Origin of the sequence: Pseudomonas sp. LTJR-52, assembly GCF_003691465.1 — a bacterium.
Classification (GTDB): domain Bacteria; phylum Pseudomonadota; class Gammaproteobacteria; order Pseudomonadales; family Pseudomonadaceae; genus Chryseomonas; species Chryseomonas luteola.
In genome coordinates this window covers 512,617-627,959 of record NZ_CP033105.1, presented here as the reverse complement: position 1 = coordinate 627,959, position 115,343 = coordinate 512,617, and the positions used below count along the sequence as shown (strand labels likewise).

Below are 115,343 nucleotides of genomic sequence, written 5' to 3'. Positions count from 1 at the left end.
TAGACATGCTGACGCTCCCCTTTCGGATCATAGAACACAGAAGAAACGATTTCGGCTTCGACGAAGGTGCCATCCCTGAGCGCGGCATAAACTTTTTGTCCCATCTTGCCCAAGCCACCCCTTACAACGGCCAAGGCGAAGCCAAAGCCCATCGAGGCGCTGTAATAGCTGGAGGTGACATGCCCCACCATGGTCATTGGAATCGACTGCTGGGTGTTGAACACCAGCTGTGCGCCTTCCGGTAGAACCGCCTTGGGATTGACTGGCTTGAGGCCCACCAGCTGCTTGCGGTCTGCTTTAAGGCAATCCTGCCGGTTCATGCCGCGTTTGCCGATAAAGGAGAACGGTTTGTTCATGCTGACGGCCCAGCCCATGCCCAAGTCCTGTGGGGTGACGGAGCCATCGGTATCCTGACCCACGATGATGAACCCCTTCTCGGCCCGCAGTACGTGCATGGTTTCGGTACCGTAGGGTGTTAGGCCGTACTTCTTGCCAGCCTCTATCAGCTGCTCCCATACGCCCATCGCATAATCGGCCTGGACGTTAATCTCGTAAGACAGCTCGCCGGTAAAGGAGATGCGGAACACCCGAGCCGGTACGCCGCCCACGGTGCCTTCCTTCCAGCTCATGAAGGGGAACGCATCCTTGTCCAGATCGATGTCGGTCAGCTCGGCGAGCAGGTTACGGCTTTCCGGACCAGACAGGGTCATGGTCGCCCAGTGGTCGGTCACCGAGGTGAAATACACCCTGAGGTCCGGCCATTCGGTCTGATGGTAGAGTTCCAGCCACTCAAGGATACGCGCAGCGCCACCGGTCGTGGTGGTCATCAGGAAATGATTGTCGGCCAGGCAGGCCGTGACGCCATCGTCCATGACCATGCCGTCTTCCTTGCACATCAGGCCGTAACGGGCCTTACCGACCTCCAGCTTGGTCCAGGCATTGGTATAGACGCGATTGAGAAACTCACGGGCGTCCGGGCCCTGAATATCGATCTTGCCGAGGGTCGAGGCATCAAGGATGCCGACTTTCTCGCGCACGGCCTTGCACTCGCGGGCCACGGCGGCATGCAGATCCTCTCCGGCCTTGGGGAAGTACCAGGGGCGCTTCCACTGACCAACATCTTCAAACAAGGCACCTTGCTTGACGTGCCAGCCATGAAGCGCGGTGAAACGTACCGGCTCCATGAGATGGCCGCAGTGGCGACCGGCGACGGCGCCGAACGTGACCGGTGTGTAGTTAGGGCGAAACATGGTGGTGCCGACTTCGGGAATCGCCTTGTTTTGTACACGGGCAGCGATGGCGAGGCCGTTGATGTTTCCTAACTTGCCCTGGTCGGTGCCAAAACCCAGGGCGGTGTAGCGCTTGACGTGCTCGATGGACTCGAAACCCTCACGGCACGCCAGCTCGATACCCGCTGCCGTCACATCATTTTGCAGATCGACGAACTGCTTGGGTGCGCGGGCCGTGGATTTTTCGTGAGGTACCTGGAAGAGCGCCAGCGAAGGCTCTTCGAAGCGATGCTCCGCCCGGGGCACTTCGCCGGCTACCGGCTTCAAACCCGCCTCGCCGGCAGCCGTGGCGCCCGCCTCAAAGCCATCGGCCAGCACATCGCCCAGGGCGAACACGCCGTTCACAGCGCCAGCACAGACCCGTTTTTGCGGAGCCGGGCCCGGTACGAACGCCTGGATATCCTCGCGCCATAGAGGGCGCCCGCCCAAGTGGGATGCCAGGTGCACCACAGGGCTGTAACCACCGGATGTGGCAATCAGGTCGCAGTTCAGCCATTCACCCGGGCTGGTGGTACGGAACCCCTTGATGTCGATAGCGGCAACACGCGCCCCGGTCACCCGTGTTGAGCCTCGGGCTTCGGTAACCGCTGCGCCGGTCAGGACGCGAATCCCCTTCGCTCTCGCTTCTTCGACCCAGGCTCCACGCGGATTCTGGCGTGCGTCGGCGATAGCAACGACTTCGCGCCCTGCTTCCAGCCAGTCCAGCGCGACACGGTAGGCATAATCATTGTTGGTGGACAGCACCAGCTTTTGTCCCGGTGCCACCCCATAGCGACGCACATATGTGGAGACGGCACCCGCCACCAAGTTTCCGGGCAGGTCGTTGTTGGCGTATACCAATGGACGCTCATGGGCACCACTCGCCAGAACGACACGCTTGGCGCGGACCCGGTGCACTCGGTGGCGCACCTGTCCCATCGGGGCCCTTTCGCCGAGATGATCGGTAAGACGCTGATGGATGGTCAGAAAATTGTGGTCGTGATAGCCGTTGACGGTCGCCCGAGACAGCAGGGTCACGTCGGGGGTGGCTTCCAACTCCGCGATGGCCTTGGCAACCCAATCGGCAGCGGGCTGGCCATCCAATAGCTCACGCGTATCGAGCAGGCTGCCGCCAAACTCTTCCTGCTCGTCAGCGAGGATCACACGGGCCCCACTGCGTGCGGCGGCCAACGCTGCGGCCAGACCGGCAGGTCCGGCACCGACCACCAGTACGTCACAATGCTGGTTCATGTGGTCATAGCTGTCCGGGTCGACCTCGGTCGGTACACGACCCAGCCCCGCCGCCTTGCGGATGTACTTCTCATACGTCAGCCACAGGTTTTGCGGATACATGAATGTCTTGTAGTAGAAGCCGGGCGGCATCATCTTGCCGCCGACCTTGCCAAGAATGCCCATCAGGTCATTGTTCACGCTCGGCCAGCCATTGGTGCTGGCGGCCACAAGCTCTGCGTAGAGGGGCTGTTGGGTAGCACGCACGTTGGGAATCTGCGTGGCCTCGGTAGAGCCGATCTGCATGATGGCATTGGGCTCTTCAGCCCCGGCGGCCACGATGCCGCGCGGGCGGGAATATTTGAAGCTGCGCCCGATGACATCGACACCATTGGCCAGTAGGGCCGACGCCAGCGTATCGCCGACAAAGCCCTGGTAGCGCTGACCATTGAAGGTAAAGGTCAACGGCTGGCGGCGATCGATCCGACCACCGTGGGTAAGGCGATTGACCTGACTCATACGGTTTCTCCTTCGATAGCCTTGGCCACCACGACCGGCTTGCTATTTACCTGCGGTTGCTCGCCAATCTTGTACGTTTCGAGAATCTCGTAGGTTTCCGTATTGCGGGTCACGTTGAAATAGCGACGGCACCCGGTGGCATGGACCCACAGTTCATGGTGGATGCCCCGTGGGTTATCGCGAAAGAACATGTAGTCGCCCCACTCCGCATCAGTGCAGTTGTCCGGGTCCAGCGGGCGCGGTATATGCGCCTGGCCTGCCGCATGGAATTCCTCTTCGGAGCGCAGTTCCCCACAATGAGGGCAATGGATGTGCAACATGATCAGGGCTCCTTAGTGCGCGACAGCCGCCGCGCCATGCTCATCGATGAGCGCGCCGGTATGGAAACGGTCGATGGAGAACGGAACCGCCAATGGGTGCATTTCCCCTTTGGCGAGCGAAGCGGCAAAGACGTTGCCGGAGCCGGGGGTGGCCTTGAACCCACCAGTGCCCCAGCCGCAATTGAAAAACAGGTTTTCTACCGGTGTCTTGGAAATGATTGGACAGGCGTCGGGCGTGGTATCGACGATGCCGCCCCACTGGCGATTCATCCGTACGCGGGAGAGAATTGGGAACATTTCGACGATGGCTTGCAGGGTGTGTTCGATGACCGGGTACGAGCCGCGCTGACCATAGCCGACATAGCTGTCGATACCGGCGCCGATCACCAGATCGCCTTTGTCCGACTGACTGATATAGCCATGCACTGCATTGGACATGATCACGCTGTCGATCACCGGCTTGAGCGGCTCGGACACCAGCGCTTGCAAGGGGTGGGATTCCACCGGCAAGCGAAAACCGGCCAGCTTGGCCATATGACCCGAATTACCGGCCGTCACCACACCGACACGCCGGGCCCCAATGAAGCCCTTGTTGGTCTCGACGCCAATGACTGCGCCATTTTCCTTACGGAAGCCAACGACCTCAGTGTTTTGAATCAGGTCCACGCCCAGCGCATCGGCTGCACGGGCGAAACCCCAGGCTACCGCATCGTGGCGGGCTACCCCGCCCCGGCGTTGTACCGTCGCGCCCATGATCGGATAACGGGTGCTCTTGCTACAGTCGAGGTAAGGCACCTCTTCGGCCACCTGCCTGGCGTCGAGCAGTTCGCCGTCTACGCCATTCAGGCGGTTGGCACTGACGCGGCGCTCGGCTTCGCGCATGTCCTGTAACGTATGGCACAGGTTGTAGACGCCGCGCTGCGAAAACATGACGTTATAGTTCAGGTCCTGCGAGAGCCCTTCCCATAGCTTCATCGCATGCTCATACAAGTGAGCCGATTCGTCCCACAGGTAGTTGGACCGTACGATGGTGGTGTTGCGCGCCGTATTGCCACCGCCCAGCCAGCCTTTTTCGATGACCGCGACGTTTTTGACGCCATGCTCCTTGGCCAGATAATAGGCCGTTGCCAGACCATGACCGCCGCCGCCCACGACAATCACGTCATACACCGGCTTGGGGGTTGGCGTGCGCCACATGCGCTGCCAGTTTTCATGATGGCTTAGGGAATGCTTGAAAAGGCCGAAACCGGAATAGCGCTGCATCTGTTTGACTCCTGAACCTGTCCCCACGCATGAATGAGGATTTTCGTAGGGTGGCCTATGACTAGCTGACTCAATCGAACAGGGTGGGTTACGCTCCTGCCAACCCACCTTATGAAGGGCTAATTAGCGGTAGACGGGATAATCTGCGCAGAGCCCGGCCACACGTTCGGCCACATGCGCCTCCACATCGGCATCGCCCAAGTGATCGAGGATGTCGCAGATCCACCCGGCCAGCTCCTGGCACTGGGCCACGCCCAGGCCACGCGTGGTCACAGCCGGAGTGCCGATTCGCAGGCCGGAGGTCACAAAGGGCGACTGAGGATCATTGGGCACGGCGTTCTTGTTGACCGTGATACCGGCGCGCCCCAGGGCGGCGTCGGCATCCTTGCCGGTAATGCCCTGTTTGATCAGGCTGACCAGGAACAGATGGTTGTCTGTCCCACCGGAGACCACGTCGTAGCCGCGCTTGATGAACACCGCAGCCATGGCTTGGGCGTTGTGGATGACCTGCTGCTGATAAGTCTTGAAGCCGGGTTCCAGGGCTTCCTTAAAGCACACCGCCTTGGCTGCAATCACGTGCATCAGAGGCCCGCCCTGCCCCCCCGGGAAGACAGCGGAATTGAGCTTTTTCTCCAACTCCTCGTTGGCCTTCGCCAGGATCAGCCCACCGCGGGGGCCACGCAGGGTCTTGTGGGTCGTGGTGGTGACCACATCGGCAAACGGAAGGGGATTGGGATACAGGCCTGCAGCAACCAGCCCCGCCACATGAGCCATATCGACGAACAGATAGGCACCGACCTTGTCGGCAATCTCACGGAAGCGCGGGAAGTCGAGCGTTTTCGAATAGGCCGAAAAGCCGGCAATGATCATTTTCGGCTGATGTTCTATGGCCAACCGCTCGACCTCGTCATAGTCGATCAGGCCCGTTGCGGGATTCAGTCCGTATTGCACCGCGTTGTAGAGCTTGCCGGAAAAGCTGACCTTGGCACCATGGGTCAGATGTCCTCCATGAGCCAGACTCATGCCCAGCACTGTGTCACCTGCTTGCAGCAAAGCCAGGAAGACCGCCGCGTTGGCCTGGGAGCCAGAGTGCGGCTGAACGTTGGCGTAGTCAGCACCAAAGAGCTGCTTGGCCCGCTCGATGGCCAACTGCTCGACCTTATCGACGAACTCGCAACCGCCGTAGTAGCGCTTGCCCGGATAGCCTTCGGCATATTTGTTGGTCAGCCCGCTGCCCTGCGCCTCCATTACCCGTTGGCTGGTGTAGTTCTCCGAGGCGATCAATTCGAGGTGAGCTTCCTGGCGACGCTCCTCTTCGCTCATCGCAGCGAACAAGGCGTCGTCGTAACCCTGGATGCGGTCTTGCTTGGTAAACATCGCGTCTCTCCTGCAGCGCAGCGGAAGGCCGGCATGGCCGTCAATGGGCTGATCCTTGAGAGCGATGGTAGGACCGAGGCTGCGCATCAGAATGCCTGTTCACGCCACAAGGCGGTGCGTTTGCGACATCACCCTCGCATCCATGCGCCAGACGAGTCGGCTGCATCGAACAGGCCGTCGATCACAGGTGCACAGGCAGGCATACATAAGAATGGCGCCATTGGTCTCTTGTCGCCTGTGAGTCAGGAACCCCGGCATGCCCTTACGGCTCACACCAGAACGGTGCCGATCTGGCTAAAACCCTTATGCCAGAGCGGATGCATTTATCCTATGATCGTGTGAGGCCTTATGACCACACCCCGCTTCGCCATCAGTCAACTCACTACCACACCCTGGCCACTCACACGTGACCTGGAGCTGTTTGCCCATCTCAACGCCGACATCGAGCTGGCGGAAATGAAGTTCGACAAGGACGACGGCAAGCTCGCCGAACAATTCGCTCAGTTGAATGCGCATGGGTTAAAGCCCGTCTCGCTGCAGCCTGAAGTCCGTACGATTTATCCGGCGACCAGTGCACTCGAACCGGCTGATCCTGCTGAACGTACGGCCCTGATCAAGGCTACGATTGATCGCTTCGCCCCCTTCTGCACAGGCATTCCGGTCATTACCAATACCGGCGCGCTCGGCCAGAGCGGCAACGAGGCGGAAGTCTGGGAGGGCTGCATAAAGCACTACCGCGAACTGGCCGATCACGCCGAGGACAAAGGGTTGAGCATTGCCATCGAGCCGCTTAGCCCGCCCATGATGAGCCGCGACAGCATTCTCTATACCTTCATGCAGGGGTATGAGCTGGTGCAGGCGGTGGCACGAGAGAATGTAGGGCTGTGCCTGGACCTGTATAACAGCTGGCAGGATGCAGACCTCACCGACGCCATTCGACTGGCGGGTGACCGAATTTTTCTGACCCAGCTTTCCGACTGGCAGCGCCCGCGGTCCTATTTTGATCGTCGTACCCTGGGCGATGGCATCATTCCGGTCAATCGCCTGCTCGCTGCCGTGAATGAAACCGGCTACGACGGGCCCTACGTTTTGGAAATTTTCTCGTCTGATGTACCAGGCGCGCTCTGGGAGGACGATGACGCGCTTGAGCAGGCCATTCTTCGCAGCAAGGCCCGCTTCGAAGAAGCCTGGGCCACAGGAGATGCGTTGGCTAATCTGGGCATCTAGAAACCCTCAGGGGGCCTGCTCGTGTCGGGGCGCCGGCCGATCCAAAGGCGGTCGGGCGGCTGAGGGTATCGGCCGGTGGGCTTCCAGCTGGCGGATCTGGCGATCCTGCAACCGCGAGCAGGTCACGAGCGCTACTGTTGCACCGATCAGGGCATAGAACATGTCGGACTGGGTATCCCACTCATACCCCTGCGTACCTAGAAACTCCTCTGCGCCCTGCCCCAGCGCCAATGCAGCCCACCACTCGATCATCTCGTAGACGGCGCTGACCGCCACCGCCACACACCCGGAGAGAAACGCGAGCATCTTGTAACCGGACACCTGCCGCTCACGGATCAGGATCTCGCGAGCCAGCAGGCACGGCACGAACCCCTGTACGAAGTGCCCCAGCTTATCGTAGGGATTACGATCCATGTCCAGCCACTCCTGAATCCAGCTACCCAGGGGCACGCGGGCGTAACTGTAGGCGCCTCCTGCAATCAGCCCCAAGGCGTGAATCGTAATCAGGATGTACAGCAGCGGTGTGAGGCTGAAGCGCTCATGAGTGGTGATCAGCAGCGGCAGCACAATCAGCACCGGAAAGATTTCCATCAGCCATGTCGTGCGGTCATAGGGTGCGATGCTGGAGGCGACCAGTGCCGCACATACGATGAGGACGAGTGATCGAAGCAGCCATTTGTGTTGAGTCATTCCATCCGCCTTACGTCGTTCAGCAGTCAGGCCAGCCTGCGAGGAGCAGACCGCATTACAGAACGGTAGACCGCAGAAGGTCAGCGTTGGGTCGGTGGCAGACTCAATTTCGTTACGTTACGTTTATACCTTGCGCCAGACCGACGCCAGCCAAGGCTGCTGCTCCCGAGGCAAGCCGGCGGGCCGGTAATAGTGCTCCAGTTCGGCGAACCCCGTGTCGGTTAGATAACGCTTCCAGCTGTCGAAGTCGTGGTATGCACCATAGCGCCGACCATTCCAGCCTTCGCGGTTGTCACCTCGCGGATTGGAGCTGAACAGCACGCCGTGTGGCTTGAGCGTGGCATGCAACGCCTTGAGTACGCGCGGCAACTCGCTGAGCGGGACATGAAACAGCGTGGCGTTGGCAAACACCCCATCGAAATGCGCTGACGGAAGATCCAGGGCAAGAAAATTCTGATGCCAGACCTCGCACCCCGAATCGGCGCGGGCCATGGCTACGAATTCGGCAGACCCATCGACGCCCACGGGAGAGTGTCCCAGACGCGTGAACGTTTTCAGGTCCCGACCTGGCCCGCAGCCAAAGTCGAGAATGCGCTGCGGGGCCTGACCTTCCAAATGCCTAAGCAGCGCCTCGATGTTCTGGCTGACATCATGATCTCGCGTGCCCTCACGAAAACGCTCGGCCGTCTGGTCGTAGTCCGCCAGCGTCAGGGCAGTGATTCGTTCTAGCTCATCAGGCAAGGTCATGGCGTCGTCCAGTTCAATCAACGGTTTCGTTCAAATGCCGCTTCCAGGGCATCGTTGATGGTACGCAATACCTTGACCCGGGCGAAGCGTTTATCGTTGGCTTCAACCAGTGTCCAAGGGGCAATTTCGGTGCTGTTGCGCGCGACCATGTCTTCGACTGCGGCGCTGTACACATCCCACTTGTCACGGTTGCGCCAGTCTTCCTCGGTGATCTTGAACCGCTTGAACGGGGTCTCCTCCCGCTCCTTGAAACGCTTGAGCTGCGTATCCGAATCGATGGCAAGCCAGAATTTGACCAGTACGATACCGGCATCTGTCAGCTGCTCCTCGAAATCGTTGATTTCGCTGTAAGCCCTGAGCCAGTCCGCCTCGCTGGCAAAACCCTCCACCCGCTCTACCAGCACGCGGCCGTACCAGGAACGATCAAAAACGGTAAAACCGCCTAATCGTGGAATATGCCGCCAGAATCGCCACAGATAGGGTTGCGCGCGCTCTTCTTCAGACGGTGCAGCGATGGGAATGATGCGGTATTGCCGAGGATCGAGCGCACCGGTTACCCGGCGGATCGTGCTGCCCTTGCCAGCGGCATCGTTTCCCTCGAACACGGCGACCAGCGCATGACGCTTGAAGCGTTTGTCCCGCACGAGTCCGGCCAGCCGTGCCTGCTCGGCGATAAGCTGCTCCTTGTATTCGTCCTTGCTAAGAGCCTGGGACATATCTAGGCTGCTCAACACGCCACGTCCATCCAGATTGGGCGGTAGTGGAGCGGTGTGCGGGCTGCGGGGCAGTTGTGCGTCTCGCTCAAGCGCGCCGTTCAAGGCTTCGAGCAGGATGTTGCCTACCATCAGGCTGCGGTAATTTTCGTCGTAACCGGCTACCACATACCAGGGCGCATAGTCGCGGCTGGTCCGCCGCAGAACGTGCTCGCCGTGCTCGACAAACTTGTCGTAGGTCCGGGACTGTTGCCAGTCCAGCGGGCTGATGCGCCAGCTATGCAATGGGTCGTCCTTGAGGACTTTGAGCCGGTGCTTGAGCTGTTTCTTGGACAGGTGAAACCAGAATTTGAGGATCAATGCACCCTCGTCACTGAGCATGCGCTCCAGGCGTTCGGCGTCGCCGATGCCCTCCTCCAGCTCAGCCGATTTGATGCGCTTTTCCACGCGGGCATGCAGGAGCTGGCTGTACCAGTTACCAAAGAAAATGCCGATCCGCCCCTTGGGCGGCAGGCGCTGCCAGTAGCGCCAGGCCGGTGGGCGCAGCCGCTCCTCCTCGGTTCGCTCCAGAAAGGATTCAACCTGGATCAGGCGCGGGTCCATCCATTCGCTCAACAGCTTGACTGTTTCGCCCTTGCCGGCACCCTCTACGCCATTGATCAGCAGAATGACCGGAAACCGCCCCTGCTCCTTGAGTTTATACTGCGCATCCAGCAGCGCCTGACGCAGCTTTGGTACAGCCGCCTCGTAGGTTTCCCTGTCGATGACGTGATCGGTTTCGGCGGATTCAAACATGCGGCTCTCCCCTGTCAGCCCAGCCTTTCAAGCGCGTATGGCACAGTAATCGTCTTGTATTGGAACCCAAGCGATGCGGGTCGTTCGGTTCCAGTGAACGTGACTTTTACCGGGTCTAGCGACCCCTACATTCAAGATACCGTAATTACCGGACGCTTCATGAAAGAACACATTACGCCTTTTCAACTGCTGATCCTGGTCTTGTCGTTTTATGTATTGGGCTCACTGGTAGCCGATCTGTTTTTTGCCTTGCCGCCGGAAGTCTCGCAATTGCTCGGTTATCTGGATAATGGGGTTTGTGTCTTTTTCTTCATCGACTTCTGCTTGCGCTTTCGCGCAGCGCCCAACAAATGGCACTTCATGCGCTGGGGCTGGCTTGATCTGCTGGCCTGTATTCCAGCAGCCGGTTTTCAGGGCGCCAAGCTGGTCCGCGTGGTGCAGATTCTGCGCATCCTGCGTGCGATCAAGTCGCTTGCGATGATCTGGCGACTCCTGTTTCGCAATCGCGCCGAAGGCATTGTCGCGTCGGCCGCCACGGCGACCCTGCTTCTGGTGGCATTTGGCGCCATCACCATGCTGATGGTCGAAGCGCCCAACCCTGAAAGCTCCATCAATACGGCCGAAGAAGCGCTCTGGTGGGCCTTTGTGACGGTGACCACCGTAGGCTATGGCGACTTTTATCCAGTCACCACACTAGGCCGCATCGTGGCTGTCATGCTGATGATTGGCGGCGTGGGGTTATTCGGCAGCTTTGCCGCGTACATCGGCTCGCTGGTTCTGACGGACAAGGATGAGCAGGACGCCCACGAGCAGAACACTGACCGCGAGATGATGCGTGCCTTGATGGCCAAAGTAGATGAACTGCACGAGGAAGTCCGAACGCTGCGCCAGGAGCTGCATGCCACCCGCGCGGCGGAAATACCGCATCCGACCAAGGATAGCTAAGGCTGCGCCCTGCTGAATTGACCGGGATTAAAAGAAAACGTCGATGGGCGTCGGTTGGACTGGCGTCTTTCTCAGCACGCTAGATCTCTAGCGGTAAAACTCCCCGGCGTGACCGGCCACACGCTCTAGGGCCGAACTAACCCCCTGCTTTTTCACTCATCTTTACTGAACCCACCGCTTGGCTGACAGCGAAACGCACAGGCAAATCTTTAACTATTGTCAGGCTTATATGACAGTTTGATGAAGATTGATCGACGCCACTGGTTCGCCAGCAATGCCCCCGATACTCTCGGAGGCGATATGCTCAGCTGAGCACCAAGTCCTTACAGGAGAGGGAAATGTCGTTTCGTATTCAAGCGCGTAAGCGGGTTGACGATGAGATCCGCCGTGTAGTGGTTGAACGGATAGAAAAAGCCCAGGAATCCTTGAGCGCAGGCTCGGCCAAAGGCGTGCACAACGCCCGCAAGCGGCTGAAAGAAATCCGCGCCGTGCTGAGACTGGTGCGCGAACCCTTAGGCAAAAAAATCTTCACGGCTCAAAACATTCGCTTTCGCGATCTCGGTCAGGGCTTATCCAGCCTGCGTGATGCCGCAGCCGTCATCGAAAGCTGGGATGCCCTGACCGAAACCAACCGCAAGCGCTTCAATTCACCGGCCATGAAGCGCGTCAGGGGCCGACTCGTCGAGCGGGCTGAAAAGGCTTCCCAAGGTGAGGCAGCCAGTTCCCATGCCGATCTGGTGGAAGCATTGGAAGACGCCAAGTACAAGGTGTCTACCTGGAAGTTTAAAGGCAAGGACTTTGGCCTATTGGAAAGTGGCATCCTCAAGACCTACACAGATGGCCGTCTGGCACTCAAGGTCGCTCGCAGCAACGCCACAGACGAAACCCTGCACGAATGGCGCAAGCGTGTGAAGGATCACTGGTATCACACACAGCTGCTGATGGACGCCTGGCCAGAACACTTCAAATCACGCCAGAAGTGCCTGGAAAAGCTGTCTGCCTATCTGGGTGATGACCACGACCTGGCGGTGATGCAGCTTTTGCTCGAGCAGGAGTCTGATCTGTTTGGTGCAGTCAGCACACGCCAAGCCATCAACGAAAGCATTCTTGCCCACCGCGCGCAGTTACAGGCCAAGGCCATGGAGCTGGGGCAGCGTATCTACGTGGATAAGCCGGCCGCGCTTCTGGAGCATTGGGAAAAGCTGTGGAACATCACGGCCATGCCGAGCAAGGCTAAAAAAGCCAAGAAACACGAGCCAGCCGGCCTGTTGCCCTATCTGGTCGAGCCGGTCACCGCATAAGCGGATCAACTCGTCTCATGCGGGTCAGGGCAGCTAATCGCCGCTCTGGCCCGAGATAGACATGTTCCTGCCTTTTTCTGCAAATTTCGCAACATTAATGGGCACATTTCCTTCAATTAGCCTTGGAACTTGTCTTCCTCGGTGCGCTTCGAAGCTAGTGTTCGATGCGGGATGGTCGGTCAAGCCAGGCAAAAACATCAAAGGGAGCGGCAACAGCGCCTGCACTCTTTCAGATATGGCCAGATCAAGCCGACCGTCACGAATCAACACTTTGTGCATGACGCATGCTGGACGAGACGTGCCAGCCCGTGCGGCGGCCATCCCCTATTTCCTTGAGGTGTGTGCCATGAAGACGAAACACGTGATTGCAGGTCTGTTGCTGTCGGTTGCCGGCACTGGCTTCGCCTGGGCCGATCAGCCTGGTGCGGACTGGATGCCCAAGAAAGAAGTCGAAGCCAAGATCATCGAAAACGGCTATACCTCCGTGAGCCGCCTGGATGCCGAAAATGGCGAATGGGTTGGCAAGGGCCTCAAGCTCAACTCGGAGAAGTATCGTTTCCGGGCCGATCCCCGTACCGGCAATATCATCCAGGAAGAAATCGATCGTGAAGAAGTGGGTCGTAAGACGATCGATTGATCCGCTGCTCACCAGCCCTGCGTAGGACTTGGCCTCTTGCAGGGCTGAAACCTATTCTCCATCAGCCTCTTCTCGTGGACGAATCTTGCCGCGGAACACCCAGAAGCCGTACGTGCTGTACGCCAGGGTGAACGGAATCAGTACGGCAAACCCAGTCAGCATGAACGCTTGGCTCGCGGTCGGTGACGATGCCTGAAAAATGGTCAGCGCAGGCGGGATGACCAAGGGGTACAAGGCCAGAATCAAGGCGGCGTACGCCACCATAAACCAGCCCAATACGGCAAACAGGGGCAGGTAATGGATGCGGCACGGCAATGCCTTCCAGAAGGCCAGCGCCAGAAGCGCCATCAGTCCTAGAAGGGGGATCACCCACTCGCCCTGGGCCCAGCGCTCCCGATACAGGGGGTGAAGTCCTGCGGTCCACACGATGACTAGCCCCATGAGCAGCAAGGTAAACCCACCCAACAGCGATGCCTGTTTTCGGGCCCGAGCCTGCAAGTCACTCTCCGTGCGCCAGACCAGCCAGCAGGCTCCCAGTAGCGCGTATCCCACTACCAGACCGATCCCACAGGTCAGCGTAAAACCACTTAGCCAGTCCCAGCCATTACCCGTGTACCGGCTGCCATCGTTTGGAATCCCCTGAATCAACCCACCCAGGACAATGCCCTGGCAAAGGCCGGCCAGCGTAGACGCCCCTGCAAATGCCGCATCATGCCAGCGCCGATGTGCCGGAGTTGCGCGGTCACGAAACTCCAACGATACGCCCCGAAACACCAGAGCCAGCAACATGGCAATAATGGGTACATACATGGCGGTAAAAAAGATGCTGTATGCCGCGGGAAACAGGGCCAGCAACCCGCCGCCACCCAGCACCAGCCACGTCTCGTTGCCATCCCAGATGGGGAGAATGGAAAACGCCATGACATGGCGGCTCTGCGTCTCCTTGTGGAACGGAAACAAAATACCGACACCCAGATCCGTCCCGTCCAGCACCACATAAGTGATGATGGCGAATGCCAGCGCCGCGGCGGAGAGTTGATGGATCAAATCGGCGGACATGGAGTTACTCACCGGTCTCGTTGGCAAGGGAGGGTTCGGGGCCCTTTTCATCAGCCCTGGGTGCCCTGGCCATGGCCCGAAGCATATAGAGAAGCCCAATCCCGAAGACGATCACATAGGCAGCCAGAATGCTTAAGGTTGAGGTCATGACGAAAGAAAAGGACTGTGCCGAACTGCTGTCAGCCGTGCGCAACAATCCATAGACCGTGAATGGCTGTCGCCCAGTCTCGGTCACGACCCATCCGGCCAGCATGGCGATAAAGCCGGCCGGTCCCATCGGGAGCACGATCCAGTGCAGCCAGCGGGCGGTGTATAGGCGCCCACGCGTACGCACGATCAGGCTGGCAATGCCGACGGTCGCCATCAGCAGGCCCAGCCCCACCATGAGCCGAAAGGCAAAGAATACGATAGGGACTGGAGGGAGATCGCTGGCCGGAAACTCGCTCAGGCTTTGGATGGTGCCGGTCCAGTTGTGGCGCAGGTATAAGGAGCCGATATGCGGGATCGCCAGCTCGAAATGATTACGCTGCTGATCCATATCCGGTACGGCAAACAGCCGTAGCGGCTCGCCCTCCCCCGGTGCCGGTCGGTTCCACGACCCCTCCATGGCCGCGACCTTCTGCGGCTGATGTTCCAGGGTGTTTTCCCCATGCAGATCCCCGGCAATGATCTGCAGCGGCCCAACGATGGCTACCACCCACATGGCCATGGAAAACATGATCCGCGCCCGCGGATTCGACGCATCGCGCAGCAGATGCCAGGCGCCCACAGCCCCCACCATGAAAGCGGTGCCTAGAAAGGCGGCAAAGATCATGTGGACGAAGCGGTAAGGAAAGGAGGGATTGAAAATAATGGCGAGCCACTCTTCCGGCACGAAACGGCCATCCGGCCCGATGGAGTAACCGGCAGGCGTGTGCATCCAGGAGTTGGCGGCCAGAATCCAGAAGGCGCTGAACAGCGAACCCACCGCTACCGCACAGGTTGTGAAAAAGTGGAGCTTGGGGCCTACCTTCTTCATGCCAAACAGCATGACGCCGAGGAAACCGGCCTCCAGAAAAAACGCCACCATGACTTCATAGAACATCAACGGACCGATGATCGAGCCCGCCTGAGTCGAAAGGCGCCCCCAATTGGTCCCGAACTCGAACTCCATGACCACGCCCGATACGGTTCCGACCGCCACGTTCAGCGCAAAGATCTTTAGCCAGAACTTATAGAGATCAAGATAGGCCTGCTGTCTTTTCCACAGCCAGAGCCCTTCCAGGGCCATGAGAAAATTGGCGAGTCCGATGCTGAACGCAGCCAGCACGATATGAAACCCGATAGTGATGCCAAACTGGGCTCGGGCGATTTGCAGGGCGGGATCAGTGACGTCCATAAAAACCTGAAGGGCAAGCGTTACGAAGCGAGAGGCTTTAGCCGCTCGGCTTCAAACCTCGCTACTGCGACAACAGGGATGGCGTTTCAATTCCATTTTAATACTGACCCAGCGCCTCACATCTTGCTTAGCGGAGGATAAACCCGGTCGCGCCCGGCCGCCTTGGCGGCATAGAGCGCCTCATCGGCTGACTTGATCAGGTACTGGCTGGTCGCGCCCCTGCCCTTGGGTACGCAACTGAAGACACCGGCACTGATCGTGACGATACGGCCGTTTTCATTACCCTCATGCAGGATCGCCAATTTGCGAACAGCGTTGAGCATGTTTTCGGCCACCTGATGGGTACCGGCATCGTCCGTATCCGGGAGCAGCACTGTAATCTCTTCGCCCCCATAGCGGACAGCCAGGTCGACAGCGCGACGGGTACAGGACAGCACGGCTTCCGCTACGGCCTTGATGCACTCGTCGCCGGCTGGATGACCATAGAGGTCGTTGTAGCGCTTGAAATGATCAATGTCGATCATGATGATGCCTAGCGACGTCTGCGCCCGCCGGGCCCGGCTGATCTCGGCCTTGAGGGCCATGTCGAACTGCCGCCGGTTCGCAAGTCCGGTCAGGCTGTCTTCCATGGCCATTTTCTCCAGCGCATGGTGCGACTCACGTAGCGCCCGCTCCGTCTCCAGGTCGATACGGATCTGCCGAATCAGGGCCAATCCGAACCCGGCTACGGCAATCAGCAGAATCCCGGTAATAAACGACCGGCTCATGTCCTTGTACCAGGACGCCAGGGCCGCTTCCTTGGAAACAGCCGCCATGACCACCAGCGGATACTTGTCCATCTTGCGGTAGGCCGACATACGCTCGACCCCATCCACGATAGATTTCACCATGCCCGTCCCGGTTGCTGAGGCCGGTAGCAGCTCGCTGAAGATACGCCCCTTGGCCAGACTCTGGCCGATCAGGGCTTCGTCAAACGGGCGTCGCACCAGTATGGTTCCGTCATGGAGAGCAAGAAAGATCGCGCCCTGCTGGTCGATATCGAATTCTGCGTAGAAACGGTTGAAATACTCGACCTTCAGCGTTGCCAGCGCAACGCCAGCGAAGCCCCCGTCGGGACGATTGATCCGCCGAGACACCGGAATTACCAGCTCGTTTGTCGTGCGGCTACGGATGACCGGCCCGATATGCGGTCCCAGGTCCTTATGGGTACGGTGATAGGCAAAATATTCCCGATCCCCGTTGTTTATGTTTACCGGATCCTGACTGTTCGAGGTGACGATCCAGCGCCCGTCCTGGTCGTAGATGAACAACCCATGCAGCTGGGGCAGTGCATTTATCCGATCCTGCAGCCAGGCCTTCATGCGGACCCGGTTGGTCTCTTCGATTCCATCCCAGGCCAGTCGCTCGGCGATGCCGGCCAGAACAATATCGACCTCTTCGACCGTATCGTCGGCATGTTGCGCCAGTGAGCGTGCCAGGTTGGAAGTGGCAACCTCGGCCTCCTGAAGCCGCTCGCCCCGCCCCCGTAAGGCCTGCCAGATATCCAGACTGAAAAGGGACAGACAGACCAGGATCACGAAGCCGAGCGCGAGACGCTGTGACGGCCATCGGCTGGCCCTCTTCGAGATCTCGTGGGGGTCTGGCATGCTTCGCTATCCTTATAATCTTCTTACGACGGCGAACCCATCACCGCAGTGTTTCAATCATAGCCAAAGGTCATCAGACAAGCCGCTGTTTTATTTGATCTTCTGGTGTCAATGAGGTCTGGGACAGCGCGAACCCCTTCTTGCCGCGCCGCTTGACCTCATACATGGCCCGATCGGCATTCTTGAGCAACCCGTCCAGATCCACGCCCTGCTCCGGGTACAAGGCAATGCCGATACTGGTAGACAGGTAAAGGCGGTGCGGTCCGATAATCAGGTCAGCCTCAATGGTCTTCAGGATCTTCGTGGCGACATTGCTGGCATCCTCGATCCGCTTCAGATCACCCAACAGCACAACAAATTCATCGCCTCCCAGGCGGACCACCGTATCACTCTGACGTACAGCACTCTTCAGGCGATGCGCTACTTGCCTGAGGACCTCATCGCCCACGTCATGCCCCAGGGTGTCGTTGATCTCCTTGAAGTGATCGAGGTCCATCAGCATGACCCCCAAGACCTCCTGGTTTCGCTTGGCCCGCTCGATGGCCATGCTCATCCGGTCGGCCATCAGCGTGCGATTGGGCAAGCCGGTCAAACCGTCATGCAGAGCCTGGTAGCGCATCAGCTCCTCGGCCCGCTTGCGCTCGGTAATGTCGTAGGCAATACCCAGATACCCCGTGATCTGGCCCGTCTGGTCACGCAACGCCGTCACGGCCAGGTTGACGGGTAACCGTACCCCGCCACGGCAGACAAAACCGCATTCGTGTTCCTCCTCGGGCTTTTCCTGCGCCAGCCTGACAAAGCTCTCCCATTCGGTCACCGTACGGCCCAGCGCCTGGCTCAGCTGCTCGGCCTTGACCGATTGCTCATTGGCATCCAGCAGGTCGCTGATGTACTGCGTCTCGACCAGTTCTGCCCGGGTGTAGCCCAGCAGCCGCTCACCGGCCGGATTAACTGTACGCAGGCGGCCCTCAGGATCGGTCGAGAAGATGCAGAACGGCGAATGCAGCAGGATCGCCTCGTTCAGGGCACCTGCCATCAGAGCCTGCTGCCGTGCCTGATGCAGGTCAGTCTGGTCACTGATCAGTACGATCAAACGCTGGACTCCATCCTGCTCGGCGACCGTAATGGCCATGTTCAGGCTGCGGCACTGACCTTTTGCCGACGTGTAGTGCGTGTCGAGCCAGACACTGCTGGCCGTACCCTGACGCAGATCATCCAAAATGCGATCACCCTTCACAGCCAGCAGATGCGCCAGCGAGCGCCCCTTGGCCTCAGCGGCCAGCAAACCCAACATCTGCTCACCTGCCAGATTGATTTTCAAGACGGTCATGCCCGGGTCGCTTTCCGTGATCACAATGCCTTCCGCCGCCCCGTCGATAATGGAGCGTATCCGCGCTTCGCTTTCCCGGTAGGCGCGACTCATACGATCTGCCAGTTGCTCGGCGCGGGCACGCATGGTGGCCAATGACGCCACCAGCACACAGAGCAGCAAGGTAAGTCCCAGACCACTGAACAATACGACCTGTGCACGGCTGGCAGGGGCCGCTGTCTCGAAGGCAGGCAAAGTAACGAAACGCAATGTCCACTGCCGTCCGGCTACGTCAATATGTTGGAGGCTGTCGAAGCGGGGTATGTAACCTGGCAGGGTACTTACTAGATCCATACGCCTTGAAAACAGGCGGTTTGCCGCTGCAGGTTGCTCACCATCGTAGATTTCAAGTGCCAGATCATCGGCACGGTCTTTCAGGGCGGCCGTCATCAGATCGCCCATCCTGAAGGGGGCGAAAACAAATCCTCGCAAGGCCTTGCGTCGCTGCTCGGCCGTCTGGGTCGGCATGTCGCTGAAATAGGACGGTACGAACATCAGGGTACCGGCCTGAGGGTTCTCGGTCTCCTGCACAAGCGTGATCTTTCCGCTCAGGCTTACATGGCCTGAGTCACGGGCCTGTTCGGCCGCCGCTCGCCGGTTCGCCTCGGAAAACATATCGAACCCGAATGCCCTCAGGTTGCGTCCCATAAAGGGCTCGATATAGAGAATAGGAATGAACGTGTCACGCTTGCCGTCTGGTCTGATCTCATAGCCCTGGAAGCCTTCTTTCCGGACACGCTCCTCAAAACTGCTCTTATCGTGAGCGGCAATCAACGGGGCGAAACCAAAACCCTGCATCCCTGGGTAATCCTCTTCGAGTCGCATGTTTTCGGCAAACTGGCGCCATTCCAGTCGGGAAATTTCATCGCCGGCATTGAACAGGCTGCTCCCCGCCCGCAACAGGCGTTCATAGCGTGCCATTGCGCCATCCAGCTCCCGGGTAATTTCCGATGCGCCACGGGAAAAGCGCTCACGGGCGGCCTCCTGCTCTGAACCTTGCAGGATGTACCAGGCAAGCAGCGTCACAGTCAGCCCAAGGGCCGCCACGCTGGAAACCAGTACGAGGGAGCGCTGGGTAAGCCACAGGGAAAACGAGGATCGAAACATGATCATTCAACGAGACAGTCAGATGGACAGGCGGTAACCCAGTCTTCATATCGGCAGAAAGCGATGGAGTTTAAGGTCTGACTTGCAGCAAAAGCCGACCGGCGTGAGGCTTACGCACGCGGATGCAGGTGAGCGCAGGACAGGTATAGCCAAAGGCTTACACGCACAAGGCGCCATTGGCTCTAGGTATGAATGCGTAAGGTGCGTAATCTACACCTATCGGACTGCAGCGCAGGAAGCGCTCAGGTAGATCAAGGATGAATGACCAGGCCAGGATGGCAGCTCGACAGGACGTTGAGTAAGGTCAACCAGAAAACCCGCTTCGGCGGGTTTTTTGTTGCCTGCCAGAAAGTTTTTCCCTCGCCTTACCAGCCCCGCCTACCCATGCAAGTCGTTTAGCCTGTTTTTCTTGCCGCGGTCACATAACGTGATCAGAAATCAGTAGCAGGATGCCAACCGTTTCACTACCCTACGCCGCTTCTTGTTGGCAAATAGCCATCAATCGGCAAGGCTAGCAGCAGATGATCGTCCGTCTGCCCGTTGCACCTTCGTACTCATGTTTTTGTGAGGGGCGCCGATACAACGATCAAGCTGATTGAGCTGATGAAGCCAACTGAAAACGCTCAGGCATGAGCCCTAGGTGGCAGGAAATTCGACGGATCGTAAATACCGTCCAGTTAGTTCACGTCGTCCAGTTTGCTGAGCCTTGTTAGCCCTTAGAAGCAAATACAGATCATGAATACACACAACACTCAAAAGCATTACGAACAACGCCAGCCGCAAGCCTATCGGGGCACGCCGTTCTGTGTGCATTCGACCCAGTGGCTGGGCGCTGTACTGCGCAAGTTTGATGTCGCTGAAACCAATTATGCTTCGGAGCAGGCCCGCTATTCGCGCCTGAATGCCAGCTCCGATCCAGAAGAGGTACTCGCCTTCTTCGTCCTGATAAGCACCCTGGTGACCCAGGCACTGGACTGCCATCCGTTCCCCGAGCCGCAGCAAGCTGAGCTGGAGCGACTGGAACAGCACCTTGAGATGACCGTTAACAGTATGCGCGTCCTCTGCGACGCGTGACGGTTCAAGGGCAGGCCCTGCCAGACAACGCCTGCCCTCCTGCATTACCCTCTTTTTGATATCCCGCCCCGCCTGCCAGCCCTGGCGCCCACGTATTCTCTTTGCGCCTATCCGTTGTAGACCATGACACAGGCTCGCCCTGCCCGCTTGGCCTCATACAGGGCTTCGTCAGCATGACGCAGCAAGGTATGCACAGACAGGCCTGCATCGGGGTAGAGCGCCACACCAATGGACGAAGTGGTCTTGAGCTCCCCACACGGCAGCGCCCATGGCGCTTGCAAGGCCAGACACAACCGCTCGGCAATGGTGACCGCCTGGGCCTCGTTCACCTGGGCCAGCACGATCACGAACTCGTCGCCACCAATACGGGCATACAGGTCGTTGGCACGCAGGTTCTGCTTGAGTCTGCTGGCAAACTCAATCAGCAGCTCGTCTCCCACATCATGCCCCTTCTCGTCATTGATAGGCTTGAAGCGATCAAGATCCAGGTACAGGACGGCAAAACTTGAACCGGTCGATGCCTGATTGATCATGAGCTGGATCTGGTCCATCAAGGAGCGTCTGTTGGGCGCTCCCGTCAGGGGATCGTGGTAAGCCAGCGTTTGAAGATGCTGATCGTAGGCTTTACGTGCCGAGATATCACGGCAAGCAAAGACGACATTGTCCAGACTGCCCTCGCCCGTATACGTACTGGAGAGATGCATTTCGAACCATATGTAGTGTCCCTGAACGTGACGGCAGCGGCATTCAACCGTCGTATGCAAGGCAGTACCCTCCAGTAGCATTCGAAACGCACTGCGCAAGGGATCGATATCGTCCGGGTGGATCAGCTCGAACATGTCACGTCCTAGATAGGCAACTGCCCGATGCCCCAGGACATGCTCAAAAGAAGGCGAAACGTATTCGATGCCTACTTCTGGTTTGAACACACCGATAACGTCGAGCATGTTGTCGGCAATCAGCCGATAACGCCGCTCACTGGCCTCAAGCGCCTGCTCTGCCAGACGCCGCTCGGTAATATTGCGGCTGACGATAACAAGCTGGTGGCGATTACCCGCCTCATCGAAACTGGGTGTCTTGATCACTTCCCACGTGTTGAGACGGCCATCCAGCCCCATGAAGGACTTCTGGATACGCAGCGCCGACCTTTTTTGCCAGGCCTGCTCGTCAGTGTCCACGTTGTAGGCGAAAGCGTCATGGAATTCTGGTCGAATCAACGCCAGCTCCATGTCAGTCTTGCCCACATAATCAACATCATTCAGCCGATAAGTGTCGATCACGATCTTGTTCGTGATCAACCACCGTCCCTGACCATCCTTGAGGACAATGAACTCCTGTATGGCATCAATAAAGCCACGGAGCTGCAATTCGCTATCAAACGTAAGGACGGAAGAAGTCATGGTAGGCATCTGGTAACTGACGTGCCTCCAGGTAGGACGCATCTTGTACACCCTGTATCGGCGCAGCCTGCAACAAATTGACATGACCATCCGATCGCCCGATGGATGACCATCAGACCGTGGGTACCTCATGCAGGCAGCAGGCCCTCAGCCAATCTCAACTTTTCGTTGAGATGCTTTAAATTATTTCTCATAGAGCAAATCTGCCCAGCGCTTAGAGTGGATCGTTCAATGGAGCGGAGACGATCATGATTGTTCTCAACAAGGCGGTTGGTGACGCCCTGCGTCAAAACAAGTTTGCCAATGTGAAAGGCGCAGACTTCAGCCTGACGGGCAACTTTGACGAATTCGTCCGGCTGACCCATAGCTGGGAAGCCATGGAGCGCGACAGTTATTATGGCCAGGCCGAGTCGGGCGCACGGTTCAGACGCTACAGCGATTTCGAGTACCACCCCGTCAATCAGGAGCTGCGCCAGCTCGAACATCGCCCCTATGTACAATCCTTGGCTAACAATCGCTATGTAGGCGGCATGGAGCGGCACTTCCAGGATTTCTCCGATGAAGTGATCGCCTCCCCTGTTCTTCGCAGCCTGATCGCCCTGGATTTCGAGGTGTACAAAAGCGTATTGCCAGCGCACCTGCATAACGACATGTGGCAGTGCCAGATTCATCAAATTCGGATCGAGATCAACCCCGGCCAGCAGGTCGAAATCACGCCTGAAGGAATTCACTGCGACGGCTACCCCTTCAGCGCAATGCATTTCTGGGGTCGGCATAACATTGCAGGTGCCGAAAGCCGGCTATATAACGTACAAGAGGAGCTGCTCGCCGCGCTGACTTACGAGCACATCCTGGACACGACGTTTTTCCTGGACCGGGAGATGCGTCATTACGTGACGCCTGCGTCCACGAAGGACCCAAAGCGCCCGGCATTCCGTCAGATCATCGCCATCTCTTTCTCCAAACCCGGGACGGTCCATGACATTGTGCGGTAAACCTATGAACGGTCCGATTTCAGCCCGGCAATGAGAGGATGGTGTGAATACGCGTGTTTTAACCCGGAAAGCTCCTCAGCTACGCACCTTCAGCGAGGCCAGTCCGGTCGTTGCTGGCTATTTTACGGTCTCGTTCGTTTTCGGCCTGATGGCCGTGAATGCAGGCTATCCGCTCTGGTTACCGGTCGCCATGTGCTTGTTCGTCTATGCCGGCGCCTCGCAGTTCGCCGCTCTGGCACTGATGACGGCGAACGCCTCGGTCATCACTATTGTGATGACTACCTTTCTGATCAACGCCCGTCACATGCTGATGTCGATGTACATGTCCAGAGCCCTGCGCACAATAGGCCTGAGCCGTCTGGAACGGTGGGTGTATGCGGCGGAGCTGACGGACGAGTCCTTTGCCTTTCACAGCAGCAAGTTGCAGAAAGGCGTTGCGGTCAATGCCCGTTACCTGATCTCGTTCAACCTCTTCTGTCACAGTGCCTGGGTGCTGGGCGCGCTGCTGGGTGCTCTCAGCTCGACCTACACTGCCCACCTGATCCAGTACAAGCTCGACTATGCCTTGACCGCCATGATGCTGTACGTGCTGGTCTCGCTTTGTGATTCCAAGGGCAAGCTGGTGGCTGCTCTGGCGGCGGTGGCCTGCATGGGTGTGCTGAACCTGCTGTTCGAGTCCGCCCTGAATGTCTTTATCGCCACGTTCTTTGGCTGCTGGGTAGGCGTATGTCTCAAGAAACGTTCCTGATCCTGATAATCGTCCTGATGACCGCGGTGACACTGTTACCACGGGTGCTACCAATGCAGCTCAGTACCGAGCGCTGGCCAGGATTCCTCACGCGAACGCTGGAGTTTCTGCCCGTCTGCATCGTTGCGGCCATTACCCTCACACCGCTGGTGGTGACGGAAAAGCATGTGAACTTCATGCGGCCCGAATTCGTTGCCGCCATACCGACGCTGTTATGCGCTTATTTCAGTAAGAACCTGCTCCTCAGTGTGGCGGTAGGCCTGTTGTCGTATATTGCGCTGGGGCGAGTGCTGTAAGGGACGGGTCAGCTGCTCCAGGGCACGAATAGGCAAGTCGACATTGTTGACGACCAGGCGTACCGGCAGCGAATCCTCAAACCCCGGTACGATGGACAATCCATGCTTGCAAGCCGCCGCCCGTGAAACGACGCCCAAGCCATCGAGTTGTTTGATCAGCGAGACGGTCAGGGTTTCGCTACCCGAATAGATCATGCGATGCCCCCATTGGCCCACTGCCTGACCACTGTCTAGAAACCGCTCGAAACTGGTGGAATAAGGGCAGTCGCTGGTCGGCCTAACAAGCAGCTTGTCACTCAGGTCGCTGTACGCCTCTGCATCGGCACCGTGGTAAGCACCTACGACATCAATATGAAGATCAGCCAGCTCAAGGCTGTCCAGATCGGCTTGCGGTGGTCCGATCAGTACCGCAAGGTCGATATTGTCGTTACGCAGCTTGCTGAGGTTCTCGATGGACTCGGCAAAGCTGAACTCCAGGTGATAATCGCTGAAGACCTGCATCATCCGCTTGACGATGCACTGGTTGATATCGGCCGGTAGCGTGCTGTTCAGTGCGGCCCGCAGCAGCCGTGGCGTGGCTTGGCTTAACTCGGCAGCCTTGCTGTCCAGTTGCCGGGCGGACTCCACCACCTTCTCGATATAAGGCATGAGCGCGTGACCACGCTCGGTCAGGAGCAATCCCTTGTTGGATCGCTTGAAAATCCTGAACCCGAACTGGTCTTCCGCCTTGTTCAATTGCGCCGCCAGGGCCTGCACGGTCAGGCAGGCCTCATCTGACGCGGCAGACAGAGAGCCTGTACGCGCCACCCGCGTCAGGTTGCGCAGCGTTCTGACATCCATTTTGACGCCCTCGATCAGAAAGGAGCGATGCTGTAGCGATCTGATCACACAATGCTGCGATCTTCTACCTTACCTTAGCAGCTGTCTCAGTGCCTGGCGGTATTAGAGCAGGAATAGCCCCTATGAAAAATAGGGGCATTGTGCCGCTGCGGTAATATCAGACGGGAAAAGGAAACGGTGATGGACACGCCCAAACAGGCATGTCCGCTGCAGGATATTTAGAAATCGATTTCAACGTCCCCTTGCGGAACGCTGCAGCAGGACAGGATGTAACCTTCGGCCTCGTCCTCTTCGGTAATGCCGCCGTTGTGCTCCATGACAACCGAACCACGGGTCTTGAGCACCTTGCAGGTGCCGCAGATGCCCATGCCACATGCCTTTGGAATATGCAGGCCCAGCTTGGCAGCCGCTCCGTGCACAGTCTCACCTGGTCCAACACGTACACTCATGCCGCTGCCCGCAAATAACACCTCGCACTGATCCGCCAGCGGAACCGGCGGTGTGTCGGCCGCAAGACCGGCCTGTTCGAGAACATCTTCCTTGATATCCGCAGGCGTCGCGCCAAAGGACTCCTCGTGATAACGGGCCATGTCGTAGCCCAGCTCGCGCAGCATGGTCTTCACAGCATTCATATAAGGTGTAGGGCCACAGCAGAACACCTCGCGATCACGAAAATCCGGCGCCATCAATTCCAGCATGCGCCGATCAAAGAAACCGCGATATCCCGCCCAGGCCTCCCCAAGATCACTCCGCTCGCACACGAGATGCAGCGAGAAATTAGAGACCCGCGAGGCCATGTGCTCCAGCTCGCGGTGATAGATGATGTCCTTTGGCGTGCGGGCACTGTGTACGAACACCATGTCCACGTTAGCGTTCGTGTCGAAAAACCAGCGGGCCATGGACATCACCGGTGTGATACCTACGCCACCGGAAAGCAGCAGGACCTTGTCGGACGGGTAGTCAATGGCGTTGAACAGCCCCACCGGCCCATGCACCGCAAGCTCCTGCCCTTCACGCAGGTTGTCATGCAGCCAGTTCGATACCTTGCCACCCGGGACACGCTTGACCGTGATCGAGAAGCTGTAGGGCACGGAGGGCGAGCTGGAGATTGTGTATGAACGCATCACCTGCTGCCCCTCGATCTCAAGCTCCAGCGTCACGAACTGTCCGGGTTTGAAAAAGTACATCAGGGGTACGTCCGCCATGAAGCAGAAGGTTCGTACATCCCAGGTTTCCTGAATCGCCTTGACGCAACGTACCGCATGGCGACCATTGGCCCAGGTCTGCGTAGTAACCGGATTCAGAAAGCTGTTCATGCACGTGCCCTCACGCGTTGAGACCCGCCGCATCTTCAGGCGGTGATGGGGCGATTGTGGAGAGGCCCTTTCGTCGGCATTTACCTGCCAACGACATCGGCATGCTTAGAGCGACCAGCCCAGCGTCCACGGGACTTGCCGCGTCGGGAAATGATTCGACCATGTCGCGCATGGATAAGGCCCCATCCAGACGCAGCCCCACACTGATTTCACCAACCACACGGGCAGCCTTGAACAAGCTGTCCAAACGCCTTGCATCACAACCCTATCAGCCACTTTTTCACCGGCGCACCTGTATGCCGCCGCATGAGGATACCGATGGACGTCACCTACCCTTTGAGTCTGGGCGATCCGCTGGAATCGGCCCGCAAGGCCACCGCAGAGATGCTGCGTACCCGTGAGCGAACTTACTCGATGCCACAGCCGTTCTATAACGATGAGCGTCTGTTCCAGATCGACATGCAGGAGATCTTTGGCAAGGAGTGGCTGATTGCCGGAATGACGAGTGAAATCCCTGCCAAAGGCAATTTTCTCACGCTGCAGATTGGCGATAACCCCGTCATGGTGGTGCGTGGTGCTGAAGGCAAAGTACACGCTTTTCATAACGTGTGTCGGCACCGCGGTTCTCGCCTGTGCGTCAGCGAGAAAGGCAAAGTGGCCAAGCTGGTCTGTCCCTATCATCAATGGACCTACGAGCTGGACGGCCGCCTGCTGTTTGCCGGTACCGAAATGGGTGCTGACTTCAACATGGCGGACTTCAACCTGAAGCCGGTGCATGTGAAAACGGCGGGTGGATACATCTTTATCTGCCTGGCCGACGAGCCTCCCGCTATCGATGACTTCCTGCGTACGCTCGACCATTACATGGAGCCGTACGACATGGAAAACACCAAGGTCGTAGCCCGTACGGACCTGATGGAAGCCGCCAACTGGAAGCTGGTGCTTGAAAACAACCGCGAGTGCTACCACTGCAACGGCTCGCACCCAGAGCTGCTCAAGACACTCCTGGAATGGGACGATGTAACCGATCCACGTGCCAACCAGGCCTTCAAGGATCACGTTGCCGAAAGCGCCGCCGCCTGGGAGGCCGAGCAGATCCCGTATGCCCACGCCAGCTTTGGCCTGCGTAACCGCATTGTGCGCATGCCGCTACTCAAGGGCACGGCTTCCATGACGCTGGATGGCAAACCCGGCTGCAAGAAGCTGATGGGACGTATCAAGAATCCGGAGTTGGGCTCCATGCGCATCCTGCACCTGCCGCACTCCTGGAACCACGCCATGGGGGATCACCTGATTGTGTTCACTGTCTGGCCAATCAGCGCCCAACAGACCGTGGTTACCACCAAGTGGCTGGTGCACAAGGATGCAGTAGAGGGCGTCGATTATGAGGTAGAAAATCTGCGCAAGGTTTGGGATGCCACTAACCAGCAGGACCGAATGCTTGCCGAGGAAAATCAGCGCGGCATCAACTCCAAGGCCTACCAGCCCGGCCCGTATTCACAGACCTATGAATTTGGCGTCATTAATTTCATTGACTGGTACAGCGAACGCCTACTGGCCAACCTGGGCGAAGAGCAACCCGTACCGCACCTGCGTCAAGTGGGTGCCGATGGCTGATTAACTACTTTGTTTTAAGAACCCCGCTTCGGCGGGGTTTCTTTTGTTCAGTCAAAAACCGTTGCATTTTCAACTGCCAAGCACTGCACGCTTCAGGAAAGCGCAGCGCAATGCAGGCTTGTCGCTATGAAATAATCCGGCCAGTCGTTGGGCCCTGGCTGCCAAGCCTTTCGGCACCCAAAGGACTCAACGCAATCCATTCAAGGATCTGACATGAACAACAACAGCCTGAAAATGGCCCTGGCTTCGGCTGCCCTTGTATTCGGCCTTGTCACTCTACCGGTCCAGGCTGCCAGCAAGGCCGAAACCACCCAGACAGCCAATAGCCGCCCCATCTCCCTGCTGAACCATCAGCTAGTGCTGGCATTACCCGAGGGGTTCGATGTCAGTCCCCTGCCGCCCGGCACAGCTGCCGAAGACCCGTCAGCACGCGGCAAACTGTATATCAACAAGGCCAGCCAACAGTTGATCGTTACCTCTGAAACGCCGACGCCAGAAGATAAAAGCGCCAGCAACCGAGTCGTGCTTGCCAAGGCCAAAGCCGCATTCTATGCACGGCAGAAACTGAGCGGCAGCAAATTCAAAGTGCTCAAGGAAAAGACCCTAAAGCGCGACGGCCTGACCCTTCAGCAACTGGAAACCACGTCAGTCATGAACGGCACGCCCATGCGCAGCACCGCCTTTATTGCCGAGGCAGATGCGCGGGTTGCGGTTGTACAGATGCTGTCCGACCGAAAGGACGAAGCCGCTCACAAGGCTCTGGTACAGCACCTCCTGAGCAAGCACTGATCCTGTCTCAGCTATCTTCGGCGGCCTTGGTCTTTTCCTGTCAGGGCCGCAAGTGTTTAGCCTTTAGCTGATGATTGCCCTTAAGCATTTCCGATCGCGTCCGATATGCAGGCATCCCTTACAGAGCGAAGGATCGCCTGCCCTTATTTTTCTAACAGGACCGATCATGTTCAGACATTTGAAGATCTCTTACCGGACCCTTCTGAGCTTTGGTGCAGTAGCTCTGCTACTGATCATCCTAGGCATTTCCAACCTGATGCAAATGGCTGATATCCGCCGTGCCGGACAAGTCATCGAACACAACGCCATGCCGAGCCTTGCAACGGCAGATGAAATTGCGCTGAACATCACCCGCCTTCGTGTCGAGGTGCTTCGCCTGGTGGCGAATCCGGACAAGGCAGTGCAGGCCAGGAGCAACCAGACTATTGCCACACTGGATGGCAAGATCCAGGAAACCTTCAAGAAATACGAGACGCTGGTTTCCAACGAGCAGGAACGCCAGGCGCTGTCCACGCTCAAGACCACCTTTCAGGAATACATGAACATTCTGGCCAAGGTGCAGGGCTTTGTAAGCCAGGAGGATCTACCCTCCGCTAACAAGCTGATCAATACTGAGCTGGCGCCCCGAGGCATCATCGTCAACGATCAGAACATTTTGCTGCAAAAGATCAATCAGGATACAGCGGCCAAGGCCGGTCAGGCCGCAGCCGAGAGCTACAGCCAAGCCCAGATGGTCGTGATCAGCATTATCATACTGGCCGTAATCGTCACGATCATATTGGCCCTGCTGCTGACAGCCAGCATCGTCAAGCCTATTGGCCAGGCAGTAAGCGTTGCCAAACAGATTGCCGGTGGCGACCTGAGCCAGAACGTAAAAGCTGAAGGTCGGGATGAGGCAGCAGAACTGCTTCAAGCATTGGCCGCCATGCAGGTCAATCTGCGCCAGACCATCGGCCAGATCGGCGACTCGGCTACTCAGCTGTCATCAGCAGCTGACGAAATGAGCGCAGTCATGGATGAGTCCACGCGCGGTCTGCAACGCCAGAATGATGAGATCGAGCAGGCGGCTACCGCTGTGAACGAAATGACGTCCGCAGTGGAAGGCGTTGCCAGCAACGCGGTCAGCACCTCTGAAGCATCACAGGCGTCCAGTCATTCGGCTCAACAGGGCCGTGCACAACTAAGCGATGCCATTGCCTCCATTGAAGCACTCACCAGCGATGTCTTGGGCGCTTCTCAAAGTGCCGAGGAACTTGCCGAGCAGGCCCTTAATATTAGCAAGGTTCTGGATGTGATCCGCGCCGTGGCTGAGCAGACCAACCTGCTGGCGCTCAACGCCGCTATTGAAGCCGCCCGTGCAGGTGATGCTGGCCGTGGCTTTGCCGTCGTGGCCGATGAAGTCCGTGCTCTGGCACACCGTACCGGGGAATCGACCCGTGAGATCGAATCCATGATCGGTAGCATCCAGCAGGGGACCGGCCACACCGTACAAGCGCTTCAGAGCAGCGCCGAGCGTGCCCGCAGTACGCTGGAAAAAGCCAACGCGGCTGGCGAAGCGCTGACAACCATCACGTCGAATGTGGCTGACATCAACGACCGCAATCTGCTGATTGCCAGCGCCTCCGAGCAACAGGCTCAGGTCGCCCGTGAAGTGGACCGCAGCCTGGTCAGCATCCGTGACTTGTCGGTACAAACGGCAGCCGGTGCACAGCAGACCAGCGTTGCCACCCAGGAGCTTTCTCGCCTGGCGGTAGACCTCAACGGTCTGGTGCGTCGCTTCTCGCTGTAACCCTACTAGGTGCCGGGTACCTCCGGCACCTTCTTCAAACATATTCAGCAAAGCGCGATAGTGCTCTTGCCCGTCTGGCTTGTTGTAAATGGCCAAAGCACTGCGTTCGAAATTAGGCTTGAAAAGACGCTATGTTTGATAACTGCTGCGGTTACTAGCCTTTTGTGTACGCAACCACTATGCCTGATAGGGGCTCTGCACGACCATAGAACGCCGCCGGAACTCGCAACGCAATAGACAATTTGACTGCCTGTCTAAATACTTTTTAAGTCATCTGTAAAACGCCCATATCGTTATATGAAAGTTGCTGTCAGGAAAATTATGGGCCCCAGTCGTTCACGTCTTATCAGTTTTGAAGGCTCGGCCAAGAGCAGGTGAACCGATTCATCTTTTGTTGCAACTTAAAGTCGACCATCGATCATCTAAACCTCCAGAAATAACAGAACGCTCCGATATTTCGTCATAACCCTTTATCCCACTGCCTGGGTGCATAGCTAGTTTGTGCCTGTCAGGAGAGCTTGTTATGAGAAATCTAAAAATTGCCCATCGGACGTTGCTCTGCTTTGGTGTCATCGCGGCGCTCCTGCTGGCATTGGGTACGTTCAATTTGACCCAACTATCCAAGATTCGCGAAGCGGGGAGCGAAATCGAGCAGAGTTGGCTACCCGGCTTGGCAAGTGTCGACAAGATAGCCATCAATATCGGCACCATTCGCCTTGAAGCCCTGCGGCTCGTTACCGATGACGATCCGGCCATCTTAAAAACATCAAACGCTCTGATCGAAAAGCTGGCTACCGATGTGCAAGCTCAGTTAGCTGCCTATGAAAAAACCATTTTTCTTGAAGAAGACCGGCAGTTGTTCAATGAGGTCCAGGTTCACTACAGGGACTACATGACAGGTGTTGCCACTATTCAAAAGCTGGTTGCACAACAGCAAATTGAGCAGGCGCGTCAATTTGTGGCGGATAATATGATAACGACGGGTCGTAACCTCGCCGGAAGCCTATTGAAAGCGCAGCAATATAATCTCGACGAAGCAGATAAATCCGGCACTGTGGCTAGCACTCTGTATGGGCATGTACAGTGGGTATCAGCTCTCGTGATTCTGTCAGCGCTTGTCATTACAGGTGTGTTGGCCTGGATCATGATTAGCAGCATCGTTGCGCCTATTCGCCAAGCCGTCCAGGTTGCCAAGCACATCGCTGGGGGGGACTTGAGCCAAGCCATTACGGTAAGAGGTCAGGATGAAGCGGCTGAACTGCTTGGCGCCCTTTCTACCATGCAGGGCAATTTGCGCTCCACGATTGGTCAAATCAATGATTCTGCCCATCAGCTTTCCAGTGCCTCGGAAGAAATGAATGCGGTCATGAGCGAAAGCACTCGCGGCTTGCAGCGCCAGAACGATGAGATCGAGCAGGCGGCTACCGCTGTGAACGAGATGACCGCTGCGGTAGAAGATGTTGCTGGCAATGCCGTTTCGACGTCAGAAGCCTCCCGAGCTGCCAGCCAGTCTGCTGCACAAGGCCGTACTCAACTGACTGAGGCTATCAATTCTATCCAGGCCCTGACCAGCGATGTCCTGGGCGCTTCTCAAAGTGCCGAGGAACTTGCCGAGCAGGCCCTTAATATCAGCAAGGTCCTGGATGTGATCCGCGCCGTGGCTGAGCAGACCAACCTGCTGGCGCTCAACGCCGCTATTGAAGCCGCCCGTGCAGGTGATGCTGGCCGTGGCTTTGCCGTCGTGGCCGATGAAGTCCGTGCTCTGGCACACCGTACCGGGGAATCGACCCGTGAGATCGAATCCATGATCGGTAGCATCCAGCAGGGGACCGGCCACACCGTACAAGCGCTTCAGAGCAGCGCCGAGCGTGCCCGCAGTACGCTGGAAAAAGCCAACGCGGCTGGCGAAGCGCTGACAACCATCACGTCGAATGTGGCTGACATCAACGACCGCAATCTGCTGATTGCCAGCGCCTCCGAGCAACAGGCTCAGGTCGCCCGTGAAGTGGACCGCAGCCTGGTCAGCATCCGTGACTTGTCGGTACAAACGGCAGCCGGTGCACAGCAGACCAGCGTTGCCACCCAGGAGCTTGCCCGCCTTGCCGTAGACCTCAACGGCCTGGTACGTCGCTTCTCGCTGTAACCCTGATACAACCGGTGCCATCACACTTGGCACCGGTTGTATTTGTCGCAGGCGTCCGCCCCGGCTACTCTCTCTTCTCTTCCTATCACGGCCAGCCGCCCTGCCCATGCGCTACCAACTCGTCATTTTCGGCTTTGATGGCACCCTGGCCGACAGCTTTCCATTCTTTCTCGAGTCGCTCGACACACTGGCTCAGGCACATCGCTTCAACCGGTACGACCCAGCCGACTTTGATCGCATCCGCAGCTACGATACCCGCCAGCTGCTGCGTTACTTTGATATTCCACTGTGGAAAATCCCACGTGTCGCGCACCACTTTCAACGCCTGATGGCGCACGGCGGCCATACCGTGCGGCCTTTCGAGGGCGTACCCGCCATGCTGGAGACCCTGCATCAGGCCGGAATACAGTTGGCGCTGGTCACGTCCAATTCACTTGAAAATGTCGAGTGCATTCTTGGTCCGTCGGCTCGCTATCTGGACCGTGTCGAGTGTAACGCGCCCCTGCTCGGTAAAAGCTCACGCCTTAAACAGGTAGTCGCCCGTTGTAATGTCTCGCCCGATGCCACGATCTGCATTGGCGATGAATTGCGGGATATTCAGGCGGCACGCAAGGCAGGTATTGCCTGCGGTGCGGTCAGCTGGGGGTATGCCAGCCCAGAGGCGTTACGCAGAGCCGGGCCCGACTATCTTTTCGAACGCCTCGACGCTATCACTTACACCCTTGTTTCTCACCCTACAACGGAGCTTGCATGAAGCGCTTGCCCCTCTGCGTTTTCGGCCTTATCTGGACACTGGGCCATGCCCATGCTGCTGATCTCAACGTGACCTTTACCGATATCGAGGAGGCCAAAGGTGAATTGCTGGTAGCCGTATTCGCTTCGGCCGACGCGTGGGATAACGACAAACCGTTGGAGGCATCCGCCCATATCCCAGTTACAGGGACCACGGTGCAGCATATCTTCAAGAACCTAAGGCCCGGCACCTATGCGGTATCGGTCATTCGAGATGCCAACGGCAATCAGAAGCTCGATACGAACTTTATCGGGATGCCAACTGAGCAGTATGGCTACAGCCAGAACCCTCCACTGAAGATGCGTAAGGCCACGTTTGAGGAAACACGCTTCGAGCTCAACGACTCTATTGAGGCTATTACCATCAAGCTTCGCTGACCAACAAAACTGCTCAAAAAACGATCAATCCTCTGGAGGCCTTGTATGTCGTGGCTTCCAGGCAATCATGAACACTGTATCCACAAGCGAAACCACAGTAATAGTGAGTAGAAAAATCGATCTTGAATTGATTGATCAATAAATGAGCAACTGTCTGGACGCCGCATGGCATAAGGCTTGGCGGCATTAACGAACACGCTGTCCACAGCCAGACGCACAGTAATTGTGGGAAAGCGGCTGGCATGGCTTGAATGAGCAAGTCCTTTGAATGGCTCTGCCTGAATGAAAGGCTAAACCGTCTTATAATTTACCTGTAGTAGCCTAATAGTGGCCTTTCTGGATGACAGAGTTTTGTCATCCAGGTCATTGACAGATGAGTTAACCAACCCTCAGCAACAGCTTATCCACAGCTCTTCCCATGGTTCATTCACCTTTTCAGGGCATTTTTAGCTTTATATCGGGTGGATAACTCAATAAAGCGCACGCTCTTCATACAGTGCTGAAATAGAGGGTTCATTAGCTTTGTCAACACTGATCAACAATACAGTAGTTGCCTCTATCCCTTTAAAATCAAGGCTTACAGCCTCTTCCAAACATATTACTCACAAACTTATCCACAAGTTGTTGTGATTACAGGAAAAGCCGCACCTGTTGTTTTGATCAAAAAGTGATCACCTCAGCTAAAGCCGCATGGTTACTAGGGTTGAATAATTATCCAACAGATTATCCACAGGCTCGTACACACATTTTGTGGGCTTGAAAGGATAAAAAGACAGGCACCCAAAAGCCTCCAGCAAGCCGGAAGCCGACATGAGATATGAAAGTCGTCCTACCGAACGACGCCTTCCTCACGCAAGACCTTGAAAATGGCTTCTGCGCCCGCCTGTGGGGTGACATCTCTCAGGATCTGACCGCCATCTCCTGTCGCCTTGGCCGTGGCGGCGCGAAAACGATCGGCAGCCGTCTTGGCCTTGATGACTTTCAGCCGCTTCGGCCGTGGACGAGCCGGCTGCAAGACGGCCTCTTGCCACAGGAGGTCATCAACGATATCCACATCTTCAACCTTGATCTCTCCACGCCTTGCGGGCCCAAAGGCACTTTGACGGGCGGCTGGCGCTGCGTTGTCCACACTGGCGACAAAAGGCAGGCGTACCCTTAGCCGTCGCCTTTGTCCGCGCGGCAGGGCTTGCAGTACCTGAGCATGTCCGGCGTCTACCGATTCAACGTCTGCCAGCCCAACTACCAGGGGCCAACCCAGCGATTCGGCCAGAAGATAGGGCAGCATGCCCGACCCTTCCCCGGTCTCGGCTTGAGTGCCGGTCAATACAACCTGGACCTGAGCCTCCCGAAGGTATTCCACCAGCACCGGTAGAGCATCGGCGCCCTTGGGCTGCTCCAGGACATGCAGGGCAGGCAATCCCATACCCAGGTAAGCGCGCAGCGACTCCTCGTAGGGATTACCGGCATGCAGTACCGTGAGTCGATCACCCGCCAGATGCAGCCCCAATTCGACCGCTCGGGCATCCTGCTCTGCGCGGCGGGCGCGGGCCGACATGGGATGCGACCCCACCGATACCAGCGTAATCACATTCAATTGGCCGTCGGACATACCGTTTACCTCCTTCAAGACTCACGTTGCGTTGCTGAAGCGGTAGTCCTGCGGACGACCGCTTCAGGCCGCTTCCTTCTGCTCACCGCGGCGGTAGGCCTCGACCAGATCGATCAAGGCTTCCAGCACGGCGTTCGAATCTGCAATGACCGACAGGTCTGCCCGCTTGATCATGTCGCACCCCGGATTGAGGTTGATGGCAATGACTTTGTCGCAGGCACCTATGCCCTGTAAGTGCTGTACCGCGCCGGAAATCCCGACGGCCAGGTAGACCCGTGCCGTTACCCAGGTCCCCGTAGCGCCTACCTGCCGGTGACGTGGCATATGCCCGTCGTCTACCGCCACCCGCGAAGCCCCTTCTGTTGCCCCAAGCGCCCGGGCTGCCCGATGAAAGAGATCCCAGTCCTGAACGCCATTGCCACCGGACAAGATGAATTCCGCTTCGGCCATGGGAACAAGCGCTGGATCGACGGCCACGGCCCCCATGTCCTCGATACGCACAAGCGTTCGCAACTGATTGCCGTCAGCCAGCGTGACCGTACGTGCCTCATATCGTGTTTCACTGACCGGCTCCGCACACTCGGCGCAGGCCAACACTACCTTGGGGACAGGACGCGTCAGATCTTCGCTGCCTGCGCCGGCACGGCCGGTACATAGTCCATCCTTTATCTGCCAGACACGTGTAGCAGGCCGCTCATGTAGCGTAGCAGCGAAACGACGACCTAGCTCGCCACCACCGGTACGGCTGTCCGGCAACAACCAGTGACGTGGCAAGAACTGGCTTTCTACTGCACGCAGCGCCAGCACGCGCTGTTCAGGCGAGTATCCCGTGTATTCATGACCGCTCAATTGCAATAGCCGGTCAACACCTGCCTTATCGAAACCAGACTCCTTATGCTCGCCAAAGACAATGGCTAACACTGCCCCTGCTGAGCCTGCCAGCTGTCGCGCCAGGCCGAGCAGATCGCGGTCGTGGCTGGAAAGCCGTCCCCCTACCAAATCGGGCACTACGGCAATAATGAAGGCGGGCTCTTCGACCCGATGCAACGGCAGTAGCACCTCCTGGGCCTCACCCAGCCGACGAACCCCGTTGCCCTGCTGAGCGCCACTGCGATCGATACGGCGCAAGCCGCTAGGCCCCTTGAAGCCCAGAGCTGCGTGGGGATTCTTACGAATGATGCCGTTGGGGCCCATCCAGCGAGGCTGCTCATCGCGCGTACTCGCCTGCATCAAGGCGTGCAGGGGATGAAGCCGATTACGGGCGATCCATTCGGCATGCGGATCACGGCGGATGATGTCAGTCATGCCCTGCTCCTTTGAAAAACGTCCGTGCCTGAGTGGGTATCGCGGCGCTCATGGCCAATCGGGTAATACAGGATGCGTTCATCAGGAGATCTCCACCGCTTCACGCCGGGGCGTGATTGGTTGCTTTACCGGCACGGCGGGTGCCTCGATTACAACTTCGGCGACCAGCTCGGCAATGTCCTTTACCTCCGGACGGGGCGCGACCACCCCCTCCAGCATGGCGGTACATTGAGGGCATCCCACAGCGACAACCTCCGCTCCAGTCGTCTTGATATCGGCCATGCGCATGTCGGGAATCCGCTGCGTGCCGGGAATATCGGTAATTGGCGCGCCTCCTCCACCGCCACAGCAGCGAGCCCGGAAGCCGGAGCGCTCCATTTCCTTGACCTCAATCCCGATGGCCTTGAGTACCTTGCGGGGCGCCTCGTACTCTCCGTTGTATCGACCCAGATAGCAGGGGTCGTGGTAGGTCACGCTGCCCCCCTTGTGCTGCCCGAGATGGAGCGCCTGCGCGTCCAGCAGCTCTGCCAGAAAGGTGCTGTGATGCAGAACCGTATAAGCCCCGCCCAGCGCGCCGTATTCGTTTCTCAGCACGTGAAAGCTATGCGGGTCGCATGTCACGATCCGGTTGAAGCGGTACCGCGACAGCGTGGCGATATTGCGCCTGGCCAATTGTTGAAAGGTCGCCTCGTCCCCCAGTCGTCGCGCCACGTCACCGCTGTCGCGCTCCTCCAGCCCCAGCACGGCAAAATCAACCTTGGCAGCCTTGAGAATCTTGACGAAAGCCCTGAGGGTCCGCTGGTTGCGCATGTCAAACGCGCCATCACCCACCCAGAACAACACATCGACGCGCTGTTGGTTGGCGATCAACGGCAGATCAAGGTCCGCAGCCCAGTTCATCCGGTTGACCGGGTTGAAGCCGTTGGGGTTATCCGTTGCGATTAGATTATCGAGCACCTCAGCGCCCTTGTTGGGGGTTGCCCCTTTCTCCAGGGTCAGATGGCGACGCATATCGACGATAGCATCGACGTGCTCGATCATCATTGGGCACTCTTCCACACAGGCCCGACAGGTGGTGCAGGACCATAGCGTCTCGGCATCTACCAGCGCCTTGCCTTCAAATGAAACAATGGGCGAATGGGCATTGCCGCCGTGCTCACCAATTGGCTTCCCGGGATAAGGCGAGCCGAAATAACGCGCGTCGGTGCCACCCGCCATGCCGATAACCATGTCCTGGATCAGCTTTTTCGGGTTGAGCGGCTGACCGGCCGCATAAGCAGGGCACATGGCCTCGCAGCGGCCGCACTGCACACAGGCGTCAAAGCCCAGCAGCTGATTCCACGTAAAGTCCTTGGGTTTCTCCACACCCAACGGTGCAGCAGGGTCATTCAGGTCCAGCGCTTTCAAGCCACTGGAGCGCGCCGCGCTGGCGTTATAAGGAGTACGGAACCGCTCGGGCCGACGGTGGAAGGCTAGATGCAGCGCGCCGGCAAAGGCGTGCTTCATTGGGCCACCCCAGGTCATGCCGAAGAATAGTTCCGACACGCCCCAAGCCACGCCTACAGCCAGCACGGCCGCCAGTATCCAGCCGCCAAAATTTTCCGGGAGTACGCCCGCTACGGGCAGCGTAGCAATGAAAAAGCTCGCGGAAAACATCAGTAGGCTTTTGGGCAAGCGCATCCATGGCCCTTTGGACAGGCGTGCCGGTGGGTTGCGGCGACGCTTGGCCACGAACAAGGCACCCGTGAACATGCAAGCGGTGGCCGCCAATAGCGCCCAACCCAGAACACGGTTATGCAGGCCAAATCCATGAACCAGTACAGCCAGCACGGCGGCTAGAACGAAGCCGCCTGCGGTGGCCACATGGGTTCGCGACATATAGCGATCCCGCTCGACCACATGGTGCAAGTCCACCAGATAGCGCCGCGGCATGGCCAGCAGACCCCGAATCAGATCGACATGGGCGGGCCGGCCCTGCCGCCAGAGCCGTACGCGTCGAAAAGCACCGATCGCAGCCAGTGCCAGGGCCGTAAAGAGCAGAACGGGAATAAGGATATCTAACATACCGGAGCCTCGTAGGGTGGGTGAGCCAGAGGCATTACCCATCCTCAACATGTCAGGCGGTACCTAAACCGCGGGTAGCCCTCGTGGTGGGTCAGACTGCTCTGCAGCTAACCCACCCTGCGGTTCGCAAAGGCGCGTACTTAAAAGTCCTTGCACAGCCGCAATGCGTCGTAGATTGCGGCGTGGGTGTTGCGCTGCGCCACGCAGTCCCCGATGCGATACAGGAGATAACCGCTACCCTGCTCATTCAAGGCGGGTTGTGGCTCGATAGCGAACAAGGCCTCGATATCGATCTGGCCCTTGTTACGCGAACCGTCCTTCAGCGCGTAGTACAAGGTCTCGTCCGGTCGCACGCCGTTCTCGATGACGATCTGATCGACCACCCGCTCCTCCTTGGCGCCGGTGTATTCGTTTTCCAGTACGGCAATCTTCTTGTCGCCCTCGGGATATACCTTTTCCAGCATGAGATCGCCGGTCATGATCACCTCCTTCGGGTAGAGGCTGCGGTAGTAGGTCGGGAACGTGGTCCCGCCAATGGCTACGCCCGGTTTGATGTCATCGGTGACAATTTCCACCTGTGCGCCTTTATCGGCCAGATAATCAGCCGCCGACATCCCGGAAAATTCGCAAATAGTGTCGTAGACCAGCACGTTTTTGCCCGGCTCGACCTTACCGGAAAGAATGTCCCAGCTGCTCACCACCAAGCCTTCGGCCGCGCCCCAATGCTCGTTCTGTTCCATGAATGGATGACCGCCATTGGCCAGCACGACGATGTCCGGACGTAGATCCATGATCGTGTCAGGATCAGCCGCCGTCCCCAGCCGCAGGTCGATATTCAGGCGAGCCAGCTCCAGTTGATACCACCGCGTGATACCCGCGATCTGGTCACGCTGAGGCGCCCGGGACGCGAGAGTAATCTGCCCACCCAGCTGCTCCTGCTTTTCGAACAGGGTCACGTCATGCCCCCGCTCAGCCGAGACGCGGGCCGCTTCCATTCCCGCCGGGCCGCCGCCGACAACGACTACCTTGCGCTTGGGCCCGGTGGATTTCTCGATGATGTGCGGAACCCCCATATATTCACGGCTGGTTGCGGCGTTCTGAATGCACAGCACGTCCAACCCCTGGTATTGACGGTCGATGCAGTAGTTGGCGCCAACACACTGGCGAATCTGGTCCACCTGCCCCATCTTGATCTTAGCGATCAGATGCGGATCGGCGATGTGGGCACGGGTCATACCGACCATGTCCACGTAACCGCCCTCAAGGATGCGTGTCGCCTGGTTCGGATCCTTGATGTTCTGCGCATGCAGCACGGGCACGCTGACCACATCCTTGATACCGGCCGCCAGATGCAGGAACGGCTCCGGCGGGTAGGTCATGTTGGGAATCACGTTGGCCAAGGTATTGTGGGTGTCGCAGCCAGAGCCGATCACGCCAAAGAAATCCACCATGCCGGTGTCGTTGTAATACTTGGCGATCTGTTTCATATCGTCATGGGTCAGGCCGTCCGGGTGGAATTCATCACCACAGATCCGCATGCCGACACAGAAATCATCGCCGACCTCGGCCCGTACAGCCTTGAGCACTTCCAGGCCAAAGCGCATACGGTTCTCGAAGCTGCCGCCCCATTCATCGGTACGCTTGTTCACACGGGGCGACCAGAACTGATCGATCATGTGCTGGTGCACAGCAGACAGCTCTACACCATCCAAGCCACCCGCCTTCGCCCGGCGCGCGGCCTGGGCAAAATTATCAATTATCCGCCAGATTTCCTCCGGCTCGATGGTCTTACAGGTAGCGCGATGCACGGGCTCGCGGATACCGGACGGCGACATCAGGGTTGGCCAGTGACCACCGTCCCAACGGGAACGGCGACCCATGTGGGTAATCTGGATCATGATCTTGGCACCATGCCGGTGCATGGCATCGGCCAGGTTCTGAAAATGCGGAATGATGCGGTCGGTAGCGAGGTTTACCGAACTCCACCAGTGCTGCGGGCTGTCGATCGCCACGACAGAGGAACCGCCGCAAATGGCAAGGCCAATGCCGCCCTTAGCTTTTTCTTCGTAATATTTGACGTACCGTTCGGTCGTCATGCCGCCATCAGTGGCATACACCTCGGCGTGCGCCGTGCTGAGTACGCGGTTGCGAATCGTCAGCTTGCCGATCTGGATTGGTTGGAACATTGCTTCAAAGGCCATCACGGCACCTCATCTCAGCGAATTACGCACGGTCGGTCTTGTTATCGTTCATTGCGCCGTTACAGCGGCTTCACCACGAAAAGGCCGTCGTCATGGCCCTCTTCCGCCCCGCTGTACACCTGCTCGGCCACGGTACGGACCGCGCTGCCTCTGGCGGCGAGGATCTGGTCCATGGCCCCGGCAAACCAGCCGGTAAACATGTAATCCACCTTGCGGTTGACCTTGCCGTACACGTAAACGAAGGCGGAATGCCGCAGCCGAACCTGGGCCGTACCGGCATCCACGTCGATTTGCTCGATATCGAAGAGCCCCCAGCCGCGTTGGGAGAGGCGCTTCATGTAATGCTCATACACCTCGACACCAACCAGCCCGTGGCACTCGGCCTCTTTCTCGCACCAGTGCCAGGCGGACTTGTAGCCAGCCTTGTAAAGAATCTCGGCGTATTTCTCTGCACCGAGCACCTCTTCGATACCCATGTGGTTATTGACGAAGAAATGGCGCGGTACATACAGCATGGGCAGTGCATCGGTGGTCCAGACGCCGGTTTCATCGTCGACCTGGATTGGCATTTCGGGAGCATGTGTGGCCATGGTGAAACTCCAAACGAATGTGCTTGTGTAGGGTGGGCTACGCCGCGGTACGGTTGATCCACCCTACCGGTGATCGTCGAAGATCAGTGCAGGCTGAATCAGGTCATGGCAGGATCCAGCCGCGGACCTTCAAGAAATGAAATGACTTACTCGCCCCACACCTCGCTGAGCACCCTTACCCAGTTCTCGCCCATGACCTTGCGCACAGTGCGCTCGGACATGCCTCGCTTGAGCAGCGTCTCGGTCAGGTTGGGAAATTCGCCTACGGTGCGGATGCCCAGGGGGTTCACGATCTTGCCGAAGTTGGTCAATCGACGGGCATAACCCTTGTCATGGGTGAGGTATTCGAAGAAGTCCTGGCCGTGGCCTTGGGTAAAGTCGGTACCAATGCCGATGGCGTCTTCGCCAACGATATTCATCACGTACTCAATGGCTTCGGCATAATCATCGATAGTGGATTCGATGCCCTTGGCCAGGAACGGCGCAAACATCGTAACGCCCACGAAACCACCATGATCGGCAATGAACTTAAGCTCTTCGTCGGACTTGTTACGCGGATGCTCTTTCAGGCCGGACGGCAGGCAGTGGGAATAACAGACCGGCTTTTGGGATTCGAGGATGACTTCTTCAGAGGTCTTGCTGCCGACATGGGACAGGTCGCACATGATGCCGACGCGGTTCATCTCGGCAACGACCTCGCGGCCAAAACCGGACAGACCGCCGTCGCGCTCATAGCAACCTGTGCCTACCAGGTTCTGGGTGTTGTAGCACATCTGCACGATGCCTACGCCCAGCTGCTTGAAGATCTCTACGTATCCGAGCTGATCCTCAAAGGCATGGGCATTCTGAAAGCCGAAGATGATGCCAGTCTTGCCTTGAGCCTTGGCTTTGCGGATGTCAGCTGTGGTGTAGACCGGCATGACCAGATCACTATTTTCGCGCATCAGCTTCTTTTGCGCCGCAATGTTGTCCACGGTCGCCTTGAAGCCTTCCCAGACCGACACGGTGCAGTTGGCTGCCGTCAGCCCTCCCTTGCGCATGTCCTCAAAGAGCTCACGGTTCCATTTGGCGATGATCAGCCCGTCGATAACGATGCTGTCGGCGTGCAGTTCAGTGGCATTCATCAGGGCAGCTCCCAGGTTTCGCGACGCCGGATCATGTGCCGACGCTTTGAAAGGAGCATATCCCTCAGGTTTTCTGCGCTATCGCGTAAAAACGACAGGGGGATTACCAGAAGCGTCAATGCGCGTTCAGCAGGCAGTAACGGCTGGCTACCCCATGCCTCTAGCGCCCGCCAAAAGCCGGGCAGACGCCTGGAGCAGAACGCTCCAATTGCAGACGAAAGACGGAAAAGCGAAAAAATGTCGAAAAAAAACCCCGCAATGCCTTAGCAAGCACGCGGGGTTAAAATGCCCTGTTGGGCCTCAGTGTGTTTCGTCCAGACCAAGCGTAAGGGCGCTTTTTCCGGAAATTCGAGGAGCTAAGCGGCTCAACTCGACAAGAAGCGCTACTTTAGCATCACCTTCCCAAAACTACCCTGTGACATATTGCCCCCCCAGACGCCATTAGACTTTCGTTTTATTACAGACAAATAACCATCAGGCGCTCTGCTTGCCGGAAAGCGACCTGCGCGTATCCAGTACCGTCTTGTGCACTTGCCTTGCCATTGACCGCTGCCAAGAATCGGTACGGGACTTAACGGAGGATTCGTCATGATGCATGCAGACCTAATCGACCAGGACGACTTCAGGGACCGCCTGATTGCACTGGGTATCGCCGTACCGTCGGGTACTACTCCCGAGCAAGCCTGCCAGCAGGCGCTATGCGGGCTGAACCCTGAACGAGTCACAGCCCTGCGGCGTCTGGTCGAAGAACTCCTGTCAGGTCATGCGACACTATTACCGTCCGTTCGCGAAGCTATTGCTCGTCAGCTGCTCCCCGCCTTGGCCCAGCATCGCTAGGTCAGGGCGGCCCGTCTATCAACCAAGCCTTACGCTGGCAAACGTCGACTCTCCTTGCGCCTGACTGAGCGCGGCCAGGGCCGAGGACGTCGGGAGTAAGGCCAATTCCTGAGGAACCGGTACCAGCATCACAGGCTGCCCCATCGATACGCCCTGCCGCTCATCACGCGGGGGAATCCCAAAATACTCCCGGTAACACTTCGAGAAGTGCGGCGTGGAAACGAATCCGCATACCGATGCCACTTCGATGATGGACATGGTGGTCTGTTTGAGCAGTTGTCTGGCTCTAATCAGGCGCAGCTTCAGGTAATAGCGCGACGGCGAGCAGTGCAGGTATTTCTGAAATAAGCGCTCCAGCTGGCGACGCGACACATTCACGTAGACGGCCAACTCGTCCAGGTCGATGGGCTCCTCCAGGTTGGCCTCCATCAGCGCGACGATTTCCTGCAGCTTGGGCTGATTGGTGCCCAGCATATGCTTGAGCGGCACACGCTGATGATCCTGCTCGTTGCGGATACGTTCATAGATGAACATTTCAGAAATCGCGGCGCACAATTCGCGACCGTGCTCACGGCCGATCAGGTGCAGCATCATGTCCATGGGAGCCGTACCTCCCGATGATGTGAAGCGGTTACGGTCGATGGAGAATAGCCGCGTCGTCAGCGATACACGCGGGAAGGCTTCCTGCATGGAGGCCAGCATCTCCCAATGCACGCTGCACTCGTAACCATCGAGCAGTCCGGCCTTGGCCAGTACCCAACTGCCCGTGCAGACGGCGCCCAACTTGCGGCCCTGCCGTGCCTGCGCCTGCAGCCAGCTCACATGTTCACGCATAACGCTTCGCTGAATGCCCACACCGCCACACACAATGACCATGTCCATGGCCGGTGCAGCCGCGACAGCACTGTCCGGAGTAATTTGCAGGCCGTCACTGGCCTGGACCGGACGGCCATCCAGGCTGAGCGTAGACCAGCGGAACAGCTCACGACCCGACAGCTGATTGGCCATCCGCAGTGGCTCTATCGCCGACGCCAGTGAGATCAGGGTGAAGTTGTCCAGCAGCAGGAACCCGATGGATTGCGGAACACGGTGTTGTGGCTGACTTTGATTCAATGACATTGGAACGCCCTCTTCACGCTAAGCCCGGTATGGCCTCATCGAGGCTCTTTTTATCGTCGTGAGTCGTGTCCAGCTGCTGACGGAATCACCCGTTGTCACGGGATGTAACACCGACAGGCCGTATGACCCTGGATAGAGGCTTCGCAAATGTCATGCCTACCTTGAACAGCTATTCAATTAAAAAGAAAGAAGATGCTTGGCAAAGCGCTTCCGAGGCTGGTAGTGCCAAAGGCCATCAGTGACCAATGGGTCATGGCAGGCTGTGTCCGTGTGCAAATCCGTAGCAACTCGAAGAGCTGGCTTGTGTGGAAAAAGATTTCTACAGTAACAAAGGGCGGATCGACTTTTCGCTTTCTGCCAAGCATTCCCCTGCACAAAGATGCGCCAAAAGGTGGCAAAGCTTTCCCGGTGTGTGCAAATTCAGTTCAGCGTTGGCTGATGACTCACGGATCGTCTTACGGGAGCGCCTGTGACCTAACGTGAAAGACCCCTCAAAAAGCACATCTAATTCCCGTGGGCCGCCCCGGTAATCAATAAAAAGGACTATTAACTGTCCTATCGCCTACAGCCCCTATAGGCCATGGTCTGCATGTCTTTAGCTTGTACACGTAGAGGCGAAAAACAGCGTTTGGGACATAACAGGCGCAGCCACAGGTTGCAACATTGTCGGCTGCCTGGATGTTGGGTAACCTGAATGACTGAGCATGGCGACCGGCCATCTCGCAAGACGCTATCTCTGTTTCGAGCACGGCTTGCCGGCTCGATGAAACTGGATGAACCAGACAGCTTGGCTGCCATGGCTATTAAAACGATAAAACTACTCGGCACCGAACCGGGCACCTTCTCGCTTTACCTTTGCGCCAATTCCAGGGCAGAGGCCGCCGTCGCTTTCCCGTTAGAAACCGGAAATGTCCAGGCATGCTCCCTTGGTCACAGGGAAGCGCTCGCGCTTTGATGCGTGAAACCTGGGTTGATCAGGCAGGCCGCTCAGGTGCCCTGCCTCTTACCGGTAGACCCTCTCCCTCAATGAATGGATTCTCTCTCATTCGTGAGGTCACCCAGAAGGCGAAAGTCCTTACCTCTGGACCGCTTTCCGCCGCCTCAGGCACGGCTCTTTCCGGCCGCCCTGTTTCACCCGTTGTTTTAACGAACACTCCGATCATGAAATTGCCGCGGTCAGGGCCTGCCATACGGCACAACTGTGCTGGCTACGACGCCTCGACCTCTGGTTACGACGCCGCCTGCACTGGATGCGACGTGACTGGTAGGCGGTTGATGAACGATCGGTTACAGATAACCTATCACGCAGCGGAGTACATCGGCCTGACCCTTGCCGAACCACACCCGTCTGCCACGATTTGCTGCCCTATGCCTTGTGCATGCGCGGCAGCATCAGGAAGGAGACATTCACCATGAAAGGTTGCAATGCGTTACTACTGGCCCTGAGCTTAGGCGCCCCGCTTCTGGCCCAGGCGGCCGAGCCCGAGTCCTGCGCCACCGTTCGCTTTGCCGATGTCGGCTGGACCGACATTACCGTCACTACCGCCGTAACGTCCGAAATCCTGCAGTCGCTGGGCTACAAGACCAAGACCAACATGATCTCCGTTCCTGTGACTTACAAGTCGATGCAAAACAAGGATATCGATGTCTTTCTGGGTAACTGGATGCCGAGCATGGCGGCCGATATCAAGCCCTACAGCGACAACGGCAGTGTCGAAACCCTGCGCGCCAACCTCGAAGGGGCCAAATACACCCTGGCAGTCCCGGAATACGTGTACGACGCCGGCGTGAAGACCTTTGCCGATATCGTCAAGAATGCCGACAAATTTGGCGGCAAGATCTATGGCATCGAGCCGGGCAATGACGGCAATCGCCTGATTCAGAGCATGATCGACAAAAATGCGTTCGACCTGGGCAAGTTCAAGATGGTTGAGTCCAGCGAAGCGGGCATGCTCTCCCAGGTTCAGCGCGCCGAGCGTCGCAAGCAGTGGGTCGTCTTCCTGGGCTGGGAACCGCACCCCATGAATACCCGATTCAAGATGAAGTATCTGGAAGGCGGTGACGACTACTTCGGCCCCAACCTGGGCGGCGCCACGATTTACACCAATGTGCGCAAAGGCTACGTCCAGGAATGCCCGAATGTCGGCAAGCTGCTGACCAATCTGAACTTCTCGCTAGGCATGGAGAACCAGCTCATGGACGACGTACTCAATGGAGGTAAGACGCCGGAGGCCGCCGCAAAAGCGTGGCTGAAGGCAAATGCCCAGGTAGTGGACACCTGGCTGGCCGGGGTGACGACTCGAGACGGCAAGCCCGCCTCCGAAGTCATGGCCAAGCTCACGCAGTAACCACCCCAACGACCTGGACAGCCCGGCCGCTAAAGGCGGGCTATCCAGGTCGCTGGATTGTTGATACTCAACTCCAGGGATTTTATCTATGTTCCTTACCGACCATAAGCTCCCGCTGGGGCAAGCCATTTCCGATTTTGTCGACTGGCTGATCATGAACTTCTCGGGATTCTTTGACCTGATTTCCGATGCCCTTTCTACCGTCATCTCAAGCACCACGGGAGCCCTGCTCTGGTTCAACCCCCTGGCCCTGACCGCGATCCTTGTGGCGCTGGTCTACTTCATTCAACGCAGCCTTGCCCTCACGCTGTTTGCCGCCGCCTCGCTACTTCTGATCATTAACCTGGGATACTGGCAGGAGACCATCGAAACCCTGTCTCAAGTCATCTTCGCCACCCTTGTCTGTATCGCCATTGGCGTGCCGCTGGGTATCATAGCGGCCCATAAACCCTGGTTCTTCGCCACATTGCGTCCGTTGCTGGACTTGATGCAGACCGTGCCGACGTTCGTGTACCTGATCCCCACGCTGACCCTGTTCGGCCTGGGCGTCGTACCCGGCCTGATCTCTACCGTAATCTTTGCGATCGCCGCTCCGATCCGCCTGACGTGTCTGGGCATTCAGGACGTTCCGGAAGAACTCATGGATGCCGGTAAAGCCTTTGGCTGCTCCCGCTGGCAGCTCCTGACACGGATTGAGCTTCCTCATGCCATGCCCAGCATTGCCGCGGGTATCACGCAATGCATCATGCTGTCGCTCTCGATGGTAGTAATTGCCGCACTCGTAGGTGCCGACGGCCTCGGCAAGCCTGTGGTGAACGCTCTGAATACGGCGGATATCGCCCTAGGCTTCGAAGCGGGCCTGGCCATCGTACTGCTGGCCATTCTGCTCGACCGCGTCTGCAAGCAGCCCAATGCCAGAGGAGAACACTGATGAGCGCAATCCGTTTCGAGAATGTCGACGTCATCTTCGGCAAACAGACCAAACAGGCCGTCGAGCTGCTGGACAAAGGCCTTGGCCGATCCGAAATCTTCGAGCAGACCGGCCAGGTACTGGGCGTGGAAAATGCCTGCCTAGAAATCCAGAAAGGTGAAATCTGTGTCCTCATGGGGCTGTCCGGCTCAGGCAAGTCCAGCCTGCTGCGCTGCATCAACGGCCTTAACACAGTCAGCCGTGGTCGCCTGCTCATTGAGCACAATGGCAGCGAAGTGGACATCGCCAATTGCTCGCCCTCAACCCTGAAGGAAATGCGCACCTCCCGCATCGCCATGGTGTTCCAGAAATTTGCCCTTATGCCCTGGCTGACTGTTGCGGAGAATGTTGGGTTCGGCCTGGAAATGCAGGGCCGCTCCACGGCCGAGCGCAAGAAAATCATCGATGAAAAGCTTGAGCTGGTAGGTCTTACCCAGTGGCGCAACAGCAAGCCCTCCGCACTTTCAGGCGGCATGCAGCAGCGCGTCGGTCTGGCCCGTGCCCTCGCCATGGACGCCGACATTCTCTTGATGGACGAACCTTTCTCCGCGCTCGATCCGCTGATCCGCCAACAACTGCAGGACGAGCTGCTCGCCCTGCAGAGCAAGGTCAACAAGACTATCGTATTCGTCAGCCACGACCTGGATGAAGCGCTCAAGCTCGGCACCAATATCGCGATCATGAAAGACGGACGCATCATCCAGCATGGCAAGCCCGAAGATATCGTGCTCAATCCGGCAGACGACTACGTACGAACCTTCGTAGCCCATACCAACCCGCTCAACGTGCTATGCGGTTATAGCCTCATGAAGCCGATCGAACAGTGCCGCCGCGAAGGCAATGAACTCTGCCTGGACAGCACCCGTGACTACTGGGCCAGCCTGAGCGATGCACGCAACGTCAAATCACTGCGGCGCAGCGGCGACAGTGTCAGCGTACAACGCTGGGCGCCTGGCGAGCCGGTCGAAGCGCTCAAGCGTCAGCCTACCCTGGTCGACGCCAGCATTCGGATGCGCGATGCACTGGAGATCCGCTATCACACCGGCAACAAGCTCATCCTTCAGCAAAACGGCTGCGTGGTAGGCATTCTGGGAGACACCGAGCTCTATCACGCGCTGCTGGGTAAAAACCTGGAAAAAAGTCATGAGGAGTCCGAGGTGACTCCTCTCCGGACCGCCTTTTCCCAGGCCGGCTGACCCATGACAGGCCGCCCACCCGGGCGGCCTTAATGCCTTTGATATAGATCGGCTTAGCCGGCCCGAGCCTAGTAAATACAGGGCTCAGGGCTAGCACTTGCACGCCCCAAGCTTTTTATTGATTGATCGTTCAATTAAAAAACAGTAGACTGAAGGCAACTCAGGTGATGCGTGAATGCGAGGAGATAACCGCAATGCCAAAAGTCGGCATGCAACCTATCCGTCGTTCCCAGCTGATTGCTGCCACGCTGGAAGCGGTTGACGAAGTCGGGATGAGCGAGGCGAGCATCGCCCTCATTGCCAAGAAGGCCGGTGTATCCAACGGGATCATCAGTCACTACTTCCAGGACAAAAATGGCCTGCTCGAAGCGACCATGCGCCACCTGATGTCGGCGTTGCGCACTGCGGTTCGCGAACGTCGCGCCACGCTGACTGATAACAGCCCGCGCGCCCACCTGCGCGCCATTATCGAAGGCAACTTCGACGACAGTCAGGTTAACGGTCCGGCCATGAAGACCTGGCTGGCCTTCTGGGCCAGCAGCATGCATCAGCCGGCCCTGCACCGCCTGCAACGCATTAACGATGCACGGTTGTATTCAAACCTGTGCTGCGAATTCCACAAGGCGCTGCCTGCACAGGAAGCCCGCCGTGCCGCACGCGGTCTGGCCGCAATCATCGACGGTCTGTGGCTGCGCGGTGCCCTGGCGGGTGGTGAATTCGACATCGACGAAGCGCTGCGCATTGCCTTCGATTATCTAGACCAGCAGCTCGCCCGTGCGGCCGACTGAAAAGGGAGAGAATCATCATGACCCAGCTCGACACTCAAAAGCTCTATATCGGCGGCGGTTACGTCGATGCCACCAGCGGCAAAACCTTCCAGGCAATCAATCCGGCCAATGGCGAGGTCATCGCCAACGTACAGCAGGCCAGCCGGGAGGACGTTGATCGCGCCGTGGCCAGTGCTGCCGAGGGCCAAAAGGTCTGGGCCGCCATGACGGCCATGCAGCGATCCCGCATTCTGCGCAAGGCCGTGGATATCCTCCGTGAGCGTAACGATGAGCTCGCCGCACTGGAGACCCTGGATACCGGCAAGCCGCTGACCGAAACCCAGGCCGTGGACATCGTGACTGGTGCCGACGTGCTTGAGTACTACGCAGGCCTGATCCCCGCACTGGAAGGCGAACAGATCCCGCTGCGCGATACCTCGTTTGTCTATACCCGCCGCGAGCCGCTGGGCGTGGTCGCAGGCATTGGCGCCTGGAACTATCCAATCCAGATTGCCCTGTGGAAATCCGCCCCAGCCCTGGCCGCCGGTAATGCCATGATCTTCAAGCCTAGCGAAGTCACTCCCCTGACGGCGCTCAAGTTGGCCGAGATTTATACCGAGGCAGGTGTGCCCAATGGCGTGTTCAATGTGCTCAACGGTGCTGGCGCCGAAGTAGGCGTAGCCCTGACCGAGCACCCGGGCATCGAGAAGATTTCCTTTACCGGCGGCGTGCCCACCGGCAAGAAGGTCATGGCCAGCGCTGCCGGCTCGACGCTCAAGGAGGTCACCATGGAGCTGGGCGGCAAGTCGCCACTGATCATTTTCGATGACGCTGACCTCGACCGTGCGGCCGATATTGCCATGATGGCCAACTTTTTCAGTACCGGTCAGGTATGCACCAACGGCACCCGCGTTTTCGTGCCGAGCGCCCTCAAGGAGCGTTTCGAAGCCAAGATCCTGGAGCGCGTACAGCGCGTCCGCCTGGGCGACCCGCAGGACCCGAACACCAACTTCGGCCCGCTGGTCAGCACCGCTCATATGGAAAACGTTCTGCGTTATATCGAGCATGGCCGCAGCGAAGGTGCGCGTTTGCTGTGTGGTGGTGAGCGTGTTACCACCGGCGAGTTCGCCAACGGCTGTTACGTCGCACCAACTGTCTTCACAGACTGCCGTGATGACATGACCATTGCTCGTGAAGAAATCTTTGGTCCCGTCATGAGCATCCTGGCGTATGACACCGAAGAAGAGGTAATCCGCCGCGCCAATGACACCGAATACGGTCTGGCGGCCGGTCTTGTGACCAAGGATCTCGCCCGCGCCCACCGTGTGATCCATCGTCTGGAAGCCGGTATCTGCTGGATCAATACCTGGGGCGAATCCCCGGCCGAGATGCCTGTCGGCGGTTACAAGCACTCCGGCGTAGGCCGCGAGAATGGCCTGGTCACCCTCGGCAACTACACCCGCATCAAGTCCGTACAAGTTGAGCTGGGCGACTACGCCTCGATCTTCTGAACCGCATCACCGTTACCCGTAGGGTGGGTCAGCCGACGCGCATGACCCACCGTTTTCGCGTGAGCCGCTGCGTCATGCAGCCAATCTCGACGCCCTTTACGGAGGAGTGCCACCATGGCTAAAGAATTCGATTACATCATCATCGGTGCCGGTTCTGCCGGTAACGTTCTGGCGACCCGTCTGACTGAAGACAAAGACGTCACCGTCCTGCTGCTGGAAGCCGGTGGCCCCGACTATCGCCTCGATTTTCGCACCCAGATGCCTGCCGCCCTGGCCTACCCGCTTCAGGGCACCCAATACAACTGGGCTTACCAGACTGACCCCGAGCCACACATGAACAACCGTCGGATGGAATGCGGCCGCGGCAAGGGACTGGGTGGCTCTTCGCTGATCAACGGCATGTGCTACATCCGCGGTAACGCTATGGATTTCAATGGCTGGGCCAAGCTTGACGGTTTGGAGGACTGGACATACCTCGACTGCCTGCCCTACTTCCGCAAAGCCGAGACACGTGACGTCGGCCCGAACGATTATCACGGCGGTGACGGTCCGGTATCCGTGACCACCTCCAAGCCCGGCGTGAACCCGCTGTTTGAAGCCATGATCGAGGCAGGTGTACAGGCGGGTTACCCCCGCACGGAAGACCTCAATGGTTATCAGCAGGAAGGCTTCGGCCCGATGGACCGTACCGTGACGCCCAATGGCCGACGTGCCAGTACCGCCCGTGGTTATCTAGATCAGGCAAAGGGTCGCCCCAACCTGACCATCATCACCCATGCCACCACGGACCGCATCCTGTTCAGTGGCAAGCGCGCCATCGGTGTCGCTTTCCTGGAAGGCAACAGCAGCGATATCACCACCGTTCATGCCACCCGTGAAGTGCTCCTGTGTGCAGGCGCCATCGCTTCGCCACAAATTCTCCAGCGCTCCGGCGTAGGTGCAAGTGACCTGCTACGCCAGTTCGATATTCCCGTCGTGCACGATCTGCCCGGGGTTGGCCAAAACCTGCAGGACCACCTGGAGATGTACCTGCAGTACGAGTGTAAGCAGCCGGTCTCCCTGTATCCGGCGCTGAAGTGGTACAACCAGCCCCAGATCGGTCTGGAGTGGATGCTCAAGGGCACCGGCATTGGCGCCAGCAACCACTTCGAGGCAGGTGGCTTTATCCGCTCCAGCGATGAATTCGAGTGGCCGAATATTCAGTACCACTTTCTGCCGATCGCTATCAATTACAACGGCAGCAATGCTATCGAGGCTCATGGCTTCCAGGCTCACGTTGGCTCCATGCGCTCGCCGAGCCGTGGCCGCGTTCACCTGAAATCACGCGATCCACGCCAGCATCCCAGCATCCTTTTCAACTACATGAGCACCGAGCAGGACTGGCAGGAATTCCGTGACAGCATTCGTCTCACCCGCGAGATCATGCACCAGCCAGCACTCGACCCCTATCGCGGTCGCGAGCTGAATCCAGGCGCGGATTGCGTAACGGATGCCCAGCTGGATGAGTTCGTGCGCCAGCATGCCGAAACGGCCTACCACCCCTCCTGTACCAACAAGATGGGTACCGACGACATGGCTGTCGTCGACGGGCAAGGCCGCGTCCATGGCCTTGAAGGCCTGCGTGTGGTGGACGCATCGATCATGCCGCTGATCATTACTGGCAACCTCAACGCCACCACCATCATGATTGGCGAAAAGATTGCCGACCACATCCGCGGCCGTCAGCCCCTGGCCCGTAGCACCGCCTCCTATTACATGGCAAACGGCGCTCCGGTACGCCAAACACCGGCCCGAAGTGAAAAAAAAGAAAATAGAGCAAATTCACCGGTTTACAACTGATTTAGAATCGTTATAATGCGCCCATTGATGCCGGTATAGCTCAGCTGGTAGAGCAACTGACTTGTAATCAGTAGGTCCCGAGTTCGATTCTTGGTGCCGGCACCATCAAATTCAAAGGCTCGCAGAAATGCGGGCCTTTTTCTTTTGCGCTTGAAAATTCTTACGCCAGAACGCTTGGTTTACCTCTTTGCAAACAGAGGCGAAACATTCTGTTGCATCTTAACAATGCTATACATCCATCTGTTGAAACCTCGACTCACTCCGGGACTCAGGTCTATTGAGACAAGAGAAGAAGAGAGGTAAACGATGGCTAAGGCATTGATGAAATTCCTGAAAGCACCTACCGACAGAGGCGTATTCGACTGGTTAGGTGATATGGAAGGACGCCTCGAATAACAGCTCCTAATCAGCGAGATGTTATTCAGCCCGCTGGGAGCAGGTCGCACGCAGGAATGGCCGCACCTCTCCCAATCAGCCTCGCCTCCCCTACTTCAGTTTCTTGGTCAGCTTCACCGCCCGGCTCCCTTATACTGGCGCCGCTTCGCTATCAAGCAGGCTCCAGAGTCGAACCTCGCCCGGTCGCGCGCTGGAAGGACATCTAACTTGAAAGGAAACCATTGTGGCAGCAGGTAGTTTTTTTGCACTTTTCGATGACATCGCCACGGTACTGGACGATGTCTCCGTCATGTCCAAGGTGGCTGCAAAAAAGACAGCCGGCGTATTGGGTGATGACCTTGCACTCAATGCGCAACAAGTAACTGGAATCAAGGCAGAGCGAGAGCTGCCTGTGGTCTGGGCCGTAGGAAAAGGCTCACTGATCAACAAGGCCATTCTGGTCCCCGCTGCGCTGCTGATCAGCGCCTTTGCACCGTGGCTGGTAACACCGCTCCTGATGCTAGGCGGTGCGTACCTCTGCTTCGAGGGTACAGAAAAGCTTGCGCATAAGTTTTTACCTTCTCATGGTCACGATTCTTCAGAGCACGTAAAAGCTGTCGCTGATCCAAACATTGACCTTGTGGCCTATGAAAAGGAAAAGATCCGCGGAGCGGTTCGAACAGACTTCATTCTGAGCGCGGAAATCATTGCCATCACCCTGGGTATCGTGGCTGAAGCGTCGCTCATGCAACAAGTCGTGGTCATGTCACTGATTGCCATAGCCATGACTGTTGGCGTCTATGGACTGGTCGCCGGTATCGTAAAGCTGGATGATCTTGGGCTTTATCTATCCAAGCGCGGCGGCTCGGCTGTACAGGCAATCGGGCGAGGCCTTGTGAATGCGGCTCCGATGCTAATGAAGGGGCTATCCGTTGTCGGAACGATTGCCATGTTCATGGTAGGCGGTGGCATTCTGACCCATGGCATCCCGGCTCTTCATCATCTGATTGAAACCCTGGAACACGTGGCTGCAGGCGTACCGGCAATAGGCCCTGCTCTAGGCGTACTGACGCCTACGCTGTTTAATATTGTATTCGGCATCTTCGCCGGTGCAGTGGTCATGATAGTGGTCGGCATCGCCAGCAAGCTGCTTCGTCGTAAACCGTCTGCTAGTCATTAAGCTCCGCCCGATCATAAGGCAGAACAACGGCAGGCCCAAGTGGGATAACCACTTGGGCCTGCCGTTAGCCTTCGCCATGAACCGCAAAGGCTGCGTTCATGCGTCACCGTGGAAATCGCCACAATTGAAAGCCTGACAAGCGATCTCCCATCAGGGCTGGATACGCTGGATACGCGTTACGGTATACGTCGCACTTGGCTATCAAGCCGTGTTGCTCGATACCATAGCCAGTGGCGCAGCGGATATTGGCCAAGGCGGTTGCCAAGCCATAGGCATGGCCCTAGCAGCGACAAAAGTTGACAAAAGTTGACAAGAGAGACGGGAGATAGGGCTTTGCCAGGCATTGGAAAAAGCGGCTAGCGGAAAACTTTTCGGGATACCAATAAGTTAAAGCTGATTAATATTCATATAGCACCCTTCTAGGAAACTTATTTCCGCCTCAATACAGATTAAATTGAAAAAGACCAGACTGACATGTCAGTGCTGGTCTTTCTATTAGTATCGACAGTAGGCCTACTACCTAACCCCATGGAGGCTGCGGTACTCAGCGCTGTTAGTAAACGCTGCAGCAACAGATTCAACGGTCATGTTGCCCTCCAGAATCTGCCCCGTCCAAAGTGCCAAGCCGGCCGCGTCTGCCGTACGTCCCAGATAGGTCTGATACAGTTGCAGAACGGCTACCCGCGTCTGATATTCCTTGCTCTGCTTTAGCGCAGAGGCCAAAGACTCCGCTGTCATGGTGCCGCTTGTAAGCTGACTGGTCCAGCTGGATAAACCCGCCGCATCAGCAGCACGCCCTAAATAGGTGTAATACATCTGCTGTACCACCCGCGACTGATACTCTGCACTCCTAGTCAGGGCTGCAGCGACAGAGTCAGCCGTCATGCTGCCCGCCATGATTTGGCTTGTCCAAGTAGACAGACCTGAAACATCAGCGTCACGCCCCAGGTAAGTCTGATAGAGTTGCTGAACGGTATTACGGGTTTGATACTCTTTGCTCTGCATCAATGCAGCGGCAATTGATTGCGCCGTCATGGTCCCGTTAGCTAACTGACCTGCCCAATTGGCTAATCCAGCCGCATCTGCCTCACGCCCCAAATATGTCAGATATAGCTGCTTTACAGTATTGAGCTGAGCGTCTGTCGCCCCACCACTTTGCGTCTGCCCATTCGTTAACGGGCCAATACTTGTACAGCTGGTATCGTTGAGGTATTTCCTGAGCGTCGGCCATTGAGGCCGCTCTTGTCCATTAACAGGTTCAACGGACATGAAATAATTACCCCAGCCGGGCCCTGCCGCCCAATATGTGGCCGGAATACAGTTCTGCCGCAGGTAAGCAAGCATATTGTCCATCATCGTGAGCCAGCGCGGATCATTATCCGGTACACCGAACTCACCGATATAACCACGCTTTCCGTTCTTTTTGAGCCATTCAATGAAAGGTCTCACTCGCTCGACTCCGTACATAGGATCAAGCGTGCTTACATCGATCGAATCGTAATTGCCGCCAGCGTTCGCATCGAAATAAGTATGTGCAGAAAAAATGATGTTATTGGATGGATCGACCAGCTTTAGTAACGGCTCGTTCCACTGCGCCCAACGGGTAGCTTCTGCCCAACCGTTGCCCTCGACAATGATCGGGCGGACCTTATCGACAGCACGCACACCATTAATTCCGTACTGGGCAGCCGTCGGCCAATATGCCAATGCGCCGTTGGGTTCATTCATGATGTCATACGCATACAATGACGCCTGCCCACTCCAACGTTGGGCAATCTTCATCATGACATCTTGGTAGTGATTATACGTAACGCTACCGGCACCAATGATTTGCCCTCGGTAGCGGGCATAGTTATGCAAGTCAAGAATGACGCGGATATTGTATTTACTAGCGTAACTAAAGGTTCGATCAATCAGTGCTGCATAGGTTGGCTCTAGCGCGCCACCCAAGGTGGGCTGCAAGCGCTCCCAGATAATTGGAAATCGTATCAGCTTGATACCGCGCGCGCTCCACTGCTGAAAATAGGCTTCCACAGGAAAGATATAGTTGGTTCCGTTGATCCCAGGCAATACCTGGGGCGCGAAACCAGCCCCTGAAAGGTTCAGACCAACAAGACTAACCTGCTCGGCCCGAGCGACACCCAAGCAACCTAGCGTCAGAAAAACTGACATTGAAAGAGCCTTCAGTACAGGAGTTCTGCTCAAACGATGGAGTATGTTCATCATCACCAAACTGCTAGTGACAAGACGTCCCTGCAATCAGCCGAGTACGTATTGGTAAGATTCAAAATAGGCGGAACAATGACTAAGCCCATTTCCGCGCTGACAATCATTCAATCTTCATGCCAATAAGAACAAGACCACGGAGCTTAGTAAGGTAGGCTTTAGATTCATATAACTGTTTGTTTTTATTGAATTTAAAATCACTAACACGCGTACTCAATACGTATCAGGTAGAAGCACCGTCAGAATTATGTCTTTTTAAAATCACTCGATACCTCGCTTGTCATGCTTGGCACGCAGTTCTTTCATTTAAATCTATTGTGCTACCAAAGACCTTGAAGGACTATTCAGCCCTACTCTCTCTAATACGATTTCCTGAAACGTATGAAGAAACCTTTCTATTACCTACATATTCCAAAAACCGGTGGGACTTCTTTAATTTCATTTCTGGATAACCAATTCGATGTAGACGAGACATGTCCGGCGCAATTACTACCAGAACTCTTTGCAACACCAAGGGATCGACTGTCGCAATATGCTTTTTATCGAGGCCATCTCTGGTATGGACTCGGTACCTACCTGAACCGAGAACTCAGGTACATGACTATGTTGAGAGACCCGGTGCAGCGGACGATTTCATGGTATTCACATGTCAGACGCGAAGCTGGTGCTTACCGACATAGGCAGATGGTAGAAGAAAACTGGTCACTGCTGGATTTTGTTCAAAACGAAGAAACCCACTGGGACATGGTCAATACCCAGACGCTATTTCTGGCAGCTGATCTTGATTTTGAGCGCTTATCGCAAGACCCTGTAGGCTATGGGCAAGCGGCCATTCAGCAGTATGCTCAAAGAAGGAATGACCGCAGCCTTCTGGAGCTTGCCAAGCAAAGATTGACGCAGTTTGATTTCGTCGGTATCACCGAGCGCATGCAGGATTCCATGCTGCTTTTATCTTACGTGTTGAATACCTATCCAAACCGTTACGAAGAACGGCTTAACGTCTCATCCAATCGCCCGACTGAGAAAGAAATTTCATCAGACGTCATCGATGCCATAAAAGCACTAACTCCACTCGACCAAGAACTGTACGAATGGGCGTATCAGCAATTCGATCAGCGCTTCAAGCAAATGGTTGAGTCTTTATTGACAGAGCGCTATCTGCACAATCCAGACAGTCATATAGTATCTTGGCAAAAATCACTATCCTCGGCGGATCGCGCTCTTTTCAAACTCAAGGCATCGCAATATCCCGCTCAGACAATACCTTCTGAAGCGTTTATCGTTTCGCTCGACATATTCAATGCGTCCCGCTTCATAGTCGCCAGCCGACCACCGGCGCCGGTCAACCTTTCCTACCACTGGTTGGATGCTGAAGGCTCTGCCGTAGTGTTCGATGGCTTGCGGACGCCTTTACCTCAGCCTCTAGAACCACAACAAACAATTACAGTTCCGGTAAGTGTTCAGGCGCCAGAGCGAAAGGGCACCTATACTTTACGGATAACGCTGGTACAGGAAGGTGTCGCTTGGTTTGACGACAGCAAGGCCTTCACCGATATCGGATTTATAGTTGAGTGACACTCACAGCGAAATATTACCCTGACATCACAGCAGGCGATCAACGAATGAGCAGAAATGGGAATTTGGTTTGGCACCGAGGCCAGGTCAGCCGAAGTGAGCGAGAACGCCTTTTACACCAGACGGCCTCAACTCTATGGCTAACCGGCCTGAGTGCTGCGGGTAAGTCCACTTTGGCTTTTGCGCTGGAAAAAACTCTCACTGACTTGGGTAGGGCCTGTTTTGTACTGGACGGAGATAACATCCGTCACGGCCTCAACAAGGACCTCGATTTCAGTATTGAGGCACGTGTCGAGAACATCCGCCGCATTGCCGAAGTCGCCAAGCTGATGAACGAGGCAGGTCTAATCGTCATCACAGCATTTATTTCCCCGTTCGTCGAAGACCGAGAAGGTGCTCGCTATATTATTGGCAGAGACTCTTTTCGCGAAGTGTATATCAGTACGCCGCTTAGAATTTGCGAGGCGCGTGACCCCAAGGGGCTATATGCCAAAGCACGCAAAGGTTACATTTCTGAGTTTACTGGGCTTTCGTCACCTTACGAACCGCCGACTCATCCCGATCTCATACTCGACACGTCTGAAGTCCCGTTCGAAACATCACTAGCGAGACTTGTTGAATTGGCGCTGGCTACCCCAGCTAAGCACTTACAGGCTGCCACGGCATAGGCAGCTTCGGTTTGGACCTAGTTATGGCTCAACAGCAGGTTGTTATAAAGGCGCGCATAGGACTCGAGCATGTTGGCGCTTGAAAAAACACTTTCGTAACGCCTTGCCGCCCTCTCACCCATCATGGCAGCCTGTTCAGGATTTCTTAATAAAGTCAGCATAGCTTGCCTTAAAGCAAGAGGATCAGCCGGAGGAATAACTAATCCTGTCTCCTGATCCAAATTAATAAAGCTTGTACCAGTACTGATCTCACAGGAAATCATGGACTTGCCATACATTGCGGCTTCTAGGAGAGAAATGCCGAAAGCCTCGGACCGTAAATGGGAAGGAAACACAAAGGCGTAGCATAATGTCAGCAAAGCAGCTTTGTCCTCTTCCGATAAAAGACCAGGGAATAAGACATTTTTCAAGCCTGCCTCTTTGGCTTGCTGTTTAAGCGCTTCCTCTTCGAAACCTTCTCCTGCAATAACGCAATTAAAGTCTGCTCCTTGCAGTGCCTGAATGAGGAAATGGATCCCTTTGTAGTATCTGAGCGCACCTACAAAAAGGAAAAAAGGCTCTTTTAAAATGGAGCGCCAATAGGCCAGACGCTCTATGGTAGGTTCAGGATAAGTAGCCCGATCCAGACCATACGGAATAATGGAAACCTTTTCACTATAGTGACGTAGCACTGGGCTTGACTCTGCATACGCAGGAGAGGACGCCACAATGCTGTCTACACTACTCAAAAAGCGCTTCATTAGCGGCTGATATAACTTGAGCAATGTCTTCTGCTTTACAATATCCGAGTGGTAGCTGACCACTGACGGCTTATCGATGCGTGAGACGTAGTGGGCCAAGTCCATGAATGGCCATGGAAAATGATAGTGCACAATATCGGCGTTCTTTGCCAACTGAGCGAAATCGCGAAAAGCTGACAGCGAGAAGCCAGTCGAAGCTACATGAAAATCAAGCTTTGAACGGTGGCTTACGTGTTGGCCACTCTTTTCGCCACGCGCTGCTCCTTGAGGGCTTAGGTAAAGTACTTCCGACTCAATACCATATTGCAGCCCGCCCTCTGCAAGTTGATAAATGACCTGCTCAATACCGCCAAAGGTTTGTGGGCGGTAAGTTTTGAAGAAATGCAGAACCTTAATCATCTTGCAGATAAAACCTTCTTGTAAACTTGAACCGTTTCAGCTGCGCACCGCGCCCAAGAAAACTCGGCAGCTCGCTTTAAGCCCAAGGTTATCGCTTGCTCTCGCCATGTCTCATCCTCTAAACCGCGTGAGAGCAGGCCCGTCAAGCTGTCGACATCCATCGGCTCACACATCAGGGCTGCCTCGCCAGCTACTTCCGGTAGCGATGATGAGTTAGAGCAAACTACTGGAATACCCGAGCTCATCGCCTCTAACACAGGTAAACCGAAGCCCTCATAATGCGACGGGAATGTAAACAATCGAGCACCAGCAAATAATAATGGAAGCTCATTACTAGGCAGAAAACCTAAATAGCGGGCCCAACCCTCGCGCTCCGCCTTAGAAATGCGCTGCATAATGCTTTCATTTTGCCAACCCTCATAGCCAGTCAGAATTAACGGATAACGAAGGCGTAATGTTTGCGGTAGGCGGCTATAGGCTTCGAGTAAGGTTTCAATATTCTTGCGAGGCTCAATCGTACTGACGAACAGGCTATATCCTTGCCACCGTAGTTTGTATTTATTCAATAAAGGCTCCACTTCTTCCTTAGGCCGTGGAGTGAACTCTCCAGAACTGGCCAAAGGGACAGCATGAATATGCTCAAGGGGCCACGAAAAATAGTTCGCCAACTCGCGTCGTGTGTATTCAGAATCAGTAATCAGCGCTGAGGCGGTATGCAGAGCGTAATTGATACCTTTTTCCATAAAGGAAAGCAGCTGTGGTTGATGACAGCTTTTCCAGGTGAATGGCGATAGATCATGAAAAGTTACTACGCTAGGGCCTGGAAAAGGAGGCAAGAAAAAATTGGGGCCATGGTACAGATACTCATCCATCCCCTTAAGCGCCTTCCCTTTAAGGTATTGGCTCAGGACACGATAAGTTTCAATGAACAAAGGCCTTTTTTGTACAAACCGTTTTACGAAGTGGCTTCCCCCAGGCGTAGCCTGTGGTACGGCTAATTCTGACCGGAAAGACCGTCCCGCAAAAAACCTCAGCTCTTCAATGGATGTATTGGTCTGCAGATGCCGAGCCAGTTCAAAGGTATAACGCCCAATGCCTGTCAGTGGGTAACGTACAGGCTCAACTGACAGGATGACTTTCATTCACGTGCCGCCAACATCCAGCGTAAGGTTTCTTCAAGCGAAGGCGTATTCCACTCGCCAATGATAGAGCGTAAGCGCTTGGAGTCTCCGCACAGCTTTTTGACTTCATTAGCTCGTATAAAGGCGGGGTTGACCTCAACAGATATTGCGCGCCCTGTAATCCTTTCACACAAGGACAACACTTCCCGAAGCGAATACAGATTACCGGAGCAAACATTGACGGTGAGCCCAACTGGCTTTACTTCCAATAAGCGACGGTAGGCTTGAACTACTGCGCGCACATCGCTGAAGTCACGCCAGACATCAAGATTGCCTAACTCGATGCGATCGGCGCCACGTGTAAAGTGTGAAACAATTTTCGGTAATAGAAAGCTAGATGCCTGCCCTACTCCTGTGTAATTGAAGGGGCGGGCAATTACGATGGGTAAGCGGTTCATCCACAGTCTAGCCATATACTCCATGGCTAGTTTACTCACAGCATAATCGTTAGCGGGCGCTGGTTCGGTTTGCTCATCCAACATACCCTCTGACGCATTGCCATATACATTTGCACTACTAGCGAGTAGCACACATTCCGGCGTATGTTCCGAGGCGGAAATTGCTTCCAGAAGATTACGAGTACCAATTAAGTTGGTCTCGTAGAATGCATTCGCATCGCCATGAGCAACGAACGCCAGGGCCGCTAGATGAACCACGGCGTTCGGCTGAATCTCAGCCAGTACAGTATGCAGTGCCTGGGCGTCGGTGAGTTTTACCTGATGGTAATTAGGGTCATCACAGGGATGAGTCCCGAGGCCGAACACCTCATATCCATTAGCTTCGAGTTCCGTCCGCATATAACGTCCGGTAAACCCGTTAACTCCTGTAATCAGCACACGCTTACTGGCTGTATTCATTAGAAAGAGAACCCTATTTCATTACGGCGCAGATCCGCCTCGACCATCATCTGGCACAGCTGCTCAAGTGTTGTTTCAGGCTCCCAGCCCAACACGGCCTTGGCCTTGCTGGCGTCACCAATCAATAGTTCTACTTCGGCCGGGCGGTAAAAAGCAGGATTGATACGAACCACTGTCTTGCCGGTTTCGATATCAACAGCCACTTCGTTTTCATCGTTACCTTGGAAGCGCAGTTCGATATTGACGGCTTTAAACGCCATTTTGACGAAATCACGAACTGTTTCGGTTCTATTCGTAGCTAGAACAAACGTATCCGGCTGGTTGGCCTGCAGCATGCGCCACATTCCCTCCACATATTCCTTTGCAAAACCCCAGTCGCGCTTGGCATCCATATTGCCCAGCTCAAGAACCTCTTGCTTGCCGAGCTTGATCTTGGCGACTGAGTCTGTAATTTTCCGGGTTACAAACTCACGGCCACGCAGCGGAGATTCATGATTAAACAAGATGCCACTCGTACCAAAAATGTCATAGGACTCTCGGTAATTGATGGTCATCCAGTGAGCATACAGCTTGGCGACACCATAAGGACTGCGCGGATAGAATGGTGTTGTTTCTACCTGAGGGATTTCCTGGACCTTCCCAAACATCTCGGAAGTAGACGCTTGGTAAAAGCGAATTTTCGGATTAACGATACGAATAGCTTCAAGCAGGTTAACCGCGCCAAGACCAGTGATATTGGCTGTTGTTAGCGGCTGATCAAACGATACGCCTACGAAGCTCTGCGCTGCCAGATTGTAGACTTCTGTAGCTTCAGTGCGCTCTAACAAGCGGATACTGGAAGCCAGATCTGTCAGGTCATATTCGACCAAGTGCAGGTTTGGGTTCTTATCGATTCCCAACTCTTCAATGCGCCAGAAATTAACTGAGCTAGTGCGGCGATAGGTGCCATAGACCGTATAGCCCTTTTCCAGCAACAGTTGCGCCAGATAGGCCCCATCTTGGCCCGTGATACCCGTAATGATCGCTTTCATTTCTGCTCCCTTGGTTGAAACTAAAATCTCATTAGTTGAAAGACTGAGCGCACCCTAGTATTCCGTTGCGGTCAGCCTAGCCTTTATTTGCTCTGCGCTTTGCTTCCAGGTCAGCCATTTCATATTGCTTGATGATGGATGCAAGCCGTCTTCCTTAAGCGCAAGCCAAGCCTTAATCTCTTTGCTCAGATCCTCAGCCTTGCTTCCTTTGAAATAATGGGCATTGTCTTCAGCAATTTCTCTGAAAACTGGTATATCGCGAGCGATGATAGGTAACCCGAATTGAGCTGCTTCAATCAGAGGCAAGCCAAAGCCTTCACCTTTGGAGCTGAATACCAAGCATGTTGCGCTCTGGTAAATGTGCTCCAGATATTCGTCGCTAATACCCTTGAGCCAGAAGAGTCTTTTACCCAGCAGTTTATGTTGGGTGATATCACGAATAAGCTCGTCAACATTCCAACCAGCTTGACCTACCAGAACGAGATTGGCCTCAACACCGTCCTGCCAAAGAAGGTCAAATGCCTTTAAAGTCTGATCATGACCCTTACGTGGCTCTATCGTACCTACCGATAGAAACGTCGGGCACTCTTTCAGTTTGGCAAGAATCTCGGATGCATCGTCCGGAAGCCCTTTGGTAGGGATGGAGTTCTCGACATCGGCACCTAAATGAAACCAGTCTATATGAAGGGGACGATAACGCTCGACTGGGTTTCGTTCTAACCACTGGCGCATGTCATCCGCGACTGCACGGGAAATACAAAGCAAGCCATCATTTTTTGAAATAGCGGTAAGCCAGTCATGATGCAAGTCACCGATAAAATCCCTAAAAACTTCTGGCATTAATACCGGTAATAGATCATACACAACAAAAAAGACTTTAACCCCGGCATTTCTCATACTTTGATGAGCAGCTTGCTGGCGAATCACGACATGGTGTTGTAAATCCAAGCCGAAGAATATATCACCGTTAGCATATTCAATAGCACTATCACTGGCGTCATCATGTTCAGCATGCTCGGGGAAATGCTTAGTTATAAATTCTCTGGCATAGCGATAGCCTGTACTATCCATTGTTGCGTAAACAGGCTCACTGACGAAACCTGCTGGCGGCGAATCAAGAAGCTCTTTCAAAATACTTCTAACAACTCGCTGAATGCCACTTTTAGAATCGATATGTACTAGCTGGGAGATATCGATAAAGAGACGCTTTGGGGTATTGGATTGAAAATTTCTGGCTAGTGCCGAAGCACATTGCTTAATGTCATCGTATGTAGGCAGTGCGTCACTAATCTTTGCAATGCAGGCTTCTAGGTCGTGAACAATTTCTTCACTCGTATAAGCAGCATTTGTTGGATAGCGCTCGGCAACTCGCTCAAAAGCCTCTAAAGCTAGCCGCGCACTTCGATCCCAAGAAAACTTTTTACATTGCTCTTTCCCATGAGCAATAAGCGCTTCGCGGAAGCATTCATCAGTCAACACTCTTTGTAGCTTTTCCTGCATATCTGCTACGCTTAATGGGTCGAACAATGCTTCTGGGTAGCCAATTACCTCTGGCACGCTCGAGGTATTGGAGCCAATAACCGGTGCACCACAAGACATGGCCTCAAGCGCAGGCAAGCCAAATCCTTCATGCCACGAAGGAAATATAAATGCTTTGCAAAGGCTGTAGAGCTCAATGAGCTCCTTGTCAGTAATGTAGCCCGTAAAAACTATTTCAGCTTCTTTTAAACCAAAGGCACTGGCATGCGTTCTAAGCCCTGCGATAATTTGGGTAGGCATCTTGCCTGCCAATACCAATTGATGGCGATCTCTGATTTCATTAGGTAGCTGAGCATAAGCTTGAATCATACGCTCTAAATTTTTCCTCGCATCCGCGCCGCCTGTATAAAGTACAAAGGGGGACTGGATGGCAAACTTTTCGCGTAGCAGAGACTCCTCTTCAGCATTAAGTTTGGCAGGTATAAAGATCGGATCGGCTGCCGTAGAGATATTGGTAACCTGAGTTTCAGGAAGACCAATGATGCTGATACCTTCCTGACTAGCAGACTCAGAGATACCTAACCAGCCTTGAGCATTTTTTAAGCTTTCAATCTTATTGAGATAATATTTCTTAAATACTGGATGTGGATCTAAATAGTCCTTTGCATTCATCAAGGGAATTAGATCATACAGAGTAACCAAGGTGGGAATATCTTTGGTAAACCCTCCTACTGTAATAGTCGCATTATCAGCAGTACCTTCAAAAAGACTACTAATATGCACGACATCAGGTCTGAGACTTGCGATATACGCCTCACGTATATGCTCTGCCGCTTGACGTCTCCAATCATTGCCTGGCAAACATTCAGCAACCGGCGCGGGGCCATACCAGACATGGATGTTTTCCTGAGGGATCACTCCATTAAAAGCTGCTCGAATTGGCTCTATCGTTTCAGGAAACTGACCATTAAGCAGAATAATTACTTCATGTTCTGCTCTATTTCGGGCAATTGCTAAAGCAAGGGACAAGCTATAACGCCCAATGCCGCGAAAACGACTTTCAGTTTGAGCACCTTGAAGATCAAGTATGATGCGCATCAGCGCGGCTCCTTATGCTGCGCCTGGATGGCATTTTTCAAGCTTTGATAATAAGCTTGGCCGTTTGAGCTGAGGTCAGAAAGGTCTGGCTCTGCCCCCTGAATGAAAGAGTGCGGATTATAGGGTGGGGCTACCACTACGTTGGGCTGTTGTGTTGAAGAACTAGCGCCAGCCATGCCTTCTTTATAGGCAATATTCAGCAAGCGGGCATGAATTCGAGGGTACCTTTTGAGAATTTCAAGCGCTTTTCGTTTGTATCTAGGATTACCTGCCACCATATGCATGGCTTTAAGTAGCCACGGGTATATAGCAACTTTAGCTTTCAGCTTTGTTTGCTGCATGGCAACAGCAGGCTCACGTATAACCATACGAGAAATATGAACAGCGAAACGCATAGGCGCTGTAATACGCCATGAAGTACTAGTCTGTAATGCTTTAACTTGCTCTTCAAGGGCTGTTGCTCTTAAATACCAAGTATGCGCATTACTAAGAGATGCATTTAGCTGCTGCTGAATGCTTTCTGACCTTTGATCCTGCGTTTCAAGATGGTGCTGCATACCTTCGAGTAGTTCATTCCTATAAGCTAGACGCTTAAAATCAGATTGTAGCGTTGCATTAAAAGCTCTTATTTCATCTAGCTGTTTAATACTGGAGCTTCTTATTTCATTTAACTGAGCATCATTGACGGCCTTAGCTTCTTCAAGTAGCTTTAAGTCGGCTGCCCTAGTTTCTTCTAAACGCCGCTCTATAGTTAAAACGTGCTGATCTAATGCTCTATTAAACTCTGACCTTATTTCTTCGACCAGACGATTTGTATCTTCTTGCAACTGACTCAACTTATTGTTGACCAACAAATCCTTTTCAGAACCCCGATCTAATCGGCTTTCAATGCTTTGAATAGCTCCATTAATTCGAGCATCGTATTGCTGCGCAAGATAATCTAAAGAAACCCCGTATTCTTCATTAAACACCGGGTCGAACAAGCCTAGGCTTTCTGCTTCGCCTGCTTTCTGCGCAATAACAGCATAGTCTTGGCTAACACCGGCCAATACGCTTTTCAAACCCAGGGAGGCCAAGTCTTCTTCGAAATTTTCTTGTAGTCGCAAAAGCTTTATGCGTGCAAATCCACTATATTCAGCCAGAAAGCTGAGCAGAAGGTGTGGAATAGGCCGCTCATGTGTAGGATCCAGGTAAAAATTATTTGTCCCTACTACAATGTTTTCTGCATTAGGCGTTTCAAGTATCAATAAGCCTGCTGGCTTAAGTACTCGCACAGCCTCTTTAAGAATGTTTTGCAAAATCGGGAAGGGTATATGTTCGGCAATATGAAATCCTGAAACAATGGCCAAACTGCTTTCCGGCAAAGCCTTTAGGGTTTCAAGCGCCTCACCTTGCTCTGCGGGTAGTTCCAGTACGCGGCAAGCCTCTAGCATTCCTTCATCTAGATCGATGCCACGCGCCTGAAAATCATTTTCTACAAGAAGCTCCAACCACTCGCCTCGCCCACAGCCTATATCCAGCACCGCGCACTCTGCATAAAGCTCTTTTAATGGCTGTATGAACGGAAGATAGACCTCCTGTCGCTGCTTAATCAGCTCTCTCGAACCACGATAACGATCTTCAAACGCCCGATAAAAAGAGCTGCTCATCGGCTGTACTCCACTTTCGGCGGCAGCCAGGTCAGGCCGACAAATTGATCTTTAGCAATGTTCATTATGCTGAAGACCAATGCCAAATCACGCCATTCGTAATTGGATACCAGGTGAGTATCGTTGGCGTGTAAAGCAATAGCCACTGAGAATGACCCCACTCCCAGATTGGCCGGGAAGATGAAGTCATATTGGGGCGATTCGCCGGCCTTTAGGTCTTTCAAGACGCACCCAAGGTGATGCGTATTTGTACCGAATACTGATTGCCCGAGGCGGTCCTTTATCATGTAGCCCACTACCAGTTCGGGAATATCCTTGTTGATCTCTACCTTTACTCGCAAGCTGACGGGCTCACCTACAGCAGCAAATTCAATCATTTCTCCGCGTGAATTGTGCAAAGAAACAGAGGCAATAGTGGCTTCGCCTGAGCCGGAACTGGTTTGGACGGTACCATCATCCAGTTTACGAATAGTAACTGTGGCATTTTCCTTTTCGGCGATGATGGCATTGTAGTAATCCATTACCTCCTCGGGTTTACCGTCCTTGATGATACTTCCAGCTTCAAGCAGGATCGCCCGGTCGCAAAGCGCCTGGATTGAGCTTCGGTCGTGGGTAACAATAAGCAGGGTCGTCCCTTGTTTCTGAAATGCTTTAATGCGGTCGAAACTCTTGTGTTGGAAATAGGCATCCCCAACGGAGAGCGCCTCATCAACAATCAATATCTCAGGACGAAATGCAGTTGCCACGGAAAAGGCCACTCGCATTTGCATTCCACTGGAATAGGTGCGCACCGGCTCATCAAAGTATTCGCCAATTTCGGCAAACGCCTCGATATCGGGCATGGCTTGCTGGATCTGCTCTGTGCTGTACCCCATGAGACCTGCGGCATGCAAAGCGTTTTGCCGCCCTGTCAGCTCCGGGTTAAAACCCATGCCAAGTTCGAGAATAGCCGCTATGCGTCCATTGACCTGAACGCTCCCCTCCGTTGGCTGAAGCGTACCGGTAATCATCTTGAGCAAAGTTGATTTGCCTGCCCCATTCTGACCAACGATACCGATCGCCTTACCAGGCTCAATGGAAAAGTTGATATTTCTTAAAACCCAGTGCTCTTCGCTGGGCTTTACCGCCAGGCCAAACCAGCGAGCGAAGCGTTGCCATTCTGATGCATAGCGACGGTAAGCCTTACCTAAATGCGTAACGGTCATCAAGCTCATAGTGCATCCACCATTTCAGGAGCAGCCCGGCGGAATAGGAACAATCCGAAAAGCAAAAGACCGATAGAAATGGCGCCAGTAATGACTATGTGCTGCAACTGCGGTGAAGTGGAATAAACGAGAACATCATGATAAGCCGTTACAACGGGATACATGGGATTGGCTTCGATGGCGCCCTTCAACTCGACAGGGATGATATTTAGCGGATAGACGATTGGAGTAAACCAGAACAATACCTGTAGCACGATGGGAACGACCTGACCAATATCGCGCACAAACACATTAAGTACTCCCAAGATCAGTCCGATGCCGACCCCGAGGGCAACAACAATCAATGTCAGAGGAACGAGCCAGAACATTTCCAATCCTGGCATATGTCCAAGGATCGCGAATACAGCCAGCATCGAGGCGAGTAACAACATGTTGTTGAGCAGACAGGAACCTACCACTATCACGGGCAGCGTGATGCGCGGGAAGCGCATCTTTTTCATCAGGTTGCCTTGATCAATGAAAACCGTCAGGCAGCGCCCGATTATTTCCGAAAACAGGTTCCACGCGAGAATTCCTGCCATGAGATAAATGGCATAAGCGTATTTATTTTCGATACCAGGCAACTTGGCAGCCAATACATTGGAAAGTATGACCGCATAGATAGCTACTTGGGCCAACGGATGGATGATCATCCATAGCCCACCGAGTCGGCTACGTGCAAAGCGGGTGACGAACTCGTTTTTTATTGAGGAAACAACAAATCCTCGATAAGCCCAAAGACTTCTCAATAAACCAAACATTTCTACCTCTGCTTAGCCGTGAGCGGCCTGTCTAAACCGCCCACGCTTATGACTATTGATCAGTCAGCATTAACCGTCAGCACGGCCATAGATATCTTGGAAGCGTACAATATCGTCTTCGCCCAGATAATCGCCGCTCTGGACCTCGATCATGACCAGATCGATGACCCCTGGGTTTTCCAGGCGATGCTTGTGCCCGGCAGAGATAAAGGTGGACTCGTTAGTGTTGAGCATGAACTCGCGATCGTCGTTGAAGACCCGGGCCATGCCGGTTACCACGATCCAGTGCTCGCTGCGGTGATGATGCATTTGCAGAGATAGAGACGCACCCGGCTTGACGACGATCCGTTTGATCTTGAAGCGCTCGCCTTCTTCCAGAGTGGTGTAGGAACCCCACGGACGGTGCACGGTGCGATGCAGCAAGTGCGCCTCGTGGCCTGTGCTCTTAAGCTGGCTGACAATATGTTTGACATCTTGCGCATGATCTTTGTGTGCAATCAGGATCGCATCAGGCGTATCGATGACCAGCAAATCCTGCACGCCGACCAAAGCTGCCAGCCGCTCAGGGCTATTCACATAGTTATTTGCCGATTTGTGCGCGAGCACTTCGCCCTCAAACCGATTGCCGTCATCGGCGACCTCGGTCAGCTCGCTCATGGCATTCCAGGATCCGATGTCGCTCCAGCCGATGTCACACGGAATAGTCGCCACTTTTTCCGAGCGCTCCATCAGCGCATAATCGATAGAGATGTCAGGCACTTTACTGAACGCTTCGCTTTCCAAAGTAACGTAGCGGTTCTGGCCGCTCTCGGCGATTCGGGACTGCTCCAGTGTTGCGCTGATCTCAGCTATGACCTCAGGGGCGTGACGGCGCATATCTTCCAGCAAGGAACCAACCTCAAAGCAGAACATACCCGAGTTCCAGAAATAATTTCCTGCCTCGACATATGATTTAGCTGTTTCAAGGTCCGGTTTCTCGACGAAACGATTGACTTTCAGCCCACCCTCCAGCGGCTTGTCTTCGTTTGCTTCTATATAGCCATAGCCGGTCTCTGGATATTTTGGCTGAATACCAAACGTTACAAGCCAACCTTGAGAAGCCAGGACTTTGGCTTTCTCCACGGCGACAGAGAAGGACAATTCATTCTGAATCAGATGGTCAGCAGCCAAGACCAGGATAAGAGCGTTAGCCCCATGAGCCTGCTCAACGTGTAACGCTGCAGCAGCGACCGCTGCTGCTGTATTACGCCCAAAGGGTTCGAGAATGAAACTCTGAGCTATATGCTTGCGTCCTACCAGACGGTATTCATCTTCTGTCTTGAAAAAAAGATCACGATTAGTGACTGTAAGGACTTCAGCCACATCACCAAGACCTGCCGCGCGCTTGAACGTCTTGCGAATAAGGTTCTCACCATCTGGAAGAGGCATGAACGGCTTAGGGTGTGCTTCACGGGAAACGGGCCACAGGCGGCTTCCCACCCCTCCAGCCATAATGACAGGGATTAATTTCATTAGAACCACTACCTTGGATTTGTATAGGAACGTCCAGTTACTATGACGACCTAGCGAGCGTTCAAACGACCTTGATAATACTGCCTACTAGTCTAGGTCTATTAAAGAAGCGGATATAGGGTGTAATTCTGTTGTTAAGTTCCCCGCTCGTCAAAAGCAACGATCCGTCCGACCAAATAAACGATATTAGTCTGATATCATCATGCAATTAGGTATCTTTTCTAAATGAAACTAACTTCCTGTTATAACAGGAGAAATTTAGTTTTAGGCCATTAATTTGTGATCCAATTCTGATAAATAAACGCTACTCTTTGAACCTATATGCTTAAACAGCAAACCCAGGGGCGCCGAGTAATGCCGTTAGCCCTTGCGCAGCCTATCCAGAATCTTCTGTGTCTCCCGCTCTGCCTTGGCTTCGCTCGAAAGCTCTTTGGCCAGTATGCTCAATACCAGCATCAAATTGCCTCGACCCTCCTCGCTCAATACGTCCCACTCTTCAATCAGGGTCTCGAAAAGCAAGGCGCCTGTCATCGAGGGGCTGAAATCAGGTAGATCACCCGAATCAATGGCACGGGTAACAATAGTGATCAGTTCTTTTTCGTTCATCAACAGCTCTCATGATGTTGGGCGAATACGTTAGAGCCTGATAGACAGCTATTGAGGCTCTAAAATACAAAAGGCCTGCATAAGCAGGCCTTAGCGTTAACGCGGAGCTTACTCAGAAGCACTGGTCTCCACGGCGGAAGTCAGCGCAAGCTTTTTGGCCGAGGCAATATCTGCCTTGCCGGAGCCTAGCTTAGGCAGCGCATCCACGTGAATCCAGGTAGAAGGCACCATGAGCGGGCTATAACCTGCTTCAAGCATGCGCTTTTCCAGCGCACCAGTGTCCAGAGGCTGCTCATGAAGAATCACAATACGTTCGCCTTTCTTGGCATCCGGCACATTGACAGCCATGACTTCGATTTCGGAGTTGTCGATCAGCTTGATGAGAGCCTGTTCGACAGAGCCCAAGCTAACCATCTCACCACCAATTTTTGCAAACCGTGAGTAACGATCGACGATAGTCAGGAAACCATCTTCATCTAACCGGCCCTTGTCACCCGTCACGTACCAGCGCACGCCGTCAAGCTCATGAATGGCACTCGCTGTCTTGGCAGGGTTATTCAGATAGCCCTGCATTACTTGAGGGCCGCCGATAAGGATCATGCCCTCCTGGCCTGTAGGTAGTTCTTCAAAGCTTTCTGGATCAACAATCTTGAGACTGGTGCCTGGCAGCGGCATCCCTACCGTGCCCTGCTTACCGCCGCACTGCACCTGCATGTAGGCCACATCGATGGCGTCCGGCAGGTTGACCGACGCTACAGGAGCCGTTTCAGTTGCACCGTAGCCTTCATAGATCTCCTTATTGAACTTGAGCTTGAAGGACTCTCGTACATCATCACTAAGCTTTTCAGCTCCTGCCACGATAATGCGAAGGCTGTCCAGCATGAGCGGGTGCACCTTGCGGTTACGGGTAAAGAGCCGCAGGAAGGTGGATGTGCCGCACATGATAGTGGCACGATACGTCGTGACTGCCTTGGCAATGCCCATGACGTCGGTCGGGTCCGCATGACAGACCATTGGCAGCCCTTCGATCAATGGCAGGAACTGTGTAACCGTCAAACCAAATGCATGGAACAGCGGCAGCGAGGCCATGACAACGTCGTCATTCTTAGTATTGAGCACATCGGATGTCTGCTTCAGGTTCGCCATGATATTACGGTGACTGAGCATGACCCCCTTAGGCGCACCCTCACTACCGCTAGAGAACAGAATGGCCGCGGTTGCCTCAGGGTTGTGCGCTCGACTCAGCAGCGGACGCAGCATCCAGGCAGGCAACAGGCGGATCGCCAGCCAGATTGCCGCAAGCTCGGTCTTGCTGAACTCCTGTCGCATATCTTCCAGATAGACAACACGGCGCCCTTCCAGTACAGCCTTGACCAGCAGCCCTCGCTGCTCGAGCTTTTCGACGAAACGTTTGGAGCTATAGACCGTTTGTATGCCGGCCTGCTTCAGTGCTGAGCGGAGAGCCTCCTGACTTGCCGTATAGTTGAGATTGACCAGCGTCTTGCCGGCCAGCAGGGTTGCCATATTAGCCAGCACACCACCGGCACTGGTCGGTAGCAACAGCCCTACGTTCTGCTCTGGGCTGAGCTTGGTGATACGACGCGCCATGGCACTGCTGGCGGCAAGCGCCTGAGCCGCTTTCATTGGCTTGCCGAGGCTGTCGGCAATCGCCAACTGCCCGCTGCGACGCTTGACGGTTTCGATCCAGGCATCGGCCAGGGTTGGCAGGTCTTCCATATAGATCTGCCAGGAGCGAATGGTCTGGTCTAATATCCGGCGCTTGAGAACATCGGCAGGCGTGTCTTTGGGCAAGGTCTTGCCAAAGGCGACGACTACAGAACGGTGCAACGGTGAGTCGCGCAGTTCCTTCAGCTTGCTGGATGAGCGCGAGAACTGACTACCCCACAACCCACGCAAATAGAACGGTACGATCAGTACATCTGCATTGGCCTTTTCACATGCGCGCTCATAGCCCTTCCGAAACTCACCCAGCTGACCGTTGCGGCTGATGGCTCCCTCGGGGAACAGGCAGACCACCTCGCCAGCATTGAGCAATTCTGCTACCTGATCCAACGCCTGGGCAGCACCGGCACCCGGCTGAATCGGAATACAGCCTAAAGACTTGAAGAACCACCGCATGAACCACAGGTTGTAGATGTCCTTGAGCATCACGAAGCGAACAGGCCGTGGGCAGGCAATCTGCACAATCGCCCAATCGACCCAACTGATGTGGTTACCCAGCAACAATACACCGCCCTGTGCCGGCAGGTTTTGCAGGCCATGCACTTCCACCTTGTAATGACGGGTCATGAAAAAGCTGAGCAGAAAGCGGACCAGACTCTGCGGCAGCTTGCCTACGGTGTAAGCGCCACCTATCAACGCAACCAGAGCAATCAGGCCCAGCAGATAGCGACTATCGACGCCTAGCAGTGCAAAAACTGCCGTCAGGATCAGAAAGCCCAGCATGGATAGATTCTGTATCCAGTTACTGGCGGCAAGTACTGTTCCCAATTCCTTTTCAGGTGCGTGGAATTGAATCAGCGCGTTGAGCGGTACGATGAACAGGCCGCCCATCACACCGATGAAAACAAAGTTGAGCGCATGAGAGAGCGGTGAATCTAGCAGCAGCAAACCGCCCAGCCCCACGGCGATACCCAACGCCCCCAGCGGAACAAGGCCAGTCTCGATGCGATTGCGCGACAGGCTGCTTGCCAACGCCGAACCCAGCGCAATGCCGATACCGCTGCAGGCCAGGATGCCCTGGACGACCAGAGTATTACTGACGCCCAGACTGTCCTTGGCGTAGGACGGAAAGGCTGCCAGCATGACCTGCCCAACCGACCAGAATGTTGCCAGCCCAACAATGGCTAGGCGAATAACCGATTGCGCCTTGACCGTTTGCAGGTTTGCTACAGCCGCACGACCATGGATGTAATCCTGCCAGTTGAAGGGTCGGCTGGAGGCGGGTACTTCCTTGCCAGGCAAGCAGTACAACAGCGCCAGCTCAATCACGCTATTGATTACCAGAAGCCATCCGAGCGGGGCGATATCCCGCAGCATCTCGTCAGCTGTTTTCGACTCAGCAGAAAGGCTGCCTTCAAAAAGCGCGGTAAAGACAAACGTACCAGCCAGTATCGCTACGATCGAAACAGCCTGAACCAGGCCATTGGCCTCAGCGAGCCGCGCCTTTCCAAACAGGGTCTTGATATAGCCGTACTTGGCTGGTGAGTAAAAAGTGGCCTGTACAGCAAGCAGCAGCGTCATGGCAAACGCCAGCCAGAACCAGCCGGCATAGTACGACCAGGTAATCAGTCCGGTAATCCCGACAGCCGCCCAGGCTGATAGCCGCATGACGGATAGCTTGCGAAAGGTATCCGCCACATAACCGGAAGGGCTGAATAAGAGAATGAAAGGCAGAAGCATCAGCCCATTGACCAAGGCAGTCAGCACAATCTGAGTAGAGCCGTCATAGATTTTAAAGACGGTATTCTGAATGATGATCTTATGGCCGAGATCGACGAATGCGTTCAGAAAGATCGCGATCAGATAAGGCCAGGCGCCCGATAGTCGGTGCAGTTTGTCCATAACAAGCCTCTGGAGCGGGATGGAAGTGCAGGCAGACTGCCGGGGCCCTTCAAAATCCACAACTAAAATGCAAAACGTAGCGTTAAGAGATGTCTTAGGTATTAATTTTCGATACTTTTGGCCGCCATTACCTTTTCCTTTCGAGATGCCGAGATGGCCCAAGTTTCTTCCCTGATCGAAACCCTGAAAAAACAGCTCAAGGCACACGGTAAGACGTATGCCGATGTGGCAGCGGCACTTGACTTGAGCGAAGCCTCGGTCAAGCGTCTGTTCGCAGAAGAAAGCTTTACCCTGCAGCGCCTGTCACTTGTATGTAATGTGATCGACATGGACATTACCGAACTCGTGCAAACCATGTCCGTGCAGCAGCGACAAACCGATGAGCTGAGCGAGGCCCAGGAGCAGGAGATTGCCAGCAATGGCCTGCTCCTACTTGTAGCCGTGTGCGTGATCAACGGCTATAGCTTTACCAACATCATTGAGCAGTATCAGCTGACAGCCGCCGAATGCACCCGATTACTGGTACGGCTGGATCGTTTGAAGCTTATCGAATTGCTGCCCAACAATCGCATCAAGCTGTTGATCAGCCGAAATTTTCGCTGGCGTCCGGGCGGTCCGATCCAGCAACTTTTTCAGGAGCAAGTCGCCAAGGACTTCTTTCACTCACGCTTCGAGGGTGAGTCGGAGCAACTTCTGGTCTTCAACGGCCTGCTATCACGCGCGGGAAATGCACAGTGGCAACAAAAGCTTCAGCGCTTGGGGCGAGAATTTAACAACCTGTGCGAGGAAGAGGCAGGACTGCCCATAACGCAGCGCTTTGGCACCACAACCGTTCTGGCAGTGCGGCAATGGCGCTACGGGCTATTCGAACGCTACAGCAAGCGCTCAGCCGAAGAAAAGAAGCCTGCACAATGAGAGGCGCCGGTAGTTTCTACTCTATTTCCCAAGCTTGATACAAAAGTTTGACTATTTTATGGGCAAGTTCAAATATCCAAAACATAGAGATACCCAACCTCGGCTATAACTTGACGCCCCTCCTCTACTTTCTAGACTTCGGGATGGCGCTCTGAAATCGTCTGTATTGTTTAGTGCCATCTGTACCAGGGTCACTGTTTCTAGGATCGACCCGCCACTTCGTCAGAGAAATTCTGATTTACAGCAGTGTGGTAGCCATCGGAGCGCCCGCTCCAGACGCGTCTTCCGCCTGACGTTCATGGCCTGCTGATATTGCCGTCCTGACATACGCATGGAATGCCTGCCACCTGCCGGGCTATCTCCGCTTGTTCATCTGCGCCCGGCTTTTGAAGACCTTTCAGCTATGCCAAAGGGGGTAAAGATGAAGAGTTTGGGTTATTCGTTGGAAACGGCCACGTATTCGGAGCAAAAACCTTTCTATTTAGGAATAGTGGCCGTCTGTATCTTATTGGCCATCTCTCTTTTTTTCAGGCTACATGATTTTGAGAAGGTAACAGGCTCCCAGAACCTGGAAGCGAGTTACCATGTCCTGATTACCCTGAATGCCCTAAACGAGTCCGATGTCACGCACCATTGGTATCTACCCACCATTTCGCTAGGCGAAGAAAAGGACAAGCACATCGCCTGGGGCGCGACCATTCCTACACGAACAGGTGATTACGTCTATACCAGTTTTACGCCCTATGGCTTTCTGGCACCCTACTTTGCACTGAAGGTATCGGGCCAGAATATATCGTTGGAAAGCTTGGCCTTTTTCAATTTTGTCCTAGGCTCGGTCATCACGCTGCTGCTGTTTACCTTCTTGTTCAAGGTTCTTCGCTTCAATGGTCTGAACGCGTGGTCAGCAGTCTCCGGCGCACTCATGGGCTGCGTGATTGGTATTTTCAGCCGTGAGGCTTTGCTTTCTCATGGCGTTATCTACTGGGTACAAAGCTTCTATCAGCTGATCCTGCTGTCTTCGCTGTTTGTCTTGTTCAAGTACTGTTCAGTGACCGATATACAGAGTCGTCAGCGCTACGCCTGGGCGCTTTGTGCGCTGGCCTTCTTCGGCGCATTAACCGAATGGACAGGATACTTCTTCAATTTCGGGCTGTTCTGCATTCTTTGGGTAAACACTCTGAGAATCGAAGGCTCACGGTGGCTATCCAAGAAAATCTGTATAGCCACCATCCTGGCAGGCGTTATCACTATCCTGCATTACAGTCTTGCTGCCGGTTTGCTGCCCACACTCAAAGCCTTTGCCAGACGCTTCCTGGCCCGTAGCGCGGGTGCGGGCAGCTTGTCCGATCTGCTGCATGCCTATGTGCTCTCCTATGGCTATTTCATCGCAGCCATGCTGATAACAGCGGCGGGACTCATCTGGCTGAAGAAAAGCCAGAGTACGTCAAACAGAGCATTATCGATTACGCTGGTGGTTCTCATCGCGGCCAGCGTACCGCTACTGGAAAACCTGATCATGCTTCAGCATGCCACGCAGTTTTCATTTGACCGCTTAAAGTTCATCTTCCCGGCAGCACTGCTGATTGGGTTGTCCTTGCTTTACTTCAGGACCAAAGGCAGAACCGTATTGGCAGGGCTGATCGCCCTAGCAGCAATACAAGGCTGCATGACGTATAAGAAGGACATTAATACCTACGCGGCCTGGCCCCAGATTGATGAGCAAAACAAGCAGTTGGCATCGCTGGTCGAGCAGGAGCTGGATGTTAAATGTGCAGTGCTATCTACTGACATGAGCGTTCGCGGCTATGCAAACCTGCTTTTTCATCGGGGTATTTACGAGCTGCGACCGCAGCCAGCAGATTTTCGCAATGACCCGAGTAATTGTGGCGGGGTTTATCTGGAAGGCAGAGATTTTCAGGTCGACCTGCCTGAGTACACCAAGGCAACCATTACCGAGAAGGATAATCGCGTTGTGACCTTCGTGAAGGATCAAGGGCAGTGGCGACGACTAGATACTACACCTAATCGAAAAGGCTAGGCCAAAGTTTCCAGGCGGCCAAGCTGATTAGAGCCACCGCTTGGAAACATTGTCACCCTTTCTTTGATACTTCGCCTTCCTTAACGCCTGTGCTGCGCTTTTCGCCTGGTACGGGGACGCTCAGCCAATCGTTAATCTTGCGAATATCGGCATCTGCCAGATCTCCGCGCCAGCGGAGCAGAACAAGCTGATTGGTAATAAAATCATATTGCGCTTTTAAATAATCTCGACGTGCAGAGTACTCCTGCTGTACGGCATTCAAGACATCTACTGCAGTAGCCACACCTAAAGACAAAGAGCGCTCATTAGCCTCTCGGGATTTGATAGCTGAGTCCAAGGCACGACGTGACGAGGTGATCTTGCTCAGATCAGAGGCGCTTTTCATATAAGCCGTTCGCGTTTCCTTGATGACCTGCCTACGAATGGACTCATAATCCTGCTCAGCAGCATCTCTAGATCCATAAAGCCCCTCTATTCGAGCACGCGTTGAGCCACCACTGTAAATAGGTATCTGTAGAGAAATATTGGCGGAGTACGTATCAGTGCGTGGAGAAGGAATATTTTCGTAGGCAAAATCACTACGCTGTGCACCAAGGCCAAAGCTAAGCGTAGGTAGATGCCCAGCACGGGCCTCTCCGATGGCATAGTTACTGGCATCCACAGCACTTTGCTTGGCTTTCAATGCAGGATTGTTGGTCAATGCAGCATTTACCCACGAAGCCTCGTCACTAGAAGGCATCTCAAACTGGACATTGCTGTCGATTCGCTTGAAAGGCTGATAAACGTCGTGGCCAACCAGCTCAGCAAGGGCCTCTCGAGCAACTTGAACCTGATTCTTGGCTTCTATCTCTGCTGTACTCAAGCTATCAACGCGAGCTGAAATTTGAAGTACATCGGTAACGGTAGCCAACTGTCGATCAAAGAGCGCCTTGGCGCGATCAAGGTTGCGCTGTGTTGTTTTCCGCTCCGCAATGGCTAGCTCCAGCTCATCCTCGGCCGCTAATGCAGCGAAATAACGCTGCACTAAATCAACTGCGGATTGAATCTTGGCGTCGTCATACTGTGAACGATATTGCTCCGTAAGCTCAGAGTATTTTTTAAAGCTTCTCCAAGCTGCAGGATTATAGATAGCCTGGCTCAGATTCAGCGTGTAGGTCCCTCCGCTGAAAGCTTCATCATTGGGTCGTGGTCCCTGTGACGCCTGCTCAACACGCCGCACTTTACTGTACGTGCCGTTAGCGCTCAGTTGAGGCAGCATCTGCCCGAATGCAGCCCTTTGCTCCCCCATTCCGCTCCGTATCTGCGCCTCTGCACTTAAAATACGAGGATCTGACTGCCGTGATTGCAGGTATAACTGCCATAAATCTATTGGCGTCTCTGTTTCCAAGCGATTCTGAGCAAGAGCACTCACAGACATGCAGGCAAGCACACTTAAAAGAATGGTTGCATAACGCATGGTCTACTCCTCGATCATGGAGCGAGCCATGGCATTTCGCGCGGGCTTAAGCAAATAATTAAGAAAGGTACGAGAACCCGTATTGATCAGCACCTCTGCAGGCATGCCTGGCACAAGCTCACGAGAGCCTAGCTCGGATCGTCCCTTGTCAGTCAAGGCGACACGCCCCAGATAATAGGGCTCCCCTGTTTTCTCATTAACCAGACGGTCAGCAGAAACATAGACGAGGGCACCTTCCAAAATAGGGGTCGTGGCATTTTTAAAAGTACTGAAGCGAACTTCCGCTTTTTTACCTACATCAACACGGTTGATATCACCAGGCTGAATTTGTACCTCAACAATAAGGTCATCCCCAGCGGGGACAATATCCAGTAAGTGAGTACCGGGCGAGACAACACCTCCAACTGTATGCACGGAAAGGCCCATCACCATGCCGCTGGCAGGAGCCTTAACGAGAGAGCGATCAACCATGGCCCGTATGGCACCGACACGCTCCCGCAACTCATAAATACGTGATTGGGTCTCAGCTAACTTACTTGCTACATCCGACTTGAACTTCTGATTTAGTTGTAATATCTGCAGTTTGTTTTCGTCTATCTGAACTCGCGCACGAGCAACGGCAGACTGCTGATCAACAATTTCAGCCTGCAAGCGTGATTGGTTGCGTTCCTGGTCACGCAGCCGCTCATTACTGACAAAACCCTCTTTAAGCAGAGCGTTGAGGTCTCTGATTTCACCGTCATAAGACTTGGACAATTGCAGCTTGCTTTGGATAACTGCATTGAACCCACGTATCTGCTGCTCAAGCTCTGCACTTTTGCTTTTTAAGACGTCTACTTCACCCAGCCGAGTATTTCTCTGCGCCACGAAGATGTGCCGCTCACTATTGCGCGCCTCACGTATGCGTGTGTCTTCCTCTGGAAAGTCTGCACTACCAAACACTACTTCGTCTTGGTCGTCACGCTCAGCAATTAAGCGAGCCTCCAAAGCCTGAGCCGCTACAAGCTGACTACGTGCCGCCTCTAATTGGGCACGGGCCTGCGTATCATCCAACGCAAGAAGAAGATCGCCCTCCTTCACCCGATCACCATCATGTACATACAGCTCTTTGACGATTCCTCCCTCCAGATGCTGTACCGTTTTGCGATAGCTTTTCACAGCCACATAACCAGATGCCAAGGCGGCACTGTCCAAAGGTGCCAAGCCCGCCCAGAGCCCACCCAGCCCAAACACAACAGCCAGAATCAGATAACCCAGACGACGTAAAGAAGTGTCCGAAACCTTGAGTCCTTCAGCCTCGAGATCCAACGATTGCATATTCATTAGCGATAGCCCTCCGAGCGCCCTACCTTGGATGGCATACGCGGGGCCCAAGAGGTGTTGGCCGTTGAGGCTGAAGAGGATGCGGCGTCCGAACGCTTGCTTTGTACTACGGGAGCTTGCAGCTGAGCCAGCACTTGATCGCGTGGTCCGATTGCGATTACTTGCCCATCATTCATCACTAAAAGACTATCTACGTATGCAAGAATCCCCGGACGATGAGAGATGATAAATAGGGTGGCTCCAGTTGCCTTGATTTTCATCAGAGCCTCTCCCAGAGCCTTTTCGCCTTGCTCATCAAGGTTGGAATTAGGTTCATCCAGAACGATAAGGCGCGGCTTACCGTACACCGCTCTCGCCAACCCTATGCGTTGGCGCTGCCCGCCAGATAAAGACCCACTAGCACCAATCACAGTGTCGTAGCCTTGCGGAAGGCGAAGAATCATTTCGTGAACCCCGGCTAACTGAGCCGCCTCGACTACAGCCGCTGGATCAACCACACCAAAACGGGCAATGTTCTCACTTATACTTCCATCGAAGAGTTCAATATCTTGCGGCAAGTAGCCTAGATACGGACCTAGCTCTTCGCGGCGCCAAGTCAGAATGTCAGCTCCATCAAGACGAACCTTGCCATTCTGGGTGGGCCATATGCCCAGCAAAGCTCTAGCCAATGAAGACTTACCTGCTGCGCTTGCCCCTAAAATCCCAACAGTCGCTCCTGCTGAAACATTAAAAGACACACCCTTTAAGGATGGTTGAAAAGCACCTGGAGGGGTGAGTATTACCTGTTCTACCGAAACCTCGCCTTTGGGAGCAGGCAACACCATACGGGTAGGCTCGTTTTGAACAACATGAAGAAGATCATTCAAACGTACATATTGATCTCTAGCCGTAACAAACCCTTTCCAGCTACCAATTAGCATGTCGATAGGAGCAAGAGCACGCCCCAATAACAAAGAGCCTGCCGTCATGAGTCCTGGCGTAATCTGGTGATTAATAACGAGGTATGCACCTATACCCAAGATGGCTGATTGAAGAAGCATACGGAGCGTCTTGGAGGTATTGCTTAATGCACCGCCACGCTCACTAGCAGTAGCCTGTAAAACCAGCACCTTATTGTTTCTCTTTCTCCATAGGGCAAACAGGCTAGGAAGCATTCCCATGGAGGCTATTACTTCTGCATTGCGCAGGCTTTTGCTGGTGAAGCTTGTCGCACTGATGTTTTCCCGGTTGGCCTCTGCCAACGGCTTGCTGGTAAGCCTTTCGTTAATGATCGCTAGTGCAAGCAGCAGGCCCGCCCCTAATACTGCAAGCCAGCCATACCAAGGATGGAAGAAGAACATCACGCCAATATAAATCGGCAGCCAAGGTGCGTCGAAAAAAGCAAACAAACCGTTACTGGTCAAAAACTGACGAAGCCCGGTCAGATCATTCAGGGGCTGGGCAGAAGCCTTGACCCCTCCGCTGTATAAGGCCTGCTTGAAGCTGGCGTCATACAATCGCTCATTAAGCATTAAATCCAGACGCGTTGAAACTCTGACCAAAATCCGTGAGCGAACCCACTCCATTGCGCCATAGGTTGCCATCATCAGCAGCATAATTAGCGAGAGCATGATTAAGGTCATAAGGCTATTGCTAGTCAGTACACGGTCATAAACCTGCAGCATGTAAAAGGAAGGTACAAGCAGAAGCAGATTAATGAATAAGCTAAAGAAGCCTACTGTAAAGAAGCTGCCTTTGCAGGCAACCAGGGCTTCTTCAAGTTCCGTTCGTGGCTTGGACTGCATTACATATACCGCTGTTAAAAATTGGACGATCGAATGCCCTTCAGATCAGGAAAGCAGACAGAAAAATGGCATCAGGAATAATTTGAGCAATATTTGGGCCAAACAGAGCCACCCAGCCCAATATTCAGCATTAAGTTTTCCTGATTAAAGTCGACTTATTATCTGTAACTCCGGCAGGCCTAAATACGGTTGTCTCCCAAGCAAGTTTCTGAATTTGGAGATAGCTAGCATCTGCAGCCAGGGTTACTAATTAATGGATTAGCCAAACGGTCTAACGGAGTGGACGAACGTATCCATATGAGATTCGCACTTCAGACGCCCATAAGTATTATGGCTATCGCTTTTTTCCTTAATACCGGTCGAGTAGTATGATCGAAATAACCTCTAGAGAAACACCTTACAAAACCATTTGCTATATCGAAAGCTATTATGCTGACGGCTATATAAGTCGCTCATCAGGTAGTGTAGTGGACTCTAACGATGTTTTAACGGCAATGCATGCTGTTTATGATACTGCACATGGGGGATGGGCATCCTATGTTATGGTTACGCCTGGCGCCTTCGTTGACGATAACGCTCATACTTTTTCCGCGCCTTTTGGAACATACTCCGCAAGTAATTGGCAGGGTTATACAAACAGCCAGGATCCTGAAGGTGACCACCGACTTACATTAGTCGAATCCAGTAAAGATCTAGCAATTGTAAGCTTAAATGTTAATTTGGGCTCTTTAACAGGTATACTAGATACCTCATCATCACTAAGCTCATCTTTTCAAGGTACTGCTCTAGGTTACCCTGTGCAAGGCACAGGCTTAATGCAGGATACAGGAACTGCAAACTCCTATTACTCCCTATATGCACTAGACGTTTATAACTTTAACGCTGCGCTGGGAGCCGGGGCTTCGGGCGGACCCTTGCTGGATTACAGCACAGGCAAGCCAGTTGTTCGCGGCGTACTTTCAACAGGAGATGACGTTCACTCCAACTATACAGGATTGTTTGGATACGACAAGCAAACTTGGTATAGGCAGACGACTACAGAGAACAACAAATATCTCCTAGATAGCTCTTATCGCCCTATCGGTGAAGGTATAGCCAGCGGAAGTGATCATGGCGACCTCATTTATGAAGTAAATCTTTCCCATGATTCCAATAACGATAGTTACGTTTATGGCTATAGGGGCGGAGATACTTTAAAATTAGGCCTCGAATCAAATTACTATCTTTCTTTTGTATATGAATCCGACCCTAATGCACTTAACTTATACAACGCATATAATGATTCCATAATATCCTTGCATGACGTCAATATATTAAGCTTCTTAGATAAAGATGTTTATGTCCTTAGCGAGGATCAAGCTCAAATCGCTAGGCTTTATACGGTGTTTGGCAGGGCGCCCGATGTGGAAGGCCTAGGAAACTGGATCGATAGTTACGCGCACGGCACATCTTTCAATACAATCGCGAATAGTTTCTCCCAATCGCAGGAGTTTGCACTCCGCTACAATGCTGTAGATAACTATGGGTTTGCCAGTCAGCTTTACAGCACCATACTGGGCCGCCAAGGTGACGCTGATGGGTTAGCAAATTGGACGAATGCGCTTGATCACGGTATGAGTCGTGGAGACGCTATGGTTCAATTCACTAACTCAGCCGAAAACAAAGCTATTACAGAAGGCCCTTCTGGATTTATACAAATCGTAGGAAATAGTGCCTGGTCTGATGCTGACAGCGTTATTCAAAAGGGTTTTGCTTTAGGAACCGAATATAGTGATTCACTATATGAAAATAAACTCGTACTGGACGACAACCATAGTAGCGATGTTCGATCAGGAAAAGGCGGAGACATCCTTTATCTAAATGGTATTTCTGCCAACTATCAGCGTCAGGTGGACGCAAGTGATACAAGCGTTTTGCATATTAAAAACTCCACCACAGGCACAAACCTAAATCTTCATGATATAAATGTTCTTAGATTCCAAGACAAGGATGTTTATGTCCTAAGTGAAGACCAAGCTCAAGTCGCTAGACTTTATACTGTATTTGATCGCACGCCTGACTTCTCAGGATTGCAAAATTGGCTAAACGCTAGTACTCATGGGATGACCTTCAACGCAATCGCAAATAGTTTTTCCCAGTCGCAAGAGTTTGCACTTCGCTATAATGCCGTAGACAATTATGGCTTCGCCGGCCAACTTTACAGCATCATACTGGGTCGCCAAGGTGATGCTGATGGGTTAGCAAATTGGACGAATGCGCTTGATCACGGCATGAGTCGTGGGGATGCTATGATTCAATTCACTAATTCGGCCGAAAATCATTTAATAACCGAAGGAGCATCAGGCTTTATTCAACTAGTTGGCCATAGCGAGTGGGTCTAAAAGTTTATCAGGAAGGCGGCATTAGGCTGCCTTCCTGATACTCTAGATACTTCCTTCTCAAAAGCGTTAAAGTATATAGTCCGAATATTTAAAGACTTTGTGTTATAAAATCGCAAAGTCTTATGAGTATTTAAGTCATGCTTCCCAACCGCCCTCGTTGGCGTACCCTGGCTGTATTGGCCCTTTTTCTTGCGCCCTTGCTTTGGCCCTTGCATTACGCGGCTCACAGATACTACAGCCAGCAATTGGCTGAGCAGAACCGACAAACGCTGGATCTCTACGTAGCGAACCTATTGGGTACGCTTCGGCGCTATGAAGTCTTACCGGATCTGCTGGGCGATATGCCCGCGCTTCGCGCCTCGCTGCATGATCCGGTCGATGCAGATACGCAAAGATCAGCTAATCAGTTGCTGGAGCGGATTCGGCAGCGTACCGGGGCAGACGTGATTTACCTGATGCGAGCCGACGGATACTGCCAAGCCACATCGAACTGGAATGAGCCGGACAGCTTTGTTGGGCGTGATTTTTCTTTCCGTCCGTATTATCAGGAAGCAATGCAGAACAAATCCGGTCGTTTCTTTGGACTTGGAACCACATCCGGTAAACGAGGCTACTATTTCGCAGCGCCCGTACATGATGGTGGAAACGTCATCGGAGTCGTGGTCGTCAAAGTAGACCTGGATGGCCCTGAAAAGCTCTGGGGACGAACGCCTGAACAACTCCTGGTCACCGACAGCTTTGGTGTAGTGATCCTGACCTCCCGCAATGAGTGGCGCTTTCGAGCCAGCCGCCCGTTGAACGATGAACAACGTGACGTTATCGCACGCAATCTGCCTTACCCCAGGGGCTCACTCGAACCTTTGGAAATTAGTGATAACCAGTGGCTAATCCAACAGCGCTTTCTAGATGAAATTGGCTGGACAGCACGAATCCTGGCTCCCCGTGACTTGCTTGAACGCCAGGTACGTAGCGTTCTGTACATCGGAGGGGCGACATTACTGGCCCTGCTTCTCCTATTGGCCGTCATGACCTTAAGGCGTCGACATTATCTTGAGCGAATCGCATTGGATGCTCGGGCTAAGCGTGATCTGGAGTTGAGCGTACAGGAGCGCACTCAGGACTTGCAGACGCTAAACCAACGCCTGCAACAGGAGGTGCACGATCGCGAGCAGGCTCAACGCGAACTTATGCGAGCACAGGATGAGGTTGTCCAGGCGGGGAAGCTGTCTGCTCTGGGCACCATGTCAGCCAGTATCAGCCATGAGCTGAACCAGCCGCTGGCGGCCATTCGCAGCTATGCCGAAAACGCGGCGGTCTTGCTGGATCATGGTCGAGTGGATGATGCCCGTGGCAATCTAAAGCTGATTGGTGAATTGACGACGCGCATGGCCAATATCATCTCCCACCTCAAGGCATATGCTCGTGGTGCACGAAGAGCACCAGAAAGCGTTGCGCTACAAGCGGCGCTGGAAGACTCGTTAGCATTACTGGCAGCCCGTCGGCGGGCCATGAACGTCGAGCTGATTAGGGACCTGCCTGACGCCCCATTATGGGTGCAAGCGGGTGAAACACGGCTGCGCCAGATCATCAATAACCTGCTCACTAATGCTCTGGATGCATTGATAGAAAAAGGGCCACCTCGCCGACTTTGGCTGATTGCCAATCAGGATGAAAAAGGCGTGACACTAGTTATTCGTGACAATGGCCCAGGCTTTTCTGCTGAAGCACTGGCCAGAGCGCATGAGCCCTTTTTTACAACAAAGGCAACTACCCAGGGGCTTGGGCTGGGTCTTGCGATCTGCGATACATTGCTCCGTGCATTAGGTGGACATCTGCACCTATCCAATCATATGGAAGGCGGTGCCGAGGTTCGCCTGTTTTTATTACACGGCAAGCCTGGCGTAGCATCAGTACCGCAAGAGGAAATGCGTGGCTGATCGCTCGGATCGCTCGGCTTATGCAAAACTTATGACGGCAACAATATTTCATTCGTGCTTAATGATGATCAGGTTTTAAATTACTCATGACGTCTCCTCTGCCTTTCGATACCAATAGCCAAGTGCTTTTGATCGACGACGACCCTCACCTTCGTCAGGCTTTAAGTCAGACACTAGACCTGGCAGGGCTTAACGTTGTAGCGCTTGCAGATGCGCGTACGCTGGACATGCAACTTGTACGTGAATGGCCAGGCGTTGTAGTCAGCGATATCCGCATGCCTGGTATCGACGGTATTGAGCTCCTAGGGCAATTGCATAACCAGGACGCTGATCTGCCTGTCGTATTGATTACAGGGCACGGCGATGTTCCATTGGCTGTTCAGGCCATGCGGGCAGGCGCCTATGATTTTCTAGAGAAGCCTTTTGCGAACGATGCCCTGCTTGATAGCGTGCGTCGTGCACTGGAAGTTCGTCGCCTTGTTCTTGAGAACCGCAGCCTTAGGCTAGCACTGGCTGAACGCAAGGAATTGCAGACCCGGCTGATTGGCCAAGCACCTAGCATGAGCCGCTTACGTGACCAAATCGGCGCGCTGGCATCTACTCATGCTGATGTACTCATTCTAGGAGAGACAGGAGCAGGCAAAGAGGTTGTTGCCCGGGCACTGCATGACCTTTCTACACGAAAAGGTGGGCCCTTTGTCGCTATTAATGCTGGCGCACTGGCCGAGTCGGTGGTAGAGAGCGAGCTTTTCGGCCATGAGCAAGGCGCATTCACAGGCGCCCAAAAACGACGCATCGGGAAATTTGAGTACGCTAACGGCGGAACTGTCTTTCTAGATGAAATTGAAAGCATGAGCCTAGATGTTCAGGTCAAGCTATTGCGGTTGCTTCAAGAACGTGTTGTAGAAAGAGTTGGTTCCAATCAGCAGATACCGTTAGATATTCGAGTAATAGCTGCAACCAAAGAAGACCTGAGACAAGCGGCAGACCAAGGCCGCTTTCGAGCCGACCTTTATTACCGCTTAAACGTTGCCAGTCTGAAGATCCCGCCCCTTCGTGAGCGAAGCGAAGATATTCTGACACTCTTCCGTCACTTCACCGAAGCAGCCGCAGCGCGGCATCATTTACCCTTACGGGAGCTGGATGGCTCACAGCGTGCTGCTCTCATGGGGCACCGCTGGCCTGGAAACGTTCGAGAGCTACAAAATGCAGCGGAACGGTTTGCACTGGGACTAGAGCTCGCTTTGGACAACCATGATGCTCATGGCTCTGCAGCTCCGTCCGCTCATGTTATGGAAATGTCAGGCTTGACCGGTAACCTGAGCGAGCAGGTGGAGTCATTCGAGCGGGCGCTACTTGTGCAGGAGTTAAACCAATCACATGGCTCATTGCGCAGCATGGCGGAAGCGCTGGGGCTGCCACGCAAAACGCTTTCAGACAAGTTGAAAAAGCATGGCCTACATTTCAACGGTGGAGCAAGCGAAGATATTGAGCAGGGTTCTTAGCCTATAGGCTTCAGGACTTTTTAAGTATCTAAGGGCAGGCGTTGGTACAACCTGCCTCTTTTAAGGTCGGGAGTAGCCCACCGCCATTATTTTCTGCTGCAAAAGCAAAACCCCCGGGCGGTTAGGCCTGGGGGTTTTGGGTATAGGTGCTTGACGATGACCTACTCTCACATGGGGAAACCCCACACTACCATCGGCGATGCATCGTTTCACTTCTGAGTTCGGAAAGGGATCAGGTGGTTCCAACGCTCTATGGTCGTCAAGCAATTCGGGTGGGGAACCGGTGTCTAGTCGTTTCCCCGAATGGGTATGTGATCGGTATTTGCGGTTCAACCAAGCTTTCGGCTGGTCTTTACCAAACAACAGATTGTTTGGGTGTTATATGGTCAAGCCTCACGGGCAATTAGTATCGGTTAGCTCAACGCCTCACAGCGCTTACACACCCGACCTATCAACGTTGTAGTCTTCAACGGCCCTTTAGGAAGCTCAAGGCTCCAGTGAGATCTCATCTTGAGGCAAGTTTCCCGCTTAGATGCTTTCAGCGGTTATCTTTTCCGAACATAGCTACCCGGCAATGCCACTGGCGTGACAACCGGAACACCAGAGGTTCGTCCACTCCGGTCCTCTCGTACTAGGAGCAGCCCCTCTCAAATCTCAAACGTCCACGGCAGATAGGGACCGAACTGTCTCACGACGTTCTAAACCCAGCTCGCGTACCACTTTAAATGGCGAACAGCCATACCCTTGGGACCGGCTTCAGCCCCAGGATGTGATGAGCCGACATCGAGGTGCCAAACACCGCCGTCGATATGAACTCTTGGGCGGTATCAGCCTGTTATCCCCGGAGTACCTTTTATCCGTTGAGCGATGGCCCTTCCATACAGAACCACCGGATCACTAAGACCTACTTTCGTACCTGCTCGACGTGTCTGTCTCGCAGTCAAGCGCGCTTTTGCCTTTATACTCTGCGACCGATTTCCGACCGGTCTGAGCGCACCTTCGTACTCCTCCGTTACTCTTTAGGAGGAGACCGCCCCAGTCAAACTGCCCACCATACACTGTCCTCGATCCGGATAACGGACCAGAGTTAGAACCTCAAGCATGCCAGGGTGGTATTTCAAGGATGGCTCCACGAGAACTGGCGTCCTCGCTTCAAAGCCTCCCACCTATCCTACACAAGCAGGCTCAAAGTCCAGTGCAAAGCTACAGTAAAGGTTCACGGGGTCTTTCCGTCTAGCCGCGGATACACTGCATCTTCACAGCGATTTCAATTTCACTGAGTCTCGGGTGGAGACAGCGCCGCCATCGTTACGCCATTCGTGCAGGTCGGAACTTACCCGACAAGGAATTTCGCTACCTTAGGACCGTTATAGTTACGGCCGCCGTTTACCGGGGCTTCGATCAAGAGCTTCGCTTGCGCTAACCCCATCAATTAACCTTCCGGCACCGGGCAGGCGTCACACCCTATACGTCCACTTTCGTGTTTGCAGAGTGCTGTGTTTTTAATAAACAGTCGCAGCGGCCTGGTATCTTCGACCGGCATGGGCTTACGGAGCAAGTCCTTCACCCTCACCGGCGCACCTTCTCCCGAAGTTACGGTGCCATTTTGCCTAGTTCCTTCACCCGAGTTCTCTCAAGCGCCTTGGTATTCTCTACCCGACCACCTGTGTCGGTTTGGGGTACGATTTCTAATTACCTGAAGCTTAGAGGCTTTTCCTGGAAGCATGGCATCAACCACTTCCTCTTCATAAGAAGAGTCGTCATCAGCTCTCGGCCTTAACTGTCCGGATTTACCTAAACAGTCAGCCTACCGCCTTAAACTTGGACAACCAACGCCAAGCTGGCCTAGCCTTCTCCGTCCCCCCATCGCAGTAATTAGAAGTACAGGAATATTAACCTGTTTCCCATCGACTACGCCTTTCAGCCTCGCCTTAGGGGTCGACTCACCCTGCGTCGATTAACGTTGCGCAGGAACCCTTGGTCTTTCGGCGTGCGAGTTTTTCACTCGCATTGTCGTTACTCATGTCAGCATTCGCACTTCTGATACCTCCAGCAAGCTTCTCAACTCACCTTCACAGGCTTACAGAACGCTCCTCTACCGCTCATCTTGCGATGAACCCGTAGCTTCGGTGTGTAGTTTGAGCCCCGTTACATCTTCCGCGCAGGCCGACTCGACTAGTGAGCTATTACGCTTTCTTTAAAGGGTGGCTGCTTCTAAGCCAACCTCCTAGCTGTCTAAGCCTTCCCACATCGTTTACCACTTAACTACAACTTTGGGACCTTAGCTGACGGTCTGGGTTGTTTCCCTTTTCACGACGGACGTTAGCACCCGCCGTGTGTCTCCCATGCTTGCACTTCTGGGTATTCGGAGTTTGCATCGGTTTGGTAAGTCGGGATGACCCCCTAGCCGAAACAGTGCTCTACCCCCCAGAGTGATACATGAGGCGCTACCTAAATAGCTTTCGAGGAGAACCAGCTATCTCCGAGCTTGATTAGCCTTTCACTCCGATCCACAAGTCATCCCCTGCCTTTTCAACGGAAGTGGGTTCGGTCCTCCAGTCAGTGTTACCTAACCTTCAACCTGCTCATGGATAGATCGCCCGGTTTCGGGTCTATACCCAGCGACTAAAACGCCCTATTAAGACTCGCTTTCGCTACGCCTTCCCTATACGGTTAAGCTTGCCACTGAATATAAGTCGCTGACCCATTATACAAAAGGTACGCAGTCACCCAACAAAGTGGGCTCCCACTGCTTGTACGCATACGGTTTCAGGTTCTATTTCACTCCCCTCTCCGGGGTTCTTTTCGCCTTTCCCTCACGGTACTGGTTCACTATCGGTCAGTCAGTAGTATTTAGCCTTGGAGGATGGTCCCCCCATATTCAGACAACGTTTCACGTGCGCCGTCCTACTCGATTTCACTCAAAAGATCCTTTCACCTACGGGGCTATCACCCACTATGGCCGCACTTTCCAGAGCGTTCGGTTAAAATCAATTGAGCTTAAGGGCTAGTCCCCGTTCGCTCGCCACTACTTAGGGAATCTCGGTTGATTTCTTTTCCTCAGGGTACTTAGATGTTTCAGTTCCCCTGGTTCGCCTCTCACACCTATGGATTCAGTGTGAGATACCTGACTTATGTCAGGTGGGTTCCCCCATTCAGAGATCTCCGGATCACAGTCTATTTGCCGACTCCCCGAAGCTTATCGCAGGCTATCACGTCTTTCATCGCCTCTGACTGCCAAGGCATCCACCGTATGCGCTTATTCACTTGACCATATAACCCCAAAGAATCTGAAGTTATGTTTGGTTTGGAACACGACATTCGCCGAAAACTTGCGCTTGAACTCGCAAATTTACCTTGACCACATAGTCTGCAGTGAAACAGCCTATGTGTTCGTACTTCTATCACATACCCAAATTTTTAAAGAACAGTCTGAAAACAAAGTTCAGAAGTCAATGCTCCGACCCAACCCTTAGGGGGGGGGGGGTAAGCACTCAGTTCTGAGCTTTAACGCGGTGTTAGATGGTGGAGCCAAGGAGGATCGAACTCCTGACCTCCTGCGTGCAAAGCAGGCGCTCTCCCAGCTGAGCTATGGCCCCATCGATTGGTGGGTCTGGGCAGATTCGAACTGCCGACCTCACCCTTATCAGGGGTGCGCTCTAACCAACTGAGCTACAGACCCAATCGTCTAACGCTTGAGTCTTGACTCATCTCGCGTCTTTATTTCAGTGAATCAAGCAATTCGTGTGGGAGCTTATGCCAAAGCTGGGATCTATCGATTAAGGAGGTGATCCAGCCGCAGGTTCCCCTACGGCTACCTTGTTACGACTTCACCCCAGTCATGAATCACACCGTGGTAACCGTCCTCCCGAAGGTTAGACTAGCTACTTCTGGTGCAACCCACTCCCATGGTGTGACGGGCGGTGTGTACAAGGCCCGGGAACGTATTCACCGTGACGTTCTGATTCACGATTACTAGCGATTCCGACTTCACGCAGTCGAGTTGCAGACTGCGATCCGGACTACGATCGGTTTTATGGGATTAGCTCCACCTCGCGGTTTGGCAACCCTTTGTACCGACCATTGTAGCACGTGTGTAGCCCAGGCCGTAAGGGCCATGATGACTTGACGTCATCCCCACCTTCCTCCGGTTTGTCACCGGCAGTCTCCTTAGAGTGCCCACCATGATGTGCTGGTAACTAAGGACAAGGGTTGCGCTCGTTACGGGACTTAACCCAACATCTCACGACACGAGCTGACGACAGCCATGCAGCACCTGTGTCAGAGTTCCCGAAGGCACCAATCCATCTCTGGAAAGTTCTCTGCATGTCAAGGCCTGGTAAGGTTCTTCGCGTTGCTTCGAATTAAACCACATGCTCCACCGCTTGTGCGGGCCCCCGTCAATTCATTTGAGTTTTAACCTTGCGGCCGTACTCCCCAGGCGGTCAACTTATTGCGTTAGCTGCGCCACTAAAGTCTCAAGGACCCCAACGGCTAGTTGACATCGTTTACGGCGTGGACTACCAGGGTATCTAATCCTGTTTGCTCCCCACGCTTTCGCACCTCAGTGTCAGTATCAGTCCAGGTGGTCGCCTTCGCCACTGGTGTTCCTTCCTATATCTACGCATTTCACCGCTACACAGGAAATTCCACCACCCTCTACCGTACTCTAGCCAGGCAGTTTTGGATGCAGTTCCCAGGTTGAGCCCGGGGATTTCACATTCAACTTACCAAGCCACCTACGCGCGCTTTACGCCCAGTAATTCCGATTAACGCTTGCACCCTCTGTATTACCGCGGCTGCTGGCACAGAGTTAGCCGGTGCTTATTCTGCTGGTAACGTCAAAGCTGCAACGTATTAGGTTACAACCCTTCCTCCCAGCTTAAAGTGCTTTACGACCCGAGGGCCTTCTTCACACACGCGGCATGGCTGGATCAGGCTTTCGCCCATTGTCCAATATTCCCCACTGCTGCCTCCCGTAGGAGTCTGGACCGTGTCTCAGTTCCAGTGTGACTGATCATCCTCTCAGACCAGTTACGGATCGTCGCCTTGGTGAGCCGTTACCCCACCAACTAGCTAATCCGACCTAGGCTCATCTGATAGCGTGAGGTCCGAAGATCCCCCACTTTCTCCCGTAGGACGTATGCGGTATTAGCGTTCCTTTCGAAACGTTGTCCCCCACTACCAGGCAGATTCCTAGGCATTACTCACCCGTCCGCCGCTGAATCAGAGAGCAAGCTCTCCTCATCCGCTCGACTTGCATGTGTTAGGCCTGCCGCCAGCGTTCAATCTGAGCCATGATCAAACTCTTCAGTTCAAACATATCCGGGTTTTGAGAAAACCCTAAACTTGGCTCAGCAATCGCAAATAAACTCTCGAATTCACGAGTGTTACTTGTCTTGCTGATAATCTTGTCGATCCATCAGTCTTACAGCACAAGCACCCACACGAATTGCTTGATTCAACTTGTTAAAGAGCGGTTGGTTAAGACCTTGTCTCAACCGAGGCGCGCATTCTACGCTAACCTCTTGTCCTGTCAAGCTTTTTGTTCAACCGGTCTAATCAGATGAACCGCTTGCCGGACCTGCCGGATCAGGAAACCTGTTCTGGCAGCGGGAGGCGTATTCTACACAAACCCAAGGGCTTGTCAACTACCGCTTCCCTCTTTCCACTTCTGCCAGACCGGAGACCTGACCCTGACTAAACAGCTAAGCCATTGATCTACAAGGCTTTTACTGCTCCGTTGCAGCGGAAGTGGGGCGCATTATAGGCCCCTCCGCTCACAGGTCAAGCTTTATTTGAATAGGCTTCGATAAAATCTTATATATAGCTTCTAGACTGCCTCAAGGTGCTACTACACGCGTTTCTTATGGATGTACCGAGCTTCTCTTTCAGGACGTCTGATTCATACCACTTTAATAGTAGCCCTATTGTCTATCACCAGATCCTTTGGAAAAGCAGCACGCCAACAAGCGAGGAATACATGAGGTTCTACCTATTTGCTTTTGGACTTACCGCTCTTGTTGCCTTTCAACCGGCATTTGCAATGGATGAAGAGGATTACTCGGCTACCTTTAATACGTGCCTTGATGAGTCCAAAGGCACTACCAGAGACATGCTGAGCTGTATATCTGCCGAAACAAAGCTTCAGGATACTCGGCTGAATGAAGCCTATCAGAACACGATGGCTACCTTTAGCGATCCACAGAAAGCCAAGCTCAAAGAGACTCAACGGTTGTGGATCAAATATCGAGACGCCAACTGTAGCCTTTATGCCAATGCAACAGGCGGTACGATTGATGCGCTGAATACGGCATCCTGCCTATTGGATATGACCAAAGCTCGTGCTGATGAGCTGAGCCGTTTTACAGAGCAGGACTCCTCTCTTTAAGTTGTCCGCACGTGGTCTCTTGTGTTTGCTCTTATAAAGAGTAAGCACGCTCCACTTTTACGATCTGCACACTGTACCCTTCATACCACTTGGTGCGACCCTGCCTGCGCGCCTGCTGGTGCTCAGGTTGATCTTTCCATGCCTTTATGGCCTTTTCATCGGTCCAATAAGAAATGGTGATTCCAGTACCGTTCTCGCCTCTTACGGAGAGGACGTCCAGGAACCCTGGCTGCCTTTTGGCCAATTCGAGCATGTGCTCGGCTGTTTCCTCATAGCCATTTTTTTGAGCACTTTGCTTGGAAACAAAGATGACTGCGTAGCATGGCGGAGAGGGAGGGTTCATTATTTGTTCCTCCCTGACGAAACGGCATGAGTGGCAGAGGCTTTTATAAAGGCTTTAACAAGGGGAGGCAGAAGTCCCTTCAAGGCCTGACGCTCGGATTGAAAGAGTGTTGCAATAAAGAAGGGATGATCATGCAGTTCGACCGCCCTCACCTCTCCAGCAGCATTGTGTCCGACGGCTTTAAGCTTGCCGGACAAGATCTCTAGCCCGACCGCTGTATTAAGACCATATGCACAGCGGTATTCCTCGTAGCTTTCGATAGCACCATACGCTTCGGCTATACGTGAGCTGGAAGTGAATCCTACCAGTTCGCCTCTTTCTATTAGCGCACAGGCTAACGGAGAGACTATCGGGTCATCGCGTTCCGGTGCTGTTTCAGCATGCGCTGCGTTGGCCCGGTTCAGCTCATTGCGTGCATATTCGATCAATGCATACTGAAATCCTGCGCAGCTGCCTAAAAACGGGAGGGCGTGATTTCTGGCGTATCGAATAGCAGATAGCGCACCTTCTTCATTGTCATACGGGCTTCCAGGCGTGCACCAAACGCCATTAGCTTCTTCGAAAGTCGTTTCTTCTATATTAGCTGTAGCGATCCACTCGAATACCAAGGGAATATTTAGAGCGGCTTGAGCCAAGTGCAACGCCTGGATGATGGCTTGGTGCGCCTTGATCTCAGGGCTGTAGTCACCTACCAGCGCAATCCGAACGCTTTGCCTACCTGGTATAAGGTTTTTCACCGGTGCGCTCATAGACTTCTCCTCTATAGTTTTGCTTCTTGGGCAGGCACTATAAAAAGAGACCCTGTTGACCACTATTGGCGCCTCGGCAGACTGTCCTTGCACATATGCACAATCGACTCGACTATTCTGATCTTGCGCTGATTCTTGCCTTGGTAAGGGGGGGCTCGCTTTCACGTGCTGCCGAGCGGCTTCGCGTAGACGTGTCTACCGTATTTCGCTCTATCAGGCGTCTTGAGGCGTCATTAGGGCTTGAGTTATTTGAGAAGAAACGGACCGGCTACTTACCTACGCCCACCGCCTTGCTGTTGGCGGATCAAGCCGAACGGGCTGAGCATGCCCTGGACAATGCGCGGGCCAGTCTTTTGGAAGCCGACTCCATTGCGGGCACCGTGCAACTGACCTGTACCGAATCCGTACTGGCAAATCTTGTGGCCCCGGCGCTTGGAGATGTCTTACCAGACTATCCGCAGCTGATGCTGGAAATATCGACATCCGACGGTTTCGCTGACTTGAGCCGGCGGGATGCCGACATCGCTATACGGCTGACGAAAACACCGCCGGAACACCTTGTAGGTCGCTGCCTGGGAAAAGTGCCGTATGCCTTGTATGGACATACGTCTTATCTAAGTCAGATTCAGGATAAGCCGTGGGATGCGCTGACCTGGATATCACTCGATGACTCTTTCAGCGATCACCCCACCGTCACGTGGCGCACGCTTAACTATCCAACCCTCGTCCCAAGGTATCGCTGCCAGAGCATACATGCCGTTACGCAGCTGGTGCGCTCAGGATTAGGCGTGGCCATCTTGCCCTGCTTTGTATTGCAAACAGCTCCCGAACTTTGCCCGTTAAGCGCTCCCTTGATCAATTGCGAAAGTGAGCTTTGGATTCTCATACGGGCAGGCGGTCGTGTATTGCAGCCAGTGCATACCCTTTACAGGGCCTTAAGCGAGACTATCCCTCTGAATCAGAACGGCAAGCGACCGACTCACTTATGAAGGCCCAGCATCCTTTAACCGGATCACTGTAGCCAAGGTTCCGCGACATAAATGTGAGGCGAAACGCTGTACAAAAGAGGCCTTTAAATGCCATTGGTCGCCGAGGCACACCAAGAGTCAGTCTATATGCTCGCCGCATCAGATTTTATAGTTTGATTAATGTAGGCTGTGCGCCTCTTGGTTAATGGTGCGCTGTAACCCTGCTCGACACCAAGCCAACATACTTTGCTCATTTATGGAAAGCTTGCCGCTATGGCTCAATCAAATTCCTGCTTATCCGCACAGCAAGAAATTGACTCTCTGCTGGATCATTTACAGGCCGCCAATGATTTGATCGAGCACGCACTCGCCATGATTGCTCAAGTTCATCGTGGCGAAAAAAGCCCTGAAGAACTCAAGCCACTGCGCGATGCATTCAGCTCGGTGATCAGTCTGCAAACGCCTGAACGCTTCGCCATTCGGCATTAAAGAGTTGCGGTCAATCTGCTTTATTGAAAGGCGCCTCTGGCGCCTTTCTCTTGCCTGACCATTAAGGTTGCGCCATCAGCCAGGGCAGCACCTCCTGACAGGGTTGCTCAACCTTCAATGTGCATATCGTATCGGCGCGCGTCTTGCCGATATTGATCAGAATAAGAGGCCTGCCAAGCTCTACGATCAACTTGCATAGCCGAAAGCTCGAATAGGCCATCAGGGACGTACCTATTGCAACCAGCGCATCGGCATGCCGAACACCCTCCCATGCTGCCTCCGCCTCATGTGCAGGCACGCCTTCACCAAAGAACACGACATCCGGCTTGAGCCATTCACTGCCGCAACAGGGGCAACCCGCCAGGCGAAAGCCTTCAAGATAGGACGCTGCGAGATGAGCATCGCCATCAGGTGCCAGGACAGCATCGATACCCTGTACATTCGGATTAAGCGCCCTCAGCTCGTTCTGGACGTCCTCGCGCCACATGCGGTTGCCGCAATCCATGCACACGACTCGGTGCAGGTTGCCATGCAGCTCCGTAACATGGTGACTGCCAGCCTTCCCGTGCAGTGCATCTACATTCTGCGTAACGATGCCCGAAATTCGCCGCCCCGCCTCCAATTCAGCCAGTGCCTTGTGCGTGGCATTGGGCATGGCATCACGCACGGCGGGCCAACCTACCATGCTACGGGCCCAATATCGTTTTCGAGCCTCAGGGGAGTTCATGAACTCCTGAAACATCATGGGTGCCCTGCCCCGGCGCACGCCATTGACGTCGCGGTAATCTGGGATACCCGATGCGGTGCTGATACCCGCGCCTGTCAATATCAGCGGTTGATAGCGGTAGATAAGCGCTTTCAGATCAGACAGCTCGGTTTCAAAATCAGGCATGACGGCATCTATATCGTCTAGTAGTGGATTAGCTTAGGCGATAACCCTGAACGCCAGCCTTGATAGACAGGAGCCGGCCAGCATCAGTGCGCCTTTAACAAGAATGCCGTTGTCTCGCTGTAAAAGATGACCATTGGTCGCCCTTTGGTTCAAAAAACGTCGATCTCGTATCGTTCAGCTCTTGTTCAGCACGGATTCAGAAAGTATTCAGCCACCCTGGCGTAGTCTGAAACTGTCAGAAGATGCTCCAGTGAGGAGGCCCGATCATGATGTATCCCCAGCTGGCTGTTGCGTTCCCCGCTCCGATCGACGCAGCCAGTTCACATGCATCGGTAACCTCCTCATGTTCTTCGGCGATGTTCCTTGCAGCTCCATTGTGCACAGGCCAGTTCATCCCTGGTGGTGCATAGCCACTTTCCCCAGTGGCAGTTTCTCGATCCCCATGAAGTGCTCCTGACCTCTCCCCATCGGAGAGGTTTTTTTTGCCTGATACAAATGACGCATATCCAGAAACCTTTCCTTTATCCTCCTTTATTGAGTACTTGCCCTGATAGAGGGGCACATCACTCACCGTATTGGTCAGAAGTCGAGGATAATGCCCTATCGATTCGAGTTGACCTTTGTTTGCCGAATATTCAGGAACACCCATGAAAATTCTCGTCGTCGAAGACGAAAACCTGCTCCGTCACCACCTCAAGGTGCGCCTTAGCGAAGCTGGGCATGTGGTCAATGCCGTAGGCAATGCTGAGGAAGCCCTTTATAACGCACGCGAATTCCACCATGACCTGGCGATTGTGGACCTGGGTCTGCCTGGCATGAGCGGTCTTGATCTGATCCGTCAGCTTCGCACTCAGGGCATGGCCTTGCCGATTCTGATCCTTACTGCTCGCGGTAGCTGGCAGGACAAAGTGGAAGGCTTGGGTGCTGGTGCCGACGACTATGTCGTCAAGCCGTTTCAGTTCGAAGAGCTGGAAGCGCGCCTGAATGTATTGCTGCGCCGCTCGGCCGGCTTCATCCAACCCAGCATCAAGGCCGGTAATCTGCGCCTGGACCTTGGTCGCCAGCAGGCCTTCAACGAAGAGCAGCCTTTGCAGCTGACGGCTTATGAATATCGCCTGCTTGAATACCTCATGCGCAACCATCAGCAGGTCATTACGAAAGAGCGCCTCATGGAGCAGCTCTACGACGATGACGGCGAGCATGACAGCAATGTCATCGAGGTACTGGTTGGCCGTCTGCGACGCAAGCTGGAAGCGTCATGCGGTATGCAGCCCATCGAGACCGTCCGCGGACGTGGATATCTGTTTACCGAGCGCTGCCAATGATTCGATCGTTCCGCCTGCGCCTGCTATTAAGTGCGGCGCTTCTGGTCATCATTTGCCTGGGCTTGATGATCCCAGCCATTGGCAAGGCGTTTGACGGGACGGTAGAAAACTTTGTGGCGGCGCGCCTTGAGGCTAACGCCAACACGTTGATTGGTGCGGCCCGGGCCATCGATGGGCGTCTGGCCATGCCGGAAATGATCGCAGAGGAGGTCTTTGACCGCCCACAATCGCCGATCCTGGGTTATGTATACGACCAGAACGGTCGTCTGCTATGGCGCTCCCGCTCCGCCGTACGCGAGCGTCCCAACTACCGGCCCACCTTTGACGGGACCGGCGTTAAATTAGTCAAGACTACGGATGACGAGGGGCGCGGCTTTTTCGTCTTTGACCGAGAGGTCTTGCTGGGCAACCCGCCCGTAGCAGGCTTCAGTATCGTCACCATGCAGCCGGCCGAGGAATACGATCGCCTGCGCAGCGGCTTTATGCACCAGGTTACGCTCTGGCTGAGCGGAGTGTTATTCGCTCTTCTGATTTTTCTGGCCGTGGGGCTGCACTGGAGCCTGCGTCCACTGCACCGTTTGAGCCGCCAGCTGGATGCCATCGAGACTGACCAGCGTGATCTGCTCGACGAGAAGAACGTACCTAGCGAGATTAGCCGCCTGATCCGCTCCCTCAATCGCCTTCTCGATTTCGAGCGACTGCAACGGGAGCGCTATCGCGACACGCTGGGTGATCTGGCCCATAGCCTGAAGACCCCGCTAGCCGTTCTGCAGGGCGTGACAGAAGACCTGCGCCGAAAACCCAGCCTGGAGCATGAGGTGTCTGCGCTTCAGGTTCAGATTGAGCGCATGAATCAACAGGTTGTTTTCCAGCTGCAACGTGCCACACGGCGCGGTGCGGTATTGAGCCGGCCACTGGAACTGCAGCCGCTCGTGGAGTCCTTGTTCAGTACGTTGGACAAGGTGTACGCCGAGAAGAAAGTCCAGGCGTCACTGCATTTCCCGTCGGGTATGAAAGTTCAGGCGGAGGAAGCCGCCATGCTGGAAGTCTTTGGCAACCTGCTGGAGAACGGTTATCGCCTGTGCCTGACTCAAGTGCAGGTCAGCGCTGAGTTCATCGACGACAGCTGGATCATCGATATCGAGGATGATGGGCCCGGTATTCCAGCCGAGCGACGCGAGACCGTCCTGCGGCGAGGCGTACGCATCGACAGCCGCCACCCTGGTCAAGGCATCGGGCTGGCCGTCGTGCAGGATATCCTTGAAGGCTACCGCAGCGCCCTGACGATTGATGATTCTTCGTTAGGTGGTGCTCGTTTTCGCTTTCGTCTGCCGAGTGTCTCCCCTGAACGTCCTCGATTAGGGCACAATGAAGTCCGGACGTGACTTGCAAGTCAATGTTTGCGTCTGCCCTGTTACCCCCGCCATTTGCTCTATAGGACCCCGGCATGGAACGCGATTGCCGCCACCTGGAATCACTGCTGTACCGCGATATCCCGATCACTCAGGCCCTTGGCCTACAGGTGAAGAGTTGGGAAGCGCATTCCCTGCGTCTGCATGCGCCGCTCGATGCTAACGTCAATCATGCCCACACGATGTTTGGTGGAAGCCTCTATTGCATCGCCGTACTGGCGGGCTGGGGCTGGCTTTACCTGCGCCTGCGCGAAGCAGGCCTGGAAGAGGAAGGCCATATCGTGATTCAGGAAGGTCAGATTGCCTATCCGCTGCCTGTGACCACAGACGCCATTGCGCTGTGCGATGCGCCGGACGAGCGTGACTGGCAGCGTTTCGAGACCATGTTCCGCCGTCGCGGTCGTGGCCGCTTGACGTTGCACTCACGTATTCTGGCCGCCAACGGTGAAGACGGCGTGCGCTTCACCGGGCAGTACGTGCTGCACAAGTAATATCAGGCCTGGCGGGATGCCAGCTCAACGAGCGTGTCCCGCCAATGTGCCTCGGCCGGCAAGGCCAGGAAGTAGGGATTGAGAAAATCCTCCCTCGCCTCGTATGTCAGTGGCTCACCGTTCAGGTTGAGTACGATGCCACCCGCTCCCTCCAGGACTCCCTGAGCCGCTGCTGTGTCCCATTGGGAGGTTGGCGCCAGTCGGGGATAGCAGTCCGCCGCACCTTCAGCCAGCAGGCAGAACTTCAGCGAGCTACCAACATTGGCCAGCTTGATCTCGCCCATATGCTCACCCAGCCCAGCCAGAAGTCGCTCCTGAGTAGGGCTGCTGTGTCGGCGGCTGGCAACGACGGTGAAGCCCTGTACAGGTGTAGGCCGGACATTGATCTCTTCGCCGTCCTCTCCCCGTATACGCCAGGCGCCCATTTCTGTTCCGCCACAGTAATACAGGTCACGGGTGGGCACACCGACCACACCAAACACAACGCGCCCTTCTTCCACCAAGGCGATGTTGACGGTGAACTCCTCACTGCCGGAAATGAACTCCTTAGTGCCATCCAGCGGATCGACGACCCACCAGCAGCGCCAGCGGGCACGCTCCTCCAGCGAGATATCACACGCTTCTTCCGAGAGTACCGGAATGTCCGGGGTCAGCGCGGCCAAGCCTTCGCTGATGATGCGGTGGGCAGCTAGATCAGCGGCGGTAACCGGCGAGGCGTCGGCCTTTTCCGTCACGGCCACGTCATTGCGCCAGAAAGGAAGGATTGCGGCACCGGCCTGGCGGACCAGGTCGACAACGTTGAGCACCAGCGGTGCGGTAATGGAGACGGGCACCATCATAAAAAACTCCACAGGCAGATGAGGCCGCCTCAATAACGACCGCACGGTAAATGTCAGGCGACGAACTCGCCACGCTGGATCAACAGGTCCCGCACTAAATAGAGCGCAGCCAATGCGCGTCCTTCGGTAAACCGGGGATTATCCATCAGACTGAATAGCTCGCGTAGGCTGATCTTGTCTACCTCGATCGGTTCGGGCTCATCGCCCTGCAAACGCTCGGGATAAAGATCGCGTGCCAACACGACATGAATTTTCTGATTCATGTAGCCGGGCGACAGAGAAAGCTGCGTCAGATATTCGAGCTGGCGGGCACCGTAACCGGCTTCCTCCTTGAGCTCACGGTTAGCGCCCTCCAGTACGGTCTCGTCCATCTCGACAAGCCCCTTGGGCAGGGACAACTGATAGTCTTCGGTGCCGCCGCAGTACTCTTCAATCAACAAGGCATGCTCGTTGTCCAGCATGGCCACGACCATGACCGCGCCCGGGCCGGTCCCCTTGTTGGCCAGTCGTTCATAGGTGCGCTCTTCACCATTGGAAAAGCGCAGCTCGACTTCTTCAACCGTGAAAAGACGACTCTTGGCAACGATCTGCCGGGCAAGCACAGCGGGTTTCTGGCGCATAAACGGCTCCTGAGCGAATCGGGTCGGCTATCATAACGCGCCTTGTTTAATAATCCGTGGCCGGGACGATCTGTCTTGGCGTAATCACGAAGAGATGGCTCACCGCGGTTACGGTGGAGTCCAAAAGAGGAAGCCATGCCTACCCTTGCCTGGAATCAGATCGACACCGTCTTGCTGGATATGGACGGCACGCTGCTCGATTTACACTTCGACAATCATTTCTGGCTGGAATATCTCCCGCAGTGCTACGCCAAGCATCATGGCCAGTCCTTTGAGTGGGCCATGGCCGAACTGGAGCCACTGTTCGAGGAGAATGCCGGCAAACTGACCTGGTATTGCCTGGACTACTGGAGCGCTCAACTGGGGCTTTCAATCGCCGCGCTAAAGCGGGATATTGCTCATCTCATTGCCTTGCGTCCCGATGCCGACACGTTCCTGTCTGCCATTCAGGCAGCAGGCAAGCGGGTCGCCCTGATCACTAATGCCCATCGGGACTCGCTCTCCCTAAAGCTTGAACGTATCGAGCTTGCGCCTTATTTCGACCGGATGATCAGTTCCCATGACTATGGTTTCCCCAAGGAAGACCAGCAGTTCTGGTTTGCACTGCAGCAGGACTTCGGCTTTGACCCGGTCCGTACGCTGTTCATCGACGACAGCCTATCCGTTCTGCGCAGCGCTCAGCGGTATGGCATCGCTCATCTTCTGGCGGTACGCAATCCTGATAGTCGCCAGGGCCCGCGGGACACCGCTGAATTCGAGGCGGTAGACGATTATCGAGAGCTGCTACCACCCCAGGAGACGGTGGCTACGTCACACTCCTGAGCGTGACCTGCGCACAGACGCCTCATGCCTGGGTTGACCCTGCCGGCGAAGCGGCGCAACGTTTCAGCGCGACCCAGTGTGGAGTGATGATGCACTGGGCCGGCGTTTAGTCCCCTGGTTAACCTTTTCAGGACTGCCTCTATGAACGCTTTTCGACGCACCCTGCCGCTTCGCGGCGCTGTCTGGTTCTCTGCCCTTACGCTTGTGTTCTGTGCTACGGCCAATGCTGCCCAGAACACGAGTGGCTTTACGCCTTTGCTTGATAAGATCAACGCTCGCACCTCAACGGCCGATCTGGTTGCGCTGAGCAAATGGGACAGCGGCAAGCCGGTCCTCGACACCCAACGAGAGGCGGATGTCCTGGCCCGGGTTCGTAATGAAGCCGCCGCTCACGGTTTGCAGCCCGATGATGCGCAGCGCTTCTTTTCCGATCAGATCGAGGCTAACAAGTGGGTCCAGTATGGGCTGCTGGATCGCTGGCATGCCATCGATAAGGCACCCAACAAGACGCGCCCGGACCTTGCCGTGGTTCGTAAGCAGCTCGATCAGCTGCAGAACGAGCTGCTCGATGCACTCGAGGCTGCCGAGCCGCTACGCAAGGCGCCGGACTGCCCACATGTCGCAGCCCGTGCGGTGAGCACCTATGCCACGGCACATGCACTTGATTCTCTGCACCGGCTGGCGTTGGTCCGCGGTATGGCCAATGTCTGCCAGGGGTCGCAGCAGCAGGTGGCTGCCACCGATTAACGTACGGCCTGACGTGCCTGCCATGGGGAACCCGGCAGGCACCCTTCGTCATTCAATTCTGTTCCTTTCTCTATCTACGGCGCTATGCTGATAGATTCTGCCTTCATGCTGCCGGAAGCCTGTCCGCCTGATCATGGACATCAAACAGCTCAAATTCCTGATTGCCCTGGATGAAACGCGCCACTTCGGCCAAGCGGCCGAACGGTGCTACGTCACTCAGCCAACCCTTTCCATGCGTCTGCGCAGCCTTGAAGAAGAGCTGGGACTTGAGCTAGTACGTCGGGGTCAGCGCTTCGAAGGCTTTACCGAGGCGGGCCAGCGTATTCTGGCCTGGGCCCGGACCCTTATGGCGGCACATGAGGGGCTCTATGCGGAAGCCGCCGCCTATAAAGGGCAGCTGGTTGGCACCCTGCGCCTGGGGATCGTCCCCCTGGCCAGCTATGACCCTATGCCTCTGCTGCATCACCTGCGCCAGTTGCACAGCAATCTGCGCTTTCAGTTATCGGTGCTGAGTACCGAGCATATTCTCGAGCAGCTGGCGAGCAACCAGCTCGACCTGGGAATCTCCTATCTCAGCCATCTCAACGATCAGATGTTTGAAAGCCAGTCCCTGACCGAAACCCGAATGGGCTTGTTGTTCGACCAGCGTCATTTTCAGTTCGACGAGCAGGAGCTGAGCTGGGAACGGGTAGCCGATCTGCCCCTGGGTCTGCTCACGGGAGGAATGCACTTTCGCCAATCGGTCGATCACGGTTTTCGCAGTCGTGGCCTCACACCCCGGCCTGTACTGGAAAGCGATGCCGTGCATCTACTCCTGCAAGCAGTCAATGCGGGACTATGTTGCGCCGTGATGCCACTCAAGGGTGGGTTCGACGCGCTGACCGAGCACTCCTGCCTGCTTCCGATTCAGGGTGGGCGAGCCCTGGCACCGCTTGGGCTGATCATCCGACGTACCGCGCCGCGCCTGCCAGTGGCCGAAGCCTGTTTTGCTGAAGCGCGCCTGCTGTACTCAGGCAAATGAAAACGGTCGCTTGATAAGCCCCATCTATCGCCATATCGGTACCAGCGATTAGACGTTACACCTTAATAGGCTTAGGCTTTGATCTGTGTCAAACAGCCGCAGGCCAATTGCTGCTATGTCCCGCTCGAATCCACATGCTGATACACCCTCGGAACAGCCCGCCAGCCAAGCGCTGCACGGGTATACCTATGCCGAGCTGAAGAACCCGGAAGTCACTGGCCAGACGCCATTGGCTGAAGAGTGTGCCGTTGCCATTTCCTACAATGGCATCAGCCACACCGTCATGATGGCTACACCTGCCGACATCGAGGATTTCGTTGCGGGCCTGAGTTTAAGCGCTGGAATCATTCATTCCATCGACGACATCTATGGCATGCAGGTACGCCGCGTCGGTGAAGCCCTGAATGTTGAGGTCGAAATTTCCAGCCGGACGTTCTGGGCCTTGAAAAGCCAGCGTCGCCAGATGGCCGGAACCAGCGGATGCGGCCTGTGTGGCGTCGAGGCGCTTGAGCAGGCACTGCCGCAACTGGATCGGCTGCGTAAGGTGCAGCTGCCACCTGCCGAGCATCTGGCCAATCTGCGCCAGCGTATCAACGAGGCCCAGCAGTTGGGTCAGCGTAGTGGCGCCGTCCATGCGGCGCTGTTTGCCAATGCCGAAGGTGAGCTAGGCCTTTGCCGTGAAGATATCGGCCGCCATAACGCGTTGGACAAGCTGATCGGCGCCTTGATGCGTCAGAAGATCAATACCCGTGCCGGCTTTGTCGTGGTGACCAGCCGCTGCAGCCTGGAGCTGATCCACAAGGCGGTTCGCGCCAACCTGGCAACGCTTGTCACTCTGTCCGCGCCTACTGGCCTCGCCGTGGAATGGGCGCGTCGGCATCGTCTCAACCTTATTCATTTACCTCATCAGTCTCCGCCTCGCGTGTACAGCCCGGCGCCGCTCATTCCAGAACATCGGGAGTAGTCATGAGCAAGCAAAAATCTTCTTACAAACCCTATCAAGGCCCTGCCGCAGGCTGGGGTGCGCTGAAAAGTGTCGTGCACTTCTGGCTCGACAGCGGAAAGGCCGTCAAGAATATCCGGACCCTGCTCAAGACCAATCAGGACCACGGCTTCGACTGCCCTGGCTGCGCCTGGGGTGAAGCACCGGAAAACGGCCTGGTGAAGTTCTGCGAGAACGGCGCCAAGGCGGTGAACTGGGAAGCGACCAGCCGCCGTGTAGATGCTGCGTTCTTTGCCAAGCACAGCGTCAGCAGCCTGAGCACGCAAAGCGATTACTGGCTCGAATACCAGGGCCGCTTGACCGAGCCGATGCGCTACAACCCGGCGACTGATCACTATGTGCCGATCAGCTGGGATGATGCCTTCCAGACCATCGCCAAACACCTGAAGGCGCTGGAAAACCCTAACCAAGCCGAGTTTTACACTTCCGGTCGTGCCAGCAACGAGGCTGCCTTCCTGTATCAGCTGTTCGTGCGGGCCTATGGCACCAACAATTTCCCGGACTGCTCCAACATGTGCCACGAGGCCAGTGGTGTAGGCCTGGGCCGCAGCATAGGCGTTGGCAAGGGTACAGTGACCTATGAGGACATGGAGCACGCCGATGCGATCTTCGTGGTGGGCCAGAACCCTGGCACCAACCATCCACGGATGATCGAGGTGTTGCGCAACGCTGTGAAGCGCGGTGCTCAGGTAGTCAGCTTCAATCCGCTCAAGGAGCGTGGTCTGGAGCGCTTCCAGCATCCCCAGAGCCCGGTCGAGATGCTGACCAACAACTCGCGCCCGACCAACACGGCCTATTTCCGCCCAGCCCTGGGTGGCGACATGGCGGCCATGCGTGGGATAGCCAAATTCCTGCTGCAATGGGAGCGTGAGGCGCAGCTGAACGGCACGTCACCGGTGTTCGACCATGACTTCATTCAGAAGCACACCCTGGGTGTCGATAGTTATCTGGCCGTGTTGGATGCTACGTCCTGGGAACAGATTGTAGAGCAGTCAGGCTTGGCCCTGGCGGAGATCGAGCAGGCTGCGCGCATGTATGCCAGAGCTGAGCGAGTGATCATCTGCTGGGCCATGGGTGTGACCCAGCATCGCCACTCCGTGCCCACCGTTCAGGAAATCGCCAACCTGCAACTGCTGCGCGGCAATGTGGGCAAGCCGGGCGCTGGCCTGTGCCCGGTTCGCGGTCACAGCAATGTGCAGGGCGACCGTACCATGGGGATCGATGAGAAGGCTCCGGCCTGGCTTAGCGATGCCCTGGAAAAGCGCTTCGACTTCAAAGCGCCCCGTAATCGCGGCCATAACACGGTGGAGGCCATCGCTGCCATGTTGGCGGGCGATGCCAAGGTCTTTATCGGACTGGGCGGCAACTTTGCCCAGGCGACACCGGATACACCGCGGACTCATCAGGCACTGCGCAATTGCGACCTGACTGTACACATCGCGACCAAGCTCAACCGTAGCCATCTGGTGACAGGCAAGCAAGCGCTGATCCTGCCATGCCTTGGCCGTACCGAGCTGGATCTGCAAGCCAGCGGTAAGCAGGCCATTACGGTAGAAGACAGCTTCAGCATGGTCCATGCCTCGGCAGGCGTGCTCAAGCCACTGTCTCGCCAGATGCGCTCCGAGCCGGCCATTGTTGCAGGGATTGCCAAGGCAACACTGGGCAACCACCCTGTGGATTGGGAGTGGTTGATTGAAGACTACGACCGCATCCGCGATCTGATCGCCGATGTGATCCCGGGCTTCAAGAACTTCAACGTGCGCCTGGACAATCCTGGCGGCTTCTACCTGGGCAACAAGGCACGTGATCGCGTCTGGAATACGGCAACCGGCAAGGCTAACTTTGCGCCCAGCCAGCTGCCAGAGAATCTGATCCCGGAAGCGGCTCGCCAGAATGGCCAGAAGCCTGACCTGATCCTGCAGACCATGCGTTCGCACGATCAATACAACACAACGGTGTACAGCCTGGATGACCGTTACCGGGGTGTAAAAGGTCAGCGTGACGTGGTCTTTGTCAACGAAGCGGACATCCGCCGCCTGGGTTATGAGCCAGGCCAGAAGGTGGACATGGTCTCGCTGTGGGACGATGGGATCGAGCGTCGTGTCAGTGGCTTTACGCTGCTGCCGTTCGATATTCCTGAGGGTCAGGCGGCGGCCTACTATCCCGAGACCAATCCGCTGGTGCCGTTGGAAAGCTACGGTAAGGACAGCTTTACGCCTACCTCCAAGTTCGTAGCCATTCGCGTCGAGCCAGCACATAGCAACACGATTGCATCGGTCGCTTGATACCGAGCGAATAGCCTGCCGTCTGCATAGACGGCAGGCTGATTTTTTATGGCCGGGCTCTATACTGAAGGGTCCAAGGCCTCCCTCTCCTTCCCATGTATCGCCTCCCTGACTGGATAGCTAAAGATCCGCTGCGCTGCCAAGTGCTGGCCTGTGTTGCTCAGTTGCACTTGCCGGATGCCTGGGTAGCCGCCGGATTCGTGCGCAATCTGGTCTGGGATCACCTGCACGGTTACACGGTTCCTACCCCGCTGACGGACATTGACGTCATCTATTTTGACCCTGTCTGCCGTGACCCTGAGAGAGATACTGAGCTTGAGAATTGGCTCAGGGCCTGTGCGGCCCTGCCCTGGTCCGTCAAGAATCAGGCCCGCATGCATAAGCGCAGCGGGGATGCGCCCTATCACAGCAGCCTGGCTGCCATGAGCTATTGGGTGGAGATGGAAACGGCCTTAGCGGCCCGCCTCCTGACTAGCGGACAGATCAAAATCGCCAGCCCGCTTGTTCAGCGAGGTCTCTTCGACCTGCACGTAACGCCTAACCTAAAGCGTTACAAACCGGAGGTCTTCAGGCAGCGACAGCACGAGAAAGGCTGGGCGCGCCGGTGGCCGAAACTTCGGTTTCTACCTGCAGCAGATATACCGCCCCACCTGCCGGACTGATTGCCGTACAGGAAAAATTGTTTTTCGAACTCGAACAATCCATGAGACTCCATTGCCTACCGATTACACTCATGGAAGACCGGTCATCATGGATATCAGGCTCAGGGACCCAGGAACCTTATGAACGCTGCATCGCTCCCTCTCGATCATCCCTTTGCTCACCACAACGGCTTTAGCCGGGTCTTTGCGCCTGACACGCTTACCTTGGGTTTCATTCTTCCGGTGGCGAGCTACCCGAACGAGCCAGGGCCATCACTTGAGCATCATGCTGAACTGACCCAACTGGCCGATCAGCTGGGCTTTGCTGCGCTCTGGGCCAGGGACGTACCGTTTTATGATCCAGGCTTTGGCGACATGGGGCAGGTCTTCGAGGCGTTTACCTACCTGGGCTTTCTGGCCGGCACCACCAAACGTATTACGCTGGCAACCGGCAGTGCCGTGATCACCCTGCGCCACCCGCTGCACCTGGCCAAAATGGCCGCCTCGGTCGACCAGCTCTCCAGCGGGCGGCTCGTGCTGGGTATCGCCTCGGGAGACCGACCTGTCGAGTATCCCGCCTTTGGCCTGGAAGATGAGTACGAGCAGCGCGGCGACCGCTTCCGCGAAGCGTTCGAGATGTTCCGCCTGGCCAGCGAAACGTCCTTCCCTAACGGTGACTTCGACCGCTTTGGCGATCTGCAGGGGCTGGCCGATCTGGTCCCTAAGCCATTCAACGGACGCATCCCTGCCTTCGTTACAGGTCGTAGCCGTCAGGCAATGGACTGGATTGCCGCCAATGCCGACGGCTGGTTCTACTATTTCATTGGCGTCGAGCATGTCTCGGCCATTACCACGTTGTGGCGCGAAACCATCAAGCGCGTCACGGGCGAAGAGACGTTCAAGCCTTTTGCCCAGGGCATGTTCTTCGATCTGGCTGAAGATCCGGACCAGGCCCCCATGCCTATTCATGCCGGACTCAGGATTGGTCGTCGCTACCTGGTGGATTATCTTGAGCATATGCAACGCCGAGGGGTGAATCACGCCGCGTTGAATCTGAAGTCGTCCCGCCGTCCGGCCAAGGAAGTGGTTCAGGAACTGGCTGAATATGTCTTGCCGCACTTCCCCTCCCATGAACCTCTTGAGCCATAAGAACTCAAGAGAACTCAGACTTAACAAAGGAGAGTGCTCCATGCCCCGTACCGTACGCTTTCATGAAACCGGTGGCCCAGACGTACTCAAGATTGAAGACGTAGACGTCCGCCCACCTCAGCCAGGTGAAGTACAGATTCGCACCAAGGCGCTGGGCCTGAACCGTGCTGAAGCTATGTATCGCGCTGGCCAATACACGCATCAGCCCGTGTTTCCGGCCATCCTTGGGTACGAGGCGGCAGGTGTTATCGAGGCGGTTGGCGAGGGTGTTACTGTGTTTGCCGTAGGCGACACCGTAAGCGTCATACCGGCATTCTCGTTCGAACAGTATGGCTTGTACGGAGAGTTGGTAAATGCGCCTGCCCATGCCGTCGTCAAGCACCCCGACACGCTTTCATTCGAAGAGGCTGCCGCTACCTGGATGATGTTTACCACGGCCTATGGCGCGCTGGTCGATATTGCCGGACTGAAGGCGGGCGATACCGTTCTGGTTCGTGCGGCCTCCAGCAGTGTTGGCCTCGCTGCGATCCAGATTGCCAATTTTGTCGGTGCAACACCGATTGCCCTCACCCGGACCAGCAGCAAGCGACAGGCCTTGCTTGAGGCAGGCGCGAAACATGTCATCGCAACGGAAGAACAGAATCTGACGGATGAGGTGCTGAAGCTCACTGATGGCAAGGGCGCGCGCATCGCCTTTGATCCAGTGGGTGGGCCAGACGTGCCCAAGATTCTGAAAGCGCTCTCGTTCCTGGGCATTTTCTTCCAGTACGGCGCCTTGAGCACTGAAAACCTGTCATTGCCAGTGATGGATGTGCTGGGTAAGGACCTGACCATTCGCGGCTATCAGCTGTTCGAAATCACTCAGGACGCCGATCGATTGGCCAAGGCCAAACACTTCATTCTGGACGGCCTGACCCAGGGCAAGCTGAAGCCACAGATTGCTAAGACATTCCCGCTGGACCAGATCGTTGAGGCGCATCGGTACATGGAGTCCAATCAGCAGGTTGGCAAGATCGTCGTAACGGTTTAACCCAGCGGTGAGCCGTCCCGATCATTCGCGCCGGGGCGGCTTTCCAGCTCAGGCTTCAGATGCATGACCTTTTCCCACTGGCCCGTCATGTCATCGAAGCGCTCGTCCATAGTCCTGAAACCATGCCGCTCGTAAAAGGCTACCGCACGACTGTTCATGCTATAGACAGACAGTTCGAGGCGCGACTCAAGGGACTTGGCGTGCTCCAGCAGCGCGCTGCCAATGCCTTCGCTCTGGTGGTCCGGGTCGACAAATAAGGCTGCCAGCACATTCTGTTGCAGCGAGAAGAACCCGAGAACCGTATCGTCCTGTACATATACCCAGTTCTCGGCACTGGGCAGGTACTTTTCCTTCATATCCTGCCGCTGGCTGCGCCAGAAGTCGGGCGCGACACCATCATGGGCCAGGATGGAGGCAGCCAGCCAGATCGAAACCATGTGCTTATATTCATCGTCTTTTGCTTTTCGAAGCATGTGTATCCCTACCTTCAGCCAAGCTGAAACAGTACCTTCATGAATGATCTTGATAGTGACCATGAAGCATAGACGCTAGAAATGTTTAGTCTACTGAATGATCATGAGACATATTCATTTAGCTAGTCGCAAGGTAAGTCTATGTCCAGCCACTTCCCTCGTTTTCGTGCCGACTCTGTAGGCAGCCTGTTACGCAGCCCGATTCTGAAGGAGGCCCGTCGCCGCTATCAGACCGGAGAAATGGAGCGAGACGTACTGCGTGCGGTTGAGAATGATGAGATCCGCAAGATTGTCGCCAAACAGGAAGCAATTGGCCTTCCCGCTGTAACGGACGGAGAATTCCGCCGCGCCTGGTGGCATTTCGACTTTCTTGAGCAACTTGGCGGCGTAGAAGGCTACGAGGCAGACCAGGGTATTCAGTTCCACGGCCAACAGACCAAATCCCGAGGGATCAAGGTCACGGGTAAATTAGACTTTACCCAACATCCGATGCTGGAGGACTTCAAGTTTCTGGCCAGCGCTACTACTCGCAGTGTGGCCAAGATGACTATTCCAAGCCCTAGCGTGCTGCACTTCCGGGGCGGACGAAAAAATATCAGTGAAAGCGTCTATCCGGATATGGAAGAGTTCTTTGCTGACCTTGCCAGCACCTACAAGAAAGCCGTGAATGCTTTTTACGAGGCGGGATGCCGTTATCTCCAACTTGATGACACCGTCTGGGCTTACCTCTGCTCGGAAAAAGAAAAGGCCGCCGCCTGCGAGCGCGGTGATGATCCGGAACGTCTGGCCGAGATCTATTCAAGCGTGCTCAATCAGGCGCTGGCTGGTCGCCCGGATGACTTGCGCATCGGCCTGCATGTCTGCCGGGGCAACTTCCGCTCGACCTGGATCAGCGAAGGTGGCTACGAGCCGGTGGCGGAAGTGCTGTTTGGCAACACGGATATCGATGCTTTCTTCCTGGAATACGATACCGAGCGCGCCGGTGGTTTCGAACCCCTGCGCTACCTGCCCAAGGGCAAGCGTCAGGCTGTATTGGGACTGGTCACGACAAAAAGCGGCGAACTGGAAAGTCCGGATGCTCTCAAGCGCCGTATCGAGGAAGCCTCGCGGTATGCCAACCTGGACCAGCTCTGCCTGAGTCCGCAGTGCGGATTTGCCTCGACAGAGGAAGGCAACCTGCTCTCGGAAGAGGAACAGTGGGCCAAGCTGCAACGCGTAGTAGACGTAGCCCGTGAGGTCTGGGGAGAAGCCTGATCAGCGCATGACTGGCTGACTGGAAAGGGGCGCTTTAGAGCGTAAACCCGCCCTTTTCCGCTACATTTCGATCAAGATAAAAAGGTGCAGACTACCGTTCCGTAATAAAGTTTCCGTAATAAATTCATACATTTGCCTTTTGTGGAAGTTATCGCACCCTTAAGCAGATTCCACTTGCCAAGCGAAGCGGTAATCACGAGGATCGGCGCCATCATCCTCACAGTGAGTTTTGATTATGAAGTACTCCTCGATCCTTCTGTTGTCCCTGAGCCTGGTAGGTACTAGCGCGATGGCGGGCGACGATATGCAGGCCGGTATCGGTGGTGCGCTAGGCGGGGTGTTAGGCTCGGTTGTAGGAAATGCCGTAGGCGGAAGCACAGGCTCCACGATCGGTGCAGGTCTGGGTGGTGCTGCGGGCGGTGCGGTAGGCGCCAAGCGTGGCGATAAAACAGAAGCAGCCATTGGCGGCGGTCTTGGCGCCGCGGGTGGCAACGTATTGGGCAAGGCCGTAGGCGGCAGCACAGGCGCTATGGTAGGTGCCGCCCTGGGCGGCGGCGGCGGTGCAGCCCTCGGCAGCAGCATGGGCGATTCGGGCGACCGTCACCACAGTGGCCGTCGCTACGATGATCGCCGTTATGCCCATGACAACGGCTGGCACCGTGGTCACCACAAGAAACACTGGAAGCGCCACGGTCGTTGGGACGATTGATCCCTACTCTGACGCCAAAAGAAAGGGCCACGTCTGTGGCCCTTTTTCATTTGCCGCCACTATTTCTCTTTGCTCAAGTCCACCAGCGGTGTTTCATGTACATCGGTCTGGCGGCCTTGCTGGATCGTATCGACACGCTTGAGTGCCTCGTTTACCGCACCCGCATCACTGAGTAGGCTGTAGGTAATCTCAAAGTCACGGGTCTCTTTTGGCCCGATCCTGGGTACCAGCTTCAAGTCACGCTGGAAGCGTCGGTTATAGGAAAAACTGGTGCCTGGCTCCAGACCGGTCACATAACCCTGCCCCTGGGTGTCCGTGTTTTTCCACAGGGAAAAGGCGGGTAACTGGTTAACGTTGAAGGCGAGGCTGACGCCCTGCTTGCCGGCTTTATCATGTAATACCGCCAAGCTGTTGCCCTGGGCATCTCCATAAGGAAACAGGTTGTACACCATCTCATCGAAGCCTTTGGTAGGACCCCGGTAGGTTTGCCAATCTTTCAGGTCACGCTTGGCGTACTCATTGAATGGCGAGACCTCACGTACTGGCGCTGCAAACCTTGCGCCCTCCTCCAGCAATGGCGTACCGAAATTACTGTGGTAGAGGGCCTGGTATTCTTTCTCATAGTCGCCCTGGTTGGTTAGACGGTCATGCAGGGTGAACTGGGTGGCGCCCGGTTGCGTGGTCAGCTGGGTATCGACCAGAAAATCCACCTTCTTGAATGCCTGCTCGCGCAGCTCGCCCTTCAGGTGAATCGCATACGGCGGCTTTTCGTCGATGGTCAGCACGACCTTGGACGCCGGGATATTGGCCGCACGGCCATGCAGCGTCAGCAGCTCTCCATTATCCATGCCCGGATGGCCAACCCACTCGTAACCACAACGGGTTACCATCTCGTTGAAACCTTCCAGCCAGCCCAGCCCGCCCCGGCCGTTGAGTT

General features: G+C 55.0%; 93 protein-coding genes, 3 tRNA genes and 3 rRNA genes (3 of these 99 cut by a window edge). 47 read left to right on the top strand and 52 right to left on the bottom strand.

The features are described 5' to 3' along the window. Positions 1-7 carry the 5' portion of a sarcosine oxidase subunit gamma gene (locus EAW52_RS02895; protein ID WP_122041352.1) on the bottom strand. The gene continues 626 nt to the left of window position 1, outside the view, so the window shows 7 of its 633 coding nt (coding positions 1-7); its start codon is at positions 5-7; the stop codon falls past the left edge of the window. Next, positions 1-3,017, bottom strand: the 5' portion of a protein-coding gene (locus tag EAW52_RS02890) for a sarcosine oxidase subunit alpha (RefSeq protein WP_122041351.1). 1 nt of this gene lie to the left of the window's left edge; 3,017 of the gene's 3,018 nt are visible here — the first part of the coding sequence; the start codon lies at positions 3,015-3,017; its stop codon straddles the left edge of the window (only 2 of its three bases are visible, at positions 1-2). The genes EAW52_RS02895 and EAW52_RS02890 overlap by 8 nt, the downstream gene beginning before the upstream one ends. Beyond that, positions 3,014-3,337 (bottom strand): sarcosine oxidase subunit delta, encoded by a 324-nt coding sequence (locus tag EAW52_RS02885; RefSeq protein WP_122041350.1) that lies wholly within the window; start codon positions 3,335-3,337, stop codon positions 3,014-3,016. The genes EAW52_RS02890 and EAW52_RS02885 overlap by 4 nt, the downstream gene beginning before the upstream one ends. Before the next feature lie 12 nt (positions 3,338-3,349). Next, positions 3,350-4,600: a sarcosine oxidase subunit beta family protein gene (locus EAW52_RS02880; protein WP_122041349.1), complete on the bottom strand. Its 1,251-nt coding sequence runs from the start codon at positions 4,598-4,600 to the stop codon at positions 3,350-3,352. A 123-nt stretch (positions 4,601-4,723) separates the two neighbouring features. Continuing rightward, positions 4,724-5,977, bottom strand: coding sequence for a serine hydroxymethyltransferase (gene glyA, locus EAW52_RS02875; protein ID WP_122044708.1), 1,254 nt, complete (start codon positions 5,975-5,977; stop codon positions 4,724-4,726). Between the two features lie 348 nt (positions 5,978-6,325). Between glyA and EAW52_RS02870 the strand changes: the two genes are divergently transcribed. Next, the gene (locus tag EAW52_RS02870; protein WP_122041348.1) at positions 6,326-7,204 is read left to right on the top strand and encodes a sugar phosphate isomerase/epimerase; all 879 of its coding nucleotides are present in this window, start codon (positions 6,326-6,328) and stop codon (positions 7,202-7,204) included. A gap of 6 nt (positions 7,205-7,210) precedes the next feature. Here EAW52_RS02870 and EAW52_RS02865 read toward each other — a convergent pair whose 3' ends face one another. The 3 genes from EAW52_RS02865 to pap form a co-directional block, all read right to left on the bottom strand. Continuing rightward, the gene (locus EAW52_RS02865) at positions 7,211-7,894 is read right to left on the bottom strand and encodes a DUF2238 domain-containing protein (RefSeq protein ID WP_122041347.1); all 684 of its coding nucleotides are present in this window, start codon (positions 7,892-7,894) and stop codon (positions 7,211-7,213) included. Positions 7,895-8,017: 123 nt separating this feature from the next. Beyond that, entirely contained in the window at positions 8,018-8,641 is a 624-nt protein-coding gene (locus tag EAW52_RS02860) for a bifunctional 2-polyprenyl-6-hydroxyphenol methylase/3-demethylubiquinol 3-O-methyltransferase UbiG (RefSeq protein ID WP_122044707.1), read from the bottom strand. A 17-nt stretch (positions 8,642-8,658) separates the two neighbouring features. After that, positions 8,659-10,149: a polyphosphate:AMP phosphotransferase gene (gene pap, locus EAW52_RS02855; RefSeq protein WP_122041346.1), complete on the bottom strand. Its 1,491-nt coding sequence runs from the start codon at positions 10,147-10,149 to the stop codon at positions 8,659-8,661. A 159-nt stretch (positions 10,150-10,308) separates the two neighbouring features. Between pap and EAW52_RS02850 the strand changes: the two genes are divergently transcribed. Next, on the top strand, positions 10,309-11,094 hold the full coding sequence (locus tag EAW52_RS02850) for an ion transporter (protein WP_037030590.1): 786 nt from the start codon (positions 10,309-10,311) through the stop codon (positions 11,092-11,094). Between the two features lie 338 nt (positions 11,095-11,432). Then, positions 11,433-12,395 (top strand): CHAD domain-containing protein, encoded by a 963-nt coding sequence (locus EAW52_RS02845; RefSeq protein ID WP_122041345.1) that lies wholly within the window; start codon positions 11,433-11,435, stop codon positions 12,393-12,395. Positions 12,396-12,428: 33 nt separating this feature from the next. On the opposite strand, the gene EAW52_RS02840 is transcribed toward EAW52_RS02845, so the two are convergent. Further along, positions 12,429-12,674 carry a hypothetical protein gene (locus EAW52_RS02840; protein ID WP_162997572.1) on the bottom strand — a complete coding sequence of 82 codons (246 nt, stop codon included), beginning with the start codon at positions 12,672-12,674 and terminating at the stop codon, positions 12,429-12,431. A gap of 67 nt (positions 12,675-12,741) precedes the next feature. Between EAW52_RS02840 and EAW52_RS02835 the strand changes: the two genes are divergently transcribed. Continuing rightward, positions 12,742-13,032, top strand: a complete 291-nt coding sequence (locus EAW52_RS02835; protein ID WP_122041343.1) for a PepSY domain-containing protein — start codon at positions 12,742-12,744, stop codon at positions 13,030-13,032. Between the two features lie 51 nt (positions 13,033-13,083). Here EAW52_RS02835 and cydB read toward each other — a convergent pair whose 3' ends face one another. The 4 genes from cydB to EAW52_RS02815 all read right to left on the bottom strand — a co-directional run bounded on the left by cydB (position 13,084) and on the right by EAW52_RS02815 (position 19,591). Beyond that, complete coding sequence (cydB, locus tag EAW52_RS02830; RefSeq protein WP_122041342.1) at positions 13,084-14,091, bottom strand: cytochrome d ubiquinol oxidase subunit II; 1,008 nt, start codon at positions 14,089-14,091, stop codon at positions 13,084-13,086. Positions 14,092-14,095: 4 nt separating this feature from the next. Beyond that, positions 14,096-15,469 (bottom strand): cytochrome ubiquinol oxidase subunit I, encoded by a 1,374-nt coding sequence (locus tag EAW52_RS02825; RefSeq protein ID WP_122041341.1) that lies wholly within the window; start codon positions 15,467-15,469, stop codon positions 14,096-14,098. A gap of 116 nt (positions 15,470-15,585) precedes the next feature. Beyond that, positions 15,586-17,115: a sensor domain-containing diguanylate cyclase gene (locus tag EAW52_RS02820; RefSeq protein WP_122041340.1), complete on the bottom strand. Its 1,530-nt coding sequence runs from the start codon at positions 17,113-17,115 to the stop codon at positions 15,586-15,588. A gap of 73 nt (positions 17,116-17,188) precedes the next feature. After that, positions 17,189-19,591, bottom strand: a complete 2,403-nt coding sequence (locus tag EAW52_RS02815) for a CHASE domain-containing protein (protein WP_162997571.1) — start codon at positions 19,589-19,591, stop codon at positions 17,189-17,191. A 735-nt stretch (positions 19,592-20,326) separates the two neighbouring features. Between EAW52_RS02815 and EAW52_RS02810 the strand changes: the two genes are divergently transcribed. Further along, complete coding sequence (locus tag EAW52_RS02810) at positions 20,327-20,665, top strand: hypothetical protein (protein ID WP_122041338.1); 339 nt, start codon at positions 20,327-20,329, stop codon at positions 20,663-20,665. A gap of 107 nt (positions 20,666-20,772) precedes the next feature. Here EAW52_RS02810 and EAW52_RS02805 read toward each other — a convergent pair whose 3' ends face one another. Beyond that, positions 20,773-22,065, bottom strand: a complete 1,293-nt coding sequence (locus tag EAW52_RS02805) for a sensor domain-containing diguanylate cyclase (protein ID WP_218567919.1) — start codon at positions 22,063-22,065, stop codon at positions 20,773-20,775. 248 nt (positions 22,066-22,313) lie between these two features. Here EAW52_RS02805 and EAW52_RS02800 point away from each other — a divergent pair, with 248 nt between their 5' ends. The 3 genes from EAW52_RS02800 to EAW52_RS02790 are packed head-to-tail and all read left to right on the top strand — an operon-like array spanning position 22,314 to position 24,104. Continuing rightward, positions 22,314-23,060 carry a 2OG-Fe dioxygenase family protein gene (locus EAW52_RS02800; RefSeq protein ID WP_122041336.1) on the top strand — a complete coding sequence of 249 codons (747 nt, stop codon included), beginning with the start codon at positions 22,314-22,316 and terminating at the stop codon, positions 23,058-23,060. 43 nt (positions 23,061-23,103) lie between these two features. Then, complete coding sequence (locus EAW52_RS02795; RefSeq protein ID WP_256680722.1) at positions 23,104-23,808, top strand: AzlC family ABC transporter permease; 705 nt, start codon at positions 23,104-23,106, stop codon at positions 23,806-23,808. Then, positions 23,787-24,104, top strand: a complete 318-nt coding sequence (locus EAW52_RS02790; protein WP_122041335.1) for an AzlD domain-containing protein — start codon at positions 23,787-23,789, stop codon at positions 24,102-24,104. Before EAW52_RS02795 ends, EAW52_RS02790 begins: the two co-directional genes overlap by 22 nt. Here the strand turns inward: EAW52_RS02790 and EAW52_RS02785 are convergent. From EAW52_RS02785 to EAW52_RS25835, 3 genes are all read right to left on the bottom strand, one after another. Next, on the bottom strand, positions 24,021-24,944 hold the full coding sequence (locus tag EAW52_RS02785) for a LysR family transcriptional regulator (RefSeq protein ID WP_122044706.1): 924 nt from the start codon (positions 24,942-24,944) through the stop codon (positions 24,021-24,023). The genes EAW52_RS02790 and EAW52_RS02785 overlap by 84 nt on opposite strands. Positions 24,945-25,162: 218 nt before the next feature. Then, positions 25,163-26,260 carry a hybrid-cluster NAD(P)-dependent oxidoreductase gene (locus EAW52_RS02780; protein WP_122041334.1) on the bottom strand — a complete coding sequence of 366 codons (1,098 nt, stop codon included), beginning with the start codon at positions 26,258-26,260 and terminating at the stop codon, positions 25,163-25,165. Between the two features lie 10 nt (positions 26,261-26,270). Continuing rightward, entirely contained in the window at positions 26,271-26,507 is a 237-nt protein-coding gene (locus EAW52_RS25835) for a hypothetical protein (protein ID WP_162997570.1), read from the bottom strand. A gap of 71 nt (positions 26,508-26,578) precedes the next feature. Here EAW52_RS25835 and gbcA point away from each other — a divergent pair, with 71 nt between their 5' ends. From gbcA to EAW52_RS02750, 6 genes are all read left to right on the top strand, one after another. After that, on the top strand, positions 26,579-27,877 hold the full coding sequence (gbcA, locus tag EAW52_RS02775; protein ID WP_122041333.1) for a glycine-betaine demethylase subunit GbcA: 1,299 nt from the start codon (positions 26,579-26,581) through the stop codon (positions 27,875-27,877). A gap of 213 nt (positions 27,878-28,090) precedes the next feature. Next, positions 28,091-28,666, top strand: a complete 576-nt coding sequence (locus EAW52_RS02770) for a hypothetical protein (RefSeq protein ID WP_122041332.1) — start codon at positions 28,091-28,093, stop codon at positions 28,664-28,666. Between the two features lie 166 nt (positions 28,667-28,832). After that, the gene (locus EAW52_RS02765) at positions 28,833-30,455 is read left to right on the top strand and encodes a methyl-accepting chemotaxis protein (RefSeq protein ID WP_122041331.1); all 1,623 of its coding nucleotides are present in this window, start codon (positions 28,833-28,835) and stop codon (positions 30,453-30,455) included. A 523-nt stretch (positions 30,456-30,978) separates the two neighbouring features. Next, positions 30,979-32,598: a methyl-accepting chemotaxis protein gene (locus EAW52_RS02760; RefSeq protein WP_122041330.1), complete on the top strand. Its 1,620-nt coding sequence runs from the start codon at positions 30,979-30,981 to the stop codon at positions 32,596-32,598. A gap of 106 nt (positions 32,599-32,704) precedes the next feature. Beyond that, on the top strand, positions 32,705-33,352 hold the full coding sequence (locus EAW52_RS02755) for an HAD hydrolase-like protein (protein WP_122041329.1): 648 nt from the start codon (positions 32,705-32,707) through the stop codon (positions 33,350-33,352). Further along, on the top strand, positions 33,349-33,768 hold the full coding sequence (locus EAW52_RS02750; RefSeq protein ID WP_122041328.1) for a DUF2141 domain-containing protein: 420 nt from the start codon (positions 33,349-33,351) through the stop codon (positions 33,766-33,768). Before EAW52_RS02755 ends, EAW52_RS02750 begins: the two co-directional genes overlap by 4 nt. A gap of 829 nt (positions 33,769-34,597) precedes the next feature. Here EAW52_RS02750 and EAW52_RS02745 read toward each other — a convergent pair. The 6 genes from EAW52_RS02745 to EAW52_RS02720 form a co-directional block, all read right to left on the bottom strand. Then, positions 34,598-35,377, bottom strand: a complete 780-nt coding sequence (locus tag EAW52_RS02745; protein ID WP_010796203.1) for a hypothetical protein — start codon at positions 35,375-35,377, stop codon at positions 34,598-34,600. 63 nt (positions 35,378-35,440) lie between these two features. After that, a complete protein-coding gene (locus EAW52_RS02740; protein WP_122041327.1) occupies positions 35,441-36,682 on the bottom strand; it encodes an electron transfer flavoprotein subunit alpha/FixB family protein in 1,242 nt (413 codons plus the stop codon). 81 nt (positions 36,683-36,763) lie between these two features. Then, positions 36,764-38,746, bottom strand: a complete 1,983-nt coding sequence (gene dgcB / locus EAW52_RS02735; RefSeq protein ID WP_122041326.1) for a dimethylglycine demethylation protein DgcB — start codon at positions 38,744-38,746, stop codon at positions 36,764-36,766. 140 nt (positions 38,747-38,886) lie between these two features. Then, positions 38,887-40,947 carry a dimethylglycine demethylation protein DgcA gene (gene dgcA / locus EAW52_RS02730; RefSeq protein ID WP_122041325.1) on the bottom strand — a complete coding sequence of 687 codons (2,061 nt, stop codon included), beginning with the start codon at positions 40,945-40,947 and terminating at the stop codon, positions 38,887-38,889. Positions 40,948-41,006: 59 nt separating this feature from the next. After that, a complete protein-coding gene (locus EAW52_RS02725) occupies positions 41,007-41,537 on the bottom strand; it encodes a DUF5943 domain-containing protein (RefSeq protein ID WP_074827213.1) in 531 nt (176 codons plus the stop codon). A 146-nt stretch (positions 41,538-41,683) separates the two neighbouring features. Next, positions 41,684-42,661, bottom strand: a complete 978-nt coding sequence (locus EAW52_RS02720; RefSeq protein WP_122041324.1) for a dipeptidase — start codon at positions 42,659-42,661, stop codon at positions 41,684-41,686. Between the two features lie 588 nt (positions 42,662-43,249). Between EAW52_RS02720 and EAW52_RS02710 the strand changes: the two genes are divergently transcribed. Next, positions 43,250-43,498, top strand: coding sequence for a hypothetical protein (locus tag EAW52_RS02710; protein WP_010796209.1), 249 nt, complete (start codon positions 43,250-43,252; stop codon positions 43,496-43,498). 18 nt (positions 43,499-43,516) lie between these two features. Here EAW52_RS02710 and EAW52_RS02705 read toward each other — a convergent pair whose 3' ends face one another. Next, complete coding sequence (locus tag EAW52_RS02705; RefSeq protein ID WP_122041322.1) at positions 43,517-44,617, bottom strand: GlxA family transcriptional regulator; 1,101 nt, start codon at positions 44,615-44,617, stop codon at positions 43,517-43,519. Between the two features lie 694 nt (positions 44,618-45,311). On the opposite strand from EAW52_RS02705, the gene EAW52_RS02700 reads away from it, so the two are divergent. From EAW52_RS02700 to EAW52_RS02660, 9 genes are all read left to right on the top strand, one after another. Next, positions 45,312-45,572 (top strand): hypothetical protein, encoded by a 261-nt coding sequence (locus tag EAW52_RS02700; protein ID WP_122041321.1) that lies wholly within the window; start codon positions 45,312-45,314, stop codon positions 45,570-45,572. Between the two features lie 457 nt (positions 45,573-46,029). Continuing rightward, the gene (locus EAW52_RS02695; protein WP_122041320.1) at positions 46,030-46,965 is read left to right on the top strand and encodes a choline ABC transporter substrate-binding protein; all 936 of its coding nucleotides are present in this window, start codon (positions 46,030-46,032) and stop codon (positions 46,963-46,965) included. Positions 46,966-47,053: 88 nt separating this feature from the next. After that, on the top strand, positions 47,054-47,896 hold the full coding sequence (gene choW / locus EAW52_RS02690; protein ID WP_122041319.1) for a choline ABC transporter permease subunit: 843 nt from the start codon (positions 47,054-47,056) through the stop codon (positions 47,894-47,896). Continuing rightward, the gene (gene choV, locus EAW52_RS02685) at positions 47,896-49,131 is read left to right on the top strand and encodes a choline ABC transporter ATP-binding protein (protein ID WP_122041318.1); all 1,236 of its coding nucleotides are present in this window, start codon (positions 47,896-47,898) and stop codon (positions 49,129-49,131) included. The genes choW and choV overlap by 1 nt, the downstream gene beginning before the upstream one ends. 194 nt (positions 49,132-49,325) lie before the next feature. Then, complete coding sequence (gene betI, locus EAW52_RS02680) at positions 49,326-49,919, top strand: transcriptional regulator BetI (protein ID WP_010796214.1); 594 nt, start codon at positions 49,326-49,328, stop codon at positions 49,917-49,919. A 17-nt stretch (positions 49,920-49,936) separates the two neighbouring features. Then, positions 49,937-51,409 (top strand): betaine-aldehyde dehydrogenase, encoded by a 1,473-nt coding sequence (gene betB, locus EAW52_RS02675; RefSeq protein ID WP_122041317.1) that lies wholly within the window; start codon positions 49,937-49,939, stop codon positions 51,407-51,409. Between the two features lie 114 nt (positions 51,410-51,523). After that, the gene (betA, locus tag EAW52_RS02670; protein ID WP_122041316.1) at positions 51,524-53,248 is read left to right on the top strand and encodes a choline dehydrogenase; all 1,725 of its coding nucleotides are present in this window, start codon (positions 51,524-51,526) and stop codon (positions 53,246-53,248) included. 29 nt (positions 53,249-53,277) lie between these two features. Beyond that, positions 53,278-53,353, top strand: a tRNA-Thr gene (locus tag EAW52_RS02665). 514 nt (positions 53,354-53,867) lie between these two features. Next, a complete protein-coding gene (locus tag EAW52_RS02660) occupies positions 53,868-54,803 on the top strand; it encodes a DUF808 domain-containing protein (RefSeq protein WP_122041315.1) in 936 nt (311 codons plus the stop codon). 516 nt (positions 54,804-55,319) lie between these two features. Here the strand turns inward: EAW52_RS02660 and EAW52_RS02655 are convergent. Then, positions 55,320-56,975, bottom strand: a complete 1,656-nt coding sequence (locus tag EAW52_RS02655) for a cellulase family glycosylhydrolase (protein ID WP_162997569.1) — start codon at positions 56,973-56,975, stop codon at positions 55,320-55,322. Positions 56,976-57,410: 435 nt separating this feature from the next. Between EAW52_RS02655 and EAW52_RS02650 the strand changes: the two genes are divergently transcribed. Together EAW52_RS02650 and cysC are read left to right on the top strand one after the other, a co-directional pair. Continuing rightward, the gene (locus EAW52_RS02650) at positions 57,411-58,604 is read left to right on the top strand and encodes a sulfotransferase family 2 domain-containing protein (RefSeq protein WP_122041314.1); all 1,194 of its coding nucleotides are present in this window, start codon (positions 57,411-57,413) and stop codon (positions 58,602-58,604) included. Between the two features lie 47 nt (positions 58,605-58,651). Continuing rightward, on the top strand, positions 58,652-59,272 hold the full coding sequence (cysC, locus tag EAW52_RS02645) for an adenylyl-sulfate kinase (RefSeq protein WP_122041313.1): 621 nt from the start codon (positions 58,652-58,654) through the stop codon (positions 59,270-59,272). A 17-nt stretch (positions 59,273-59,289) separates the two neighbouring features. Here the strand turns inward: cysC and EAW52_RS02640 are convergent, their stop codons facing one another. From EAW52_RS02640 to EAW52_RS02590, 11 genes are all read right to left on the bottom strand, one after another. After that, positions 59,290-60,411, bottom strand: a complete 1,122-nt coding sequence (locus EAW52_RS02640) for a glycosyltransferase family 4 protein (protein WP_122041312.1) — start codon at positions 60,409-60,411, stop codon at positions 59,290-59,292. Further along, positions 60,408-61,553 carry a glycosyltransferase family 1 protein gene (locus EAW52_RS02635; protein WP_122041311.1) on the bottom strand — a complete coding sequence of 382 codons (1,146 nt, stop codon included), beginning with the start codon at positions 61,551-61,553 and terminating at the stop codon, positions 60,408-60,410. The genes EAW52_RS02640 and EAW52_RS02635 overlap by 4 nt, the downstream gene beginning before the upstream one ends. Further along, the gene (locus EAW52_RS02630; RefSeq protein WP_122041310.1) at positions 61,550-62,449 is read right to left on the bottom strand and encodes a GDP-mannose 4,6-dehydratase; all 900 of its coding nucleotides are present in this window, start codon (positions 62,447-62,449) and stop codon (positions 61,550-61,552) included. The genes EAW52_RS02635 and EAW52_RS02630 overlap by 4 nt, the downstream gene beginning before the upstream one ends. Continuing rightward, positions 62,449-63,480 carry a GDP-mannose 4,6-dehydratase gene (gmd, locus tag EAW52_RS02625; protein WP_122041309.1) on the bottom strand — a complete coding sequence of 344 codons (1,032 nt, stop codon included), beginning with the start codon at positions 63,478-63,480 and terminating at the stop codon, positions 62,449-62,451. The genes EAW52_RS02630 and gmd overlap by 1 nt, the downstream gene beginning before the upstream one ends. A gap of 54 nt (positions 63,481-63,534) precedes the next feature. After that, on the bottom strand, positions 63,535-66,057 hold the full coding sequence (locus tag EAW52_RS02620) for a glycosyltransferase family 1 protein (RefSeq protein WP_122041308.1): 2,523 nt from the start codon (positions 66,055-66,057) through the stop codon (positions 63,535-63,537). After that, positions 66,057-67,706, bottom strand: coding sequence for a class I SAM-dependent methyltransferase (locus EAW52_RS02615; protein ID WP_122041307.1), 1,650 nt, complete (start codon positions 67,704-67,706; stop codon positions 66,057-66,059). The genes EAW52_RS02620 and EAW52_RS02615 overlap by 1 nt, the downstream gene beginning before the upstream one ends. After that, complete coding sequence (locus EAW52_RS02610; RefSeq protein WP_122041306.1) at positions 67,703-68,920, bottom strand: ABC transporter ATP-binding protein; 1,218 nt, start codon at positions 68,918-68,920, stop codon at positions 67,703-67,705. The genes EAW52_RS02615 and EAW52_RS02610 overlap by 4 nt, the downstream gene beginning before the upstream one ends. After that, entirely contained in the window at positions 68,917-69,711 is a 795-nt protein-coding gene (locus tag EAW52_RS02605; protein ID WP_122041305.1) for an ABC transporter permease, read from the bottom strand. The genes EAW52_RS02610 and EAW52_RS02605 overlap by 4 nt, the downstream gene beginning before the upstream one ends. A gap of 69 nt (positions 69,712-69,780) precedes the next feature. After that, positions 69,781-71,223, bottom strand: coding sequence for a mannose-1-phosphate guanylyltransferase/mannose-6-phosphate isomerase (locus EAW52_RS02600; protein WP_122041304.1), 1,443 nt, complete (start codon positions 71,221-71,223; stop codon positions 69,781-69,783). Between the two features lie 360 nt (positions 71,224-71,583). After that, a complete protein-coding gene (locus EAW52_RS02595) occupies positions 71,584-71,829 on the bottom strand; it encodes a hypothetical protein (protein ID WP_122041303.1) in 246 nt (81 codons plus the stop codon). Positions 71,830-71,937: 108 nt separating this feature from the next. Continuing rightward, complete coding sequence (locus EAW52_RS02590; RefSeq protein WP_122041302.1) at positions 71,938-75,414, bottom strand: acyl-[ACP]--phospholipid O-acyltransferase; 3,477 nt, start codon at positions 75,412-75,414, stop codon at positions 71,938-71,940. A 153-nt stretch (positions 75,415-75,567) separates the two neighbouring features. Between EAW52_RS02590 and EAW52_RS02585 the strand changes: the two genes are divergently transcribed. Next, positions 75,568-76,329 carry a helix-turn-helix transcriptional regulator gene (locus tag EAW52_RS02585; protein WP_122044704.1) on the top strand — a complete coding sequence of 254 codons (762 nt, stop codon included), beginning with the start codon at positions 75,568-75,570 and terminating at the stop codon, positions 76,327-76,329. A 421-nt stretch (positions 76,330-76,750) separates the two neighbouring features. Beyond that, positions 76,751-78,367 carry a hypothetical protein gene (locus tag EAW52_RS02580; RefSeq protein WP_256680715.1) on the top strand — a complete coding sequence of 539 codons (1,617 nt, stop codon included), beginning with the start codon at positions 76,751-76,753 and terminating at the stop codon, positions 78,365-78,367. Between the two features lie 52 nt (positions 78,368-78,419). Here the strand turns inward: EAW52_RS02580 and EAW52_RS02575 are convergent, their stop codons facing one another. The 3 genes from EAW52_RS02575 to EAW52_RS02565 are packed head-to-tail and all read right to left on the bottom strand — an operon-like array spanning position 78,420 to position 82,930. Further along, positions 78,420-79,823, bottom strand: coding sequence for a TolC family outer membrane protein (locus EAW52_RS02575; protein WP_122041300.1), 1,404 nt, complete (start codon positions 79,821-79,823; stop codon positions 78,420-78,422). 3 nt (positions 79,824-79,826) lie between these two features. Continuing rightward, positions 79,827-81,146 carry an HlyD family type I secretion periplasmic adaptor subunit gene (locus EAW52_RS02570; protein WP_122041299.1) on the bottom strand — a complete coding sequence of 440 codons (1,320 nt, stop codon included), beginning with the start codon at positions 81,144-81,146 and terminating at the stop codon, positions 79,827-79,829. Next, positions 81,146-82,930: a type I secretion system permease/ATPase gene (locus EAW52_RS02565; protein ID WP_122041298.1), complete on the bottom strand. Its 1,785-nt coding sequence runs from the start codon at positions 82,928-82,930 to the stop codon at positions 81,146-81,148. The genes EAW52_RS02570 and EAW52_RS02565 overlap by 1 nt, the downstream gene beginning before the upstream one ends. Before the next feature lie 368 nt (positions 82,931-83,298). Between EAW52_RS02565 and EAW52_RS02560 the strand changes: the two genes are divergently transcribed. From EAW52_RS02560 to EAW52_RS02550, 3 genes are all read left to right on the top strand, one after another. Further along, the gene (locus EAW52_RS02560) at positions 83,299-85,311 is read left to right on the top strand and encodes a DUF4214 domain-containing protein (RefSeq protein ID WP_122041297.1); all 2,013 of its coding nucleotides are present in this window, start codon (positions 83,299-83,301) and stop codon (positions 85,309-85,311) included. 137 nt (positions 85,312-85,448) lie between these two features. After that, on the top strand, positions 85,449-87,248 hold the full coding sequence (locus EAW52_RS02555; protein ID WP_122041296.1) for an ATP-binding protein: 1,800 nt from the start codon (positions 85,449-85,451) through the stop codon (positions 87,246-87,248). 86 nt (positions 87,249-87,334) lie between these two features. After that, positions 87,335-88,753: a sigma-54 dependent transcriptional regulator gene (locus EAW52_RS02550; protein WP_122041295.1), complete on the top strand. Its 1,419-nt coding sequence runs from the start codon at positions 87,335-87,337 to the stop codon at positions 88,751-88,753. A gap of 148 nt (positions 88,754-88,901) precedes the next feature. On the opposite strand, the gene rrf is transcribed toward EAW52_RS02550, so the two are convergent. The 5 genes from rrf to EAW52_RS02525 all read right to left on the bottom strand — a co-directional run bounded on the left by rrf (position 88,902) and on the right by EAW52_RS02525 (position 94,070). Beyond that, positions 88,902-89,017: ribosomal RNA gene (gene rrf, locus EAW52_RS02545) — 5S ribosomal RNA — on the bottom strand. A gap of 118 nt (positions 89,018-89,135) precedes the next feature. Beyond that, positions 89,136-92,026, bottom strand: a 23S ribosomal RNA gene (locus EAW52_RS02540). 250 nt (positions 92,027-92,276) lie between these two features. After that, a tRNA-Ala gene (locus EAW52_RS02535) sits at positions 92,277-92,352 on the bottom strand. A gap of 6 nt (positions 92,353-92,358) precedes the next feature. Beyond that, positions 92,359-92,435 (bottom strand) — tRNA-Ile (locus tag EAW52_RS02530). Positions 92,436-92,533: 98 nt separating this feature from the next. Continuing rightward, positions 92,534-94,070: ribosomal RNA gene (locus EAW52_RS02525) — 16S ribosomal RNA — on the bottom strand. Together the 16S, 23S and 5S rRNA genes with 2 tRNA genes alongside form the textbook arrangement of a ribosomal RNA operon. A gap of 666 nt (positions 94,071-94,736) precedes the next feature. Between EAW52_RS02525 and EAW52_RS02520 the strand changes: the two genes are divergently transcribed. Next, a complete protein-coding gene (locus EAW52_RS02520) occupies positions 94,737-95,144 on the top strand; it encodes a lysozyme inhibitor LprI family protein (RefSeq protein ID WP_256680714.1) in 408 nt (135 codons plus the stop codon). Positions 95,145-95,175: 31 nt separating this feature from the next. Here the strand turns inward: EAW52_RS02520 and EAW52_RS02515 are convergent, their stop codons facing one another. Together EAW52_RS02515 and EAW52_RS02510 are read right to left on the bottom strand one after the other, a co-directional pair. Continuing rightward, positions 95,176-95,487 carry an antibiotic biosynthesis monooxygenase gene (locus EAW52_RS02515; protein WP_122041294.1) on the bottom strand — a complete coding sequence of 104 codons (312 nt, stop codon included), beginning with the start codon at positions 95,485-95,487 and terminating at the stop codon, positions 95,176-95,178. Next, a complete protein-coding gene (locus tag EAW52_RS02510) occupies positions 95,487-96,236 on the bottom strand; it encodes a hypothetical protein (protein ID WP_122041293.1) in 750 nt (249 codons plus the stop codon). Before EAW52_RS02510 ends, EAW52_RS02515 begins: the two co-directional genes overlap by 1 nt. 95 nt (positions 96,237-96,331) lie before the next feature. Here EAW52_RS02510 and EAW52_RS02505 point away from each other — a divergent pair, with 95 nt between their 5' ends. Both EAW52_RS02505 and EAW52_RS02500 read left to right on the top strand, forming a co-directional pair. Then, positions 96,332-97,225 (top strand): LysR family transcriptional regulator, encoded by an 894-nt coding sequence (locus EAW52_RS02505; RefSeq protein ID WP_122041292.1) that lies wholly within the window; start codon positions 96,332-96,334, stop codon positions 97,223-97,225. A gap of 252 nt (positions 97,226-97,477) precedes the next feature. Then, the gene (locus EAW52_RS02500; protein ID WP_010796229.1) at positions 97,478-97,693 is read left to right on the top strand and encodes a hypothetical protein; all 216 of its coding nucleotides are present in this window, start codon (positions 97,478-97,480) and stop codon (positions 97,691-97,693) included. Between the two features lie 61 nt (positions 97,694-97,754). Here EAW52_RS02500 and EAW52_RS02495 read toward each other — a convergent pair whose 3' ends face one another. Further along, the gene (locus EAW52_RS02495) at positions 97,755-98,585 is read right to left on the bottom strand and encodes an NAD-dependent protein deacetylase (protein WP_122041291.1); all 831 of its coding nucleotides are present in this window, start codon (positions 98,583-98,585) and stop codon (positions 97,755-97,757) included. Between the two features lie 235 nt (positions 98,586-98,820). After that, complete coding sequence (locus EAW52_RS02490) at positions 98,821-99,234, bottom strand: hypothetical protein (RefSeq protein ID WP_122041290.1); 414 nt, start codon at positions 99,232-99,234, stop codon at positions 98,821-98,823. Here EAW52_RS02490 and EAW52_RS02485 point away from each other — a divergent pair. The 3 genes from EAW52_RS02485 to EAW52_RS02475 all read left to right on the top strand — a co-directional run bounded on the left by EAW52_RS02485 (position 99,233) and on the right by EAW52_RS02475 (position 101,813). Continuing rightward, the gene (locus EAW52_RS02485) at positions 99,233-99,910 is read left to right on the top strand and encodes a response regulator transcription factor (RefSeq protein ID WP_010796231.1); all 678 of its coding nucleotides are present in this window, start codon (positions 99,233-99,235) and stop codon (positions 99,908-99,910) included. The two genes, EAW52_RS02490 and EAW52_RS02485, sit on opposite strands and share 2 nt — an antisense overlap. Further along, positions 99,907-101,295 (top strand): ATP-binding protein, encoded by a 1,389-nt coding sequence (locus EAW52_RS02480; protein WP_122041289.1) that lies wholly within the window; start codon positions 99,907-99,909, stop codon positions 101,293-101,295. The genes EAW52_RS02485 and EAW52_RS02480 overlap by 4 nt, the downstream gene beginning before the upstream one ends. 62 nt (positions 101,296-101,357) lie before the next feature. Next, entirely contained in the window at positions 101,358-101,813 is a 456-nt protein-coding gene (locus EAW52_RS02475; protein WP_010796233.1) for a YiiD C-terminal domain-containing protein, read from the top strand. Positions 101,814-101,815: 2 nt separating this feature from the next. On the opposite strand, the gene cysQ is transcribed toward EAW52_RS02475, so the two are convergent. Both cysQ and nudE read right to left on the bottom strand, forming a co-directional pair. Then, positions 101,816-102,652 (bottom strand): 3'(2'),5'-bisphosphate nucleotidase CysQ, encoded by an 837-nt coding sequence (gene cysQ, locus EAW52_RS02470; RefSeq protein ID WP_122041288.1) that lies wholly within the window; start codon positions 102,650-102,652, stop codon positions 101,816-101,818. A 53-nt stretch (positions 102,653-102,705) separates the two neighbouring features. Beyond that, complete coding sequence (gene nudE / locus EAW52_RS02465; protein WP_010796235.1) at positions 102,706-103,272, bottom strand: ADP compounds hydrolase NudE; 567 nt, start codon at positions 103,270-103,272, stop codon at positions 102,706-102,708. Between the two features lie 135 nt (positions 103,273-103,407). On the opposite strand from nudE, the gene yrfG reads away from it, so the two are divergent. The 8 genes from yrfG to EAW52_RS02425 all read left to right on the top strand — a co-directional run bounded on the left by yrfG (position 103,408) and on the right by EAW52_RS02425 (position 111,970). Continuing rightward, complete coding sequence (gene yrfG / locus EAW52_RS02460) at positions 103,408-104,094, top strand: GMP/IMP nucleotidase (protein WP_122041287.1); 687 nt, start codon at positions 103,408-103,410, stop codon at positions 104,092-104,094. Positions 104,095-104,235: 141 nt separating this feature from the next. Further along, positions 104,236-104,841, top strand: a complete 606-nt coding sequence (locus tag EAW52_RS02455; RefSeq protein WP_122041286.1) for a chorismate mutase — start codon at positions 104,236-104,238, stop codon at positions 104,839-104,841. A 133-nt stretch (positions 104,842-104,974) separates the two neighbouring features. Beyond that, on the top strand, positions 104,975-105,862 hold the full coding sequence (locus EAW52_RS02450) for a LysR family transcriptional regulator (protein ID WP_074820796.1): 888 nt from the start codon (positions 104,975-104,977) through the stop codon (positions 105,860-105,862). Positions 105,863-105,977: 115 nt separating this feature from the next. Beyond that, positions 105,978-106,826: a formate dehydrogenase accessory sulfurtransferase FdhD gene (gene fdhD, locus EAW52_RS02445; protein WP_122041285.1), complete on the top strand. Its 849-nt coding sequence runs from the start codon at positions 105,978-105,980 to the stop codon at positions 106,824-106,826. 2 nt (positions 106,827-106,828) lie between these two features. Further along, complete coding sequence (locus EAW52_RS02440) at positions 106,829-109,150, top strand: FdhF/YdeP family oxidoreductase (protein WP_122041284.1); 2,322 nt, start codon at positions 106,829-106,831, stop codon at positions 109,148-109,150. Between the two features lie 95 nt (positions 109,151-109,245). Continuing rightward, on the top strand, positions 109,246-109,812 hold the full coding sequence (locus tag EAW52_RS02435) for a nucleotidyltransferase family protein (protein WP_122041283.1): 567 nt from the start codon (positions 109,246-109,248) through the stop codon (positions 109,810-109,812). A gap of 120 nt (positions 109,813-109,932) precedes the next feature. Further along, positions 109,933-110,940 (top strand): LLM class oxidoreductase, encoded by a 1,008-nt coding sequence (locus tag EAW52_RS02430; protein WP_122041282.1) that lies wholly within the window; start codon positions 109,933-109,935, stop codon positions 110,938-110,940. Between the two features lie 40 nt (positions 110,941-110,980). Continuing rightward, positions 110,981-111,970 (top strand): zinc-dependent alcohol dehydrogenase family protein, encoded by a 990-nt coding sequence (locus tag EAW52_RS02425; protein ID WP_122041281.1) that lies wholly within the window; start codon positions 110,981-110,983, stop codon positions 111,968-111,970. On the opposite strand, the gene EAW52_RS02420 is transcribed toward EAW52_RS02425, so the two are convergent. Beyond that, on the bottom strand, positions 111,967-112,443 hold the full coding sequence (locus EAW52_RS02420; RefSeq protein ID WP_122044702.1) for a GNAT family N-acetyltransferase: 477 nt from the start codon (positions 112,441-112,443) through the stop codon (positions 111,967-111,969). The two genes, EAW52_RS02425 and EAW52_RS02420, sit on opposite strands and share 4 nt — an antisense overlap. A 141-nt stretch (positions 112,444-112,584) precedes the next feature. Between EAW52_RS02420 and EAW52_RS02415 the strand changes: the two genes are divergently transcribed. Both EAW52_RS02415 and EAW52_RS02410 read left to right on the top strand, forming a co-directional pair. Continuing rightward, complete coding sequence (locus tag EAW52_RS02415; protein ID WP_122041280.1) at positions 112,585-113,697, top strand: cobalamin-independent methionine synthase II family protein; 1,113 nt, start codon at positions 112,585-112,587, stop codon at positions 113,695-113,697. Between the two features lie 235 nt (positions 113,698-113,932). Then, positions 113,933-114,406: a glycine zipper domain-containing protein gene (locus tag EAW52_RS02410; protein ID WP_010796246.1), complete on the top strand. Its 474-nt coding sequence runs from the start codon at positions 113,933-113,935 to the stop codon at positions 114,404-114,406. A gap of 59 nt (positions 114,407-114,465) precedes the next feature. On the opposite strand, the gene EAW52_RS02405 is transcribed toward EAW52_RS02410, so the two are convergent. Beyond that, positions 114,466-115,343, bottom strand: partial view of an aldose 1-epimerase family protein gene (locus tag EAW52_RS02405; protein WP_122041279.1) — the 3' portion only. The gene runs 340 nt beyond the window's last position; only the last 878 of its 1,218 coding nucleotides appear in the window; its start codon lies beyond the right edge, outside the window — the gene reads right to left on this strand; the stop codon is at positions 114,466-114,468.

What these genes read in the sequence shown, in the direction of transcription:
- EAW52_RS02885 (WP_122041350.1), bottom strand. Translation starts at nt 3,337, where the DNA reads ATGTTGCACATCCATTGCCCTCATTGTGGGGAACTGCGCTCCGAAGAG.
- EAW52_RS02880 (WP_122041349.1), bottom strand. Translation starts at nt 4,600, where the DNA reads ATGCAGCGCTATTCCGGTTTCGGCCTTTTCAAGCATTCCCTAAGCCAT.
- glyA (WP_122044708.1), bottom strand. Translation starts at nt 5,977, where the DNA reads ATGTTTACCAAGCAAGACCGCATCCAGGGTTACGACGACGCCTTGTTC.
- EAW52_RS02870 (WP_122041348.1), top strand. Translation starts at nt 6,326, where the DNA reads ATGACCACACCCCGCTTCGCCATCAGTCAACTCACTACCACACCCTGG.
- EAW52_RS02865 (WP_122041347.1), bottom strand. Translation starts at nt 7,894, where the DNA reads ATGACTCAACACAAATGGCTGCTTCGATCACTCGTCCTCATCGTATGT.
- EAW52_RS02860 (WP_122044707.1), bottom strand. Translation starts at nt 8,641, where the DNA reads ATGACCTTGCCTGATGAGCTAGAACGAATCACTGCCCTGACGCTGGCG.
- pap (WP_122041346.1), bottom strand. Translation starts at nt 10,149, where the DNA reads ATGTTTGAATCCGCCGAAACCGATCACGTCATCGACAGGGAAACCTAC.
- EAW52_RS02850 (WP_037030590.1), top strand. Translation starts at nt 10,309, where the DNA reads ATGAAAGAACACATTACGCCTTTTCAACTGCTGATCCTGGTCTTGTCG.
- EAW52_RS02845 (WP_122041345.1), top strand. Translation starts at nt 11,433, where the DNA reads ATGTCGTTTCGTATTCAAGCGCGTAAGCGGGTTGACGATGAGATCCGC.
- EAW52_RS02840 (WP_162997572.1), bottom strand. Translation starts at nt 12,674, where the DNA reads ATGCACAAAGTGTTGATTCGTGACGGTCGGCTTGATCTGGCCATATCT.
- EAW52_RS02835 (WP_122041343.1), top strand. Translation starts at nt 12,742, where the DNA reads ATGAAGACGAAACACGTGATTGCAGGTCTGTTGCTGTCGGTTGCCGGC.
- cydB (WP_122041342.1), bottom strand. Translation starts at nt 14,091, where the DNA reads ATGTCCGCCGATTTGATCCATCAACTCTCCGCCGCGGCGCTGGCATTC.
- EAW52_RS02825 (WP_122041341.1), bottom strand. Translation starts at nt 15,469, where the DNA reads ATGGACGTCACTGATCCCGCCCTGCAAATCGCCCGAGCCCAGTTTGGC.
- EAW52_RS02820 (WP_122041340.1), bottom strand. Translation starts at nt 17,115, where the DNA reads ATGCCAGACCCCCACGAGATCTCGAAGAGGGCCAGCCGATGGCCGTCA.
- EAW52_RS02815 (WP_162997571.1), bottom strand. Translation starts at nt 19,591, where the DNA reads ATGTTTCGATCCTCGTTTTCCCTGTGGCTTACCCAGCGCTCCCTCGTA.
- EAW52_RS02810 (WP_122041338.1), top strand. Translation starts at nt 20,327, where the DNA reads ATGAATACACACAACACTCAAAAGCATTACGAACAACGCCAGCCGCAA.
- EAW52_RS02805 (WP_218567919.1), bottom strand. Translation starts at nt 22,065, where the DNA reads ATGACTTCTTCCGTCCTTACGTTTGATAGCGAATTGCAGCTCCGTGGC.
- EAW52_RS02800 (WP_122041336.1), top strand. Translation starts at nt 22,314, where the DNA reads ATGATTGTTCTCAACAAGGCGGTTGGTGACGCCCTGCGTCAAAACAAG.
- EAW52_RS02790 (WP_122041335.1), top strand. Translation starts at nt 23,787, where the DNA reads ATGTCTCAAGAAACGTTCCTGATCCTGATAATCGTCCTGATGACCGCG.
- EAW52_RS02785 (WP_122044706.1), bottom strand. Translation starts at nt 24,944, where the DNA reads ATGGATGTCAGAACGCTGCGCAACCTGACGCGGGTGGCGCGTACAGGC.
- EAW52_RS02780 (WP_122041334.1), bottom strand. Translation starts at nt 26,260, where the DNA reads ATGAACAGCTTTCTGAATCCGGTTACTACGCAGACCTGGGCCAATGGT.
- gbcA (WP_122041333.1), top strand. Translation starts at nt 26,579, where the DNA reads ATGGACGTCACCTACCCTTTGAGTCTGGGCGATCCGCTGGAATCGGCC.
- EAW52_RS02770 (WP_122041332.1), top strand. Translation starts at nt 28,091, where the DNA reads ATGAACAACAACAGCCTGAAAATGGCCCTGGCTTCGGCTGCCCTTGTA.
- EAW52_RS02765 (WP_122041331.1), top strand. Translation starts at nt 28,833, where the DNA reads ATGTTCAGACATTTGAAGATCTCTTACCGGACCCTTCTGAGCTTTGGT.
- EAW52_RS02760 (WP_122041330.1), top strand. Translation starts at nt 30,979, where the DNA reads ATGAGAAATCTAAAAATTGCCCATCGGACGTTGCTCTGCTTTGGTGTC.
- EAW52_RS02755 (WP_122041329.1), top strand. Translation starts at nt 32,705, where the DNA reads ATGCGCTACCAACTCGTCATTTTCGGCTTTGATGGCACCCTGGCCGAC.
- EAW52_RS02750 (WP_122041328.1), top strand. Translation starts at nt 33,349, where the DNA reads ATGAAGCGCTTGCCCCTCTGCGTTTTCGGCCTTATCTGGACACTGGGC.
- EAW52_RS02745 (WP_010796203.1), bottom strand. Translation starts at nt 35,377, where the DNA reads ATGTCCGACGGCCAATTGAATGTGATTACGCTGGTATCGGTGGGGTCG.
- EAW52_RS02740 (WP_122041327.1), bottom strand. Translation starts at nt 36,682, where the DNA reads ATGACTGACATCATCCGCCGTGATCCGCATGCCGAATGGATCGCCCGT.
- dgcB (WP_122041326.1), bottom strand. Translation starts at nt 38,746, where the DNA reads ATGTTAGATATCCTTATTCCCGTTCTGCTCTTTACGGCCCTGGCACTG.
- dgcA (WP_122041325.1), bottom strand. Translation starts at nt 40,947, where the DNA reads ATGGCCTTTGAAGCAATGTTCCAACCAATCCAGATCGGCAAGCTGACG.
- EAW52_RS02725 (WP_074827213.1), bottom strand. Translation starts at nt 41,537, where the DNA reads ATGGCCACACATGCTCCCGAAATGCCAATCCAGGTCGACGATGAAACC.
- EAW52_RS02720 (WP_122041324.1), bottom strand. Translation starts at nt 42,661, where the DNA reads ATGAATGCCACTGAACTGCACGCCGACAGCATCGTTATCGACGGGCTG.
- EAW52_RS02710 (WP_010796209.1), top strand. Translation starts at nt 43,250, where the DNA reads ATGATGCATGCAGACCTAATCGACCAGGACGACTTCAGGGACCGCCTG.
- EAW52_RS02705 (WP_122041322.1), bottom strand. Translation starts at nt 44,617, where the DNA reads ATGTCATTGAATCAAAGTCAGCCACAACACCGTGTTCCGCAATCCATC.
- EAW52_RS02700 (WP_122041321.1), top strand. Translation starts at nt 45,312, where the DNA reads ATGACTGAGCATGGCGACCGGCCATCTCGCAAGACGCTATCTCTGTTT.
- EAW52_RS02695 (WP_122041320.1), top strand. Translation starts at nt 46,030, where the DNA reads ATGAAAGGTTGCAATGCGTTACTACTGGCCCTGAGCTTAGGCGCCCCG.
- choW (WP_122041319.1), top strand. Translation starts at nt 47,054, where the DNA reads ATGTTCCTTACCGACCATAAGCTCCCGCTGGGGCAAGCCATTTCCGAT.
- choV (WP_122041318.1), top strand. Translation starts at nt 47,896, where the DNA reads ATGAGCGCAATCCGTTTCGAGAATGTCGACGTCATCTTCGGCAAACAG.
- betI (WP_010796214.1), top strand. Translation starts at nt 49,326, where the DNA reads ATGCCAAAAGTCGGCATGCAACCTATCCGTCGTTCCCAGCTGATTGCT.
- betB (WP_122041317.1), top strand. Translation starts at nt 49,937, where the DNA reads ATGACCCAGCTCGACACTCAAAAGCTCTATATCGGCGGCGGTTACGTC.
- betA (WP_122041316.1), top strand. Translation starts at nt 51,524, where the DNA reads ATGGCTAAAGAATTCGATTACATCATCATCGGTGCCGGTTCTGCCGGT.
- EAW52_RS02655 (WP_162997569.1), bottom strand. Translation starts at nt 56,975, where the DNA reads ATGTCAGTTTTTCTGACGCTAGGTTGCTTGGGTGTCGCTCGGGCCGAG.
- EAW52_RS02650 (WP_122041314.1), top strand. Translation starts at nt 57,411, where the DNA reads ATGAAGAAACCTTTCTATTACCTACATATTCCAAAAACCGGTGGGACT.
- cysC (WP_122041313.1), top strand. Translation starts at nt 58,652, where the DNA reads ATGAGCAGAAATGGGAATTTGGTTTGGCACCGAGGCCAGGTCAGCCGA.
- EAW52_RS02640 (WP_122041312.1), bottom strand. Translation starts at nt 60,411, where the DNA reads ATGATTAAGGTTCTGCATTTCTTCAAAACTTACCGCCCACAAACCTTT.
- EAW52_RS02635 (WP_122041311.1), bottom strand. Translation starts at nt 61,553, where the DNA reads ATGAAAGTCATCCTGTCAGTTGAGCCTGTACGTTACCCACTGACAGGC.
- EAW52_RS02630 (WP_122041310.1), bottom strand. Translation starts at nt 62,449, where the DNA reads ATGAATACAGCCAGTAAGCGTGTGCTGATTACAGGAGTTAACGGGTTT.
- gmd (WP_122041309.1), bottom strand. Translation starts at nt 63,480, where the DNA reads ATGAAAGCGATCATTACGGGTATCACGGGCCAAGATGGGGCCTATCTG.
- EAW52_RS02620 (WP_122041308.1), bottom strand. Translation starts at nt 66,057, where the DNA reads ATGCGCATCATACTTGATCTTCAAGGTGCTCAAACTGAAAGTCGTTTT.
- EAW52_RS02615 (WP_122041307.1), bottom strand. Translation starts at nt 67,706, where the DNA reads ATGAGCAGCTCTTTTTATCGGGCGTTTGAAGATCGTTATCGTGGTTCG.
- EAW52_RS02610 (WP_122041306.1), bottom strand. Translation starts at nt 68,920, where the DNA reads ATGAGCTTGATGACCGTTACGCATTTAGGTAAGGCTTACCGTCGCTAT.
- EAW52_RS02605 (WP_122041305.1), bottom strand. Translation starts at nt 69,711, where the DNA reads ATGTTTGGTTTATTGAGAAGTCTTTGGGCTTATCGAGGATTTGTTGTT.
- EAW52_RS02600 (WP_122041304.1), bottom strand. Translation starts at nt 71,223, where the DNA reads ATGAAATTAATCCCTGTCATTATGGCTGGAGGGGTGGGAAGCCGCCTG.
- EAW52_RS02595 (WP_122041303.1), bottom strand. Translation starts at nt 71,829, where the DNA reads ATGAACGAAAAAGAACTGATCACTATTGTTACCCGTGCCATTGATTCG.
- EAW52_RS02590 (WP_122041302.1), bottom strand. Translation starts at nt 75,414, where the DNA reads ATGGACAAACTGCACCGACTATCGGGCGCCTGGCCTTATCTGATCGCG.
- EAW52_RS02585 (WP_122044704.1), top strand. Translation starts at nt 75,568, where the DNA reads ATGGCCCAAGTTTCTTCCCTGATCGAAACCCTGAAAAAACAGCTCAAG.
- EAW52_RS02580 (WP_256680715.1), top strand. Translation starts at nt 76,751, where the DNA reads ATGAAGAGTTTGGGTTATTCGTTGGAAACGGCCACGTATTCGGAGCAA.
- EAW52_RS02575 (WP_122041300.1), bottom strand. Translation starts at nt 79,823, where the DNA reads ATGCGTTATGCAACCATTCTTTTAAGTGTGCTTGCCTGCATGTCTGTG.
- EAW52_RS02570 (WP_122041299.1), bottom strand. Translation starts at nt 81,146, where the DNA reads ATGAATATGCAATCGTTGGATCTCGAGGCTGAAGGACTCAAGGTTTCG.
- EAW52_RS02565 (WP_122041298.1), bottom strand. Translation starts at nt 82,930, where the DNA reads ATGCAGTCCAAGCCACGAACGGAACTTGAAGAAGCCCTGGTTGCCTGC.
- EAW52_RS02560 (WP_122041297.1), top strand. Translation starts at nt 83,299, where the DNA reads ATGATCGAAATAACCTCTAGAGAAACACCTTACAAAACCATTTGCTAT.
- EAW52_RS02555 (WP_122041296.1), top strand. Translation starts at nt 85,449, where the DNA reads ATGCTTCCCAACCGCCCTCGTTGGCGTACCCTGGCTGTATTGGCCCTT.
- EAW52_RS02550 (WP_122041295.1), top strand. Translation starts at nt 87,335, where the DNA reads ATGACGTCTCCTCTGCCTTTCGATACCAATAGCCAAGTGCTTTTGATC.
- EAW52_RS02520 (WP_256680714.1), top strand. Translation starts at nt 94,737, where the DNA reads ATGAGGTTCTACCTATTTGCTTTTGGACTTACCGCTCTTGTTGCCTTT.
- EAW52_RS02515 (WP_122041294.1), bottom strand. Translation starts at nt 95,487, where the DNA reads ATGAACCCTCCCTCTCCGCCATGCTACGCAGTCATCTTTGTTTCCAAG.
- EAW52_RS02510 (WP_122041293.1), bottom strand. Translation starts at nt 96,236, where the DNA reads ATGAGCGCACCGGTGAAAAACCTTATACCAGGTAGGCAAAGCGTTCGG.
- EAW52_RS02505 (WP_122041292.1), top strand. Translation starts at nt 96,332, where the DNA reads ATGCACAATCGACTCGACTATTCTGATCTTGCGCTGATTCTTGCCTTG.
- EAW52_RS02500 (WP_010796229.1), top strand. Translation starts at nt 97,478, where the DNA reads ATGGCTCAATCAAATTCCTGCTTATCCGCACAGCAAGAAATTGACTCT.
- EAW52_RS02495 (WP_122041291.1), bottom strand. Translation starts at nt 98,585, where the DNA reads ATGCCTGATTTTGAAACCGAGCTGTCTGATCTGAAAGCGCTTATCTAC.
- EAW52_RS02485 (WP_010796231.1), top strand. Translation starts at nt 99,233, where the DNA reads ATGAAAATTCTCGTCGTCGAAGACGAAAACCTGCTCCGTCACCACCTC.
- EAW52_RS02490 (WP_122041290.1), bottom strand. Translation starts at nt 99,234, where the DNA reads ATGGGTGTTCCTGAATATTCGGCAAACAAAGGTCAACTCGAATCGATA.
- EAW52_RS02480 (WP_122041289.1), top strand. Translation starts at nt 99,907, where the DNA reads ATGATTCGATCGTTCCGCCTGCGCCTGCTATTAAGTGCGGCGCTTCTG.
- EAW52_RS02475 (WP_010796233.1), top strand. Translation starts at nt 101,358, where the DNA reads ATGGAACGCGATTGCCGCCACCTGGAATCACTGCTGTACCGCGATATC.
- cysQ (WP_122041288.1), bottom strand. Translation starts at nt 102,652, where the DNA reads ATGATGGTGCCCGTCTCCATTACCGCACCGCTGGTGCTCAACGTTGTC.
- nudE (WP_010796235.1), bottom strand. Translation starts at nt 103,272, where the DNA reads ATGCGCCAGAAACCCGCTGTGCTTGCCCGGCAGATCGTTGCCAAGAGT.
- yrfG (WP_122041287.1), top strand. Translation starts at nt 103,408, where the DNA reads ATGCCTACCCTTGCCTGGAATCAGATCGACACCGTCTTGCTGGATATG.
- EAW52_RS02455 (WP_122041286.1), top strand. Translation starts at nt 104,236, where the DNA reads ATGAACGCTTTTCGACGCACCCTGCCGCTTCGCGGCGCTGTCTGGTTC.
- EAW52_RS02450 (WP_074820796.1), top strand. Translation starts at nt 104,975, where the DNA reads ATGGACATCAAACAGCTCAAATTCCTGATTGCCCTGGATGAAACGCGC.
- fdhD (WP_122041285.1), top strand. Translation starts at nt 105,978, where the DNA reads ATGTCCCGCTCGAATCCACATGCTGATACACCCTCGGAACAGCCCGCC.
- EAW52_RS02440 (WP_122041284.1), top strand. Translation starts at nt 106,829, where the DNA reads ATGAGCAAGCAAAAATCTTCTTACAAACCCTATCAAGGCCCTGCCGCA.
- EAW52_RS02435 (WP_122041283.1), top strand. Translation starts at nt 109,246, where the DNA reads ATGTATCGCCTCCCTGACTGGATAGCTAAAGATCCGCTGCGCTGCCAA.
- EAW52_RS02430 (WP_122041282.1), top strand. Translation starts at nt 109,933, where the DNA reads ATGAACGCTGCATCGCTCCCTCTCGATCATCCCTTTGCTCACCACAAC.
- EAW52_RS02425 (WP_122041281.1), top strand. Translation starts at nt 110,981, where the DNA reads ATGCCCCGTACCGTACGCTTTCATGAAACCGGTGGCCCAGACGTACTC.
- EAW52_RS02420 (WP_122044702.1), bottom strand. Translation starts at nt 112,443, where the DNA reads ATGCTTCGAAAAGCAAAAGACGATGAATATAAGCACATGGTTTCGATC.
- EAW52_RS02415 (WP_122041280.1), top strand. Translation starts at nt 112,585, where the DNA reads ATGTCCAGCCACTTCCCTCGTTTTCGTGCCGACTCTGTAGGCAGCCTG.
- EAW52_RS02410 (WP_010796246.1), top strand. Translation starts at nt 113,933, where the DNA reads ATGAAGTACTCCTCGATCCTTCTGTTGTCCCTGAGCCTGGTAGGTACT.